The sequence below is a fragment of the Halomonas sp. LES1 genome, assembly GCF_031846005.1.
Lineage (GTDB): Bacteria > Pseudomonadota > Gammaproteobacteria > Pseudomonadales > Halomonadaceae > Halomonas.
In genome coordinates, this window is sequence record NZ_JAVRGC010000004.1 from 1 (window position 1) to 114293 (window position 114293).

A 114293-nucleotide genomic window follows, 5' to 3' on the forward strand; every position below is an offset into this window, starting at 1 on the left:
CCGTTACCTCACCAACTAGCTAATCCGACATAGGCTCATCCGATAGCGCAAGGTCCGAAGATCCCCTGCTTTCTCCCGTAGGACGTATGCGGTATTAGCCTGAGTTTCCCCAGGTTATCCCCCACTATCGGGCAGATTCCTATGCATTACTCACCCGTCCGCCGCTCGACGCCTGGAAGCAAGCTTCCATCGTTTCCGCTCGACTTGCATGTGTTAGGCCTGCCGCCAGCGTTCAATCTGAGCCATGATCAAACTCTTCAGTTTAAGATCATAAGTGCTTGAAGCAGCACCAAACTTGGCTCAAGGTTCAAACGTCTCAAATAGATCTTGCGATCTATGACGAGTCGCTTGCCTTGATGGTTCTGTGACATGATCACCGAGCCATCGACAAGCGCCCACATGAATTACCTGATCGATTGTTAAAGAGCGGCTCACGTCTCGTTGAGAGCGGAGCGTCTCGCTTGCTGTCGTGCCGTCGCTTTCGTTAATTACCGAAGAAGCGGCGGTCTCGCCAGCGCCCTGCGAGGAAGGCGTATTCTACGTGACTGGCTGTCGTTGTCAACCCGGCGAAGCATTCCGAGGAACCTTGCGAGTGACCGACACCTTTCGACATTCAACCCTTGAAGGGTCGTTTCGAGAGGATCGCCGCGGAGGCCTTGAAGCCGCCGTCACGAGTGGCGCACATTCTAGCGAATCTGCTGCGACTGTCAACCGGTGATTTTCGACGCCTTGCGAAAAAAACCATTGCAGAACAGCCACTTCTGCCACTTCTACCGCCTGCAACGTTTGCCCGTCGCCGGCAGCGGATGCGTACTTTACGGCTTTCCCCGCGGGCCCGCAAGGCCTTCCTGTAAAAAAGTCTCAGGGACCTGATAAATGGTCGAAGCCACCCTCTCAGCGCCTGACCTCAAGCCTGATGGTGCCGGAGCCGCCACCCACGTCCCAGGCCCTGACACCTAGGCCATAGCGACCGGCTTCCAGGAACTGGGTAAGGCGCGACCCGAGGCCAAGCCCATCGGCATCGTCGTTCTCTATCTCGACCCCATTTCCACTCAGGCTCAGTATCGTATCGACTGTCGGCGAGGTCGCTTCGAGCACAATCGTGGCGTCCTCTTCCAGCACCAGCTCGTAATCAAGCACGCCCCCGGGACTCAGGCTACCGACCACAGCGTCGCCGACCCTAACCTCGCCGCCATTGCGTAGTTCACCCTCGATGGCCTCACCGGCCACTTCCAGTCTGTAGGCCCCAGCCCCCGAATAGCTCTGGGCTTCCAGGGTATAGCTGCCCGGCTCGAGCACTGCCGACAGCAGCGCATCGAGGTTTCCGCCACTATCATCATCGCTGATATCGATACCATTGCCATGCAGGCGAAGCACGGCATCGAAGCTCGATGAGCCCAGCATCACCCTGACTCCCGCCGCCTCCTCCAGTGTCAGGCGATAACTGTTGGGGCCGCTGCCATCCAGAATGCCAACCAGGCTCTCTTCCAGCAGGATTTCCCCATCGTTGCGAAGCTCACCCTCGAAGGCAGAGCGCTGCATCTCGAGAGTGTAGTCACCCCCTGCGGCACCATAGCCCGACACCTGGACCTCATAGCGCCCCGGCAACAGCACGGTTTCCAGCAGTGCATCCGTGCCATTGATGCCTCCGCCACCATCATCATTGCTGAGGCTCTGCCCCTCGCCATCCAGGCTCAGCAGCGCATCGAACTGTGCCGAGCTCAACTCGATGGAAATCTCGGAAGGTTCGTCGATATCCAGGCGGTAGCGGTTACGCGCCCCGCTTTCGAGGACCCCGGTAATGCTGTCGCCTCCCCGCAGCGGCCCCTCATTGCGCATCCCGGTGGACAGATCGTCGGCGCTGGCCAGCAGCCGGTAGGCGTTACCCAGCACCAGGGTGTCACCTCCACATCCACTCGTCGCAGTCAGCGCATTGTCGGTGGCTGCAGCGGCGACCTCGACCCGATAGTCTCCCGGCTCCAGGTATGCCTCCAGGCGCTGCTCTTCGTCGGCACAGACCTGAACACGCTCTTCGCGCCCTTCACCATGCAGAGACAGTGCAAGAGCGCCGCCACTCGACAGCGCGAGGTCGAGACGACCCGCCTGTTCGAGTGTTATGACGTGACTCGCCTTGCCATCCTCACCGAGCGACCCGGTCAACGGCGTATCGAGGATCAGCTGCTCAGCCGAAGCGTGAGCCTGTGCCACGAGACGATAGGGGCCAAAGGAGGTCGCATCGCCGCCATTCACCACGACCAGCGTGCACGCCTCATGATCCGCACCTACCAGCAACGACGGCGACTCCCCCTCGGCGACTCCACGCAGGCTCCCACTCTTGTCGAACGCCGTCAGCACCCCGGGGAAGGCAGCATCCAGCACATAGGATGTCACCCCATCAGTCGCCTCGCCTGGGCAGATCCAGTGCGGGGAGTAGCGAGCCCCATCGTTGAGATTGATGGAGCTGGCTGTCGTCAGCTCTCCGCTTAGCGCATCGCCGACCGTCGCCTCCGGGGCCGACATGAAGCGAGCCTCTTCGGGCTGCCGCTCACTGCACCCCGCCAGCAGGGCAAGGCCCGCTACCACGGCAACCACCTTTCCGTGAAGACCAAGCCCCTGACGATCAGGCCCCGCCACCTTCCCGGCGTTCGATATCCTATCCTGCACGCACATGCTCCTTGTGTATCGAGGGAAGGGCCCCTCGCGATACGCCAACTATACCCCAATGGTACCCCTGCATCTCATGGCATTTCAGGCGTCTCCCAGACACCGGGCCGTCGCAATGCATACCCTGGCCCTCACTGCCGGGCAGAACTCCCGATCACATCGTCGGCATGGCGCACGATGACCACCAGTTCACGGGGGCCGTGAACACCATAGGCCAGGGTCTGCTCGATATCGGCGGTCTTGCTGGGGCCGGAGATCAGCAGCGCATTGGTCGGCATGCCGCTTGCCCAGCCATGCTTCTCGATCACGTCGAAGAAGGTGTCCTCCAGCGTCCTCCCGTCCAGCACCGCGATATGCAGCGGTGGCACCAGGCTGATCAGTCGCGGTTCATCCGGCGTGGGCCATAGCCACAGGCTGCCCGTCTCGGCGATGGCGCCACGGGTCGAGGTCAGGCCGGCATCGACATCATCGAACTGCTCACGCTGCCACTGTTCGATATCGCGATCGACGTCGACCAGCTCCACCTCCGCATTGACCAGGGCCCGGCGCGCCTCGACGGCGACCGGATGCTGTTTGCCCAGGGCCAGGCGGCGCACCCCCTTGTCGACAAGCACCTTCGCCAGCACATCGGTCCAGTCCTCCTCGGCGGCATGGACCACCTCGCCGTGCACCGAGCCAATCCAGCGCTCGAAGCGCACCAGCCGCTCCTCCCGGCTCCAGCCGCGGCCGGTCACCACGGCAAAGTCGCTATCGGGGGCACTCAACGCCCCATCCGCACGCTCCCGCAGCCGCTTGAGAATCGCATCCCGAGCACTCATCAGCGCTCCTCCTTGTCGGTCTTGGCTGCCTGATGCTGCTTGACCAGCGCATGCAGGGTAGTGGTCGCCGGCCTTGGTGCGCTGCGATGCTGCGTCCAGGCACCCAGCCTGGCAGGCGTCAGCGCCCGCAGCCTGCCGGCCACCGAGGTGCCGGCGCGCCAGGCCGCAGGGTGTGTCGCCAACCACTGGAACCCCTTCCAGGCGGCCACTTCCTTGCGGGTTCGCTTGATCCCGGCACCGGCCACATTGCCGCGCCCCTCGCCGACCGATTTTCGGCGCAGCCGCACCAGCAGGTCGGGGATCGGGATCTTCACCGGACAGACCTCGCCACAGGCGCCGCACAGACTCGACGCCGTGGGCAGATCCCGGGTCTCCTCCAGCCCCATCAGATGGGGTGAAAGAATGCTGCCGATGGGACCGGGGTACGTCGTGCCGTAGGCATGCCCTCCCACACGCGTATAGACGGGGCAGTGATTCATGCAGGCGCCGCAGCGAATGCAGCGCAGGGTATCGAGCAGCTCATTGTCCTGGTAAATGCTGGAGCGACCGCTGTCCACCAGCACCAGATGCACCTCCTTCGGACCATCATGCTCCCCCTCCTTGCGGGGCGAGCTGATCATGTTGAAGTAGGTGGTGACATGCTGACCGGTGGCCGAGCGGGTGAGCAGCGAGTAGAGAGGCGGCACATCGCGCAGATGCTCGACCACCTTCTCGATACCCGTCACCGCCACATGCACCGGAGGCACCGTGGTCGTCATCCGACCATTGCCTTCGTTTTCCACCAGGCACAGGGTGCCGGTCTCGGCGACCGCGAAATTGACTCCGGAGACCCCTACACCGGCGGCCATGAAGCGTTCGCGCAGCTGCTGCCTGGCCGCCGCCGTCATGGCATCGACGTCCCGGGTACGCTCGGTTCCGGTCTTGTCGTGCATGATCTCGGAGATCTCATCGGTATTGAGATGGATCGCCGGCATGATGATATGGGAAGGGGTCTGCTGGTTGAGCTGCACCAGGTACTCACCGAGATCCGACTCCAGCGCCTCGATCCCGGCCTCTTCCAGATGCGCGTTGAGATGCATCTCCTCGGAGACCATCGACTTGCCCTTGATCACCGAGGTCGCGCCATGGTTCTCGCAGATGCCACGGATGATTCGGCAGGCTTGCTCCCCGTCTTCGGCCCAGTGCACCTTGATGCCATTGGCCTCGCAGTTGGCCTCCAGCTTCTCCAGCAGGTCAGGCAGCCTGGCAAGCGCCCGCAGGCGAATGTTGGCGCCCAGCTCACGCAGGGCATCCAGGTCCCAGTCATCGAAGCTGTCGAGACGCTTGGCCATCAGGCCATCCATCGCCTTGCGGAAGTTGGCGCGTATCTGGGGATTTCCCAGGGCATCGTGAGCCTGGCGATGGAATTCACGGGGAGTATAGGTTTGAACGCCGGCCGTCTGTTCGCTCATGAGGTCCTCCGCCACAGGTAACTGGCGATATGCTCGCCCTTGACCGCCTTGCCCTGCTGCTCGAAGCGACCCCCGATGTTCATCATGCAGCCGCAGTCAGAGGTGATGAAGCGGCGCGCCCCGGTCGCCTCGATGGCCCGGGCCTTGTCTTCCACCATGGCGGCCGAGACCTCGGGGTGACGCACGGCAAAGGTGCCACCGAAACCACAGCACTCGCTGGCCCGCGCCTGCTCGACCAGCTCCACCCGCCCCAGCGCTGCCAGCAGGGCGGGACCGGTGTCGGCCAGCCCCATTTCACGGCGGGCGCTGCAGGAGGTATGCATGGCGACCTTCTCGGGCTCGCCGCGATCCTCGAGGTCGAGATGGCAGACGTGGACCAGGAACTCGGTCAGTTCAAAGATGCGCCCGGCCACCTCGCAGGCCTGCTCCTCGAGATCGGTACCGGCGAAGAGCTGGGGGTAGTGCTTGCGCATCATGCCGCCGCAGGAGCCCGAGGGCACGATGATCGGCCAGGGGCCGGGGAAGAGATCGAGTTGCGCCGCCGCCACGGCACGGGCCTCATGATGATAACCGGAGGTATAGGCCGGCTGGCCACAGCAGGTCTGGTCCTGGGGAAACAGCACCTCGATTCCCTCACGCTCCAGCAGCCGGATGGCATCCATCCCGGCCTCTGGATAGAGAAGGTCGATCAGGCAGGTGCCGAAAAGATAGACCTTGTCCGGCCTCGGCGGATAGAGCTTGACGGCAGTCATCGGCGATTCCTTTATCGGCTGGCGAGCCAGGTGTTTTGGTAAAATGGTAAAACCAATTTTTTCCAGATGAGTTGGCGGACATTAAGGAGACTCATACGACAGTGTCAAACGAGACCCGCCGTTTTTTTCCTTGCTCCCTGCCTAGACATTAGTCTAGTTCTCTACCTGGCGGCTCCAACCTTTTGAAATTGTGAGACTCTTTTTGAAACTGAAAGAACTCTTTCGCACTCTCGAAAAAACCACACCGATGATTATTGGTATTACCAATATCTTGCCGTAAGATGCCGTCAACCCTATCTTATCTACCTCACCAGCCGCCGGAACCTCACCATGGCCTACCCTCCCCTGCGCCAACCACGTCTGGCCGACGTGATCACCGAACGCCTCGAAGCGATGATTCTGGAGGGCAGCCTCCAGCCCGGCCAGAAGCTGCCCCCCGAACGCGAGCTGGCCGAACGCTTCAGCGTCTCACGCCCCTCGTTGCGCGAGGCGATCCAGAAGCTGTCGGCCCGCGGCCTGCTGATCAGCCGCCAGGGGGGCGGCACCTTCGTCAGCAAGGAGCTCAACAGCGGCTATAGCGACCCCTTGCTGGAGATGCTGTCACGTCACGGTGAGTTTCATCTGGATCTGCTGGAGTTTCGCGATGCCATGGAGGGCATCTCGGCCTACTACGCCGCGCTGCGTTCGACCCCCACCGACAAGGCGCTGCTGATCCGTCGTTTCGAGGAGCTCGAAGCCTGCTTCCAGGGGCACGATCCTGTCGAGGAGGCCAAGGCCGATGCGGCCTTCCACCTGGCGATCGCCGAGGCCGCCCACAATGTGCTGCTGCTGCACACCATACGTGGCATCTTCCATCTGCTGGAGCGCAGCATCGCCGACAACCTCGCCCATCTGTTCGAGCGGCCGGAAGCTCGCCCCCAGCTGATGCTCCAGCACCGCGCCCTGCTCGACGCCATCCTCGAGGGGCGCGCCGAAGACGCCAGGGCCCGCGCCCACGAGCACCTGGTATTCGTCGAAGAGGGACTGCTCGAGATGGAGCGCGCCGAGACTCGGGCCCAGCGCGCCCTGCGTCGCGCCCAGCGAGTGCCGGGTACACGCCGTGATGGCGATGCCTGAAAGCGGGCCCGGTCGCCGCCCCTCAGCGCCAGAACGAGACGCCCTGAACGAGCAGCTCTCGCAACACCGGCCAGGGCGGCAACCAGGGCAACAGGTTGGCCCCGGCGGCGAGCATCACCAGGGAGTTGCCGGGTGAGCGCCAGTCCAGTGGCTTGAGCGCGGTACCGAAGGAGCGCTTGATACGCCCCCCGGTGAGATCGACGCTGTAGAGCTCATCGAGCAGCAGGTGGAGCACGAAACCCAGCGCAAGCGCCACGCCATGGCCCCAGGCCATGGCACCGGGTTGTGCCAACAGGCGGTAGCTGAGCGCCGTGGTCGACAGGCCACAGAAGGCCGCCGCCAGCAGCGAGTGCCAGATGCCGCGATGTACGGTGAGGCGAGCGAACAGGGCGCCGGCGAGGTGACGTACCCCCAGGTAGAGGGCGCCACAGGCCAGCAGCAGCCCCCCCGTGGAGAGCCGCCCTTGTAGCACCAGGGCCCCGGCCACCACCGCCGGCACGGCCAGCAGGTTGAATACCAGCCGGATCGCTCGTGAGCTGTCGGCGTCGATATCGGGCAGGATGCCGCCGAGGGTCACCAGCGCCAGCACGGGCAGTGCCTGCCAGACATCCCACAGCCCCGCCTGCCAGCCACCGTGGGCAACCACGGCTCCGCCGGCGGCGGCCACGCCAAGGTGGGTGCGGAAATTGGCCATGCCGGAGCGGCCCTCAAAGAGCTGGATAAATTACCAGATTATCGCTCGCCCGGGCATGCAGAAACAATGGGTTAGTAAATTAATCGTCGCTCGAGGCCAGATACTCGTCCTTGAGTCTTACATAGTTGCCGGCGGTGTAGGGAAAGAACTCTCGCTCCTTCTCCTTCAGGGGACGCAGCGCCTTGGCCGGATTGCCGGCATAGACATGGCCGCTCTCGAGCCGCTTGCCAGGCGTCACCACGGCACCGGCGGCGATGATGACCTCATCCTCCACCTCGGCCCCATCCATGACGATGGCCCCCATGCCCACCAGGATACGACTGCCCAGGGTGGCCCCATGGAGTATCGCCTTGTGCCCGATGGTCACATCATCGCCGATGGTCAGCGGAAAGCCGCCGGGATTGAAGTCGCTGGCGTGGGTGATATGCAGCACGCAGCCATCCTGCACGCTGGTGCGGGCGCCGATACGGATACGATGCATGTCGCCACGGATCACCGCCATGGGCCATACCGAGCAGTCGTCACCCAGCGTCACATCGCCGAGCACCAGGCTTGCCGAGTCGATATAGACCCGCTCACCAAGGCTCGGGCGCTTGCCTTTCCAGGGCCGTATGGCCTTCGAGTCGCTCATCATGATCTCCTCATCTTCGATCGGGCGGGGCTCAGACCAGCCCGGCCACCAATACTACCAGCGTCAACGGAATGGCAATCCAGCGGGTCACCATCCGCCACAGCGCAAAGCCGCTATCGCTCACCCCCAGGGCACGACGCGCCGTGGACTCCGGCAGCACCCAGGCGGCAAAGATGGCAATCAGCATCCCGCCCAGCGGGAGGAAGATCTCCGGGGGGATGGTGCTGACCAGTTCGAAGCCGTTCATGCCGAACAGCGGTCGCCACTCGGCCAGGCTCGAGAAAGAGAACACCGTCAGCAGCCCCAGCAGCCACACGGCCAGGCCTACCAGAGCCGCGGAGACCCCACGCTGCAGCCCCAGTCCCTGCAGGGTGACGACCATGGGCTCGGCCAGATTGATCGACGACGTCCAGGTGGCCAGCAGCAGCAGCAAAAAGAAGAAGCTCAACCATAGCGCGCCCCAGGGCAGCTCGGCGAAGGCGATGGGCAGGGTGACGAACATCAGGCCGGGTCCCTCACCGGGGTCCATGCCCTGGGAGAACACCACCGAGAAGATCGCGATACCGGCCAGCAAGGCCACGGTAACATCGAGGACCGCCACCGCCCCGACGGCACGCGGCAGGCTCTGGTGGTCCGGCATGTAGGCCCCATAGGCCATCAACGCACAGGCACCCACGGCCAGGGTGAAGAAGGCGTGCCCCATGGCGTGCATCACCACCAGCGGGGTCACCGCCGAGAAGTCGGGTCGAAACAGCCACGCCAGCGCGGTACCGAAGCCGCTGGTGGTGGTGGCATACCCCGCCAGCATCAACAACAGCAGATAGAGTAGCGGCATCAGCACGTTGTTGAGGCGTTCGAGTCCCTTGGCCACGCCGGCAGCCACCACCAGTATGGTCATCAGCAAAAACAGGGTGTGATTGAAGATCATGCGCCCGGGGTCGGCCAGGAAGGCCTCGAAACCGGCACCGACCTCGGCGGGCGCGGCGCCCCGAAACTCGCCATTGATGGAAGCCACCAGAAACTCGATGGACCACCCGGACACCACCGAATAGAAGGAGAGGATGCAGAACACCGTCAAGGCGCCGAACAGCCCCAGCAGCCGCCAATGGCGGCTGGCTCCGGCCGCCGCGGCCAGATGCCCCAGCGACGCCACCGGGCTGCGCCGCCCGGCTCGGCCCACCATGATCTCGGCCATCATCACCGGCAGCCCCAGCAGCAGCACGAAGGCCACATAGAGCACCAAGAACACCGCCCCGCCGTTCTCGCCGGTGATATAGGGGAAGCGCCAGATATTGCCCAGCCCCACCGCCGCCCCGGTAACCGCCAGGATAAAGGCGCGCCGCGTGCTCCAGCGCTCCAGCGTCTCGCTCATCTTTGCATCTCCCGAAACACGGCGTGCGCCGCCCGCACGCTTGAAAGCCAGCAAGCCTAGCAGCCCGACTCACGGCGGCAAACCCTGGCGACGCACATTGAAACCCGACGCCTCCGCCCGCATCTTAGGGAAGGATCCCACTTTCTTCCCGAGGTATGCATGTCCCGCAACCCCCTGCTCGAGACCCATGAGCTCCCTCCCTTCGAGGCCATTCGCCCCGAGCACGTGGTGCCAGCCATCGATGAGCTGCTCGCCGAGAACCGTCAAGCCATCGAGGCACTGGTCGAGCGGGCCGAGCGGGAGCCACCCAGCTGGCAGAGCCTCGCCGCTCCCCTGGAGTCGCTGAATGACCGTCTGTCGCGTGCCTGGTCACCGGTCTCCCACCTCAATGGCACCATGAACAACCCCGAGCTGCGCGAGGCCTATCAGGCCTGCCTGGGCAAGCTCTCCGACTACAGCACCTGGCTCGGCCAGCACGAGGGGCTGTTCCGTGTCTGGCAGGCCCTCAAGGAGGGGGCGGCCTGGGAAGCTCTCGACGCGGCCCAGCGGCGTACCGTCGACAACACCCTGCGCGACTTCCGTCTCGCCGGCGTCGATCTGCCTGCCGAGAAGAAGCGCCGCTATGGCGAGATCAAGGCGCGACTCTCCGAGCTCTCCAACACCTTCTCCAACCAGCTGCTCGATGCCACCCAGGCCTGGCACCTGGAGCTCGCCGACGAATCCCGCCTGGCCGGCCTGCCGGAGAGCGCCCTGGCCACCCTGCGCGCCAACGCCGAGGCCAAGGGGGAAACCGGCTACCGCATCACCCTGGACTTCCCCAGCTTCTTCCCGGTGGTCACCTACGCCGATGATCGCGAACTGCGCCGCGAGGTCTACACCGCCTTCGTCACCCGCGCCTCGGACCAAGGCCCTCACGCCGACCAGTACGACAACGCCCCGCTGATGGAGGAGATACTCGCTCTGCGCCACGAGCTGGCCCGGCTGCTGGGCTTTGCCACCTACGCCGACTACTCGCTGGAGACCAAGATGGCCGAGTCTCCGGCCGAGGTGCAGCGCTTCCTCGAGGACCTGGCCACCCGTGCGGTCCCCCAGGCCCGCCAGGAGTTCGCAGAGCTCGAGGCCTTCGCCGCTCAGCAACTGGGCATGAACCATCTCGAGCCCTGGGATATCGGCTACGTCAGCGAGAAGCTCCGCGAGGCGCGCCACGCCATCAACGAGGAGCAGCTGCGGCCCTACTTTCCCGCCCCCCGTGTGGTCGATGGGCTGTTCCAGGTCGTCGAGCGCCTGTTCGGCATCACCTTCCGCGAGGACGAGCAGGCGCCGCGCTACCACCCTGACGTGCGCTTCTTTCGCATCCTCGAGAACGGCGAGGCGATCGCCGGCTTCTATCTGGACCTCTATGCCCGCGAGGGCAAGCGCGGCGGTGCCTGGATGGACGAGTGCCGGGTGCGCCGCCACGAGGGGGATGCCCTGCAGCTGCCGGTGGCCTATCTGACCTGCAACTTCACCCGTCCGGTGGGCAGTCGACCGGCGCTGCTGACCCACGACGAGGTGGTCACCCTCTTCCACGAATTCGGTCACGGTCTGCACCATATGCTGACCCGCCAGACCATCGCCGATATCTCGGGCATCAACGGCGTGGCCTGGGATGCGGTGGAGCTGCCCAGCCAGTTCATGGAGAACTACTGCTGGGAGCGTGAGGGGCTCGATCTGATCGCCGGTCACGTCGACAGCGGGGAGCCGTTGCCCGGCGAGCTGCTCGAGAAGCTGCAGGCGGCCAGAAACTTCCAGTCGGCCATGGGCATGGTGCGCCAGCTGGAGTTCTCGCTGTTCGACCTGCGCCTGCACCACGAGCTCGAGGCGCCCTCCGCCAGCGAGCTCCAGGCGCTGCTCGATGCGGTACGTGATGCCGTCTCGGTGGTGCCCAGGGCCTCCTTCAACCGCTTCCAGAACGGCTTCGGTCATATCTTTGCCGGGGGCTACGCGGCGGGCTACTACAGCTACAAGTGGGCCGAGGTCCTCTCCGCCGACGCCTGGAGCGCCTTCGAGGAGGCGGGCATCTTCGACCCCGAGACCGGGGGCCGTTTCCGCAGCGAGATCCTCGAACAGGGCGGCGCCCGCGACGCCGCCGAGCTTTTCCAGGCCTTCCGCGGCCGCGCGCCCAGTGTCGAACCGCTACTGCGTCATAGCGGCATCACTGCCGGTTGACCCAACGTCACCCCCGCCTCGGCCCACGGGCCGAGGCCTACAGGAGTCTTCATGGCCATCCAGAAACGCTTTATCGCCGGCGCCATCTGCCCACGCTGTGCCGAGATGGACCGAATTCGCAGCTGGGAACAGAACGGCATCCGCTACCGCGAGTGTGTCAGCTGCGACTTCTTCGAGCAGCTGCCCATCGAGGAGCAGGCCGCCCCTGAGCTGGCCACCCGTATCGATCGCACGCACCGAGAAGAGCCCACCGAGGACTTCCAGACGGTCAAGATCATCGACCCCAAGGGCTAACGATGCGGCTCCCCGCTCCGCTGGTCGGCCCGGACAGCACGACCGGGGATCCATCAGCCGATTGCGATTGATTCAAATCAATGCTTCTCTCTTCACGCGATTCGACCCATGCCCCGGCATGGGTCGAATGGTATACGTTGAATGGAGCGGCGTTGATGACCGCTACACTCCTGCCCCGAACTGCCAGAATGACACGGTATCTCTCGGGCATCCGCGTCCGAGTCATCACCCACCCCATGAAGGAGCTACGCCATGCGTCTTCTCTCCCCCCGTCTGCTCGCCGGCACCGTCGCCGGCACTCTTCTGGTAGCCGCCTCCGCCGCCGCCCAGGACCGCAGTGACTGGCCCGAGAACTTCACCGTCGGCACCGCCAGCCAGGGCGGCACCTACTTCGTCTACGGCTCCGGCTGGGCCAACCTGATCGCCGAGGAGCTGGGTCTCTCCGGCGGGGGTGAGGTCACCGGCGGTCCCAACCAGAACCTCGCCCTGGTCCACACCGGTGATATCGCCCTGGGACTGACCACCATGGGGCCCGCCGCCGAGGCCCTGGCCGGCGAAAGCCCTCTCGCCCCGGGGGTACCGCTGGACAATGTCTGTGCTCTCTTCCCGATGTACGAGACACCGTTCTCCATCACCACCCTGGCCGACAGCGATATCGAGTCGATCGCCGACATCCCCGACGGCGCCAGCATCGGCTTCGGCCCGGCGGCCTCTACCTCCGACACCTACTTCCCGGCCATTCTCGAGGAGCTGGGTGTCGAGTTCGATCGTCGCAACGGCGGCTGGAACGACCTGGGCGGCCAGCTGCAGGATGGCCTGATCGATGTCATCGCCTTCGCTGCCGGCATCCCGATCCCTGCGGTCAGCCAGCTCGAGGTGCAGACCGATATCAATATCGTCGAGTTCACCGAGGAGGAGCAGGCCAAGGTACTCGAGGCGTTCCCGGTATCGCCCTTCATGATTCCGGCCAGCACCTACCAGACCCTGGAAGAGGATGCCCGTGCCGTCTCCATGTGGAACTTCACCATCGCCGGCTGCGACCTGCCCGAAGACTTCGTCTACGAGATCACCAAGCTGAGCCTGGAGAACAACGACAAGATGATGGATATCCATCGCAGTGCGGCCACCAGCATTCCGGAGAACTTCCAGTACAACACCGTGCTGCCCTTCCATCCGGGCGCGGTGCGCTGGTACGAGGAGAACGGCTACGAGATTCCCGATAACCTGAAGCTGTAACCACGCAAGACCCTGACGCCGCCCCGGGTCGCCGAGCGACCCGGGGCGGCATGCCTGCCGTCCGTTTCACACCCAAGGGTGTTTTCATGTCCCAACATCCCGAATCCCGCGACGACACCGGCACCGACGATGTCGTCGAGGTCGTCACTGCCGAAGGCGTCGACGAGGCCGCCGTCGAATCCAACCGGCGCCTGTATACCGGCTGGCAGTGGCTGCTCTTCGGTGCGCTGGCCATCGCCTATTCGCTGTTTCACCTCATCTCGCTCAACGTCTATCCACTGGAGACCTGGTCATTTCGCATCCTGCACATCGCCGGGGCGCTGATACTCGGCTATGGCCTCTATGCCGGCACCCGCTTCGCCGAGCATGACCGCGAGCGCTCCCCCGCCTGGATGCGCTGGCTGAGCTATGCCCTGCTGGCGCCGGCCCTGTATGCCCTGGTGCGCGTGGCCATGATGTATCAGGCAATGAACGATGGGGCCATGCGCATCGCCCCGGCGATCGAGGCCTGGCACTTCGGCTATCCGCTGATCCTGGCCACCGTCGCCGGCATCCTGCTCTCCTGGGCCTATCGCCAGGTACGCGAATCCCTGTCACCCGCCGACCTGGTACTGATGGTCTGCGCCCTGGCGGTGGCCGGCTACCTGCTGGTGATGTTCAACAGCCCGCTGCGCGCCTCCACCGGCACCCCGTTTGCCCCCATGGGCATCTCCTATGCCGCCATCGCCGGCTCGCTGCTGATCCTCGAGCTGACCCGGCGGGTCGCCGGCCTGGCCCTGGTGGTCATCTCGGTGCTCTTCCTGCTCTATGTGTTCGCCGGCCCCTATCTGCCGGGCTTTCTGGGCTACCCCGGGCTCTCCGTGGGCCGCTTCTTCAGCCAGGTCTACACCGACGCCGGTATCCTGGGGCCGACCACCGCCGTCTCCTCCACCTATATCATCCTGTTCATCATCTTCGCCGCCTTCCTGCAGGCCTCGAAGGTGGGGGACTACTTCGTCAACTTCGCCTTCGCCGCCGCCGGCCGTGCCCGTGGCGGCCCGGCCAAGGTGTCGATCTTCGCCTCTGGTCTGATGGGCATGATCAACGGCACCTCGGCCGGCAACGTGGTCTCCACCGGCTCGCTGACGATCCCGCTGATGAAGAAGGTGGGCTACCCGTCCCGCAGCGCCGGCGCCATCGAGGCCGCCGCCTCGACCGGCGGTCAGATCATGCCGCCGATCATGGGGGCCGGGGCCTTCATCATGGCCGAGGTCACCGGCATCCCCTACACCGAGATCGCCGTGGCGGCCCTGATTCCCGCCATCCTCTACTTCCTGTCGATCTACTGCATGGTCGACTTCGAGGCCGCCCGCAAGGGGATGCGCGGCATGCGCAAGGAGGAGATTCCCCAGTTCCGACGGCTGGTCAGGCAGATCTACCTGTTCGCACCGATCATCATCCTGATCGCCGCCCTGTTCATGGGCTACTCGGTGATCCGTGCCGGCACCCTGGCCACCGCCTCGGCGGCCGTGGTGAGCTGGCTCACGCCTCACAGGATGGGCATCCGCGCCATCCTCAAGGCGCTGCAACTGGCCGGCGCCATGTCGATCCAGATCATCGCCGTGTGCGCCTGCGCCGGCCTGATCGTCGGGGTGATCGCCTTGACCGGGGTCGGTGCGCGCTTCTCCTCGCTGCTGCTGGGCCTGGCCGGGGTCAGCCAGCTGCTGGCGCTGTTCTTCGCCATGTGCATCTCGATCCTGCTCGGCATGGGCATGCCCACCACCGCCGCCTATGCGGTGGCTGCCTCGGTGGTCGCTCCGGGCCTGATCAGCATCGGTATCGAGCCGCTGGTCGCGCACTTCTTCGTGTTCTACTTCGCGGTGGTATCGGCGATCACGCCTCCGGTGGCACTCGCCTCCTATGCCGCGGCGGGCATCTCCGGCGACAACGCCATGGGCACCTCGGTGGCCTCGTTCAAGATCGGCCTGGCCGCCTTTATCGTGCCCTTCATGTTCTTCTACAGCCCCGCCATGCTGATGGAGGGCTCCTGGGTGCAGATCCTGCGAGTCGGCGTTACCGCCACCCTGGGCATCATCCTGCTGGCCGCGGTGGTCCAGGCCTGGTTCTTCGGCCCGGTGAAGAGCTGGCAGCGGGTGGTGATGTTGATCGGTGCGCTGTTCATGATCTACGGCGGCATCGTCACCGATATCGCCGGCCTGGCCATCGGCGCCGGCCTGGTCCTGATGCAGCGCCGCCTGCACGGCAAGGGCGGAGGAGGTGGATCACCGGCCTCCTCCGCCGGCTGACGCCTCACCGTCACCCACCACGCGAAGGGCCCCGCCGGATGGCGGGGCCCTTCTGCGTTCCCTGGCCGAGAATCCAGGGCAGGCACTGCCGGCCTCAGCCGACGATATTGTCCACAATCTTCAGGCTCGGGGCGGCCTGGTTGAGGGTGTAGAAGTGAAGGCCTGGCGCGCCCCCATCGAGCAGCCGCTGACAGAGGCGTGAGATCACCTCTTCACCGAAGGCGGCAATCGACTCGCTGTCATCGCCGTAGGCCTCCAGCTGCTTGCGCATCCAGCGCGGAATCTCGGCGCCGCAGGCATCGGAGAAGCGCGCCAGCTTGGTGTAGTTGGTGATCGGCATGATCCCCGGGATGATAGGCGTATCGACCCCCAGGGCCTGGGCCCGCTCCACGAAGTGGAAGTAGGCATCGGCATTGAAGAAGTACTGGGTAATGGCGAGGTTGGCACCGGCCTTCACCTTGCGCGCGAAGTTCTCGACATCCAGCGCCAGGCTGGGGGCCTGGGGGTGCGACTCGGGATAGGCGGCCACGGCGATCTCGAAGTGATCACCGCTCTCCTCGCGGATAAACTCGACGAGCTCATTGGCATAGCGGAATTCACCGACGCCGCCCATGCCCGAGGGCAGGTCACCCCGCAGGGCCACCAGGCTTTCGATGCCCTCCTCCCGGTAGCGGGCCAGCAGCTCGCGCAGCTGCCCCTTCTCGCTACCGATGCAGGAGAGGTGGGGCGCGGTGGTGATGCCCGCCTCACGTACCTGGCGCACGGTATTCAGGGTACGGTCCTGGGTGGACCCCCCGGCGCCATAGGTCACCGAGAAGAAGCGCGGCCCACGCTCGGCCAGAGCGTCGCGCACACCGACCAGCTTCTCGCGACCGGCCGCGGTGTTGGGCGGGAAGAATTCGAAGCTGATACCCAGTGGGTGCTGCTGCGTGCTCATCGGATCTCCTCATGAAGCGTCTGCATGATGTGTCCATTGTGACGAGTCGTTACCCGACCCACCAATGAAAGATTCGTGGCCTCATATCGATTTCATTCAAGTTGGCCCCCGGCCAGCGCCACGGGCATCATGATGCCCCGGAGTCATCAGACAAGGATTTTGCATGCACGCCATCGACCCCAGCGCCCTGATGGGCCCATTGTGGATACTGTTGAGCTATGTCGCCCTGGGCTGGCTGGCCGCTCGCCGGCTGGCGGTGGACCCACGCCCCATCGCGACCCTGCTGATCTACCTGGTGGCACCCCTGACCTTCTTTCGCGGCCTGGTTCAGGGCGGCCCCACGCCCAGCTTCCTGCTGTTGACCCTGGCCGCCTTCGTCACCGCCAGCCTGCTCGCCCTGCTGGTGCACCGCCTGATCCGGCACGGCTTTGCCCCCCAGGAGAGCGCCCTGCTGGCCTTCTCCGCCGGCACCGGCAACACCGGCTACTTCGGCCTGCCGGTGGCCCTGGTGCTGCTGCCACCGGAGGGGATCACCCTCTACCTGTTCTGCGTGCTGGGCATCACCCTCTACGAGTTCACGGTGGGCTTCTACCTCAGCGCCCGGGGGCAGTTCTCGGTCGCCGAGAGCCTGGCCAAGATCGTGCGGCTGCCGCTGATCTACGCCTTCCTGGCGGCACTGGTGGTCAGCGGCCTGGGCCTGACGATACCGGCGACCGCCATGGAGGGGCTGGCGGTATTTCCCGCCACCTACACCCTGCTGGGCATGATGATCATCGGCATGACGCTGGGCAGGGTCAGCATTCGCGAGCTGGATGGTCGCTTTATCGGGGCCTGCGTGGCGATCCGTTGCGTGCTCTGGCCGCTGCTGGCGCTGGGCGCGGTGCTGCTGCTCCAGGCCATCACGCCGCTCTCGCGGGAACTGGCCATGGCCATGCTGCTGCTGGGGGTGGTACCCATGGCCGCCAACGTGGTGGTGGTGGCCATGGAGCTGGGCATCGCCCCGGGCAAGGGCGCCCAGGCGGTGCTGATCACCACCCTGGCCGCGCCGCTGCTGATACCGCTCTACCTGACACTGATGATGCGCCTGACCGGGCTCTGACGGGGCGGTGCGTCGAGTCTAGGAGACAAAACGCAGTGCGGACGCCAGCCCCAGCCCGGCCTCCGCACCCAGGCTCGCCGCGATGAGCAGTACGCCGCTGGCCAGTAGCGCCAGCCAGGACCCGCTACCCAGCACGTGCACCTCGCCTTCCAGGGGCTTGAACATGGTGACCGCGATCACCCTCAGGTAGTAGAACAGCGACAGCACGGTATTGACCACGGCCACCACGGCAAGCCAGGTATAGCCGCCGGCGATGGTCACCTTGAACAGCAGGAACTTGCCGAAGAAGCCCACCAGCGGCGGGATGCCCGTCAGCGACAGCAACGCCAGGATCAGTATCGCCGTGGCGATCGGCTGGGCGCGGCCCAGGCCTTGGTAGTCCTCGAGGGCCGTGCGTCCGCGCAGATGGGTCACCACGGCGAAGGCGGCGAGGTTGGCGACAAGATAGGCCGCCAGGAAAGCCAGCAACGCCGCCAGCGCCTGGGGCTCGACGCCGATCACCACCACTGCCATCAGCGCATAGCCGGACTGGGAGACCGAGGACCAGCCCAGCAGTCGGCGCACATCGGTCTGCCTGAGCGCCGCCAGATTGCCCAGGGTCATGGTCACCACGGCGATCAGGGCGACGATGGCCGGCCACCATTGACTCGCCGGCAGCAGACTGACGAAGCGCGCCAGAGCCACGGCGGCGCCGACCTTGGGCGCCACGGTGAGCAGCGCGGCGATGGGCGCCGGGGCGCCCTGGGCGACATCCGGCATCCAGGCATGGCCGGGAAAGGCCGCCAGCTTGAAGGTCAGCCCCAGCACGATGCAGGCCACCGCCACGCTCAGTGCCAGCGGCGCCGCATCGGGAGACGCCGCCAGCACCTGAGCCGTGCGCGCATAGTCGGTGTCGCCCACCAGCCCGAACAGCAGCACCACGCCGACCACCAGCAGCGAGTTGGTCAACGCGCCGATCAGGAAGTACTTCATGGCCGCTTCTAGGGCCGGCTTGAAGCCGCGATGGTAGGCCACCAGCGGGTAGCTGGCGGTGGACGAGAGTAGGATGCCCACCACCAGCTCCATGCTGTCGTGGGCCGAGGCCATCATGATCACGCCGAGCAGGGTGAACAGGCACAGCGCATAGTACTCCCCGTGGCGCCGGTCGCTGCGCATCCAGTCCGGCGACAGCGCCACGGCGATGGCGCCGGCCAGCAGCACCAGCAGCTTGGCGGCCACCGCCGTGTCCAGCGCCCAGACGCCGGAGAAGGTCAGCGCCGGCGGCGGCGGCCATTGCAGCACGCTCAGGATGCCGGCCAGCGCCAGGGCGACCAGGGCCAGTCCGGCGGCCCAGCCCTGGCGTTCGTGGGGCGCGAAGGCGGCGTACAGCACGATGATCACCGCGCCGAGGAGCAGGGCGATTTCCGGTGCCAGGTCACCGATGGGCATCAGCGACCTCCCAGCAGCAGCGCGTTCGAGGCCTCGATCAGCGTCAGCAGGAAACGCGGAGAGATACCGATCACCAGGATGCCCGCGGAGAGCACGGCGAGCACCCCCCACTCGGCGCGCGCCAGATCCTTGAAGCCGCCCAGGTGGGAGGGCAGGCGGCCGAAGAACAGCCGGCGCAGCAGGTCCAGGAACAGCGCCGCGGTGATCAGGATGCCCAGCACGCCGAGCACCGTCAGCCAGGGATAGACGGCGAAGGTGCCGGCGAACACCTGGAACTCGGCGACGAAGCCGGCCAGTCCCGGCATGCCCAGGCTGGCGAAGGCCGCCAGCACCGTGAAGCCGGTAAGCAGCGGCGCCCGATGGGCCAGGCCACCGTAGTGATCGAGGGCATAGTCGCCGTTGCGCTGCCAGAAGGAGCCGCAGATCAGGAACAGCGCCCCGGTGATGAGGCCATGGGCGACCATCTCCACCGTCGCCCCGGTCAGGGCCAGCTGGCGCGCGGCCAGGTTATCGGAAAACATTGCCGCCGCCACGGCGATCCCCAGCACCGTGTAGCCCATGTGGTTGATCGAGGTGTAGGCGATGCGCCGCTTGAGATTGCTCTGGCCCAGCGCCACCAGGGCGCCGTAGAGGATCGCCACCAGGGCGACGATACCTACCGTCAGCGAATGGTCGGCGAAGGTCTCCTGCATCATGGCGAAGGGAAGGCGCACCATGCCGTAGGTCCCCATCTTGAGCAGCACCCCGGCGAGGATCGCCGAGGCCGGCCCCGGCGCATCGACATGGGCCTGGGGCAGCCAGGTGTGCAGCGGCACCAGCGGCGTCTTGATGGCGAGCCCCAGCATCAGCGCCAGGAACACCAGCCCCGCGTAGAGCCCGGTGCCCGCCAGAGGCTGCTGCTCGATCAGTACCCGCATATCGAAGCTGTGCGGCTCCACCGACAGATAGAGGCCGATGATCGCCAGCAGCAGCAGCAGCGAGCCGGCGAAGGTGTAGAGGAAGAACTTGAGCGCCGAGACCTGGGGCGTGCCGTGGCCCCAGCGGCCGATAAGGAAGAACATGCCCACCAGGGACAGATCGAAGAACACGTAGAAGAGCAGCAGGTCCAGGGTCAGGAAGACGCCCAGGGAGACCGCCTCCAGGAACAGCAGCCAGGCATAGTACTGGCGGGGCTGGCCCAGGGTATCCACGGGGTAGACGATGGCGGCGACGAACAGCAGTGCGCTCATGGTCGCCACCGCCAGGGCGATGCCGTCGACGCCGACCCGGTAGGCCACGCCGAGGCTCGGCACCCAGCGCAGCTCGACGACATGCTGGAACAGCGGCCCCGCCGGATCGAAGCCGATCCAGGCGATTACCAGCGCCAGCAGCGACAGCGCGGCCATCATCGCCGCCCACTGACGCGCTCGCGCCTCGCTCCAGCGCGGGAAGGCGGCGAGCGCGATGGCACCCACCAGGGGCAGGATCCAGGCGAGGGTCAGCGTCATGGCAGGGCTCCTAACACCAGAATGATCAGGAAGAGGGTGAGGCCGATAGCGATGCCGGCGTAATAGTGGTGGGTCTGACCGCTCTGGGCCTGGCGCGCCCAGTAGCCGCCCCATTCGCTCAGGCGGGTCATGAGTCCGGGCACACCCTCGGAGAGGGTCTCGCCCTCTCGGGCATGGCGCCGCGCCAGCCACTGGGCAAGGCGCGCCGTGCCATGCAGCCCGGCATCCACGACCCGATCGTCGAAACGCGAAAGGAGGCGCCGCGCCAGCCACTGGGCAAGACGCGTCGTGCCACGCAGCCCGGCGTCCACGATGCGGTCGTCGAAGCGCGCCAGGCAGCGGCCGAGAATCAAGGACCCCCGCACGACTGCCTGGATCAGCGCCGGCAGGCCGAACCAGTCGGCGGCGCGCTCCTGCCAGGCGCTCGAGCGAGGCTGGCGACGCGCCATGACGAACCCCGCGGCGATGCCCAGCACCACCAGCGTAAGCGAGACGATCAGTTCCCAGGGCTTGCCCTCCGGCAGGCGCCCGGGCAGGGCCTCGGCGAGCCAGGCCTGGGCCTCGGGCCACCAGACGAGCGAGAGCAGCAGCGTCACCCCGGACAGCGTCACCAGAGCCCCGCCTTCGGCCAGGGACGGTCGAGGGCCCTGGGGTAGCCCCGAGCGCGCATGACGCGGCGGCCACCCATAGGCCAGCAGCTGGAAGCGCGTGGCATAGAGCGCGCTCACGCCTCCGGCCAGGGCCACCAGCAGCGCCAGCCAGATCGCCTCCTGCCCCGCCGCCGCGGCGATCCGCTCCTTGCTCCAGGCCGCCCCCATGGGAACCATGCCCGCCAGGGCCAGACTCATCGCCCCGGTCGCCAGGGCGATGCCCGGCAAACGGCGTCCCTGGCGCATCTCCTGCAGCCGATAGCTGCCGACCTGGCGCTCGGCGATACCCGCCGACAGGAACAGGCCCGCCTTGAGGAAGGCATGGGCGACGAAGTGCAGCAGGGCCACCATGGGGAAGCCCGCCCCCACCGCGACCCACATCAGGCCGTACTGGGCCGACGTCGAGGCCGCCAGCAGCTTCTTGGCGTGATTCTGGAAGACGCCCGCCACGCCACCGACCAGGGCGGTGGTCAGGCCCAGGCCGATGACCAGCGGTGCGAACCAGTCAACGGCGGACAGCGCCGGCTGCAGGCGCGCCAGCAGGTAGATGCCCGCCGCCACCAGGGTCGCCGAGTGCAACAGCGCCGACACCGGCACCGGGCCGGCCATGGCGGCGAACAGCCAGGAGGAGAACGGCACCTGGGCCGACTTGGCCGCCGCCGCCAGCAGGATGCCGGCCACCGCGACACTCAATAGACCGCCGTCCAGGGCCGCCAGGTCGGCGTAGTCGAAGCCGCCGCTGCCGGCGAACAGCGCCGCCGCGGCGATATATAGCCCCAGATCGCCGAAACGGGTGACCAGGAAGGCCTGGGCCGCCTCCCCGGGTACCTCCGCCCTGCCCCAGTGATGAGAGATCAGCGCCCAGGAGCACAGGCCCACCAGCTCCCAGGCGATCAGCAGCGTCAGTAGATCACCCGCCAGCACCAGCAGCTGCATGGCGCCGACGAAGGCCACCAGCAGCGCCATCAGTCGCCGTCCCTGGCGTTCGACACGGCGCTGGTCAACCCCCAGCGTCACCTCATGAAAGCCGGCATAGACGACGATCGGCAGCGCCACCAGCGGCACCATGATGGCGAAGAGACGACCGGCGGTGGAGAGCTCGAGAGTCAGCGTCAGTGCCTCGCTCCAGGCAACGCTGCCCTGCCAGCCGCTCGTTACCGCCAGCCCGGCCAGCACCAGGGTGGCCAGTACGCTAAGCGCCGTGGCAAGCGAAAGCCCCAAGCGTCCCAGGCGCTGCCCTCCCGGGTAGAGCAGGAGCGCGCCCAGCAGCGGCCACAGCACGAGCGTCCACAGCATCAGTGCTTCAACTCCGTGATGCCCTCGGTCACGTCTGCCTGATTAGTGCGAAACACCGCCACTACCAGGGCGAAGCCCATGGCCATCTCGATGGCCATCACCGCCATGACCACGATGGTCAAGAGCTGCCCCTCCGGCACCCCGGCACCGCTCAAGGCCCAGAAGGCCACGGCGGCGAGCATGACGCCGTTGAGAATCAGCTCCAGGCCCATCATCAGCATCACGAAGGACTGCTGGGACAGCGCGCCATAGACGCCGATACCGATCAGCGCGGCGGCCAGCAGCAGTAGGGTCGTCAGCGTCATTTCGGCCTCCTTGTGCTCGGCTCCCCATCAATGGCAGTGGTGATGGTGATGACCACCGCCCTCGTCACTTTCCTTCGGCATCCCCGCCGGCTCGCCCCCGGGCGCGAGTCCCGGCGGCATCGAGCCCTCCTCGGCGGCCCCAAAGCGTCCGCGATGGCTCGACAGCACCACCACGCCGATCATGGTGGTCAGCAGCACGATGCCGGCGGACTCGAAGATCAGCATTGAATCGCCGAGCAGCTCGTTGCCCAGCGAGGTCACCGGGTCGAGATCCGCCGGCAAGGGGCTATCGGGAAACTCCGCCAGCAGCGCCACGGCGGCGAGCACCACGAAGCTCACCGCGCCGGCGACGATGGCAAACCGGTGCTGATGCACCATCATCATCGGATTGAGTCCCGCCGGGTTCATCATGAACATGACCATGAAGAGCGCCATGACCATCATCTCCACGGCCATCATGAAGAACATCGCCACGCCCAGGTACTGCGCCGCCAGCAGGATCATGATCAGGCCCACGGCGATGAACGACACCAGCAGAAAGAAGGAGGCGCGTACCATCGAATCGGTGCAGAACACCCGCCAGCCGGAGACCACCGCCAGAACGGACAGCAACACGAAAAACAGATCGACGATCAGCGGATAGTCCATCACCACAAGGCCTCCACGCCTGCCCAGATCAGATCAACGAAGGAGAGCGGCAGTAACACCACCCACATCAGGGTCACGCAGCGCTCGGGCTGTACACGAGGCACCAGCCGCCCGATCAACAGCAGCACGGCGAGCACCGCCAGCATCTTGAGCAGCATCCACACCGGGCCCGGCAGCCAGGGCCCCAGCCAGCCGCCGAGAAAGGCGCTGGCCGCCGCACCGCTGAAGGCCACCAGCATCGCCGAGCGGGCCAGGTTCCACACCAGCCGCGGCGGGCCGGAGATCGCCGACGCCGTGCCGCCGGCCAGGTCCCGGGAGTCGGCCAGATTGAGCGGCCCCCAGAAGGTCACACCCAGGCCGACGATCAGGAACAGCGGCAAACCCAGGGGCTGGCGAATCACATTCCACAGCTCCGCCTGGGAGGCCACCACCTGAGAAAATTGCAGCGACTCCGCCGGCAATGCCACGCCGATCAGCACGAACATGCTGATCAGGATGTAGGAGAGCCCCAGGGCCACGTAGCGGTAGGCGCCGATCAGCGAAAGCAGCGTGTTGGCGGACCAGCCATGCAGGAAGATCACCACCGTGGCCAGGGCCTCGATGCTGCCCCATAGCACCACGCCGGTGACGAGATCCGTGGGTATCAGCGTCGGCGAGAAGGGCACTACCGCCAGGCCGATCGCCGCCAGCGCCAGATAGAGCGCCGGCGCCAGGCGCCAGGCCCGCCAATCCGGCGCCTCGGTGGCGTTGGCCTGCTGGGTGAGCAGCCAGGCGCCCCGCGCCAAGGGAGCCATCCAGGCGTTTGCCGCCCGCGGCAGGCCCAAGGCGCCAGCGATCGCCTCGTCGATCACCGCCACCAGATAGGCCCCGACCACGAGAACGACCGTCACCAGAATCACCGGCAGAATAAGCTCGTTGACGATCATGCTCGACGCTCCTCGCAGGACTCGGCCCCGTTGCCAGACGCTTCGGTGGAGCCTTGCAACGTCTCTTGCGGCCATTCGGAAACCGCCGCCAGATCCAGGCTTGCCAGGGTGCTCAGCGCCTCGTCCCACTCCAGGCCGGGGAGCAGTTCATCGAGCAATCTGCTGGCATCCTCGGACCGGTGTTCGCCCCAGGGGCCGCATGGTGTCTCGACGCTACCGATCACCTCGGTATGTGCCCCCTCCCGCTCGGCCTGGTGCGCCAGCTGCAGGGACTGGTCGATTTCCGCCAGGGTCTGGCGCCAACGGGCGCCGGTGTCGCCGCCATCCTGCAGGATCGGCGTGAAGCCCAGCCGGCGATAGGCGGCGTCCCGGCCGCGCAGGTCCTCCTCGAGCCCCGCGGCCCGCGCCGCCACGCCACCCACCCGACGGGCCTGACCCTGTTCGAGCCGGCCCTGCCCCGTCGTCGTCAGGCGAAAGAAGCCGCTGCGCCCCAGTCGGCGTCGCAGCTTCGTCACGCGTTCCTGCTCTACGCGTGGCTCGAACGCCAGGCGCAAGGCCTGCAGCGCCAGGCGCTCGAGCCCGGCCAGGCGCAAGGCGACATGCAGGCGCTTCAGGTGGTGGCGCGCCCGGGCCCGCTCGAGTTCGGCGATGGGCACGGGCTCCTGCAAGGCGCGAAAGAAGACGCTCCCCAGCGCAGTGGGGTACGGTGCGTCCTGGGTCGTCCAGGCGTAAACGAGATCGCCCTGCAGGGTGACTTCGGCACTCAGCCCCGGCGGCAGCATGGGCAGGAAGGGCCCCAGGGTGACGGTGAGCGAGTCCAGCGTCAGGCCATCGCGAAGATCATCGGTCATGTTCATGACCATGGGCCGGCCGTAGGGCACGCCGCCCATCATGCCCTCGCCGCCGTGACCGTCGTCGCCCAGCCCTTCCCAGGGGTTGGGCGGCTCGTCCGGCAACAGGCGCGGGGAGCTGCCGCGCTGGCCCTGCATCAGCTCACGATGCAGGGTCGTCAGTGCCTCGGGCAGGGCGTCGAGCTCGTCGACCCGGGTGGCGCCGGCGAGCTCGATCAGGGGCTCGCTGCGATACCATAGCGTGGCGAAAGGGGCCGGCAGCTGGTCGTGCACTCGACGCAGGGCAGCGTGCCGATCCGGCGGCACGCCGCCCGCCACCAGCAGGAGGCTGGCATGGCGCGGCGAGTCGACCAGTTCGATCCCCGCCGTCAGGGCCAGACGATGCAGCGCCGGCTCGCCATGCATGCCCAGGGCGGGGAACACCGGCACCCTGGCCCGCGCCGCCAGGCGAGAGAGCCGGCTCACTGCCACTTGAACACCCCCTCGCGCCAGCCGTAGACGATGCCCACGGAGAGGATGGCCAGGAACATGCCCATCTCCATCACCGCCTTCATGCCCTGCTCGACGAACACCACCGCCCACGGATACATGAACATCATCTCCATCTCGAAGGCGATAAGCAGCAGCGTCATGGGGTAGTAGCGAACGTGGTAGCGGCTCCAGGCGTGGGTCTCGGGCAGCCCCCCGCCCAGAAAGGGCGCGCGCTGGGAGTAGGGCGGCATCGGTTGATGACGCCGCGGCAGCCACTGGACCAATAGCCCCAGGCCGGCAGCGATCAGCACGATGAAAAAGAGTGTGAGCAGCTCCATGCGTATCCCTCGCCTTGCCCGCCCGGCCTTGGTGACCGGTGCATTCCCGTCTTCTTCTCGGGCGATAAGTCTCTTATCGCAGACACCTACAAACTAGTTGACATCCTCCCCTACCTCAACGTCTTCTGGACATTGTGCCGCCCATGGCGGAAAGGAAGGGGATTCCCAGGTCGTTACCTTCCTGGTTCCTGCTTCACTGCCCGTTACCTTCGGTGATGACACCGCCGGTCTTACACAAGCTCCACAGGCTTAACCTCCCGTGTGCCCCACGTGTGCGAGAGATTGGCGACCGCCATGGAGGGACTGGCGGCATTTCCGGCCAACGACACCCTGCCAGGCATGATGATCATCGGCATGACGCTGGGCAGGGTCAGCATTCGCGAGCTGGATGGCCGCTTTACCGAAGCCTGCGTGGCGATCCGCGTGGCGATCCGTTGCGCGCTCTGGCCGCTGCTGGCGCTCGGCGCCGCGCCGCAGCTGATACCGCACTACCTCGGGCTGATGCTGCCACTGGTTGCCGGCTGAGCGGCGCTCTCCTCGCGACGGGCGTAGCGCTGGGCCAATACCGCGCAGACCATCAGCTGAATCTGGTGGAACAGCATCAACGGCAACAGCGCGGGGCCGATGGCGCCGCCGGTAAACAGCAGCTGGGCCATGGGCACGCCGGTGGCCATGCTCTTCTTGGAGCCGCAGAACACGATGGTGATCTCGTCCTCGCGGCTGAAGCCCAGGCGCCGCGCCAGCCAGGCAGTCAGCCACAACACCAGCGCCAGCAACGCGCAGCACGTAAGGGTCAGTGCCGCCAGCTCCCGGGCCGAGACGGTCTGCCATAGCCCGCCCACCACCGAGGCGCTGAAGGCGGTATAGACCACCAGCAGGATGGAGCTCTGGTCGACCCCTACCAGCCAGCCGCGGTTGCGGGCGATCCAGTCGCCGGTCCAGGGGCGCGACAGGTGGCCCAGCACGAAGGGCAGCAGCAGCTGCAGGCAGATCCTGCCCACCGCATCGAGGCTCACCGCGGCTTCGCCCACTCCCTCGGCGTCCAGCAGCAGGGTCAGCAGCAGCGGAGTCAGGCCGATGCCGATCAGGCTCGAGGCCGAGGCACTGCACACCGCCGCCGACACATTGCCTCGTGCGATGGAGGTAAAGGCGATCGCCGACTGCACCGTGCCCGGCAGCGCACATAGATAGAGCATGCCGATATACAGCGGCAGACCCAGCAGCGGCAACAGCAGCGGCTTGAGCGCCCAGCCGATCAGCGGGAACATCACGAAGGTACAGGCGAACACCAGCAGATGCAGTCGCCAGTGGGTAGCGCCGGCGATGATCGCCTGACGCGACAGCTTGGCGCCGTGCATGAAGAACAGCAGTGCGATGGCCAGCCGGGTCAACCAGACGAAGAACACCTCCCAAGCTCCCTGGGCCGGCAGCAAGGTGGCCACGGCCACCACCGCCATCAGCAGCAGGGTGAAGGTATCGAACAGGGTACGCAGTCGCGACAACATGGGGGCACCTCGAGTGACAGAAAGGCCATGACCGAAGGGATCGCCACAGACTATCCTGAACGGTCACGTCGTTTTCACGCCAACAAGACACCATGTATCGACAAACGGACATCCCACCCCCAGAACCGACGCGCCTCGGTGAGCTGAAGCGCCTGCCCCGTCCGCTCTACGGCCATCGCGAGACGCTACCCAACCGCGCCATCCCACGCCGCCATCGCCACCCCTGGGCCCAGCTCTCCTACGCCGCCCGGGGGGTGGTCGAAGTGGCCACCCCCGAGGCGCGCTTCATCGCCCCGCCCGACCGCGCGGTATGGATTCCCCCCGGCCGCCTCCACGGCGTACGCTGCTCCCGCGACAGCGAGATCCGCAGCCTCTATCTCGATCCGGTGGCCTGCGACCTGGAGTGGCCCGACTGCCATGTGCTGGAGGTACAGCCGCTGCTGCGCGAGCTGATTCGCGCCTTCGGCGAGCTGCCGGTGCTCTATGATCTGGAGGGCGCTGACAACCGGCTGGCCCAGGTGCTGCTGGATCGTCTACGGGCCGCCCCCCGAGTGCCGCTGATGCTGCCCTGGCCCCGCGACCCTCGACTGGCCCGGTTATGTCAGCGCATCCAGGCACGCCCCGACGCGCCCCACCGGCTCAGCGAGCACGCCCGTCGGCTGGGGGTGGCCGAGCGTACCCTGAGCCGCGCCTTTCGTGCCCAGACCGGACTCCGCTTTCGTCGCTGGCGCCAGCGCTGCCGGCTCTTCGCCGCCCTGCCCCGGCTGGAAGCCGGTGAGCGGGTCACCGACGTCGCCCTGGCCTGCGGCTACGAGAGCCTATCGGCGTTTATCGCCGCCTTTCGCGAGGAGTTCGGCAGAACCCCCGGGGAGCTGGTTCACCGGGCCCCTCTTTAGCGCGGGCCCTTCAATAACGCCGACCATTCAATAACGATAGTGGTCCGGCTTGAAGGGGCCATCCGCCGGCACGCCGGTGTACTCGACCTGGGCCTCGCTCATGCGGGTGATCACCCCACCGAAGCCCTCCACCATATAGCGGGCCACCTCCTCGTCGAGATGGCGTGGCAGCACGCTCACCCCGAGCGCCTCGCCCTTCTCCTCGGCCGGCAGCTCGGCGAACCGCCCCCGGTAGAGATGCAGCTGCGCCAGCACCTGGTTGGCGAAGGAGCCATCCATGACCCGGGAGGGGTGACCGGTGGCGTTGCCCAGGTTGACCAGGCGCCCCTCGGAGAGCAGGATCAGATAGTCGCGGCTGGCGGGATCGAAGTCGCCCGGCCTGCTGTCGCGGTAGACCTTGTGCACCTGGGGCTTCACCTCCTCCCAGTGCCAGTGGCGGCGCATGTAGCCGGTGTCGATCTCGCTGTCGAAGTGGCCGATATTGCACACCACTGCCCCGGGCTTGAGGGCCTGCAGCATAGCGGCATCACAGGCGGCGATATTGCCGGTGCAGGTCACCACCAGATCGATGCGACGCAGCAGCTCACGGTCGATGCTCTCCACGCCCCGGTTGATGCCACCGATGTAGGGAGAGACCACCTCGAAGCCGTCCATGCAGGCCTGCATCGCGCACAGCGGGTCGATCTCCGCAATCCTGACGATCATTCCCTCCTGACGGAGCGACGCCGCCGACCCCTTGCCCACATCGCCATAGCCCACCACCAGCGCCTGCTTGCCGGCCAGCAGGTGGTCGGTGGCGCGCTTGATGGCATCGCTGAGCGAGTGGCGGCAGCCATACTTGTTGTCGTTCTTCGACTTGGTCACGGCGTCATTGACGTTGATGGCCGGCACACGCAGGGTGCCGTCGCGCAGCATCTCCTGCAGCCGATGCACACCCGTGGTGGTCTCCTCGCTGATGCCATGAACGGCATCGAGAAGCTCCGGGCGCTTCTCGTGCAGCAGCAGGGTCAGGTCACCGCCGTCGTCGAGTACCAGATTGGGGGTCCAGCCGTCGGGGCCGGTGACGGTCTGCTCGATGCACCACCAGAACGCCTCTTCCGTCTCCCCCTTCCAGGCAAATACCGGGATGCCGGCGGCGGCGATGGCCGCCGCGGCGTGGTCCTGGGTGGAGAAGATGTTGCAGGAAGACCAGCGCACGCTGGCCCCGAGATCGATCAAGGTCTCGATCAGCACCGCGGTCTGGATGGTCATGTGAATGCAGCCGGCGATGCGGGCACCGGCCAGTGGCCGAGCATCGCGATACTGCTCACGGATCGTCATCAGCGCCGGCATTTCGGTCTCGGCGATGCGAATCTCGCGACGGCCCCAGTCGGCCAGGGCGAGATCGGCAACCTTGAAGTCCTGCTGGGCGGGAGTGGTCACGGCGGGCTGGTTCATGGGCGCACCTCGTCACGTGCTGAAAGCGTGACCTTCACTATAGGCGGCGATTCCGGCGGTCGACAATCAACGCTCGAACCCGGCGATCCCGAGCCCGCCCAGCCGCTCGGCCAGGCGCCGCACCTCCGGGTGGGCGAAGAACTCGCCAAGCTCCTCGGCGCGCCCCGGTCCTATGCCGGGCATGGCCCTCCAGTCGTCTTCGGCGTGACGCTCCAGGGTGTGCCAGTCGGCCGGCAGGGCGGCCTCGACTCCGGGCGGCGCTCCCAGCGCCTGCAACCAGCGCGCAAAGGGTGCCTCTCTTGCCGTCGCGAAGGTCGCCGCCAGGGAGCCTGCCCGAACCTCACCGATGCCACGGGCGCGGCGCAGCGCCTGTCGATCCAGCTCCAGCCAGTCGAGCAGTCCCTCGACCCGCCCCGCCTCGACCAGCGCCCTCCAGGTCCCCGGGCCGACGCCGGTCATGGCCAGCCCCTGATCGCCGGACAACCACTCCAGCCGCGCCAGGAACTGCTCCTCACAGCCCGGCACCAGGCGTAGACAGCTCAGGGTGTGGTAGCGAGCGGGGGCCGGCACCACCAGCGGGCGACGCTCGACAGCGCGCCAGGCCACGCCCTCCAGGCGCGGGATGGTCAATCCCGCCAGGGCAATGATGACGTGGTCCCCGGGGCGAATGTCCAGCTCCTGCCAGCGGGAGAGTGACCCCACGCTGACTCGCCGGATGGTGCGCCCCTCGAGCGTTACCGGGTGCAGGTGGAGCAGCGGGGTGATGCGCCCGGTGCGGCCGATGCGAAACTCCATCCCGCGCACCTCGCCCAGTGCCTCCCGGGACGGATGCTTCCAGGCCACCGCCCACTCCGGCGGCTCGGCCCGCCAGGCCTCGGCGGGTGGCCGCGAGGCCTGACGCAGCACCACCCCATCGGTGGCGAAGGGCAGAGGTCCCTGAAACCAGGCGCGGCGCCACTGCTTGACCGTGGCCAGATCCGCTACCGGATGGGTAAAGCGCAGCGTATCGACAAAGCCGAGCCTCGAGAGCCCCGCCAGGCGCTCGCCCATATCGGCCGGACCGTCGGGCCAGTCCCAGATAAACAGCCCGACCCGGTCCGCGTCGTCAGCGTTCAGCACCCTGCGCGCCATCAGTCCGCTGATCTCGGCACGCGCCCCGGCATCGCCGCGCTCGGCCTGCACATGCCCCTCCTGACGCAGGTAGAGCTCCCCCTGCAGCACGCCATCGAACGACCCGGGCAGCCGGGGTGGGACCGACGGCAGGCGCTGCACGCGCCCGATCCAGTCCTGCCCGGTCACGCCATCGCCGCGACTGATCGCGGCCACCAAACGGCCATCACGATAGACCAGGGTCACCGCCACCCCATCCACCTTGGGCTGAATCCAGGCGTCGGGGCGGCGCATCAACCAGCGCTCCACGGCATCGGCATCGGCGAGCTTGGCAAGACCGGTCTGGGGGACGGGGTGAACGCTTTCGCCCGCGGGATAACTCGGCGCTGCCATCGCGGGCAGCCGATCGGGAAAGCAGCGCCGCCAGACCTCGAGTCGCGCCCGGGCCTGATCGTAGATAGCGTCGCTCACCAGCGACTCGCCACGCCGGTAGTAGGCGTCGTCCCATTCGGCCAGGCGAGCCAGCAGGGTGGCGACGGAATCCGACGACGGCGATGACGGGCAGGAAGCAGAGGCAACCGGCACGGCCAGAACCAGAAGAAGAAGGACCGGCAAGCAGGTCAGGTGCAGTGAGTGCGAAAGGTGAGCAAGGTGCGAAAGGCGTAGAAGGTGCATGGGCGGCACCTCGGCGAGGGGTTTGCTCTTACCCTAGCAACGGGCCCCGCACGGCGCTGCCGGCGGGGCCCATTATCTCGCGCAGGCCTGAGCCTACTGCGTCATGCCTTCCTGGAGGCCGGCGGCCTGACGCAGGGCAGCGGCCCGGTCGACCTTCTCCCAGGGGAAGGCCGTGAAGGTCTCGGTGTGCTGCTGCCCATCGGTATCGATCCAGGTATAGGAGGTCTCGAAGGGCTCACGGCCGAAGTGACCGTAGGCCGCGGTCAGCCGATACATGGGGTGCAGCAGGTCGAGCATGCGGGTGATGGCGTTGGGTCGCAGGTCGAAGTGCTCGCGGACCAGCTCGATGATCCTCGCCTCATCCACCTTGCCGGTACCGAAGGTGTTGATGGCGACCGAGGTGGGCTCGGCCACGCCGATGGCGTAGGAGACCTGGATCTCGCACTTGTCTGCGAGTCCCGCGGCGACGATGTTCTTGGCCACGTAGCGACCGGCGTAGGCGGCGCTGCGATCCACCTTGGACGGATCCTTGCCGGAGAAGGCGCCACCACCGTGGCGGGCCGTGCCACCGTAGGTGTCGACGATGATCTTGCGGCCGGTCAGGCCACAGTCGCCCACCGGGCCGCCGATCACGAACTTGCCGGTCGGGTTGATATGGTACTTGGTCTGGTCGGAGAGCCACTCGGCAGGCACCACCTGCTCGATGATCTCGCGCCGCACCATCTTGCGCAGCTCCTGCTGGTCGATCTCAGGGTCATGCTGGGTGGAGAGCACGATGGCATCCACCGCGCAGGGCTTGCCCTCGGCATCGTAGCGGAAGGTGAGCTGGCTCTTGGCATCCGGGCGCAGCCAGGGCAGCAGGCCCTGCTTGCGCAGCTCCGCCTGGCGCTCCACCAGACGATGGGCGAAGTGGATCGGCGCCGGCATGAAGGAGTCGGTCTCGTTGGTGGCGTAACCGAACATCAAGCCCTGGTCGCCGGCGCCCTGGTCCTCGGGCTTGCTGCGGTCGACGCCCTGGGCGATATCCACGCTCTGCTTGCCGATCAAGTTGAGCACGCCACAGGTCAGGCCATCGAAGCCGACATCCGAGGAGGTATAGCCGATACCGGTAATCACCTCGCGCACTATCGCCTCGAGGTCGACCCAGGCGGAGGTGGTGATCTCGCCGGCGACGATCGCCACGCCGGTCTTGACCAGGGTCTCACAGGCCACCCGCGCCTGCTTGTCGCGGGCGATGATGGCGTCGAGAACGGCATCGGAGATCTGATCGGCGATCTTGTCCGGATGCCCCTCGGAGACGGATTCGGAGGTAAACAGGGAGTATTCGCTCATGGCGTCCTCGACCGTGGAGTCACGGATGTCACAACAAGTCACAAAAAACAGGCCGCGGTGGGCCTCATATTGGGGCCAAGAGTCTACACGCTGGCAGGTGGCGAGGCATCCACGATTTGAAGCGCGCCGTCAAGTCGGCGACAATACGCCACCGAATTCGACCGCGCCACGCCCCTCCCGCGTGGCGTCCGATCCAGCCAGACAGCCCGTCCCCGCCACCGTACGGCGTGGAACGCAGGCGAGGAGCTCTCCCATGCCGTCACGTTTCGAACTGGCCAACGCCATTCGCGCCCTCTCCATGGATGCCGTCCAGAAGGCCAACTCCGGCCACCCCGGCGCGCCCATGGGCATGGCCGACATCGCCGAGGTGCTGTGGAACGACTACCTCAAGCACAACCCGGCCGACCCGAAGTGGCCCGACCGCGACCGTTTCGTGCTCTCCAACGGTCACGGTTCCATGCTGCTCTACTCCCTGCTCCACCTCACCGGCTACGAGCTCGGCCTCGAGGAGCTGCAGAACTTCCGCCAGCTCCACGCCAAGACCGCCGGCCACCCCGAGTACGGCTATGCGCCGGGGATCGAGACCACTACCGGCCCGCTGGGCCAGGGCCTGGCCAACGCCGTGGGCATGGCACTCGCCGAGAAGACCCTGGCGGCCCAGTTCAACCGCCCCGGTCACGATATCGTCGACCACTACACCTATGTGTTCGTCGGCGACGGCTGCCTGATGGAGGGCGTCTCTCACGAGGCCTGCTCCCTGGCCGGCACCCAGCAGCTCGGCAAGCTGATCGCCCTCTATGACGACAACGGCATCTCCATCGACGGCGAGGTCGAGGAGTGGTTCACCGAGGACACCGCCAAGCGCTTCGAGGCCTATGGCTGGCACGTGGTGCCCAACGTCGATGGCCACAAGCCCGAGGAGATCCAGGCCGCCATCGAGATGGCACGCAGCCAGGATGACAAGCCCAGCCTGATCATCTGCAAGACGATCATCGGCTTCGGCGCCCCCGGCAAGCAGGGTACCGCCGCCACCCATGGTGCCCCGCTCGGCGAGGACGAGGTGGCCGCCGCTCGTCAGCGGCTCGAATGGCCCCACGCGCCCTTCCATGTGCCCGAGGAGATCTATCGTGGCTGGGACGCCAGCGAGGCCGGCCAGACCCAGCAGGAGAAGTGGCAGGCCCGCTTCGAGCGCTACGCCCAGGCACACCCGGAGCTGGCTCGCGAGTTTGCTCGCCGCATGGAGTGCAAGCTGCCCACCGCCTTCACCAGCGAAGCCATGGTGCAGCGTGCCCAGGAGAAGGGTGAATCCATCGCCTCGCGCAAGGCCTCGCTCAACTGCCTCAACGAGCTTGGGCCGCAGCTGCCCGAGCTGCTCGGCGGCAGCGCCGACCTGGCCCCCTCGAACCTGACCTTCTGGGAGGGGGCGCAGGCGATCACCCCGCAGACCCCGGAGGGCAACTACCTCCACTACGGGGTCCGCGAGTTCGGCATGGGCGCGATCATGAACGGTATCGTCCTGCATGGCGGCTTTATTCCCTACGGCGCCACCTTCCTGATCTTCATGGAGTACATGCGCAACGCGGTGCGCATGGCGGCTCTGATGGGCAAGCGCGCCATCTATGTCTTCACCCATGACTCCATCGGCCTGGGCGAGGACGGTCCCACCCATCAGCCGGTGGAGCAGCTCACCAACCTGCGCACCACGCCCAACCTGGCCACCTGGCGCCCCTGCGACGCCACCGAAACCGCCGCCGCCTGGGATGCCGCCATCAAGCGCAACGCCGGCCCCACGGCGCTGGTGCTCTCCCGCCAGGGCCTGCCCCACCAGTCGCGCACCAAGCAGCAGCTGGCCAATATCCAGCGCGGCGGCTATGTGCTCAAGGACTGCGACGGCACCCCCGACCTGATCCTGATCGCCACCGGTTCCGAGGTCGGCCTGGCCATGGACGCCACCGCCGAGCTGGAGCAGGCCGGCCACGCCGTGCGTGTGGTCTCCATGCCCTCCACCTACCGCTTCGACGCCCAGGATGCCGAGTACCGCGAGAGTGTGCTGCCCAGGGCCGTGACCCGTCGCATCGCCATCGAGGCCGGCCATGCCGACTTCTGGTACAAGTATGTGGGCCTCGACGGTCGCGTGATCGGCATGCGCAGCTACGGCGAGTCCGCCCCGGCGGGCGAGCTGTTCAAGCACTTCGGCTTCACCGTGCAAAACGTGATCAATCAGGCTACCGAGCTGCTCGAGGGCACTGACGGCTGACCTCGACGCTAACGCGGCCCTAGCCTTCCGGCCTCCGCGAGCAGGTCAGCCGGAGGGACAGGCAAGGCCGAGGCGACACCTGGAAAGGGGCTGGCGATTGCCGAGCCCCTTTCTTGTGGAATCTTTCATGTGGAACCCTTGCGCGATAAGCGTCGCCAAGCCCGGCGATGCAACCTGCAACCGCCGGAGACGAAAGGAGAGCAATATGACAACTGATCGTTATCAAAAGGGCATGGACAAGCTGATGGAGCTGACCATCCCCGACGAGAACAGCCCCACGGGCCATATGGAGATCGGCGAGAGCTTCAAGGATGTCGCCCCCGACCTGACCCGGATGGTGGTGGAGTTTGCCTTCGGCGATGTCTATGCCCGACCGGGCCTCGACAACAAGCAGAAGGTATTGACGACCATCTCGGCGCTGGTTGCCCAGGGCACGCCCCAGATCGGCATGCATGTGGTAACCGGCCTGAACGTTGGCCTGACGCCCGACGAAATTGCCGGCTGCATCATCCACCTTATTCCCTATGTCGGCTTCCCGCGGGCCTTGAACGCCCTGCGAGTGGCACAGGAGGTCTTTGCCGAGCAGGGCGTTGCCGTTACACAACAGGAGTGACCATGGTCGCCACACTGCTGGAACGGTACCGTCCCATGGCACCTTCGGACCGGAGGCTGGCTTGACGACACTGCGTGGCTTCCTCTGGCTGATCGGCTTTCTGCTGGCCGGTGAGGCGCTGGTCCTCCTCACCGGCCTGCCGGTTTCCGCCGGCGTGATCGGCATGCTGCTGCTAACCGCCTGGCTAGCGCTCCACGGCGGTGGCTTCGACGATATCGCCGCCGCGGCCCGGCCGCTGATCGCCGCCCTGGCACTGCTGATCATGCCCGGCGTGGTGGGTATCTTCTTTATCCTCGACGAGCTCGCCGGCCAGCTCACCGCCATCCTGGTCGCCCTGCTGCTGGGCACCCTGCTCAGCGTCTTCACCACCCTGTGGCTGATGCGTCGACTGGTGGCCGATGCCAGCACGGACAGCCGGGAGGCTCCCCATGAATGACCTGATCGAGCAGCTGATGGTCAACCCCCTCGCCGCCGTGGCACTCACGCTCGCCGCCTACTTCACCGGCGACCGGCTATTTCGTGCCCTGCGTGCCCCCGCCTGGTGTCCTCCGCTGCTGGTGGCCGCCCTGCTGCTGGCCACCGCGCTATGGTTGTTCGGCATCGACTATGCCGACTACCGTGCGGGAGCCGGCTGGATGACGCTGCTGCTGGGACCGGCCACGGTGGCTCTGGGCCTGCCCCTCTACCAGCAGATGGGCAAGATCCGCGAGCTGTGGCGACCGCTGCTGCTCTGCCTGCCCATCGCCGCCACCATGGCCGCCCTCTACGCGGTAGGCGTCGCCTGGGTGATGGGGGCCCCCCCCGAGATCCTCGCCTCCCTGGCCCCCAAGTCGGTCACCGCCCCCATCGCCATCGGCATCACCGAGCGCCTGGGCGGCTCGGTGGCGCTGCTGATGGGCGGCCTGCTGGTCACCGGTGTGGCGGCGATCGGCTGCGTCAGCCTGGTGGCCCGCTGGCTCGACATCCAGGATGAGCGCCTGCTCGGCCTGGCGCTGGGAATCAATGGCCATGCCCTGGGCACGGTCCGCGCCTTCGAGATCAGCCCCACCGCCGGCGCCTTCTCCTCGCTGGGCATGAGCCTCACCGGCATACTCACCGCCCTGCTGCTGCCGCTGGCCTGGCGGCTGCCGGGACTCGTCGGCTGAAATACGCTAGAATCGCCGGTCTTCACTAACCGCTGGAGAGACGCTCGACGCCATGGCCTATCGCATCGCCATCAACGGTTACGGTCGCATCGGCCAGTGCGTGCTGCGCGCCCTTATCGAGCGTGCCGAGCCGCGGCTCGAGGTGGTGGCCATCAACGAGCTGTCGGGGCTCGACACCATCGCCTACCTGACCCGCTACGACACCACCCATGGCCGCTTCCCGGCGCGGGTCGAGGTCGATGGCGACCATCTGGTGATCGACGGCCGGGCGATCCGCGTGCTCTCCGAGCCCGACCCCCGCCGCCTGCCCTGGCAGGAGCTGGGCATCGATCTGGTGCTGGAGTGTTCCGGCAGCTTCAAGGATCGCGCCACGGCCGAGTGCCACCTGAACGCCGGCGCCGGCCGCCTGCTGTTCTCCCAGCCGGCGGAGGCCGACGTCGACGCCACCATCGTCAGCGGCATCAACGACCACGAACTGGTCCCCGCCCGGCGTATCGTCTCGGCGGCCTCCTGCACCACCAACTGCCTGGTGCCGGTGCTCACCGTGCTCGACGAGGCACTCGGCATCGAACACGGCGTCACCACCACCATTCACTCGGCGATGAACGACCAGCCGGTGATCGACGCCTACCACCAGACCGACCTGCGCCTGACCCGCTCGGCGATGCACTCCATCGTGCCGGTGGACACCGGCCTGGCCCGTGGCATCAACCGCCTGATGCCTCATCTGGCCGGTCGCTTCGAGTGCCTGCATATGCGGGTGCCGACCATCAATGTCTCGGCCATGGACCTGTCCATCACGGTGCGCCAGGACACCAGCGCCAGCGAGGTGAACGACCTGCTCGCCGAGGCCAGTCGCGGACGCCTGGCCGGCCTGCTGGGCTACACCGAGGAACCCATGGCCTCGGTCGACTTCAACCACGACCCACGCTCCGGTATCGTGGACGCCACCCAGACCCGGGTGGCCGGCGGCCGCCTGATCAAGCTGCTGTGCTGGTTCGACAACGAGTGGGGGTTCGCCAACCGCATGCTCGATGTCACGCGGCGCCTGGCCGTCATGCCCCTCGACGCTCCCTGATCCCCTTACGGTTTCCCCAAATGAGGAACACCCCCCGATGAACGTGCGCAAGATGACCGACCTCGACCTCAGCGGAAAGCGAGTGCTGATCCGCGAGGACCTCAACGTGCCCGTCAAGAACGGCAAGGTGACCAGCGATGCGCGCCTGCGTGCCGCCCTGCCCTCCATCCAGGCCGCCCTGGATGGCGGCGCCCGGGTGCTGCTGATGAGCCACCTGGGCCGCCCCACCGAAGGAGAGCCCGCCGAGGAGTTCTCGCTGGCGCCGGTGGCCGACCACCTGGGCGAGCTGCTGGGCCGCCCGGTACGGCTGGTCAAGGAGTACCTGGACGGCGGGGTCGAGGTGACCGATGGCGAGGTGGTCCTGCTCGAGAACGTGCGCTTCAACCAGGGTGAGAAGAAGGACGACGAGGCGCTCGCCAAGCAGTACGCCGCCCTCTGCGATATCTACGTGATGGATGCCTTCGGCACCGCCCATCGCGCCCAGGCCTCCACCCACGGCGTGGCCCGCTTCGCCTCGGTGGCCTGTGCCGGCCCGCTGCTGGCCGCCGAGCTGGATGCCCTGGAGAAGGCCCTGGCCACTCCGGCCCGCCCCATGGCCGCCATCGTCGGCGGCTCCAAGGTCTCCACCAAGCTGGAGGTGCTGACGGCGCTCTCCGAGAAGTGCGACCAGCTGATCGTCGGCGGCGGCATCGCCAACACCTTTATCGCCGCGGCCGGCCACAACGTGGGCAAGTCGCTGCACGAGGCCGACCTGATCGACCAGGCCAGGGCACTGATGGACAAGGTGGAGATCCCGCTGCCAAGCGACGTGGTGGTGGCCACCGAGTTCTCCGACGCCGCCGAGGCCATCGTCAAGCCGGTGGACCGGGTCGCCGACGACGAGATGATCCTCGATATCGGACCGGAGAGCGCCGCTCGCCTGGGGGCCATGCTCAAGGATGCCGGCACCATTCTGTGGAACGGCCCGGTCGGCGTCTTCGAGATCGACCAGTTCGGCAAGGGCACCGAGGTGATCTCCCGGGCCATCGCCGACAGCCCGGCCTTCTCCATCGCCGGCGGCGGCGATACCCTGGCGGCCATCGACAAGTATGGTATCGCCGATGCGGTCTCCTATATTTCCACCGGTGGCGGCGCCTTCCTCGAGTATGTCGAGGGCAAGACCCTGCCGGCGGTCGCCGCCCTGGAAGCCGCCGCGGCCCAGGCCTGATAGACTAGACGAATCCCGACACGACTCTCCACGCGGCGGCTGCCTCCGGGCGCCGCCGCCACCACGAACGACAGGTGAGAATATGGCACTGATCAGCATGCGCCAGCTGCTGGACCACGCCGCCGAACATGGCTACGGCGTGCCGGCCTTCAACGTCAACAACCTCGAGCAGATGCGCGCCATCATGGAAGCCGCCGACCGCACCGACTCCCCGGTGATCGTCCAGGCCTCTGCCGGTGCCCGCAAGTATGCCGGAGCCCCCTTCCTGCGCCATCTGATCCTGGCCGCGGTGGAGGAGTTTCCGCACATCCCGGTGGTGATGCACCAGGATCACGGCACCAGCCCCGGGGTATGCCAGCGCTCCATCCAGCTGGGCTTCTCCTCGGTGATGATGGACGGCTCCCTGGGCGAGGATGGCAAGACCCCGATGGACTACGACTACAACGTCGACGTCACCCGTCGCACCGTGGAGATGGCCCACGCCTGCGGGGTCTCCGTGGAGGGCGAGCTGGGCTGCCTGGGCAGCCTGGAAACCGGCATGGCCGGTGAGGAGGATGGCATCGGCGCCGAGGGCAAGCTGGACATGGATCAGCTGCTCACCGACCCGGAAGAGGCCGCCGACTTCGTCAAGGCCACCGGCGTGGACGCCCTGGCCATCGCCATCGGCACCAGCCACGGCGCCTACAAGTTCACTCGGCCGCCCACCGGCGACACCCTCTCCATCCAGCGCATCAAGGAGATCCACGCCCGCATCCCCGATACCCATCTGGTGATGCATGGCTCCTCCTCGGTGCCCCAGGAGTGGCTCGAGATCATCAACGCCCACGGCGGCGAGATCCCCGAGACCTACGGCGTGCCCGTCGAGGAGATCATCGAGGGCATCAGGCACGGAGTGCGCAAGGTCAATATCGATACCGACCTGCGCCTGGCCTCCACCGGCGCGGTGCGTCGCTTCCTGGCCGAGAACCCCAGCGAGTTTGACCCGCGCAAGTTCCTCAAGGAGACCGTCACCGCCATGCGCGATCTCTGCATCGATCGCTACGAGGCCTTCGGCACCGCGGGCAACGCTTCCAAGATCAAGCCGATCAACCTGGAAGCGATGTTCGAGCGCTACGCGAGCGGCGAGCTGGACCCCAAGGTGCGCTAAGCACATCTCGCACCTCGCATGATCAACGGGCGGCCTCAGGGCCGCCCGTTTTGTTTGGATTTGCCGCAGGAGCCGATTACGCCTAGGATGGGAACGTTCCCATTATCACATTCACTTCCATGCACTCAGCCCCATGCCTCAATTCCACGATCCTCGATGTGGCTCGCGAGGCGCGTGTTTCCAAGACCAGCGTCTCTCGATACTTCGGCCACGAGCGCGAGCGCCTTTCGCCTGAGCTGCAGACGCGCATCGCCATGGCGGCCCAACGCCTGGGCTACCGCCCCAACCGGATGGCGCGTGGCCTGAAGGGTGGAAGCTCGGGGCTTGTCGGCATGCTGGTCGCCGACATTCGCAACCCCTTCTCGGTGGCCGTCATGCATGGCATAGAGCAGGCCTGCCGAGAGCGGAGTCTGTCGCTGATGGTGTGCAATACCGACAACGACCCGAGCCAGGAGCGCGCCCACCTTGAGCTGCTCGCCTCTTACCGTGTCGAGGGGCTGATCATCAATGCCGCGGGAAGCCCTGACCGGGAGCTGCAGGCGCTGGCCGAGCGTGGCATTCCTCTCGTGCTTCTCGACCGTGACGTGGGTAGCGTCGACGCCGACGTGGTCGGCCTCGACAACCATATGGCGATTGATATGGCCCTGGACCACCTTCAGGCTCAGGGCTACCGAACGCTGCTCTATATCAGTGAGCCCCCCGCCGAAGCCAGCTCGAGGCGAGCGCGCCTGAATCATTTCCAGCGTGGCTGCAGGGCCCGTGCCTTGAACGGCCGGGTACATGACCAGATGCTGGGCGAGGGAGATACCCTCCACCGGGCGATCAGCGACTTCCTCTCCCGGCGAGCCGACTCACCCAGCGCCCTGCTCTGTGCCAACGGCAGGGTGACGCTTGCGGTGACCCGGGTCCTCCAGGAGCTCGGCGTGCCCCTGGGGGAAACCGGTCTGCTCGGCATTGACGAGCTCGACTGGTGTGCCCTGGTACCGCCCGGCATCACCACCCTGGCTCAGCCCACCGAAGCGATCGGTCGTGCCGCACTGGAGTGTCTGCTGGCCGAACCGACATCAAGCGGCGCATCTCTGGCCCCACCCTATTTACACCCCCCTGTGCTGATGGCCCGCGGCTCCACAAGACGCTGACCCCACGCCGCGGCAGCCAGCGACCACAGCGATTAATGGTAACGTTCCCAAACAATGGAGGCCCGTCATGAGCCACTCTTCGACACCCAGCCCCGAGATCCTCACCTTTGGCGAGGCGATGACCATGTTTATCGCCGAGACCAGCGGTGAACTGGCCGAGGCCGAGCGCTTTCAACGCCGCATCGCCGGTGCCGACACCAACGTCGCCATCGGCCTGGCCCGCCTTGGTTTTAACGTCGGCTGGCTAAGCCGTGTCGGCAACGACGACTTTGGCACCTTCATCCGGCGCACCCTGGAGGCCGAGGGGCTCGACTGTCGCCATCTGAGCGTCGACGCCGACCACCCCACCGGCCTGCTGTTCAAGGAGCGGGCCGAAGGCGGCGCCGACCCGAAGGTGAGCTACTTCCGTCGCGGCAGCGCCGCCAGCCATCTATCCCCTTCCGATGCAGACGCCATCGACTTCTCGGCGCTGCGCCATCTGCATGCCACCGGCATCCCGCCGGCGCTCTCTCCCAGCGTGCGAGAGCTCTCCCACCATATGCTGGGGCAGGCGCGGGCCGCCGGGGCCACTATCTCCTTCGATCCCAACCTGCGACCCAGCCTGTGGTCGAGCGAAGGCGAGATGTGCGAGACCCTTAACTCCCTGGCCGCGCAGAGCGACTGGGTGCTGCCGGGTCTTGCGGAGGGACGCCTACTGACGGGCCTCGACGCTCCCGAGGCTATCGCCGACTACTATCTCGAGCGGGGCGCCGAGGCCGTGATCATCAAGCTGGGCCCTGAAGGCAGCTATTATCGCGGCAGCCTCGGCGGAGAGGAGGCCAGCGCGACCATCCCCGGCTTCAAGGTGGCAGAGGTGATCGACACCGTGGGTGCCGGCGACGGCTTCGCCGTCGGCGTGGTCAGTGCCCTGCTCGACGGTTGCTCGCCTCGGGAGGCCGCACGACGTGGCAACCTGATCGGTTCACTGGCAGTACAGGTGGTAGGCGACATGGAGGGTCTACCGAGCCGCGAGCGGCTCACGGCACTGGAAGCCGAGCTCCCGACGCTACCATCACGATAAGCCTCTACCTCAAGGAGAGTGCAGCATGAAGAAACATATCCTGGTCCATGGCCGTCTGACGGACGCCCAGCTGGCGCAGCTCGGCGAACGCTTCGAGGTTCAGGTCTGTCAGGGCGCCACCCCTGCCGAGGACCCCGGCTTCCTCGCCGCCCTGCCCAGGGCCCATGGTCTGATCGGCAGCGGGCTCGCAATCACCCCCGAGTGGCTCGATGCCGCATCGAACCTGGAGGCGATCGCCACTATCTCCGTGGGCTACGACGGCATCCCGGTGGAGGAGCTGACACGGCGCGGCATCCTGCTCTGCAACACGCCCGATGTGCTCACCGAGACCACGGCAGATACCGGCTTCGCGCTGATACTCGCGGCATCTCGCCGCGTCGTCGAACTGGCCGACTTCGTCAGGCGCGGCGACTGGCAGGCCAGTATCGGCGAGGCACAGTTCGGTAGCGATGTGTACGGCAAGACGCTGGGCATGATCGGTTTCGGCCGCATCGGCGCCGCCATCGCGCGCCGCGGTGCCCTGGGGTTCGGCATGCGCGTGCTCTACTCCAACGCCTCCCCCAAGCCGGCCCTGGAGCAGGAGCTGGGGGCCGAGCGTCGTGAGATGGACGCGCTACTCGAAGAGGCGGATATCATCTGTGTGACCGTCCCCTTGACCGCCGAGACCGAACACCTGATCGGCGCTCGTGAATTCAACCTGATGAAGTCCTCGACGATCTTCGTCAATATTGCCCGCGGCCGAGTGGTGCGGGAGGCGGACTTGATCGCGGCGCTGGAGAAGGGTCAGGTGCGTGCCGCCGGGCTCGATGTCTTCGAGCAGGAGCCGCTCTCTCCCGAGTCCCCCCTGCCCCATATGCCCAACGTGGTCGCCCTGCCGCATATCGGCTCCGCGACTCGCGAGACCCGGGATGCCATGGCACAGCGTGCCGTGGACAACATCACCCGGGCGCTACAGGGGCAGCGTCCCATCAGCCTGGTCAACGAGGAGGCTTGGAGGCCCGCATGACTTCTCCGCTCTGCCTGCTTTTCGACTCCGACGGCACCCTGGTCGACAGCGAAATCCTGCTCGCCCAGGTGATGGGAGAGATCCTACCGACCTTCGGCCTTCCCTTCTCTGCCCGGCAATATCTGGATGCGTTCCGCGGGGTGCGTTTCCAGACCATCGTCGAGGCCCTGGAGGAGCGCCACGGCGCCCTGGACGAAGGCGCCTTCCCGGTACTGGAAGGCAAGATGCGTGACCTGATGGAGCGGCGCATGCGTGCCGAGCTACGGCCCATCGAGGGGATACCGCAGGCCCTGGAGGCGCTGGTCGACCACCCCAAGGCGGTGGTCTCCAATGGCCCGGAGCGCAAGATCCGTTGTGCCATGGAGAGCAGCGGCCTGGCTCCCCACTTCGGCGACAACCTCTACAGCGCCTACACCCTGAGTGTCTGGAAGCCCGACCCGGGGCTCTACCTCAAGGCCGCCGAGGCCATGGGCCAGCCTCCAGAGCGCTGCGTGGTGATCGATGATGCCGCGGTGGGGGTAGCGGCGGGACTGGCGGCCGGCATGCGAGTCATCCACCTCAACCGCTTTCCGGCGGAGGAGAGGACGCCGGATGGCGCGATGGCCATCCAGCGCGCCGAGGAGCTGCCGGATATCCTCGAGGTCCTGTCCGGCGGCGCTCACCAGCGCCAGGTGGCAGACACCTGAAGAGCGGGTGGCCGGGGTCCTGAGCCGCCTAGAAGCAGGTCGCCACAGACTCCGTGACCGTCAACGTCTCGTCCACCAGCAGCAGGTGGCGCCACTTGTCGAAGGTCAGACAGGGGTGGGAGGTGCCGAAGGCGATCACATCACCGACCGCGAGCTCGGCATCCTCGGGAATCGTCAGGAAGAGATGCTGATCCATGATATGCGTGGCGCGCCAGCTACCGGGCGCAGTCACCGCCCCACTCCCCGTGGCGAGCGTGTCGTGCGGATAGTGCCGCAACGGCAGCGGCATGTCCGGCTCGTGACCGATATCGCGCTTGCCCAGGCCCACGATGGCCAGTCCCGGCTCGGGCAGTGACTGCACATGGGCGAACACCTCCAGCGCCGGCTGCAGCTCGCCCTGGAGGTGCGGGTCGCGCGCCTTCACCTCGGCCATGGCGTCGGCATAGAGCCTGTGGTCATGCACCACATAGCACCCCGGCCGCAGCACCGGTGTGTAGTGTTCCCTCAACTCCGCCTCGTCGAAGGCCTGGGCAATCAGATCGAACCACCGGGAGCCCGCCGCGGTGACGATGGGCGCCTCGCTCGCCAGCACCCCGCTGCCGTGCAGTACCTTGACGGTCTCGACCAGCCGCTCCCCATAGGCACGCACCGCCGCGACCTCGTCGCCGCCGGCGATCAGACCCTCATAGCCCTCTATGCCGACCAGGCGCAGGGCGGGCTGCTCGGCGATCGCCGCCACCAGCGCCTCGACCTGGGCGGTATTGCGGCAGCCACAGCGCCCCCCAGGAACACCGAGCTCGATCAGCACATTGAGGTGCAGGCCCCGATCGGCGAAGAAGCGCCCCAGCTGACCCACGTTGTCGCCGCTGTCCACCACGCAGTAAAACTCCGCTCCGTCCTGGATCAGCCCCGCCACCATGGCCATATTGGCCTCCCCCACCAGCTGGTTGGCCATCAGCAATCGCGTCACTCCATGGGCGAAGGCGGCCCGACACTGGGGCGCGGTGGCCAGGGTAATGCCCCAGGCGCCAGCCTCGAGCTGGCGCCGAAACAGCGTCGGGCTCATGGTGGTCTTGCCGTGGGGTGCCAGTCGGGCACCATGGGCCTCGGCGAAGCGCTGCATCCAGATCAGGTTATGGGCCAGGGGCGCCTCATGAATCACCGCCGCCGGTAGGCTGACACCCGTCAGCAGCGCCGAGCCGGTCTCGACGAGCCCCTTGTCGCAGTGCCGTTCCATTTCTCTCATTACTGACTCTCTCCTCGTGCCGGTACGGCCCCACCTTGACATGAACACAACGGCCCCGCCGTGGGCTCGGAGGGGCCGTATCTTCCTGATGAGTAACGGTGAAAAATCAAGCCAGGCGACGCACCGCCGCCTCGACACCGCGCAACTCCGCCAGGCCACGCAGTCGGCCATAGAGCGGGTAGCCAGGCGCCGTATCTCGATGCTGATCATCGAGAATATGGTGGCCATGGTCGGGACGCAGAGGCAGGCGCGGCCCACCCTCTCGCTCGCGGCGACGCTCCTCCTCGACCAGCGCCTGAATCACCGCCACCATATCCACATCCCCATCGAGGTGCGGCGCCTCATGGAAGGAGCGCGGGTCCTGCTCTCGCTGGGTCGAGCGCAGGTGGGTGAAGTAGATCTTCGGCCCGAAACGCCTCGCCATGTCCGCCAGATCATTGTCTTCACGCACGCCATAGGAGCCGGTACACAGTGTCAGGCCGTTGGCCGGGCTGGGGACGGCGTCGAGGATCCACTGGGCATCGTCGGCGGTGGAGACGACCCGCGGCAATCCCAGCAGAGGCCGAGGCGGATCGTCGGGATGGATGGCCATGCGGATACCCACCTCTTCCGCCACCGGAATCACGGCACGCAGGAAGTATCCCAGGTGCTCACGCAGCCGTTCGGCATCGATCTCGGCATACTCGGCCAGCACGTCACGGAACCGCTCCAGGGTGTAGTGCTCCTCGGCCCCGGGCAGGCCGGCGATCAGGGTATTGACCAGCTTGTCCCGGCCGGGCGCATCCAGTCCATCGAGATAGGCTCGGGCCTCTTTCTTCTCGGCACCGGTGTACTCCGCCTCCGCGCCAGGGCGCTGCAGCAGATAGAGATCGAAGGCGGCGAAGGCCACCTGATCGAAGCGCAGCGCCAGGGCGCCGTCCGGCAGCGCCCAGGTCAGATCCGTACGGGTCCAGTCGAGTACCGGCATGAAGTTGTAGCAGACGGTATCGATGCCGCAGGCGGCCAGGTTGCGCAGGGTCTCACAGTAGGTGGCAATCAGCTCGTCACGCGCCGGCAGGCCCTTCTTGACTGCCTCATGTACGGGCACGCTCTCCACCACCGACCAGCTGAGCCCGGCGGCCTCGATCATCGCGTTACGCTCACGAATCGCCTCGACCGACCACACCTGGTCATTGGGCACCTCATGCAGCGCCGTCACGATGCCGGTGGCCCCGGTCTGGCGAACCTCCTCCAGGCGAATGGGATCCTTCGGCCCGAACCAGCGCCAGGTATGTTCCATGGAATCTCTCCTCGTATCAGCCGCGACTCAGGGCATCGAGCGCCCCGGCCAGGCCATCGTGTATCAGGGTGTGATAGGCAGCGACGACCGCCTCGGTGAAGTCGGACCGCGCGGCCAGCGCCGGGGGAACCACATCGTCCATGGACAGGAACCCCACCACCAGTGCCTCGGGGTCCGTACCATCTCGCTCATGCAGGGTGGCGAAACGTAAGGCCAGAGGGTCGTCGACGGAGTAATGCTGGCCCTGCAGGTCATGCCCGGCGGTGTAGCGGATCCAGGCGGCCATGCCCAGGGCTGTGCCGGGCACGGCGTGCCCCGCCTCGAGTCGACTCAAGGCGCCCTGCAGCCAGCGCTGGGGCAGCTTCTGGCTGCCATCCATGGCGATCTGCTGGAGCCGGTGACGCAAGCTGTCGTTGGCGAAGCGCACCAGCAGCTGGTCGGCGTAGGCGGTCAGGTCGATTCCATCGGGCATCGCCAGGGTCGGCGCGGCCTCCTCCAGCATGTAGCGGCGCAGCAGCGCCCGCAGATCATCGCGACTCACCGCCTCGAACACCGTCTCGATGCCGGCCAGCGCCCCCAGATAGGCCAGCAACGAGTGGCTGCCGTTGAGCATGCGCAACTTCATGGTCTCGAAGGGCGCCACCTCGGCGACCATCTCCACACCGTCCAGCTCCCAGGCCGGGCGACCCTGGGGAAAGCTGTCCTCGACCACCCACTGGGTGAAGGCCTCGCACACCACCGCATTGGGATCGTCGACACCCAGCGCCTTGAGTCGCGCGAAGTCGGCCTCGGTCATCGCCGGCACGATGCGGTCGACCATGCTGCAGGGAAAGGCCACCTCGGCGGCGATCCACTCGGCCAGGGCGGCGTCACGCCGTTCGGCCAGCTGAATGACGGCACGCCGGGTGCGCTTGCCGTTGTCGGGCATGTTGTCACAGGAGAGCACCGTGAACGCCGGTACTCCTGCCTCACGCCGTCGACGCAGCGCCTCCACCAGGATCCCGGGCGCGGTGCGCGGAGCCTCGGGAGCTTCGATATCCGCGGTAATCATCGGATCGTCGGCGAGCAGCTCGCCGCTGGCCGGGCTCAGGAAGTAGCCCTTCTCGGTGACGGTCAGGGTGACGATGCGCGTCTCGGGCGCGGCCAGGCGCGCCAGCATAGGCTCCAGGTCGCGACCCCAGCGGCCATCATCACTCCGCCCACTGAACAGCGTCTCCTCCACCACCCCCACCTCACGCAGGGTGACGGTCTCGCTGTCGGCATACTCGGCCACGTGGTAGCGGTAATCTGCTTCACGCAGGGCGTCGACCAGCCCGACACTCGAGCGCAGGTTGGCGCTGCTCACTCCCCATCCGGCGTCACCGCTACGTTGACGGTAACGCTCCAGGTAGACCGCCTGATGGGCACGATGGAAGGCCCCCAGCCCCAGGTGGACGATGGCGATCTTGCCCGCTGTAGCGGCGGACTCGCGTGTCGGTTGGGTCATGCCGGTCTCCTTGCGCGATTACACTTCGATATCGAAATAGCGGCGGGCGTTGTCGAAGCAGATATTGCGCACCATCTCACCGAGCAGCGCCTCGTCGTTGGGCACTTCCCCCTCGGTAGCCCAACGGCCGATCATCCGGCACAACAGACGACGGAAGTATTCATGACGGGTGAAGGAGAGGAAGCTGCGCGAGTCGGTGAGCATGCCGACGAAGCGCGACAGCAGGCCGAGCTGGGCCAGCTGGGTCATCTGGCGCTGCATGCCATCGAGCTGGTCGTTGAACCACCAGCCGGAGCCGAACTGCACCTTGCCGGGAATGCCGCCACCCTGGAAGTTGCCGGCCATGGTCGCCAGCACCTCGTTGTGGGTAGGGTTGAGGCAGTAGAGCACGGTGCGCGGCAGCCGGCCGTCGCGGTCCTGGGCGTCGAGCAGGCGCGACAGCGGCTCGGCGATGGCGCGATCCCCGATCGAGTCGAAGCCGGTATCCGGGCCGAGGCCGCTGAAGCCCCGCGTGCTGTTATTGCGCAGCGCACCCATATGGTACTGCTGGGTCCAGTCGCGGCGGTGATACTCGCGCCCCAGGAAGACCAGCACAGCGGTGGTGAGCTGGGCCTGCTCCATATCGCTGGGCAGCTGGCCCGCCAGGCGCCTCTGCAGGATGGCGTTCAATTCCTGCTCGCTGGCCTCGCCGTAGACCACCTGGTCGAGGCCATGGTCGGCGATCCGGCAGCCGTGAGTGGCGAAGTGGTCCAACCGCTTCTCCAGCGCCCGATAGAGCGAAGCCATGTCGGTGATCTCGACGTCGGCGGTACGGCCCAGCTTGTCCAGGTACTCGACATAGCCCTCGGCCTGCAGCTTGAAGGCACGGTCGGGACGGAAGCTAGGCAGTACCTTGACGTCGAAGCTTTCATCGGCGGCGATCGCCGCATGATGGCGCAGGTCGTCGGCGGGATCGTCGGTGGTGCCCACCATCCGCACTTTCATCTGCTCGAGGATGCCACGGGCCGAGAACCCGGGCTCGGCCAGCAGGGCGTTGCCCCGTGCCCAGATGTCATCGGCGGTCTCGCTCGACAGCAGGGTGTCGGTGATGCCGAACGGTCGACGCAGTTCCAGGTGCGTCCAGTGGTAAAGCGGGTTGCCCAACGTCTGGGGCACGGTGGCCGCCCAGGCTCTAAACTTCTCGAGGTCGCTGGCATCACCGGTGATAAGGCGCTCTGCCACACCATTCCAGCGTAGTGCCCGCCACTTGTAGTGATCGCCCTTCAGCCAGATCTCGGTGAGGTTCGCGAAGCGATGATCACTGGCGATATCGGCCGGGGATAAGTGGCAGTGGTAATCGAAGATCGGCTGATCGGCGGCATGGCCATGATAGAGGCGGCGCGCCATCTCGGTATCGAGCAGGAAGTCGTCCGTCAGGAACTGGCCCATGACTTATCACCTTGGAGTCTTGTGATGGATCACTCACCCGTGACTAACCACTTTCGCCAGGATGGTGGATTATGCTGGCATACTCATTTTGGCCCAACCAGTTGTCAACACCGGCTCACCAAATATAGGCTAAAGTCGTATTTTCACCGATAACTGGTTAGCCCACTTTATGCATCGCTGTCCCTTTCTGTGATTTGGGCAGTACGGTTACTCACAGGGGTAGGCCTCCACCTCCCGCAGCGGCGGAGCTCTTGCCCAGCCTCGACAAGAAACGAGAGAGGAACACATGGCCCAATCATCATGCTTCAAGCAGGCGCTGTTCGCCTTGCCGCTTACGATCGCTGCCGGCCAGGCCCTGGCCGTGGAGTCAGCCAACCTGCGTCTTGCCCATAACCTGGACACCTCGCATGTAGTGCATCGCGCCTTTGCACATATGGCTGAGGAGCTCGAGGAGCTGTCTGACGGCGCCATGACCGTGCGTATCTTCCCCAACAGCCAGATGGGTAGTCAGCGCGAGACCACCGAACTGATGCAGAATGGCGCCCTGGACATGACAAAGGGGTCCGGCAGTGCATTGGAACCCTTTGCCGACGTCTACTCGGTGTTCAACCTGCCATACCTGTTCAATGATCAGGACCACTTCAACGAGGTGGTCTATGGCGAAATCGGTGATGAGATCATGGCGTCTACCGAGGACAAAGGTTTCGTTGCCATCGGCGCCTATGTAGCGGGCAACCGCAGCTTCTACGCCGACAAGCCGATCGAAAGCCCCGCCGACCTCCAGGGCATGAAAATCCGCGTTCAGGATAGCCCAACCACCATCCGCATGATGGAGCTGCTCGGTGCCTCGGCGACGCCTATTCCCTTCGGCGAGGTCTATACCGCTCTGCAGCAGGGCGTGGTCGACGGGGCCGAGAACAATGTGCCCTCCTATGTGCAGACCCGCCATCTGGAGCAGGCCGGCTACTTCTCGGAAGATGAGCACACCTCGGTGCCCGATTTCCTTTTGATCTCGACCAGCACGCTGGCCAGCCTCGACGAGAAGCAGACCGAGCTTCTGATGCAGGCGGTGGCTAGCTCCGAGGCCTACCAGCAGAAGCTGTGGAACGAAGTGGATGCCGAGGCGCGTGCCCATGCCGTTGAGATGGGCGCGACATTCGTGGAGGTCGACAAGACCCCCTTCCAGGAGGCCGTCGCGCCGATGCTCGACGACTTCCGTGCGAACACCCAGCACGGAGGTCTGCTCGATCGTATCCTCGCCGCCGGTGAATAACCCGAGGGTCGATCGTGACAGGGGCGAGCCAAGACTCGCCCCTGTGTCATTTCTGCCGCCATGAATCCCGAGAGATACTCAATGAATATCGCGTCCTGGAAGCGCCCCCCGGATCTTGCCATCGGTACCTTCTGCATCCTGGTGATGTCCGCTCTAGTGGTCTGTGTCGTCTGGCAAGTCTTTAGCCGCTATGTCCTCAATGCTCCCAGTACCTTTACCAGCGAGGCAGCACGCTTCCTGATGATGTGGGTCGGACTGCTCGGCGGCGCCTATACGGTAGGCCTGCAGCGCCACCTCTCCATCGACCTGATCTCAGGAAGTCTCGCGGGTCGCCCACGATATGTGGTCGAGATCCTGATTAATCTTGCCATTCTGATATTCGCCTATGTCGTGGTTCTGCAGGGCGGCATCGAACTCGTCGACAAGGTATTGATGCGTGGACAGGTATCGGCGGTCATGCGGATACCCATGGGCTATGTCTATCTCGCTCTGCCTATCAGCGGAATCTTCATGATCTACTACAGCGCTCTCTTTGTTATCGACAACGCCAAAAAGTGCCTCCATCCACCCAATCCTGATAATTCCCGGAAGGAGAGCCTCTGATGGACGCCAATGTCGCTATCGCCCTGTTCGGGAGCTTTCTGCTGCTGGTCTTTCTGGGCATTCCCGTATCCTTTTCTATCGGCATCGCCACGGTCATTTCGACCGCTATGATGATGCCCACCGACATCGCCATCGGTGTTGTCGCCCAGCGGCTCGCTGCCGGCCTGGACAGTTTCTCGCTGCTGGCGATCCCCTTCTTCATTCTGGCAGGCACCCTTATGAGCAATGGCGGAATCGCCATGCGCCTGATCAATCTGGCGCTGGTGCTCGGCGGCCGGCTACCAGGTTCCCTCGGACATGTGAATGTGCTCTCCAACATGCTGTTCGGCTCGATTTCAGGCTCTGCCGTAGCATCTGCCGCTGCCGTCGGTGGCACCCTGGCCCCTATACAGAAGAAGGCCGGCTATGACCCAGCCTACTCCACCGCCATCAACGTCTCTTCCTGCATCTCGGGACTGCTCATCCCCCCTTCCAACGTGTTAATCGTCTACTCACTGAGTGCCGGTGGCGTCTCGGTAGCGGCACTCTTCGTGGCCGGCTATATCCCCGGCATCCTGATGGGGCTGGCGGTCATGGTGACCGCCGGTATCATTGCCAAACGCCGTAATTACCCCCTGGAGCCCAAGCCAACGCGGGCTCATGTCCTCAAGGCGGTGCTGGACGCCATTCCGAGCCTGATGATGGTCGTCATCGTCATTGGCGGCATTCTGGCGGGCGTCTTCACGGCTACCGAAGCCTCGGCCATCGCCGTTGTCTATACTTTCATTCTGTCAGTGCTGGTCTATCGTCAGGTCAGCATACGTCAGCTGCCTTCTCTGATCCTGGAATCCGTGGTCACCAGCTCCATAGTGCTGATGCTGGTCGGTTTCTCCACCGGTATGTCCTGGGCAATGACCAATGCGGGCATTCCCTTCGCAATCAGTGATTTCCTGCTGGGCATCTCGGAAAATCCGATTATCATCATGCTGATGATCACCCTGACACTCCTCATTGTGGGCGTGTTTATGGACATGACCCCTGCGGTACTGATTTTTACGCCGATCTTGCTGCCAGTCGCCACCGACCTGGGCATAGACCCGATTCATTTCGGGATCATGATGGTCTTCAACCTGTGCATTGGTCTGTGTACTCCGCCGGTAGGCAGTGCGCTGTTCGTGGGCTGCTCCGTCTCGGGCGTAAAGATTCAACACCTTATCAAGCCCCTGATGCCCTTCTACCTGGCGCTGATCGTCATGCTACTGGCCGTCACCTTCCTGCCCTCGCTGAGCCTCCTGCTGCCGAGGCTTCTGGGGCTAGCGTGACATCCGAAACGATCGTAATCGACTTGCTATGGACACAGCCATGATGACCCCCGAACCCAAACGTCTTTACCAGAAGGTCGGGCTCAAGCTCAGAGAGCGTATCCTCGACGGCCAGTATCGTGTCGGAGAACGACTGCCAGCTGAGCGCGACATCGCCGAAGAGCTCGATATCAGCCGCACGGTGGTGCGTGAGGCCCTGATCATGCTGGAGCTAGAGGGGTTAGTGGAAGTACGGAAGGGGTCAGGTATCTATGTCCTTTCTTCTCTGGCCGGAGCACCCACCTTTCCGACATCGCCGATTCAAGAGGAAGAGGAGGAGGCGCTGAGTGCCGGCCCCTTCGAGATGCTTCAGGCGAGGCAGGTCATCGAAAGTCAGATCGCCGGCTTCGCCGCCGCCCAGATCACCAAGAACGACATCCTCGAGCTGATGGAGATCAGCCGCCGGGGACGCGCCGAAGGGCGCTACCAGGACTCCGAGTGGGACAGGCAGTTTCACATCCAAATTGCCCGGGCCACCCAGAACGCGGTGCTGGTCTATCTCGTTGAGAAACTGTGGTACCAGCGCGACAAGAATCCCCTGTGGCAGAAGCTCCATGATCGTATCGACAACCGAGAATCCCTCGATAGCTGGTGTGACGATCATGACGCCATCCTCAAGGCCCTGATCCGTCGCGATTCGACGGGCGCCAAACAGGCGATGTGGCAGCACCTGGAGAACATCAAGGAGATGCTCTTTCAGGCCACGACCCTCGAGGACGACGATGCTCTGGACTACTTTCTCTTCCGCGATAGCCAGGCGGTAAAACCCTGAACTGATCGCTTGCAACCGTTGGTCGAGGCGAGGCGCCTGGGCGGGCCTGTGCATGCTCCGCTCCCCCAGTGCGTTTCGACCCGTGCTAGCGCTTTAGCCGGGGCAACACTCCCCCCTTCTTGCCGGCACGAGGTGCCCTGTGCATGACCTCGCGCCCGGCACGCCTGCCCACCACCCGGGCGACTCCCACCAGCACGCCGGTGGCGGCACCCCACAGCAAGGCCTGGCGCCACTCCACATCGGGCTCATCGGGGTTTGCCGGTGGGGTGTCGCCAACCTCTTTCTGGTAGGCCTTGTCCGCCGCCTTGCGGGCCATCATGCTGGCTGCCACCGCCGCGGCGGAACCCGCCAGCGACCAGAGGGTGTCCTGCTTCATGCCGTACCTCGCCTGCTGGGTGTGAATCTCACCGGAGGAGTCATCGATCTGGAAAAGACCGCTCCGGGCCTCGCTTCATGCTAGTCGACACTGGCCTGGAAAACGCGCTCCTGCCCAAGGATATCGCCCCTGTGCACGCCTGGAGCGTCATGTTCGAGGGTGCCGGCTGTTCGACGTGTTGCCACGGCAACGCCCCCCAAACCTATCAGCAAGCCACGTGAACACATAGCCTCGCGGTGGGTCGACTCCCGTCAGGACATAATGAAGCGTATAGGGATTATGGAGCGTCGCCTGCAGCATGAGCTCCGCCGCCTGGACCCCGCAGAAGAGCAGCTCATCCCCCGCCCCGAGGGGAAAGTCGGCGTCCGGTAGCATGATCGACTGCCCCTCGCGGCGAATGGCCAGCATTTCGCACGGTAGCGCCTGGGAGAAGGCGCGCGCATCACGACACAGGGCTCCGGGCGTGACCACGCCCTCCTCGCTCAGGAGTCGGGTCACGGCCGGCGCCTCGTCCGGGTTCAGTCTGACCGACCACAGGTGTGGGGGTTCGTCACCGACGGCCGCCTGCAGTCGAGCCACCAGGGCCTCCGTCCGGGTCGGCTCCCGCTGCGCCAGCCAGTCGATCAACTCCTGGATCAGCGGCGAGATCAGCAGCTTCAGGATGCGACGCGCCGTTGTCAGGCTGTGCTGAAGGACCAGATCGGTCCTTGCGGCGTCGAAGACCACCTGATTCGCATGGCTGTTCTGACGCACGATGCGGAACACATCGGGGTTGAGCTCATTGACCGACAGCAGCGTACTGAGATTGTCGGCATCGCGATTCATCGCGGCAACGATACCGGCAGCGTCTCCGATACCGGCCGCCTCCAGCGCCGAGTGGTCGGCCTGGGCCAACACCGGATCCCCTTCCGTCTCCGTCTCATCACTTCCCTCGCCCGGATCGATAACGCGGACGCCGATGCCATGGTCATGGAGACAACGATGGATCCGGTGGCCCATTCGGCCGAACCCGCACAGGATCCACTCCCCCTGGGGCACCCGCAACGGCGCGCCAAGTGTCACGCCGGTTGCGCCGACAAACCACGCATTGAGGTTATGGAGCTCGGAGCGTGCGATCACCCAGTAGAGAAGCTGCGCGAAGATCATGAAGGGATCGACCACCGTGACATTGTCCAGCGCTCGTAGCGTGGCGCCATGACGCGTCGAGGTGGAACGGCAGATGACCCGCAGCCGTGGATTGAGGTGCCGTGCCATCACCGCAATCTTGAGATTGGTATCGTCATCGTTGGTCAGCGTCACCAGGGCCCGACAGGCGGGGTGCTCGACCCCTGCCGCCAGGAGATGCTTGGGCGCACTGGCATCCGCGCAGAGCCCCGGCATCGCCACCGTGTAGTCGCGTACCCCCAGCGCCTTGATGCGCTCCGGGTCCACATCGAGAATCACCGCTCGCATGCGATGGTCGCTCAGTCCCCGGGCAAGCAGACTGCCGGCATCACCGAAACCGCACAGGATGACGAAAGGCTCCGCGTTGCGCCTGACCTTGCGCGCGAACCGGAAGCCATCCATGGACTGGATGAAGTGGGGGTTCTGAACCAGGTTGATCAGCGATCCAATCGCATAGAACCAGGCGATGGCACCGGTATAGAGGCAGAAGATCGTCCACAGGCGCTGTTCATCGCTGAAACCGTTGGGTAGTTCGCCGAAGCCGGTCGTGGTCGCCGTGTAGGTAAAGAAATAGAAGGCGTGGAAGAGGTCCATATGGGTCGTTTCACCATCGACGACCCGCCCCGGCATCAGGACCATGCCGATGATCCCCACCGAATAGACGAAGAGCAGCACGAACAGCGGCCGGCGCATGTAGCGCAGAAGGATCATTCCTACACGGTCGAGATCGGAAGTGGTCGTCATCGGCCCGTTCGCTCAACTAGCGCCGCGAGAGCAGCGTATCGCCGACCAGAATCGCCGTTGCGATGATATTCGCCACCAGCGCCCCCCTGGCGATCGAGATGATATCGGCCATGGCGCCCGCTTCCGGCACGCCCCAGCCACTGGGCACCGTGACGATCCAGATGATACGCGCCGTGATCAGCAGGGCCCCCGCCACCAGCCCGGATGCCAACAACAAGGCGCCGGTCTCGGAGCGATCCCCCAGCTTCAGACCGATCGCCACCAGGTTGGCGATGATGGCAAGGGTGAGAATCCACACATTATGATGCGCTGCCGCCTCGAGGCCATGCGCGACGAAGGCGGCATTGAGGCTCAGGGTGAGGATGATGAAAAAACCGAAGACGACACGTTCGAAATTCATTGGCCCACTCCTGACCGAGACGCGTCGTCAGTATAGGTGGGTGGCCGCGAGGACCGCGAATACCAGCGCCGTGCCCCCGTGACATCCGGTTTTTCGGGATATTTATGAACAGTGTTCAAAAATCAGCGTAACTGGGCTTTAATAATGGGCAGGGAGCCCAGACATCTGTAACAATGGATCTATAACGCCCTGTTTCCTCGTGAGGCCCGGTGATGGCACATCCACTCTGCCTGCTCTTCGACTGCGACGGCACCCTGGTCGATAGCGAGCCGCTGCTCGCCGACGAGATGGCCACGGCACTGAACGCCGTGGGCCTGCCGTTCCAGGCCACCGACTATATCGGCGAGTTCCGCGGGGCGCGCTTCCGACGCATCGTCGCCGAGCTGGAGAGCCGCCATGGCAGCGTCGATCCCAAGGTGCTCGAGCCACTGGAAACCAGCATGCGAGCCAACCTCGACCGGCGTCTGGCGACAGAGCTCATTCCCATCGAGGGTGCCACCGAAGCACTGGCGGCCCTGTCGACCTTCCCCATGGGCGTGGTCTCCAACGGGCCCGAGAACAAGATCCGTACCTCCCTGGTGGCTACCGGCCTGGACACCCTGTTCGGCGACCATCTGTTCAGCGCCTACACCGCCAACTGCTGGAAACCGGACCCCTGCCTCTACCTGCACGCGGCACAGAGGATGGGCTACTCCCCCCACCACTGCCTGGCCATCGAGGATTCGGTGGTCGGCGTCAAAGCGGCCCTCGATGCCGGCATGCTGGTCGTTCACCTCAACCGCTTCTCCGATGCGGAAATCACGCCCGAGGGCGCCATCATGATCACCAGCATGTTCCAGCTCCCCTCGGTGGTATCGCGCCTCTCACGCGACCTGGACGCACGCACCGCCATGCACTGAGGGCCATGCAGGTCGCGGCCACAGCCGCTATCATCCCGGCCTGAAGCCACCCACCCCGGGAGCCACATCATGTCATCACTCCAGGACCAGCTGCGCGGTCTCGTCTACTCCACCGAGCATGGCGAGACCTGCCCCGACTGCCGCCAACCCGTCGCCGACTGTCGCTGTGCCGAGCAGGCGGAACAGGCACGCCTTGCCGAACTCGACGGCATCGTGCGGATTCGCCGCGAGACCAGCGGCCGCAAGGGCAAGGGCGTCACCACCATCAGCGGCGTGCCACTGCCCGAGGCCGATCTCAAGCGTCTGGCCAAGCTGTTGAAGAAGCGCTGCGGCACCGGCGGCGCCGTCAAGGAGGGGGTGATCGAGATCCAGGGCGACCACCGCGAGACACTCAAGGCGGAGCTCGAGACCCGCGGCTACACGGTCAAGCTGGCCGGCGGTTGAGGCGCCCCTCGGCAAGCCGGGCTTCCAGCCGCTCGACCAGCGCCCCGAGCGAGGCGTCTACCGGGGCCGCCACCTTCAGGGTATAGAGGTCGTCGGCACGGGTACGCCCCAGGTTGAGGCAGGCGATGGGCTTGCCCTGCCGGGCCGCGGCGCGTGCGAAGCGAAAGCCCGAATAGACCATCAGCGAGGAACCCACCACCAGCAGGGCATCACACTCCTCGATCAGAGCGAAGGCGCGCTCGACCACGCCACGCGGCACGCTGTCACCGAAGAACACCACATCGGGCTTCCAGATACCGTCGCCGCAGCGCGAGCATTCGGGCACCCGGAAGGCGGAGAAATCCGCTTCCAGATCGGCATCCCCGTCCGGTGCAGTGGCCGCGCCGAGGGTCGTCCAGCGCGGATTGAGGCTCTCGAGCTCCGCGTGCAGGGCATGACGCATGCGGCTGGCGTCGCATCCCATGCAGCGCACCCGGTCGGCGCGACCATGCAGGTCGATCACCCGCCGCGAGCCGGCGCGCTGATGCAGGCCATCCACGTTCTGGGTGATCATCCCGCGAACATGCCCCAGGCTCTCGAGTCGCGCCAGGGCCTGGTGCGCCGCATTGGGCCGCGCCTCATCCAGGGTGCGAAAGCCCACCAGGGCGCGGGCCCAGTAGCGCTGCCGAGCGGCATGACTGCCCATGAACTGGCGATGCTCCATGGGCGGCGAGCGTTTCCACTCGCCGGCGGCGTCGCGATAATCGGGAATGCCACTGGCGGTGCTGATGCCGGCGCCACCGAGAACCGCCAGCCGTGGATGGCGCTCGACAAATTCGACGAGTGCCGCCAGATTTGCCTCGCTGGTCTCGGGTTTCACCTGTGCTGCCGTCATCCTGATGCCTCGCTGTCTGCGCCAAACAGAGCATGGCCCCACGCGGGGCAGGTTGTCTAGAATGGGCCACCTCTCGCCGCTTCCCCCCTAGCAAGGAATCCCGATGGCCTGGCTGGAATACCTGCTACCCCTGATCTTCCTGTTTCCCCTCGCCGCCATGGGGGGAATCGTCGTGGCGCTTCGCAACCTCCATGATGCACGGGTGCACTCCCCCTTCGATGCCCAACCGCTGCGTGAGCCCGGCCAGCAGCTGCGCGACCGTCTCGACGACGCCTTCGCCGGACTCTACCTGAGTGGTGCCCTGGGCCCCATCATCACGCTTGCCCCGCTGGTCTATGGTATGGGCCGCATGCTCCTTGCCACGGAACAGATCTGGGTGGAGTGGGCCTTCTACGGAGCGCTGAGCACCCTACTGGTGCTGACCTTCAGCTTTCGACTGATGCGTGACTTCCAGCGCATACGCCGCCTCAAGTTGGGGCTGGCCTGCGAACTGGCAGTCGGCCAGGAGCTGGAACGGCTGGTGCGCCCGGAGGCCCACCCCTTCTACGTCTTTCACGATGTGCCGGCGGCCGATACACGCATCGACCACGTGGTGGTCACACCCTGTGGCGTCTTCGTGGTGGAGACCCGAGCCCGCTCCCGCCCCTTTACCCCCTCCGGAGAAGAGCAGTACCGGCTCGTGGTAGAGCCCTCGCGGCTGCGCTTCCCGGGCTGGAGCGAGCGCACACCGCTGAACAAGACCCGCGACCTGGCGCGCTGGATGGCCGAGTGGCTGAGCTCACGCACCGGCCGCACGGTACCGGTGATGGGCGTGTTGACCCTTCCCGGCTGGCAGGTGGACGCCAGCCAGGGACCCGACGACCTGCTGGTGGCCAGCGGCGACCAGCTGGCCAGCCGCCTGGCCGAACTCTGTCCCGGCGACTTCGATGCCGCCACCCACGATGCGGTCATCGCCACCCTGCTCGAGCATGCCGGAGCGAGCCAGGTACCAGGCGAGTAACGGGGTCCGCCGAGTCGACTCAATCCCCGCGCAGCCGCCCTCCCATCTCCTGGGCCAGGTCCACGGCATAGTGATCGGTCATGCCACCGATAAAGTCGAGCATGCGTCGATAACTGTCGTAGAGGCTCCATGAGGAGCGCGGCGTATTCTCGCCGATCAGCGCCAGCACCCGCTGGTGCTTGAAGGTCGACCTGCCGGTGTAGTGCAGCTCATGGGCCGCACCGATAAAGGCCTCGAGCAGGATGCCCAGGGTGGTGTAGGCCCCGATCTCGAGCTTGGCCTTGCGCTCGTTCTGGAAAATGCGCTCCCGGGCCAGCTGCTTGGCCGCCTTCACCCCCCAGTCCAGATCGGGATGACACAATTCCAGCAGGTCTGCCTGCAGTCGCCCCCCCAGCAGTTCCGCCTCATGCTGCACGAACACCGCCCCCACGTCGTTGACCGCGCGCTCCATGGCCGCTCCACGCAGGGCCGCGATGCGCCGACGCTGGGAGACCCCCTGGCGCTGCATGGCGGTGTAGTCGCTCGGAGCCCCACCGGCGATCTGGATCAGGATCTCGGCGACTTCGTCATAGCGCAGGATGTCCATCTCCAGGCCATCCTCCAGGTCGAGCAGGGCATAGCAGATATCGTCGGCGGCCTCGACCAGCCAGGCCAGTGGGTGGCGGCACCAGCGCCCCTCACCCCTGGGCAACAGCCCCAGTCGTTCGACCACCTCGACCAGCAGCTCACGCTCGCTCTGATAGCAGCTGAACTTGCCCGCCGCTCCGCCATGTTCCACCGTCCAGGGATACTTGAGCAGGGTCCCCAGGGTCGCCGTGGTCAGGCGCATGCCGCCACGGAACTGGTTGTACTCGATCTGGGTAACCACCCGGAAGCCCTGGGCATTGCCCTCGTAGGTCAGCAGATCCTCGCGCTCCAGGGGTGACAGCCCCTCGAGCAACCCCTTGCCATCGGCCTCGGCGCGCTTGAACCAGTCGCGGATGGCGTACTCCCCGGCATGGCCGAAGGGCGGATTGCCGATATCGTGACCGAGGCAGGCGGCCTGCACGATCACACCCAGGTCGGCCGGTGTGATCCATGCCGGCAGCCGGCCGCTCAGCCCCTCGCCGACGATCATGCCCAGCGAGCGCCCCACACAGCCAACCTCCAGCGAGTGGGTCAGCCGTGTATGGATGTGGTCATTGTCGGTCAGCGGGTGCACCTGGGTCTTGCGCCCCAGCCGCCGGAAGGAGCCGGCGAAGACGATCCGGTCGTGATCCTTGTGGAAGGGGCTGCGGCCGATCTCACCGCGGCCGTTCCCGGGGCGCGCGCCGCGCCGGTCATGTAGCCGCCCCGGATCGAGCAGCCGCTCCCAACTCATCTGCGTCATGGGCAATCTCTCCTTGGAAGCCCCATTCTGGCACCGGCGGATGCAACCTGGCCATCGTGATGCACCGCGACCAATCAATATCGTTTCGCCTACTAACGAATTTCCATAGAATCGTCTACCCAGACCGCGTCATTCAGCAAGAACACCAGGCAAGGGCGGAGCCAGACCGCAGGCTCGCCTGGCAGCATCCCGCTCGACGCGGCCCCAACGCCACAAACACCTGACAAGGCAGACGCTTCATGACCTCGACTTCCGATGCTCCCGCCGCGACATCCCGAGGGGATCGCGGCTTCTTCGGCCACCCCCGACCGCTCGGGTCACTGTTCTTCACCGAGATGTGGGAGCGTTTCTCCTACTACGGCATCCGCCCGCTGCTGGTGCTGTTCATGGCCGCCGGCCTCGCCGAGGGCGGTCTCGGCTTCAGCCGCGAGGATGCCGCGGCCATCGTCGGCATCTACGCCGGTGCCATCTACCTCTCCGCCCTGCCCGGCGGCTGGCTGGCCGACAACTGGCTGGGTCAGCGCCGCGCCGTCTGGTATGGCTCGATCCTGATCGCCCTGGGCCATCTGGCCATCGCCCTCTCGGCGCTGTGGGGTGCCAGCGCCTTCTTCGTCGGCCTGCTGCTGATCGTGCTCGGCTCGGGGCTGTTCAAGACCTGCATCACCGTGATGGTGGGCAGCCTCTACGAGGAGGAGGATGCTCGTCGCGACGGCGGCTTCGCGATCTTCTACATGGGCATCAACCTGGGAGCCCTGCTGGCCCCGCTGATGACCGGCCTCTTGATCGAGAGCGGCGGCTGGCACTGGGGCTTCGGCATCGGCGGCCTGGGCATGCTGGCGGCTCTGCTGATCTTCCGCCTGTGGGCGATCCCCGCCATGCGCCGCGCCGACGCCGAGCGCGGTCGCGAGGCCAGCTGGGACGCCCCGGCGGTCAAGCGTCGCGGCGTGGGCCTGGCGGTCTCGGGGCTGTCGATCCTCGGCGCCGCCCTGGTGGCGCTCGCGGCCGTCGGCGTGATCCGGCTCGAGCCGGTGGCGATCGCCGAGGCCATGACCAGCGTGATCATCGTCTGCGCCCTGGGCTTCTTCGTCTACCTGATGGCCTTCGCCGGCCTCGACGCCCGGGAGCGCGCCAGGGTGGTGGTGGCCTTCCTGCTGATCGTCGCCTCGGCCTTCTTCTGGGCCTCCTTCGAGCAGCAACCCACCTCCTACAACCTCTTCGCCAACGACTACACCGACCGCGCCCTGTTCGGCTGGGAGATCCCCACGGTGTGGTTCCAGTCGCTCAATGCCGTCTTCATCATTCTGCTCGGCCCGCTGTTCGGCTGGCTGTGGCCGGCCCTGGGCCGCCGCGGACTGGAGCCGGGCAGCGCCACCAAGTTCGTGATGGGGCTGCTGTTCGCCGCCGCGGGCTTCGGCCTGATGATGCTCGCCGCCCGCCAGGTGCTGGTCGGCGACGGCCTGGTCTCGCCGCTGTGGATCACCGCCAGTCTGCTGCTGCTGACCCTCGGCGAGATGTGCCTGAGCCCGGTGGGCCTCTCCACCATGAGCACCCTGGCGCCCCAGCGCATCCGCGGCCAGCTGATGGGCCTGTGGTTCACCTCCCTGGCGCTGGGCAACCTGGTGGCCGGCCTGATCGGCGGCAACGTCAGCGCCGACAAGCTCACCGAGCTGCCGGCACTGTTCGGCCGCTCGGCCGTGGCACTGGTACTCTGTGCCCTGGTTCTGGCGCTGCTGACACCGCTGATCGGCCGCATGCTCAAGGGCGGCCAGCGCACCACCGCCACCTCTTCCTCCTCCTCGACCTCTGGAGCCTGACATGAGCCACGCCCTCTCGACGCCCGCGGATCGACTCGCCGCCCTGCGCACCGCCATGCGCGAGCACGCCATCGACGCCTGGTGGCTGCCCTCCTCCGACCCCCACAACTCCGAGTACCTGCCCGAGCACTGGGCCGGCCGCGCCTGGCTCTCCGGCTTCGACGGCTCGGTGGGCACCCTGGTGGTGACCCAGGAGGCCGCCGGAATGTGGGTCGACAGCCGTTACTTCGTGCAGGCCGAGGCTCAGCTGGCGGGCAGCGGCATCGCCATGATGAAACTGGTTCAGGGCCAGGCCACGGCGCCCATGGCGTGGCTGGCCGAGCGCCTGCCGGCCGGTGCCACCGTTGGCTACGATGCCCAGGTGGTCGCCCTGGCCCACGCCAGCCAGATGGAGGAGATTCTCGGCCCCGTCGGCATCGCCCAGCGCGGTGACCTGGACCTGCTCGACGCCATCTGGCCGGGGCGACCGGCGCTGCCGGCCCAGCCGCTCTACGCCCAGCCCGCCGCCTTCCGGGACGAGACGCGCCCCGAGCGCCTGGCGCGGGTGCGCGCGGCCATGACCGAGCAGGGTGCCGACTGGCACCCGATCTCGACCCTGGACGACATCGCCTGGCTGACCCAGCTGCGCGGCGACGACGTCGCCTACAACCCGGTGTTCCTCGCCCATCTGCTGGTCGGCCGGGAGACGGCGACCCTGTTCGTCGCCCCCGGCACCGTCGAGGCCGAGCTCGAGGCGGCGCTGGCCGCCGACGGCATCGACATCGCTCCCTACGACGACTGGCGCGCGCATCTCGCCGCCCTGCCCGCCGAGTCATGCGTGCTGCTCGACCCGGCCAGGCTGACCCTGGGCACCCGCCAGGCACTACCCGCCGAGATGACGGTGGTCGAGGCCTTCCAGCCCAGCACCCTGGACAAGGGGTGCAAGACCGACCAGGAACTGGCCCATGTGCGTCGCACCATGGAGGCCGACGGGGCCGCCCTGTGCCGCTTCTTCGCCTGGCTGGAGCAGGCGCTTTCGCGCGGCGAGCGGGTCACCGAGCTGGACGTGGAGACGCGGCTGCGCGAGGAGCGCGCCCGGGATGCGCACTTCGTCAGCGAGAGCTTCAACACCATCGCCGCCTTCAACGCCAACGGCGCCCTGCCCCACTACCGGGCCACGCCCGAGGCCCATGCGGTGATCGAGGGCGACGGCCTGCTGCTGATCGACTCCGGCGGCCAGTACCACGGTGGCACCACCGACATCACTCGCATGGTGCCGGTAGGCGAGGTCTCGGCGGCCCAGCGCGAGGACTGCAGCCTGGTGCTCAAGGGCACCATCGCCCTCTCCCGGGCCCAGTTCCCACAGGGCATCGCCGCGCCCCGCCTGGACGCCATCGCCCGGGCACCGCTATGGGCCACCGGCCGCGACTACGGTCACGGAACCGGCCACGGCGTGGGCTACTTTCTCAACGTCCACGAGGGGCCCCAGGTGATCAGCGCCGGCGCGCCGGTGGCGCCCCACACCGCCATGCGTGCGGGGATGATCACCTCCATCGAGCCCGGGGTGTATCGGCCGGGGCAGTGGGGGGTGCGCATCGAGAACCTGGTCGCCAACCGGCCGGGCGAGGCGAGCGACTTCGGTGACTTCCTGCGCTTCGAGACGCTGACCCTGTGTCCGATCGACACCCGCTGCCTCGACGTCGCGCTGCTCGACGCCGCCGAGACCGACTGGCTCGACGCCTACCACGCCGAGGTGCGCGAACGACTCGCCCCCCATCTCGAGGGCGACGCCCTGGCCTGGCTGGAGGCGCGCACCCGCCCCCTCGCGCAAGGCTAAGCGAGCCTCGCCCCCTGCGGGACGAGGCCCAATAGGAAAGGGGCGCCGGCATGTCGGCGCCCCTTTTTCGTTGGAGTCGTTGAAGCCTCGGTGAGGGTGCGACTCGCAGGGAAACACAGATGTTGATCTGAAGAGCATGGCTCGAAGAGGAGAGCAGTTCGTCCTGGCAGCACTCCCTCTCCCCCCTGCCGTCGATCTACACTCGCCGTTTCATCAGCCAGTGGAACAGCAGCCCGCCCAGCAGCAGCGCAATGGCGAAGAGATAGATCCCCACCGAGATGCCACTGTTCCAGATGATGCTCCAGTCGCCCCCGGAGATCGACATGGCGCGACGCAGGTTGTACTCCATCTGTCCCCCCAGCAGCAGCCCCAGCACCACCGGCACCGTGGGGATCTCCAGCTTGCGCAGCACATAGCCCAGCACGCCGAAGGCCAGCATCAGGTAGAGGTCGAAGGCGCTGTTGCCGAGCGAATAGACCCCGACGAAGGCGACCATGACCACCATGGGCATCAGGAACCAGCCCGGCGCACGCAGCACGCGGGCGAAGAGCCCCACCAGCGGGATATTGAGTGCCAGCAGCATCAGGTTGCCGATAAACAGCGCCGCCACCAGGCCCCATACCAGCTCGGGCTGGTTCTCGAACAGCAGCGGCCCCGGGGTGATATTCATCGACAGCAGCAGGGCCAGCAGGATGGCCGTGGTCCCGCTGCCGGGAATGCCCAGCGACAGCATGGGAATCAGCGCGCCACCGGCGGCGGCGTTATTGCCCGCCTCCGGGGCCGCCACCCCGTGGGGGTCGCCGCGGCCGAAATGGCCCCGCGCGCCCTGCCAGCGCCGCTCCAGGGTATAGGAGAGGAAGCTGCCCAGCGCCGCCCCCGCTCCCGGCAGCACGCCGGCGATGAAACCCAGCACCGAGCTGCGCCCGATAGTGCCACGGCAGCGCCAGGCGGTGCGCACACCCGGCAGGGCCGAGCCCAGAGACATGGTGGGCTTGCGCCCCTGATGGCTATCCTCCAGGAACACCAGGCACTCGGAGATGGCGAACAGTCCCACCAGCGCCACGATGAAGTCGATGCCATCGTAGAGCTCATACCAGCCGAAGGTGTAGCGGGGCACGCTGCTGACCGCATCGATGCCCACGGTGCCCAGCAGCAGTCCCAGGCAGGCGGCCAGGAAACTCTTCGCCAGGTGCCCCCCGGTCACCCCACCGATGGTGGCGAAGGCCAGCACGAACAGCGCGAAGTACTCGGCCGGACCGAAGCGGATGGCGAAATCCACCAGCACCGGGGCGAACAGCACCAGACCCACCGTCGACACCAGGGCGCCGATGAAGGAGGCGACACCGGTCAGCCCCAGCGCCTCACCGCCACGGCCCTGCTGCGCCATGGGAAAGCCATCCAGGGTGGTCATCATGGCCGGCTCGTCGCCGGGGATATTGAGCAGGATGGAGCTGATACGGCCGCCATACATGCAGCCGTAGTAGATGCTGACCAGCAGGATCAGCGCGGCCGTGGCCGAGAGGCTGAAGTTGAAGGTGAGCGGGATCATCAGCGCCACCCCGTTGACCGGCCCGAGGCCGGGCAGCGCTCCGATCAGGGTGCCCAGCGCGCAACCCACCAGCGCCAGAAACAGGTGCTGGGGCTCGAGCGCCACGGCGAAACCCTGGGCGAGAAAGGCGAGGAGTTCCATGGCGCGTTTACCAGTTCATGCCCGGCATGTCGGGCAGCGGCATGCCGAGGGCGAATTCGAAGAGAAGATAGAGGCCCAGGGTCAGCAGCAACCCGAACGGCAGGGCCTGGCGCCAGCTGGCACCGAAGAGCCGGATCATCAGGGTCACGGTCAGCAGGGCGGTAGGCAGAAAGCCCAGCGGCTGAATCAGTCCCGCATAGACCATCAGCAGGACCAGCAGGCTAAGCTGGCGGAGCAGCGCCGACCGTTCCGGCCAGCGCTGATTCACTCCCGGGCGGGCGATCAAGTAGAGCGACAACAGCCCCAGGGGCACGCTGACCAGACGCGGGAAGGCCCCCGGCCCTATCGTCTGCCCGAAACCGCTGGTGTAGTCGTGGGACAGCCACCAGGCAACCGCTGCCACCAACAACAGCACTACCCCGGTGATACGATCACCGACCGCCCCGCCCCCCTCTTTCACTCGATGACTCCGATCTCTCGCGAAATGGACTCCACCTGGTCGATGGTTTCCAGCACGAAGCCGTTGAACTCATCGCCACCTCGCCATAGCGGCACCAGGCCATTCTGCTCGGCCACCGCCTTCCACTCCTCGCTGTCGTAGAGGGACTTCAGGTCATCGACCATGGCGGCATAGTCCTCATCGGAGACCTCGCCACCGGTATAGAAGCCGCGCCAGTTGTAGCCGGCCACGTCATAGCCCTGGGAGGCGGCGGTGGGCAGATCATCGAAGGGAGCGGGCAGCGGCTCCTCGGAGAGCACCGCCAGCACGCGTACATCGCCGGACTCGATGAAACCGGCGATCTCGCCCAGGTCGGTGGAGACCACGTCGACGTGGCCGCCCATCATCTGGGTCACCGCGGGACCGCCGCCGTCGAACTGCACCCAGCGCAGGTTGCCGATCTGTTCATTGGGCATGCCCGCCTCCTTGGCCAGCATCAGGGCACGGATATGATCCCAGCCACCGGCCCCACTGGAGCCGGCCACGGCCAGGGCGCCCGAATCCTCGACCAGGGTGGTCAACAGCTGCTCGAGGCTCTCGTACTCGCTCTCGTCATCGACCAGGATGACCCCCACATCGGTGCCCAGCATGGCCAGCCAGCGCATGGTATCGGCGCCACCGGGATACTTGCCCTGGGCGATCTGGGTCACGCCAACCGTGCTGGTGGCCACCACCAGGTCGCTGTCGTCGGCCCGGCTGCTCTCGACGTTGGCGAAGGCCACCGCCCCCACGCCGCCCGGCATGTTGGTGATCTGCACCGGGCTTTCCACGAGGTCCAGCTCCAGCAACAGCTTGCCGACCGAGCGACAGGTAAAGTCCCAGCCGCCACCCGGGTCGGCCGGCGCGATGCATTCGCTGATCGGCAGCGCCTGGGCCGGCGCGCTGATGGCGAACCCGACGCCTGCCAGCGTGGCGGCGACAAGGCCGAGGCCCCCTTTCTTGACGGTACGCATTGGTGTGCTCCTTCTGCTTGTTGTTATGGCAGGCACGACCGGCCTGCCCGCGGCTCTACTGCCTTAAATCACGCGACGCTCCCGCAGGGTCGTCAGCTCATCGCCCTCGATGCCCAGTTCGGCCAGCAGCTCGTCGGTATGCTCCCCGAGCTTAGGCACCGGGTAGTAGAGGCTCGCGGGCGCCTCGCGCAGTTTGACCGGAAAGCCGGTGACGGGCACCCGGCCGGAGGCCTGGGTCAGCTCCAGGCGCATCTCCTGGGCCTGCACCTGGGGGTCATCGAAGGTCTCGCGCAGGTCATGCACGCGTCCGCAGGGGACCCCCGCGTGATTGAAGTGCTCGATCCACTCGTCGACCCGGCGCGTCACGATGATGGCATTGAGTATCTCGCGCAGCGCCTCGCGGTTGGCCATGCGCCGGCGATTGTCGGCGAAGCGCTCGTCCTCGAGCAGGTGCAGCATGTCCAGGGCGCCGAGGAAGCGCTCGACCATGGTGTCGTTGCTCGGCGCGATCGCCACCTCGCCATCACGGGCGGTAAACAGCCCGTAGGGATAGAGCATGGGGTGATCGTTGCCGGTGCGGGCCGGCACGCGGTCGGTGGCGAAGTACTCCGCCGCCAGGTAACCCATCATGGCGATCAGACCGTTGGTCAGGGCCGTCTCGACGATATCGCCCCGCCCCGTGGTGGCGCGGCGCACCAGGGCCGCACAGATGCCGAAGGCCAGGTTCTGGCTGGCCACCATGTCGCTGATCGGCGGTGCCGCCCGCATCGGCTCGCCATCGGCGCTGCCGTTGACGCCCATGAAGCCGCTCATGGCCTGGGCGATGAAGTCGTAGGCCGGGCGGTCGCGATAGGGCCCGCTGGAGCCGAAACCGTTGATGCGCCCCACCACGAGCCGGGGGTAACGCTCGCGCAGGGTGTCGTCGTCGAGCCCCATCTTGCTCAGCACCCCGGGGCGGAAATTCTCCACCAGCACGTCGGCATCCTCGAGCAGCCGATGCAGGATCTGCTTGCCTTCGTCGCTGCGCAGATCGAGGGTGAGCGAGCGCTTGTTGCGATTGAACTGGGCGAAGTACCAGCTTTCGCCATCGACCATATTGCCCTGCTGGCGAACCACGTCGCCCTTGCCGGGCGGCTCGATCTTGATCACGTCGGCACCGTGGTCGCCGAGGATCTGGGTACAGAAGGGGCCGGAGATCACCCGGGTCAGATCGATGACGCGTACGCCCGCAAGCGAGCCGGTAGAGCTGGAAGAAGTAGGAGTCATGTTCGCCATCATCCCTGTGCGGTGGGTACGACGCTGCAGTCGCTCAGTGCCAGGCGGGGGCCGGCCTGGGAGACCTGGGCCGGCAGTCGGCGCCCCATCAGCTCGCTGGCGCGGCCTGCCGCGGTAATCAGCCCCTCGAGGTCGAGGCCGGTCTCGAGCCCCATCTCCTCGAGCAGATAGGCCAGGTCCTCGGTGGCGATATTGCCCGAGGCCCCCGGCGCAAAGGGGCAGCCGCCGAGCCCGCCGATGGAGCTCTCGTAGCGGTCGACGCCGAGCGCCAGCCCCTGCATGACATTGGCCAGGCCGATGCCGCGGGTATTGTGAAAGTGGAGCGTCAGTGGAAGGTCGGGCGTCGCTTCCCGCAGCCGTGTGACTCGCTCGGTGACCAGCGGCGGCGTGGCCATGCCGGTGGTATCACCCAACGAGAGGTGCGTCGCGCCCAGGTCGGCGAAGTGTCGGGCGATCCTGGTCACCGACTCGATCGGGACATTGCCCGTAAAGGGGCAGCCGAAGGCGGTGGCGACGGCCCCCCTGAGGGCTACATCGCTACCCTCGAGCCGGCGCGCCACCTGCTCGAACCCCTCGAGTGAGGCCGCCACGCTGCGGTTGACGTTCTTGGCGTTGTGACGCTCGGAGGCGGAGACGAACAGCACCACCGAGTCGACGCCCGCTTCAAGCGCCCGCTCGGCGCCACGCAGGTTGGGGACCAGGGCCGAGAGGTGAAGGCCCGCCACACCACGCAGCGCCGCAACCATCTCGGCGGCATCGGCCAGCGCCGGCACCGCCCGCGAGCTGACGAAGGAGCTGATCTCGAATTCACACACGCCGGCAGCCACCAGCGCCCTGGCCAGGGACAGCTTCTGTTCGGTACTCAGCACCACCGGCTCGTTCTGGAGGCCATCGCGCAACCCCACCTCGGTAACGTGGATGTGCTGGGGCGGTGTGGTGAAAGCGGACATGGCAGGCCTGCTGAATCAATGCATTCTTATGGACGCTAAGCCAGGGCGTCACCTCCTCACAATGCATCTTTCGTCCCATAGCGCCGCGGGCTTACCCTCCTTTCCTCCTTATCCTCTCCCCATTTACCCCTTCAAGCTGTTAGCTCTTTCCGCACACGCCTCGCCGCTTACTTTTCTGGGGTCGTGTCATGCCTCCTCACTCTCCTTCGGCCAGCGCCGGCAACAGCGTCTTCAATTTTCGCGTCAGGGTATTGCGCCCCCAGCCCAGCAGTTCGGCGGCCTCTCCCTTGCGTCCGCCGGTATGGCGCAGCGCGGTCTCGATCAGGATGCGCTCGACGTCGGGCATCGCCTCCTCCAGCAGGTGCATATGGCCGGCGGCCAGGGCCTGATCGGCCCAGTCGCGAAAGGCCGCCCGCCAGTCGCCGCTGGCGCTTAGCGTCTCCTCGTTCACCTGGCGCAGCTCCGGCGGCAAATCCTCGCAGAGAATCTCGCGCCCCGAGGCCATCACGGTCAGCCAGCGGCAGGTGTTCTCCAGCTGGCGCACGTTACCGGGCCAGGGCAGTCGCGCCAGATAGCGCTCCGCCTCGGGGGTCAGCACCTTGACGTCGGTTGCCAGCTCCCTGGCCGCCTCGGCCAGAAAGTGACGCGTCAATTGCGGGATATCCTCGCGGCGCTCGGCCAGCCGCGGCAGATGCACACGAATCACATTGAGCCGATGGAACAGATCCTCGCGGAAGCGCCCCTCCTCCACCAGCCGCTCCAGATCCTGATGGGTGGCGGCGATGATGCGCACATCCACCTTCACCGGGGTATGCCCGCCCACCCGATAGAACTCGCCGTCGGCCAGCACGCGCAGCAGGCGGGTCTGAGCCTCGGCGGGCATGTCACCGATCTCGTCGAGAAACAGGCTGCCCCCGTCGGCCTGCTCGAAACGCCCCTGCCGGCTTGCGGTCGCCCCGGTAAAGGCCCCCTTCTCGTGGCCGAACAGCTCGGACTCGATCAGGTCGTGGGGTATCGCCGCCATGTTCAGCGCCACGAAGGGCCTGTCCGTCCGCGGGCTGTGCTGATGCAGCGCCCGGGCGACGCGCTCCTTGCCGGTACCCGACTCACCATTGATCAGCACCGTAATGGGCGAGTGGGAGAGCCGGCCGATGGCGCGGAACACCTCCTGCATGGCCGGCGCCTCGCCGATGATCTCGGCATCCAGTCCCTCCGGGGCGCTGATCGGCCTGCGGCGCTCGCGGGCATGGGCCACTGCACGGCGCACCAGCGCCAGTGCCTCATCGACATCGAAGGGCTTCGGCAGGTATTCGAAGGCACCGCCCTGATAGGAGGCCACGGCACTATCCAGGTCGGAGTGAGCGGTCATCACGATCACCGGCAGCTCCGGGTGCGCCTCGCGCACCCTGGCCATCAGATCGAGACCATCGATGCCCGGCATGCGGATATCGGTCATCAGCACGTCAGGCGGGTCGGCCAGCAGGCGTTCGAGAGCCGAGTCGGCACGCTCGAGGCACTCCACGTCGAGGTCGGGCTGGGCCAGGGCGCGCTCCAGCACCCAGCGGATGGCGCGGTCGTCATCGACGACCATCACGCGTGCAACATCAGTCATGGCGCGTCTCCAGAGGAATCAGCAGTCGGAATTCGGTATGGCCCGGCGCCGAAGCGCACTCGATCAGCCCCTGGTGCTGATGCAGGATCCCCTGGGCGATGGAGAGCCCCAGGCCGCTGCCTCCGGCACGCCCCGACACCATGGGGTAGAAGAGCGTCTCCTGCAGCGCCTCGGGGATGCCCGGCCCGTTGTCGATGATCGCCACCTCGCACACCAGCCGATGGCGCTCGGCTCCCAGGGTGAACTGACGACGCGCCCGGGTGCGCAGCACCAGCCGTGGCTCGGGGGTGGACGCCTCGTGCATCGCCACCATGGCATTGCGTACCACATTGAGCACCGCCTGAATCAGTTGCGCCTCGTCAGCGGAGAGGTCCGGCAGGCTGGGGTCGTAGTCACGCTCGATGCGCACCCCGGGGTGTTCGGCAAGCACCAGAGTGCGGACCCGCTCCAGCACCTTGTGAATGCTGAGAGGTTCGTGCCGGGCCACTCGATTGGGCCCCAGCATGGAGTCGACCAGATCGCGCAGGCGATCCACCTCCTCGATGATGATGCGCGTGAACTCATGATGCGCTGGATTCCCCAGGTCGCGCTCCAGCAGCTGAGCCGCGCCACGAATGCCCCCCAACGGATTCTTGACCTCATGGGCCAGCCCCCGGGTCAGCACCTTGACGGTTTCCTGGCGGGTCATCAGCGCCTCCTCCCGGGAGATACGGATCAGACGATCACGGGGCTCCACCTCCAGCAGCAGCTCGTCCTCGGCGAGGGGAGTTGCGGTAAAGTCCACGGTCAGTGGCTCGCCTCCCAACAGCACCAGGCGCGCCTCACGGCGAGTGAAGGGGTGGCAGGCATCCAGCGCCTTGGTGAGCACCCCCTCCATCCCATCCTCCTGCTCCATCGACGAGCAGAGTGCACTTCTCCGAACTCGGCTCAGGCTGACCGAAAGCAGTGCCTCGGCGGCGGGATTCATCCATGTCACCCTGAGCTCACCATCCAGCAGCAGCACGGCAGTGGAGAGGTGTTCCATCAGGCGTTGGTACATCGCAGCGGCCATATCGGTTCCAGATCAGCTTTTGCAAGAGGGCTTGTGCAAGAGGGACGTCTAGATGAAGCAAGAAGCGGGCCAGGGCGCGAGGCCCCTGGCCGGGCTTATGACGGGACGAGACGCGCCATACATGCACCAAATTAGTGCATTTCGTGGCGCCCTGCACCGTCCCCGGCGACAAGCGAAACAGCGAGGATCGGGATAGCGGGGATCGAGACAGCGGAACACACTGCCCTCCTCTTATCGGCAGGCGTCGATCAGAAGGGGGACAGTGTCATGGCAGGAGGAGGCGGGGACGTCCGGAAGCGTCCTCAGCCATTGGTCGGGCGATTCACGTTGGCGCGCAGCACATAGATCGTCACCGGAGAGGTGCAGTGGCGAATCTCGCCGCGGGCATCCAGCAGCTCGGCCTGCAGCACGTGCTCACCAGGGTTCATGTTGGGCACCATGAAGGCCGAGGTGTGCATCGCCGACTGGCTGATCTGGCCATCCACCAGCAGCCTGACGCGATGATCCTCGCGCAGGCCGGGCGAGATCCCCAGGTCCACGGCGATATTACCCGCCACGCCTACCGGAAAGGCCTGCTCATGGGTCGGTGAGACGATGCGGAAGCTGTCATAGGGCATGAAGGGCTGCCCCGGACGGGACGTCGCGGGCGCACTATTAGTAGTAGGCCGCGGCGCGACCTGGCCGGCGTCTGCACTCCCCCGGGACGGTACCACCGTCACCGGCGCCAGCTCCACCTGTTCGCCGCCCAGGTCGGGATCATCGGTGAATACCACATTCCCCTGGGCGTCCGTGGTGCGATAGATGGTCTGGCCGTAGGCCGTCAGTGTTACGCCCAGAGCCAGCACGAGTGTCAGGACCGTTTTGCCCATGGGGGTCTCCGCCTTGCCAAAGAGTCGATCGCCGGCAACCTGCCGCCTGCCGATAATGTAGATCACATCATAAGCAGGCCCGATGCCCCAGCGCCAGCAGCAACTGGCCGAGCGGCGAGGCTACGGCCTAGGATGGCCCTGTAGACACACTCCAAGGAGACCGATGGTGGACAACTGGCAAGCGGTGGTGGCACTGACGCTGATGGCGGGCATGGCGATGCCGCTCGGGGCCTGGGCGGCCTGGAAGGAGCGCATCGATATCCCGTGGCTCGAGAGCGAGCTGCGCCACGGCATCATCGCCTTCGGTGGTGGGGCTCTGCTCTCGGCGGTGGCCCTGGTGCTGGTGCCCGAGAGCCTGCCGGACCTCTCCCTAGGAGGCGCTGCCGCCTGGTTCCTGGCCGGCGGCACTGCCTTCATGGCACTGGATGTGATGCTGGCACGCAGCGGCTCCTCGGCCAGCCAGCTTGCCGCCATGCTCGCCGACTTCGTGCCCGAGGCGCTGGCGCTGGGGGCCGCCTTCGCCTATGGCAGCAACGGCGGCATGCTGCTGGCCGGCCTGATGGCGCTGCAGAACCTGCCGGAAGGCTTCAACGCCTATCACGAGCTGCGCCAGAGCACCGCCTACTCCTCACGCCGCCTGGTCGGCATGTTCTTCACCATGGCCTGGCTGGGGCCGCTCGCCGGCCTCGGTGGGTTCTGGTGGCTGTCCGACTACCCCTCGATAGTCGCGGCCATCATGCTGTTTGCCGCCGGCGGCATCCTCTACTCGGTGTTCCAGGACCTGGCCCCCCAGGCCAGGCTCGAGCGCCACTGGGGCCCGCCGCTCGGCGCGGTGCTCGGCTTCGCCCTGGGTATCGTGGGCCATATGCTGATCCATTGAGTCGGTGATAACGCAAGCGGCACGCCCGAAGGCGTGCCGCTTGCGTAGGCCGAATAATCAGAGCCCGCGGGCTCTCATCAACAGCTGCAGTGCGTAGTTAACAGCTGTAGTACATGTCGAACTCGATCGGGTGGGTCGCCATGCGCAGACGATCCACATCCTCCCTCTTGAGCTCGATATAGGCATCGATCATGTCGTCGGTGAAGACACCTCCCTCGGTCAGGAAGGCCCGGTCCTGTTCCAGCGCTTCCAGGGCCTGGTCGAGGCTATGGGCCACGGTCGGCACCTTCTTGCCCTCTTCCGGCGGCAGGTCATAGAGGTTCTTGTCCATGGCGTCGCCGGGGTGGATCTTGTTCTTGATGCCGTCGATCCCGGCCATCAGCATCGCCGCGAAGCACAGGTAGGGGTTGGCGGTCGGGTCGGGGAAACGCAGCTCGACCCGCTTGCCCTTGGGGCTGGCGGTGTAGGGGATACGGATGGAGGCCGAACGGTTGCGGGCGCTGTAGGCCAGCATGACCGGCGCCTCGAAGCCCGGCACCAGACGCTTGTAGGAGTTGGTGGAGGCATTGGTAAAGGCGTTCAGGGCACGCGCGTGCTTGATGATGCCGCCGATGTAGTAGAGCGCCATCTCGGAGAGGCCGGCGTACTCGTCGCCCGCGAACTGGTTGACCCCCTCCTTCCAGAAGGACTGGTGCACATGCATGCCGCTGCCGTTGTCGCCCACCACCGGCTTGGGCATGAAGGTGGCGGTCTTGCCGTAGGCGTGAGCCACGTTGTGGATCACGTACTTCATCTCCTGGACCTCGTCGGCCTTCTTGACCAGGGTGTTGAACTTGACTCCGATCTCGTTCTGACCGGCGTTGGCCACCTCGTGGTGGTGCACCTCGACGCTCTGGCCGATTGCCTCGAGGGTGTTACACATCGCACCGCGAATATCGTGGAAGCTGTCCACCGGCGGTACTGGGAAGTAGCCACCCTTGACCCGCGGCCGGTGGGCCAGGTTGCCCCCCTCGACCTGACGATCGGTGGCCCAGGCCCCCTCCTCGGAGGTGATCCTGTACATCGCCCCTTCGGGGTCGGCCTTCCAGTGCACCTCATCGAAGATGAAGAATTCGGGCTCCGGACCGAAAAAGGCGGTGTCGCCCATGCCGGTGGACTGCAGGTAGGCCTCGGCACGCTTGGCGATGGAGCGCGGGTCACGGTCATAACCCTGCATGGTGGCCGGCTCGATGACATCGCAGCGCAGCACCAGGGTGGCGTCCTCGGTGAAGGGGTCCAGGAAGGCGGTGCCATCCTCGGGTCGCAGGATCATGTCGGACTCGTTGATCCCCTTCCAGCCAGACATGGAAGAGCCATCGAACATCTGGCCGTTCTCGAAGAACTCCTCATCGACATCACGCGCCGGAATGGTGACGTGCTGCTCCTTGCCGATGGTATCGGTGAAGCGCAGGTCGACCCACTTGACGTCATGTTCTTCGATCAGGGCGAGCGTCTTGGTAGACATGGTGTCCTCCGGTTGAGCATGGCTCGATAATTGAGGGGTTCAGGCACCGGAATGCAGGAACCCCGGCAAGTTGTTGTAGCACGCCGCAGGCACGCTGCCCACGACGGCCCCATAACACTGACTGATGATCATAACATTGCAGGCGGCGTGCCAACCTATGCACCATGCAGAAAAGAAATTCTCAAGATATTGAATAAAGGAACTTATTTTCGGATCCTTCCGGTGCTAAACAGGTGTGGGCGGGCGTACCGGGGGAGAGGCTCGCCAGCCTGCGCACCATTCTGGTGCACAAATGGAGGCGGAGGCACCACCACGTAGCATCAATAACATTTGATACGTCAATTAACTTCAAGCTACATTTTATTACAACCTACCCGCCGGCCGCGACTCCAGGCCGTCGTCCAGAGCCTTTTCTTCTGGCCTCGGAGTTCCTCATGGCCTTACCATCCGGCACCCTACTCATCGATGCACGCAATGCCGGTGCAAGGCTACCCAGAGAACTCTCATTAGTGGCACCACTCACTACCGACCAGAGCATCGAACTGATCGTGATCGACGATACCCATGACGTTCGGGTCACCCGTATCGCCAGCCGCTACAAGGCCCGCCATGTGCGCCTCTCCGGCCTCCCGCTGGGCGAACGGCTCAATGCCACCATCGCTGACACCAGCGGCTCGGTGCTAGTGTTTCCCATCCTTGGCTGTATCGCCTCGACCCGCGCCCTGCTGCAGCTGGTGCAGCGCATCGATGCCGGCGAGGTTGACGCCGTGACCCTGTCCGGCGAGCCACCCGGCCTGTTCGCCCGACTGCTGAAGCGCCAGAAACCGACCCCCATCGTCGGCATCTGCATGGCCCGTCAATGGTACGAGCGCCTCGGCGGCTGTGACCCGCTGCTCGACCATGGCGCCCTCGACGATCTGGTGGAGCGCCTGCGCCACTGCGGGGCTCGCCTGGAGCGCATCACCACGAACCGCCAGGCAGGCTGACCCCTCCGCAGCGCCAGGAAACACAGCCCACATCGGCAAACTTGCTACTCCTGCGCACCGCTAATCTGTACAATACGCGTCCCACATCCCTGCCCCGCGCCTAGGGTACTTACCAGAACGTGTACATAGGTGCGTACATATCAGCGAGTCACACCTTATGAGCACGACCGTAAGTCATTCTGATGTAAGCAATCTTCGCAATATCGCCATTATTGCCCACGTCGACCACGGCAAGACCACCCTGGTCGACAAGCTCCTCAGCCAGTCCGGCACCCTGGACCGCAAGGCCGAAGGTCAGGAGCGCGTCATGGACTCCAATGACCAGGAGAAGGAGCGCGGCATCACCATCCTGGCCAAGAACACCGCGATCCGCTGGCAGGCGCCGGCCGGTCAGGACTACCACATCAATATCGTCGACACCCCCGGACACGCCGACTTCGGCGGCGAGGTCGAGCGTGTCATGTCCATGGTCGACTCGGTGCTGCTGCTGGTCGACGCGGTCGATGGCCCCATGCCCCAGACCCGCTTCGTGACCCAGAAGGCCTTCGACCAGGGCCTGAAGCCGATCGTGGTAGTCAACAAGATCGACCGCCCCGGCGCCCGCCCCGACTGGGTGATCGACCAGATCTTCGACCTGTTCGATAATCTCGGCGCCTCCGATGAGCAGCTCGATTTTCCGATCATCTACTGCTCGGCTCTCAACGGCATCGCCGGCCCGGAGCCCGACCAACTGGCCGAGGACATGACCCCCATGTTCCAGGCCATCGTCGATATCGTCGAGCCGCCCAAGGTCGAGCTCGACGGCCCCTTCCAGATGCAGGTCTCGGCGCTGGACTACAACAGCTATGTCGGTGTCATCGGCCTGGGCCGCATCAGCCGCGGTTCCGTCAAGCCGAATCAGCAGGTCACCGTCATCACCAAGGAGGGCGACTCCCGCAAGGGCAAGGTCGGCCAGGTGATGACCCACCTGGGCCTGGAGCGCGTGCAGACCGACGAGGCCACCGCGGGTGATATCGTCTGCATCACCGGTATCGACAACCTGGCGATCTCCGACACCCTGTGTGACCCGGCCGCCGCCGAGGCGCTGCCGCCGCTCTCGGTGGACGAACCCACCGTCTCCATGACCTTCCAGGTCAACGATTCGCCGTTCGCCGGCAAGGACGGCAAGTTCGTCACCAGCCGCAACATCAAGGATCGCCTCGAGCAGGAGCTGATCCACAACGTGGCGCTGCGTGTCGAACAGGGCGATACCCCCGAGAAGTTCAAGGTGTCCGGTCGTGGCGAGCTGCACCTCTCGGTGCTGATCGAGACCATGCGCCGCGAGGGCTTCGAGCTCGCCGTGGGCCGCCCCGAGGTGATCATCCGCGAGATCGACGGCCAGATGCAGGAGCCGTACGAGGAAGTGATCATCGACTGCGAGGAGCAGCATCAGGGTGCCATCATGGAGGAGCTCGGCTACCGCAAGGGCGAGCTCAGCAACATGAACCCCGACGGCAAGGGTCGTGTGCGTCTGGACTTCATCATCCCGGCGCGTGGCCTGATCGGCTTCCGCGGCCAGTTCATGACCCTGACCTCGGGCACCGGCATCCTCACCAGCCGCTTCGACCACTACGGCCCGCTCAAGCCCGACGCCGCCATCGAGCGCCGCAATGGGGTGCTGGTCTCCATGGTCCCGGGCAAGGCACTGGCCTACGCCCTCTATGCCCTGCAGGAGCGTGGCAAGCTGATCATCGACCACGGCACCGAGGTGTACGAGGGCATGCTGATCGGCATCAACAACCGCGCCAACGATATGGTGGTCAACCCCACCAAGGGCAAGAAGCTCGACAACATGCGTGCCTCGGGCAACGACGAGAACATCGTGCTGACCCCGCCGGTGAGGTTCTCTCTGGAGCAGGCCATCGAGTTCCTCGATGACGACGAACTGGTCGAGATCACTCCCAACCATATTCGACTGCGCAAGAAGCACCTGACCGAGAACGAGCGCAAGCGCGCCGCCAAGAAGTAAGCGCTGCCGTATCGCTCTGCCAAGCCCGCCACCCGGCGGGCTTTTTCATGGCCGCTCGTCGGCCGTTCCTTTCCCTGGGCTGGCGCAACCTTCTATGCTGGAGTCACCCATGACGGGCGCGGCTTGCCGCGCCGACAGCCATCCGAGCAGGAGAACCGGCATGCACAAGCACGTGGAGTGGGACGACCCCGGCGCCGACAGCGTGATGCGCCACTTCCAGCAGGACAGCAGCGGCCACTCCGAACCGGGGCCCGGCGATATCCTCTCGGCGCGCCACGAAGGCGCCGTGGTGCGCGTGAAGGTCGAGGCCTACGTGGATGGCACCAGCATCGGCGATGTGGCGGCGATCATCGCCGTGGACAACGGCCGCCGCCTCAAGTCTCACGGCAAGCTCGCCCTGGGCGACACCGTCCGCCTCCCCGACGCCTGCCGCGCCCTGGAGCCGACCCTGGGTGACTCCGACGACAGAGACCAGGATGGGTAGTCGATACCCTTATCTTCCAGAACGTTAACGCGACGTAAACGGAGTGCACTGGTTACCGACCGGGTTTTGGCGCACAGTGGCGAAACGGCCACCGGCCCACGGACTCAGCCTCGGAGCCACGATGAGCACGCATAACGTCTGGACTCACAAGGGTACCTTCCTGCTGGCAGCGATCGGCTCGGCGGTCGGCCTCGGTAACCTGTGGCGCTTCCCCTACCTGGCCGGCGAGAACGGCGGTGGGGCCTTCTTTCTGGTCTACGCCCTCACCATCTTCGCCGTGGGCATCCCGATCCTGATCGCCGAGACCATGCTCGGTCGCAACAGCCGGCGCAGCCCCATCATGGGCATGCGCTTCCTCACCCGCACCCACAGCACCTCACGAGGCTGGGAAGCCATCGGCTGGCTGGGCGGCATCTCGGCCTTCCTGATTCTCAGCTTCTACTCGGTGATCGCCGGCTGGGCCATCCACTACACCTGGCAGATGCTGACCGGCTCCCTGGTCGGGGCCGATATCGAGAGTATCGCCACCGACTTCGATGCCCTGCTCGCCTCCCCCGCGCTGCTCACGCTCTATCACACCCTGTTCATCGTCGCCTCGGGGCTGATCGTCGGCCTCGGCGTCCACCAGGGCATCGAGCGCGGCTTGCGGGTGATCATGCCTGCGCTGTTCGTGATCCTGCTGGTGGTGCTCGCCTATGGCGTGACCCACGGCGACTTCCCCGCCGCGGCCGACTTCCTGTTCACCTTCAATCTCGCCGACCTCAGCCTGGAGGGCTGGCTGGAGGCCATGGGCCAGTCGTTCTTCACCCTGAGTCTCGGCATGGGCGCCATCATGGCCTACGGCGCCTATATGTCCGGCGAGGTGTCGCTGACCCGCACCGCGATCATCGTTGCCGTCGTCGATACCGCCGTGGCCGTGGTCGCCGGCCTGGCGATCTTCTCGCTGGTCTTCGGGGCCGAGCTCGACGCCGGTCAAGGCCCGGGCCTGATGTTCATCACCCTGCCGCTGGCCTTCGCCGAGATGCCCGCCGGTGCACTGATCGGTGGCGTCTTCTTCGTTCTGGTGCTGGGGGCGGCGCTCAGCTCCTCCATCTCGCTGATCGAGCCGGTGGCCGCCTATCTGGTCGAGCGTTTCGACCTCACCCGCCCCCAGGCGGTGTTCGTCATGGTAGTGACCACCTGGGCACTGGGCCTGCTCACCGTGATCAGTTTCAACCTCTGGGCCGAGGCGAGCCCCTTCCACGACCTGTTCGGTTACCACCCCTTCGACCTCTTCGAGCTGCTCAGCAATATCTTCATGCCACTGGGCGGCATGCTGATCGCCCTGTTCGCCGGCTGGGCCCTGACCCACTCCGAGGTAGTGAAGGAGATGGGCACCAGCGGGGCCTGGTTCATCACCTGGCGCTTTCTGGTGCGCTTCATCGCTCCGGCCGCGGTCGCCTTCGTCTTCCTGCACGCCATCCCCCAGGTCGGGGGCTACCTGATCCCGACCATCGGCGCGGTGGTGATCGTCGGTGCCTTCGCCGCCAGCCGCATCTTCCTGATGGAGGATGACCCGACGCATTGATTCCCGTGCCGCCCATCGGGGCGTTTATCGGGGGCAGCGAAGCGGCCTGGCAAGGCATCGCCGGCAGAGATGCCTCTTCTGGATGCAACAGGCAGATAAAGCAAGCAAATAAAAAAAGCAGATAAAACAACCACGAGACATAACGCATGGTACCCATGATCGACGTGCAACACGTCAACAAGGCCTTCGGCGGCCTCAAGGTGATCAACGACTGCTCGCTCTCGGTAGAAGCGGGCTCGATCACCGGCCTGATCGGCCCCAATGGCGCCGGCAAGTCGACCCTGTTCAATATCATCGCCGGGGCCCTGCCGCTGGACAGCGGCAAGGTGCTCCTGAATGGCGAGGAGATCACCAACCACCCGGCCAACGAGCTGTTCCACAAGGGGCTGCTGCGCACCTTCCAGATCGCCCACGAGTTCTCCCAGATGACCGCGCTGGAGAACCTGATGATGGTGCCACCGGCCCAGGCAGGCGAGAGCCTGTTCAACACCTGACTCAAGCCCGGTCTGGTGCGCTCCCAGGAGGCCGAGGTGCGCCGCCGCGCGCTGGAGGTGATCGACTTCATCGGCCTGCATCACGTGCGCAACGAGCTTGCCGGCAACCTCTCCGGGGGGCAGAAGAAGCTGATCGAGCTTGGTCGCACCATGATGACCGATGCCCGGGTGGTGCTGCTCGACGAGATCGCCGCCGGGGTCAACCGAACCCTGCTCGGTGACCTGGTCGAGAACATCGAGCGGCTCAACCGCGAGATGGGCTACACCTTCCTGGTCATCGAGCACGATATGGAGATGATCGCCCGGCTCTGTGACCCGGTGATCGTGCTCGCCCAGGGCAGCGTGATGGTCGAGGGCTCCATCGAGGAGATCCAGAACAACCCCGAGGTCATCGAGGCCTACTTCGGAGCGTCCCAAGATGCCACTACTTGAAGCGCGTGACGTCTATGGCGGCTACGGCGGCATGAACATCCTCAACGGGGTGAACATGACCCTCGAGGCCGACGAGATCGGTGTCATCGTCGGCCCCAACGGCGCCGGCAAGTCCACCATGCTCAAGGCCATCTTCGGCCAGCTCGTCGTCACCCAGGGCGAAATCCTGCTGCGCGGCGAGCCCATCCACAACCTGCCGCCCCATCGCCTGGTGCAACAGGGCATGGGCTTCGTGCCCCAGGAGCACAATGTGTTCCCGAGCCTGACAGTGAAGGAGAACCTGCAGATGGGGGCCTTCCTCAAGCCGGGCAACGTCAAGCGCATGCTCAAGCAGATCTACGACTTCTTTCCGCCTCTCCATGACAAGCGACACCAGCCGGCCGGCGAGCTCTCCGGCGGCCAGCGGCAGATGGTCGCCATGGGCCGTGCGCTGATGGCCGAGCCCAGCGTGCTGCTGCTCGACGAGCCCACCGCCGGCCTCTCGCCGCTTTACATGAACGAGATCTTCGCCCAGGTGAAGCAGGTCAATGCCGCCGGTGTCGGCATCCTGATGGTGGAGCAGAACGCCAAGCAGGCCCTGGCCATCGCCGACAAGGGCTTCGTGCTGGCCGCCGGCCAGAACCGCTTCACCGATACCGGTGCCGCCCTGCTGGCGGACCCGGAAGTGGCCAGGAGCTTCCTGGGCGGCTGAGCGGCCCGGGAGGAAAAGGAGAATCAGCCTCGTGAATGAACTCGTCTTCTTTATCAACAACGTGATCGTCGCCGGCAGCGTGACCGGCTCGATCTACGCCATCGGTGCGGTGGGGGTGACCCTGGTCTTCAGCATCATGCGCTTCGCCCACTTCGCCCACGCCGACATGATGACCTTCGGCGCCTTCATGGTGCTGCTACTGACCCTGGCCTTCCCCCAGGCCGGTGCCGCCGTCGGACTACCCACCGCCGTGGTGATGCTGCCGCTGGCCATGCTGCTGACCGCCGGCCTGGCGGTAGGCATCGACCGGGTGTTCTACAAGCCGCTGCGGGCCCACGGCGTGAAGCCCATCGTCATGGTGATCGCCTCGCTGGGGGTGACCCTGATGCTGCAGGGGCTGATCCGGGTCTTCGCCGGCACCAGCGGCGAGAGCCTCTATGTCGACGACCGCAAGGAGATCTTTCGGCTCGCGCTGCCCTTCGAGGGCGCCCGAGCGCCGATCGTGGTCACCGAGCCGCAGCTCATCCTGTTCGTGCTGACCGTGATCTGCGTGGTGGGTCTGCATCTCTTCCTGTCGCGCTCGCGGCTGGGCAAGGCGATGCGGGCGATGTCCGACAACCCCGACCTGGCACGGGCCTCGGGCATCAACACCAACCTTATCGTGGCGGTGACCTGGGTGATCGTCGGGGGGCTGGCGGCCATCGCCGGCACCCTGCTGTCGCTGGATGTCACCTTCAAGCCGGACCTCAGCTTCTTCCTGTTGCTGCCGATCTTCGCCGCGGCCATCGTCGGCGGCGTCGGCCACCCCTACGGCGCCATCGCCGGCGGCTTCCTGGTGGGCTTCGCCGAGACCCTGGCGGTCTTCAACTGGGGCGTGCTGCTGCGGCCCTTCCGCGACAGCCTGCCGGAGTGGCTCTCCGGCGCCGGCAACCTGGCCTTCGTCGGCTCCGAGTACAAGATCGTGGTGCCCTTCTTCATCCTCGTCGCCATCCTGGTGTGGCGCCCCACCGGCATCTTCAAGGGTAAGGTGATATGAGCACACAGCAAACGCATCGAGAGGACCTGGTCGCCGCGCCGTCGCGCTTCCCCCTGCGCGAGGTGGTGCTGTTCGCCCTCCTGATGGCCGCCATCCTCGGGGTCTTTGCCACCATGGGCGCCGCCTACAGCACCCGCATGCTGGTGGAGGCCGCCTGCTACGCCATCCTGGCCCTGGGCCTGACCATCCAGTGGGGCTATGCCGGCCAGTTCAATGCCGGCGTGATGGGCTTCGTGGCCCTCGGCGGCTACTGCGCCATGGCCTTCAGCATGCCGGTCAACGGCGAGTTCTGGGCCAGCCCCCTCTCCGGCGAGCTGGGCATGGTGGTGCTGATGGCCCTGGGGGGCTTACTGGTGGTGGTCGGCGCCAGTCGTCTTCACCACCTGGGCGTTCCCAAGCGCCTGCGCACCGGCCTGGCGGTGGTCCTGGCGCTGCTCTTCTACCTGCTGGTCTCGGCCCGCCTGGGCGTGGTCACCGAGCAGATCGAGTCGCAGTACGACTATATCGGCGGCCTGGGGCTGCCCCCCTGGCTGGGCTGGATCGTCGGCGGCGTGGTGGCCGGGGTGGTGGGCTACTTCATCGGCAAGGTCTGCCTGGGGCTGCGCAGCGACTACCTGGCCATCGCCACCCTGGGCATCGCCGAGATCATCAAGGCGGTGCTCAAGAATGCCGACTGGCTGACCCGCGGCACCGCCACCGTCTCGCCGCTGCCCTGGCCGGTACCGGGCCCCGCCGAGGTGGGCTTCACCCTGGCCCGGGCGCTCTACTTCTCGGTGACCGCGGTGATGATCGTGGCGATCTTCTACCTGCTCACCCGCGCCTATCACGCCCCCTGGGGACGCATGATCCGTGCCATCCGCGACAACGAGATCTCCGCCGCGGCCATGGGCAAGGATATCAACCATCGCCGCCTGGAGATCTTCGTGCTGGGCTGCATCCTGATGGGGATCGGTGGCGCCGCCCTGGGCAGCTTCAACGGTCTCTTCGACCCCCAGGGCTACCTGCCCCTCAACCACACCTTCCTGGTACTGGTGATGGTGATCCTCGGCGGCCCGGGCAACAACCTCGGCACCCTCTTCGGGGCCTTCGCGGTCTATATCATCTGGGTGATGTCGGAGCCCCTGGCGCTGGCGGTGCTGGATCTGGCGGTCACCCTGGGCGAGGGCAGCTTCGGCTGGGAGGCCACTACCAACCTCGACAGCCGCGCCCTGCAGGCCCGGGTGTTCGTGATCGGCCTGCTGATCTCCCTGGTGCTGCGCTTCGCCCCCAAGGGGTTGCTGCCCGAGAAGGTGAAGCATCATGGCTGAGCGACGCCAAAGACGCCAAAGGAGAGAATAGAGATTGAAAGCGTGGCTTCGGCGTTAGCCAAGCCCCGCCATCTTGCCGATAATGGGCCTCGTCACCACAAGGAGCACACGAGACGAATGGCAGCGAGTCGGCGTTTACCGTATCGGGTGGCGGACACCATCAAGGGCTGGATCGTGGATCGCCAGCTGATGCCTGGTGACCGACTGCCGAGCGAGGCGGAGCTGATGGCCAGGCTGGATGTCTCCAAGGGCACCATCCGCGAGAGTACCCGCGTGCTGGAGGCCCAGGGGCTGGTGGAGACCCGAACCGGACCCGGTGGCGGCGTCTTCGTTTGCCGCATGAGCGAAGCCAAGGCCACGGCGCTACTCAGCCATTACTTCTACTTCCAGGACGTCTCGATTCGTGATGTCTATCAGATCCGTCTGGCGCTGGAGCCGGAGCTGGCCGCATCACTGGCTGGCAAGGTCGGCGCCGAGGACCTGGCTCGCCTGCGCGACAGCCTGCACAGCTACGCGGAACCCGCCCGCGACATGGAAGGCGAGCGACAACAGCACATGGAGTCGCTGCACTTCCACGAGATGCTGGCCGAGCTCGCCGGCGGCAACCCGCTGCTTTCTTTCATCATCCGCTTCATCGTGCAGGTGCTCTCGGACCTCACCGTGTATCGTCGGCTCTACGAGCCTGGCGCCCACCAGATCGGGCCCACCGGGTGTCGCTATCATGCACGTATCCTCGACGCCATCGAGGCCGGCGATGCCGAGCTAGCTCGCGCGCTGATGCGCGAGCACATGCTCTCCGCCCAGGCGGTGATGAACGATAACGAGGCCCAGGTGCAGCGGGGCTTCCTTACCGGCTGAATCGAGAGCCGTCAGACCTCTTCCGTCCTGCCTGTCAGACTCGCGACTCCATCGCGCGCAGGAACTGCATCATTACCCGGGTGGCGCGCTCGGCATCCTCGGCGGTGATCGCCTCATCCGGGTGGTGGCTAAGGCCATCGCGACAGCGTACGAACAGCATGCCGATGTCGGTCAGATCATGCATCGCGAGTCCGTCGTGGCCGGCCCCGCTGAACATCCGCTCGACCGGCTCGCCAACGCCGTCACACGCTTCCTCCAGAGCCTCGATCAGCCACTCGGCACAGGCTACCGCCTCGGCGGCGTAGGTGCGCTCGATCGCCACCTCGAGCCCACGCGCCTCGGCCAGGCGACGAATGCCGCTCAGTATCTGTTCACGCCCGTGGACGCGAGTCTCACCGTCCGGTGAGCGCAGCTCCAGGGTGAAGGTCACCTCGGAGGGAATCACGTTCACGGCATTGGGGCGGACCTCGAGCTTGCCGACCACTCCGACGAAGTTGTCGCTGGCCTGAAGCCGGCGGTCGGCCTCCACCACCATCTCGGCGGCACCGACCAGGGCATCGCGGCGCCCCGCCATGGGCGTGGTGCCAGCGTGGCCCGCCTTGCCGGTGACCGTGACCCGGTGGCGCTCGATACCGGTCAGCGCCGTCACCACGCCCACCGCATGGTCACGCGACTCCAACACCGGTCCCTGCTCGATATGGACCTCGACGAAACCCAGTACCTGCTCGGGGCGACGCGCCAGGTCGGGAATCTCCCCGGGGTCTCCGCCGAAGGCCCGAATGGCCTCCGCTACGCTGACACCCTCGGCATCCCGGGCGGCCAGGCTATCGTCATCCAGCGTGCCCGCCAGGGCGCGGCTGCCGATCAGGGTGGACTGAAAACGGGTGCCTTCCTCGTCTCCGAAGGCGACCACTTCCACCCCATAAGGGAGATCCACGCCTTGATCCTTCAGCGCCTGCAACGCCACCAGCGGCAGGGCGACGCCGAGCATACCGTCATACTTGCCGCCCTCAGTGACGGTATCCTGGTGAGAGCCCAGGATCAGGGTCTTCTCCCCGGCGATCGCATGCGGGTTGCGTCCCACCAGGTTTCCCGAGGCATCGAGGCTCGGCTCCAGCCCGGCCTGTCGCATCCAGTCGCCGATCGGCTCGAGCACCTGACGGTGCTCCTCCGAGCAGAACAGCCGGGTAACCCCGGGGCCCGGTCGAGAGAAGGACGCAGCCTCGTCGAGCCGCGCCATCAGGATCTCCCCCAGGGAGGGGGCGTTGTTGGCAGTATTCATAAGAACTCCAGGGTTCAGCGGAGCGGCAGCGAGGCCAGAAAGCCGGCGAAGGTCGGCTCGCGTACTCGCTCGATCAAGGTGCGCAGCTCGGCCGCCGGGGTCTCGGACCAGTCCACGCGAAGATCGATGGGAGCGGCGGAGAACGACTCCACCCGCAGCGCCACCGAGCGAGTGCCGCGGCCATCGCCGCCGGCCGCCAGCGCGGCCTTGAGGGCCGCCACCAACATCTCGGGAAGCAGCGCCTCGTAGTCATCACGGTAACGGGGGGGCTCCACCTCTCGCCACGCCGCCTCGGCATTGACGCAGGCCTGCTCGAGAAAGCCCCAGAGCAGGGCATCGATCACCTCGGTACCGGCCAGCATGTTGCCCGCGGCGGCGACGGTGGGGCGACACGCGGAGGCGACCACGGGCAAGTTGTCGGTACCGCTGTGGACGACCGCTCGCCCCTGGCGATCCATCACCAGGCACTGGCGACGGCTCGCCCCCGGGTCCGCCGACACCACCTGGGCGAGGGCCTGCCCGGCGCTACCAGAATCACTCAGTGCCGCGCGTAGCGTGTCGGGATACCAGGGGTTGGTGACCAACCCCTGAGTGGCACAGGCCCCGATGCCGCGCCAGGCGTGGTGCACATAGCCGCCGACCGCCACGCCGCCGGTGGCGGTTAGTGCCGCCACCGTCCCGGTGGTCGGCTGCACATGCACGAGGGAGAGGGTCATGCTGCGCTCAGTAACCTACCAGGTGGCCGATCACCAGCCCGACCCAGGACAGTCCATAGACCAGTACCATGAAGGGCAGGATAGCCTTCAGCCACTTCTCGTAGGAGACGCGCCCCAGCGCCAGCATGGCCAGGGTGCCGCCGGAGGTCGGCACGATCAGATTGGTAAGGCCATCACCGACCTGGAAGGCGGTAATCATCAGCTGACGGCTCATCCCGACCAGGTCGGCCACCGGCACCAGGATGGGCATGGTAACCAGCGCCTGGCCGGAACCCGAGGGCACGAAAAGGTTAATCGCCCCCTGCACCACACTGGCCATGATTGCCGACAGGGTGCCGGGAATGCCCTGGATCAGGCCACTCAGGCCGTAGACGATGGTATCGATGATCTGCGCCTGCTGCAGGATTACCTGGATCGAGGCGGCCAGGCCGATGACCAGCGCACCGGCGGTCACCTTGGAGGCACCCTCCATCATATGCTTGACGATCTCGTTGGCCGAATAGCCGTTGACGATGCCAATCACGATGGCGATCAACAGGAACATCCCGGCGATCTCGTTGATGTACCACCCCTGGGTGAACACGCCCACCAGCATCGCTGCCAGGCCCAGCACGAATACACCCAGCGTCCACTTGTCCTTGCCGGTCATCGCGTACTGGTCAAGGGACTTGCTCATCGCCTTGGTGCTGTCCGGCTCCTCGAAGTCCATCTTTACCACCCAGCGGCAGATATAGAAGGAGAGCAGGGCCAGCGACGACACCACCATCAAGGTGCGTAGCCAGGCGCCGGAGAAGGTCGGCAGCTCGGCGATGCCCTGGGCCACACCCACCGTATAGGGGTTGATTGGGGAGAGTGCGAAGCCGATGCCGATGCCACCCACCGCCATTGTCGTGCCCACCAGGCTCGAGCAGCCGATGGCGCTGGCGATGAGCACCGCGATGGGCACCAGGGCGATGTTGTTCTCGAAGCCCACGGCAACCCCGAAGAAGCCGTAGATAAAGGTGCCGGCGGTAATTATCACATTGCGGCGCTCGACACCGACGCGGTTCACGGCCACGCCGATCGCATTCTCCAGCGCGCCGGTGCGCTGCAGGATATGGAAGAGGCCGCCAGCGATGAACACGATAAAGAGATACAGCGAGGCCTCGTTAAGGCCACGGGGCACCGCCACGAAGATGTCGAAGGGGTTGATGGCGCCGACATCGCTCAGGTGCTGAAACGAACCGGGCACGACGCGGGTACGCCCATCCTCCATGACCCGCTCGAATTCACCGGCGGGCACCACGAAGGTGAGCGCATAGGTGGCCAGCAGGATCAGGAATATCAACACCATGGGGTCGGGCACCGTCTGGTACCACTTCTTCTTCTGCGCACTCAGCGCCTGGTCACGGGAGGTCATGGCTCTTGTCCTTGTAGGTTCGACACACGCCACCCCCGGATGAGTGGCACTATAGAAAATTTATCATGATAAATTGACTCGTCAAGGAACGACCGCCCACGCCCGCAACACCCGGCCGGCCTGAAGCATCCCTGTGCTAGGGAGATCGAGCCAGCAGAAGCGTGACGGCCGAAAGCCGGGTAAAACGCATTGGCCCCGGCGGTTTCCCGCCGGGGCCGATGTTTTTCAGGGTATGGAAATCACCGCGTTGAGAGCGGCCTTACTTGTCCAGGAAGCCCTTGCTGACGAACTTACCATCCTCGACCGCCATCTCCTCGACGATGCCCGGCACGTCGCCCTTCTCGTCGAACTCATGGCTGCCCGAGGCGCCCTCGTAATTGATCTCCTCGCCGGCGGCGATCAGCTCCAGGGCCTTCTCCCACTCGCCGGGCAGGATCACCTCGCCCGGGGCGGAGGAGACGCTGCGCAGCGCCTCGGAGAGGCCCTCGCGTTCGGCGCTGCCGTTCTGTTCGATGGCCAGTGCCAGCAGGAAGGCGGCGTCGTAACCCTGGCCGGCGAACACCGCCTCGTGGGAAATCTCACCCGCCTCGGCCAGCTCGACGAAGCGCTCGGTGCCCGGGCTATCCGGGTTGCCCGGCCGCGTGGCGATGAAGCTGTCGTTCAACACCTCCTCGCCCACGCCATCGAGCAGGCCCGAGATCACCATGCCGTCGGCGCCGATATAGCGGTTGAACATGCCGCTCTCGTAGGCCTGGCGTACCACGGTCTGTCCGGAGGTATCGCCATAGGCCAGCACCACCAGGTCGGGAACGCCGGTGGCCGAGAGCGTGCCCAGCTCGGAGCGGTAGTCGGCACGGTTGTCCTCGTGGGCCAGGTTCTCGGCCACCGTGCCGCCCTCGGCCTCATAGGTGGCCACGAAGGCATCGGCCAGGCCGCGCCCGTAGTCGTTGTTCACATAGGTGACCGCGACCTCATCGATGCCCTTCTCCAGCAGCATCTTGGCCAGCGCCTCGCCCTGGAAGGCATCGGAGGGCACCGTACGGAATACCAGGTCGTTGTCGTCCAGCTCGGTCACCGCCGGTGCGGTGGAGGCCGGCGAGACCATCACCACCCCGCCCGGGATGGCGGCGTTGTTGGCCGCGGCAATCGTGGCACCGGTACACAAAGCACCGACGATGGCCGTGACCTGCTCGCTGTTGACCAGACGGTCGGCCGCGTTGGAGGCCGCCGAGGCATCGGAGCAGGTGGTATCGCCGCTGGGCATGGAGATCTGCTCACCGCCCAGCACACCACCCTGCTCGTTGACATGCTGAATGGCCAGCTGCGCCGCATCGTAGACCGGTGGAGTGAGGGTCTCGATCGGACCGGTGAAGCCGCCCAGGAAGCCAACCTTCACCTCGGCCTGGGCCGACCCCATGGCCAGGGCGGAAGCCGCCACCGCCATCGCTACCAGACTCTTCTGAACCGGGCTCTTATTCATATTGTTCGTCTCGCTTGGTTTTCAGGGATGGTTTGCAGAGATGACACACCCCTTAAATCTGGAAGGGCAAAGGAAAAAACTCAAGTCTACCCTGCCAACGCTCGGCCCCTCAGGGTGGCGAAGTGGCACCTATACTGAGCCAGGCAATACTGACTCAGGCAACACGAAGTCAAACAGTACTGAGTCGACAGTACTGAGTCAGGCAATCCCACCAACGGGAGTTACCATGATGATTCGTCACTCTCCAATTCCTGCGGCCCTGCTTCCTGCCACCATGGCCCTGGCCATGACCGCCGGCGGCGTCAAGGCCTTCGAACCCTCCGGCGAGGAGATCGCCTACCGGGTCGACGGCGAAGCCTTCGCGGGCTATCTCTCCCTTGCCGAGGGCGAAACCCGCGGCAGCGTGCTGATCATCCATGACTGGGACGGCCTGGATGACTACGAACGCCGCCGCGCCGACATGCTGGCCGAGCTGGGCTATGACGCCTTCGCCGTCGATCTCTACGGCCAGGGCAATCGTCCGGCGGAAGTCGAGGCCAAGAAGGCCGAGACGGCGCGTCTCTATGAAGATCGCGAACGCATGCGCACCCTGACCCTGGCCGGTCTGGCCGAGGCCCGCGCCCAGGGCGCCGCCAATGGCGCCGTGATCATGGGCTACTGCTTCGGTGGCGCGGTGGTGCTGGAGATGGCTCGCTCCGGCGAGGCCGAGGACGTGCACGGCTTTGCCAGCTTCCACGGCGGCCTGAGCACGCCCGAAGGCCAGAGCTGGCCCGAAGGGGCTGGCCCCATCCTGATCGCCCACGGCGGCGCCGATGCGATGATCTCCCTGGAGGATGTCGCCACCCTCGGCAATGAGCTCGAGAGTGCCGGCGCCACCTACCAGATCGAGATCTACTCCGGCGCTCCCCACGCCTTCACCGTCTTCGGTAGCGACGCCTATCAACAGCGCGCCGATGAGCGCTCCTGGCGCGCCTTTCAGGAGCTGCTTGCGCAGGCCCTGCCACCCTCGTCCTGATCAGGCTATGCGACCCGCTATTTCCAGGCTCAGGCCCGGCACCTTGCTGCCCGCTAAGCCTGGAATATTCACTCCCTGGCGCGTCACGCACCGTCGCCCGGCACGGCCTGCCTTGCACCAGGCAGCCTCTCGTTGACGTGCAAAGCATCGTTTTAGCGGAAACCACAGAACTTCTTTCTGTAGAATCACCGCCCCGCACAACAAGCTCACCATAAAACTGCATTTATCCAGCAAGGAGTCATGCAATGACCCAATCCCCGCATAGCCCCAGGGGCAACTTCTGGCGGCGCACGCCGCTCTGGCAGAAGATCCTGGCGGGCCTGGTACTCGGTGTGCTGGCCGGCGCCCTGATGGGCGAGAGCGCCAGCGTCTTCAAGCCCATCGGCGATATCTTCATCAGCGCCATCAAGATGCTGATCGTGCCCCTGGTGTTCTCGACCCTGGTGGTCGGTATCACCGCCATGCGCGACCCGCAGAAGATGGGGCGCATCGGGGCTCGCACCATCGCCCTCTACCTGATCACCACCGCCTTCGCCATCAGCATCGGCCTGCTGGCCTCCTGGATCTTCCAGCCGGGGGTCGGCCTGGAGATGAGCTTCGAAGCCGGTGCCGAGGCCAAGGAGGCCCCCAGCCTGGTGGAGATCATCGTCGGCCTGGTGCCCCAGAACCCCGTCAGCGCCCTGGCCAGCGGCAATATCCTGCAGATCATCGTCTTCGCGATCGGCCTGGGCATCTCCCTGACCCTGATCGGCGAGAAGGGCGAGCCAGTAGTACGCGTCTTCGACAGCTTCGCCGAGGCGATGTACAAGCTCACCGGCATCGTCATGGCCTTCGCCCCGTTCGGCGTATTCGGCCTGATCGCCCATGTGGCCGGCAGCTATGGCCTCGAGGTACTGCTGCCGCTGGCCAAGGTGATCGGCGTGGCCTACCTGGCCAGCATTCTGCATGTGCTGGTGGTCTACTCCGGCATGCTCGCCCTGATCGGCAAGCTCAATCCGCTGCGCTACCTGCAGGGCATTCTCGACGCCCTGGTCGTGGCCTACTCCTCCGCCTCGTCGTCGGGCACCCTGCCGGTCTCCATCCGCTGTGCCCAGAAGAATCTCGGCGTCTCGGAGGGTGTCTCCGGTTTCGTGCTGCCGGTCGGTGCCACCATCAACATGGACGGCACCGCCATCTACCAGGGCGTGGTCGCGGTCTTTATCGCCCAGCTGCTCGGCGTCGACCTCAGCCTGATGGACTACGGCATGATCATCGTCACCGGCACCCTGGCCTCCATCGGCACCGCCGGTGTGCCCGGCGCGGGCCTGGTGATGCTCTCCATCGTCATGGCCCAGATCGGCCTGCCGCTGGAGGCGATCGCCGTTATCGCCGGCATCGACCGCATCCTCGACATGGCCCGCACCAGCGTGAACGTGGCCGGCGACCTGATGGTCACCACCCTGGTCGGCAAGAGCGAAGGCGAGCTCGACGAGAGCATCTACAACGCCCCGCGCAAGGGCTGACTCACCCGGGGCCGGCACCCTGCCGGCCCCGCCCGCCTCCCCATGCTAGAGTGACCCGACACATCCGCGTGCGGAGGTCACCATGCAGATAACTCACCTCAGCGGCAGTCGCCGCGATATCGGTCTGGGGCACGGCCGTGCCCATGCGCCACTGATCCACGCCAGCATCGAGGTCTACGACCGCCTGTTTGGGGACTTCGTCGGCCTCGACTGGCCCCAGGCGCGTCGCCAGGCCGAGCGCTTCGGTGGCATGATCGAACAGCGCTTTCCCGCCATTCTCGAGGAGATGGCCGGCATCGCCGAGGGCGCCGGGCTCGAGCTCGCCGATATCCTGACTCTCAACTGTCGCAGCGAGATCTCGCTGACCCAGGCCAGTGGCGGCTGTTCCGCCTTCGCCCTCGAGCGCGCTGGAACACAGTGGCTGGCCCAGAACTGGGACTGGCGCGCCGACCAGCTCGACAATGTGGTGGCACTGCATATCGAGGGCGACGATGCCCCGCCGCTGGTCAGCATCGGCGAGGCCGGCATGGTGGCCAAGATCGGCATGAATGCCCATGGCATCGGCGTCTGCCTCAACGCCATCCGCTCCCGCACCTGCGGCGAGGGGCTGCCGATCCATGTGGCGCTGCGCAAGATACTCGAGAGCCCCGACCTGGCCTCTGCCCGGGCGGTGGCCACCGACAGCCGCGTCTGCTCACCGGCACACTTCCTGGTGGCGAGCGCCGATGGCCAGGCGATGGGCCTGGAGGTCCATCCCGGCGAGCCCGGCGCGCTCTCCCCCCGAGACGGTGCGGTCACCCACACCAACCATCTCTATGACGCCGCCGTGACCTGCCGGGTCGAGGACTTCCCGCGTCCCGACTCGCGCTCCCGCCTGGAACGCCTGAATACGCTGCTGGGCGGCCTGGCGGAAGATGCCCCGGTAGACGAGGCACGGCTGTTCGAGATCCTCGCCGACCACCAGCACCATCCGCTGTCGATCTGTCGCCACTTCAACCCCGACCAACCCGCCGAGGAGCGCATGGAGACGCTGTTCGGCGTGGTCATGAATCTCACCGAGCGACGCCTGACCCTGCGCCACGGCAAGCCGTGCGAGAGCACGGACGGCCTCACCCTGACGCTGCCCGTCGACTGAGGTCATCGACGCACGAGGGAGCGGTGAGAGAGGTCATTGGAGAGAGGTCATTGGCGGGGAGAAACAAACGACACTCAAAGGCAAACGATAACGCTTGTCATTATAAGCGAGCAGGCGTAGAGTTCTCGCCGTAAATGATTCTCAACAACAGCGAGAGTTCCCATGAAGAAACTGCTGTTCACCGCCATGTGCCTGGGCCTGCTGGGTAGCACCGCCAGTGCCGACGACCACGAGCGCGCCGATCACTTCGAGGGCGAAAGCGCCGAGACCCTGGAGCAGGCGGTTACCAACTTCACCGAGACCAACCGCCGGCTGGCCGAGCTGCTGGCCCAGGAGGAGCTCAGCAATAGCGATCTGGGCACCATCCACGAGCTCACCTACACCCTCGAGAACGCCCTGGCGAAGATCGACGAGGAGCTCGAGACCATGGCCGTGGACCTCGAGGAGGTACACCTGGGTTCCGAGACCCTCGACCACGAGCGCGTCAGCAGCCATGGTGCCGCCTATCTCGAGGCCGCCCAGACCCTGACCGAGTAGCGCCATATCGGGCAACCGTGGTCTCTCCCACGGCCCCGAACGCACGACGGCCGAGCCCCGGTGGGCTCGGCCGTCGTCATTATGCCGGATCTGCCGCCAGGCGATCAGCCAGCCAGCGCCTCCTCCACCAGGGCGCGCGCCTGCTTGCTCATCGGGAGGTCAAGCGCCAGCTCATGGGCCCGCGGCGACATCTTCTTCCAGGTCTTCTGCACGATACGAATCAGATGGTCATGGTCGATCTGCCTGGCGAAGTCGGCGAAGTAGTTCTCCAGGAAAACCAGGCAGGCACAGTCCTCCACCGCCTGGGCACCCGCCTCTCGCCCCAGGCCCTGCTTGCGAATCATCCGCGCCACCGCCTCGGCATCCTCCTCGCCATAGCCCGCCTCGCGCATCAGCGCCGCGGTGGTCGCGCCGGCGCGCTGCCCCTGATCGCGACGCCAGGTCAGGTAGCCCACCCGTCCCTCGGGATAGTCGCTGCGTGGCACCTCCCAACGCTGCAGATGCTGCCCCCGCACGGCCAGGCGCATGCGCTCATCGGGTTGCTCGTGCAACCGCTCCAGCCAGGCACTCATACGCCCGGCATGCCACAGCTCCCGGGGCACGCTCTCGCCCTCCACGGTGACGTGGCGGGGATCCTGGGCGTGCAGCGCATCCAGTGCGGCCATGACCCGCTGAAAGGGGGCTTCGTCGACAGACGGCACAGTCATTCACAAGACTCCTGAAGATACACTCGCTAGGTCACCCATTCCACGCGATCGCGGCCGAGCTCCTTGGCGCGGTAGAGCCTACGGTCGGCGCGGGCATAGAGCCTGTCAAAGTCATCCTGCTCGCTCGCCTCGGCGATGCCGATACTCACGCTAAGCTCGCCGGTTGCCACCGCTCCAGGCATCGGCATCTGTCCCACCGCCTCCAGCAGGCGATTGGCGAGGCGATGGGCCGCATCGAGATCGCTGTGGGGCATCAGAATGGCGAACTCCTCGCCCCCCATGCGGGCCACCACATCCATGCGACGCACGCTCTCCTGCAACAACCGGGAAAACCGCACCAGGACCTCATCGCCTAGGGGGTGGCCATAGGTGTCGTTGAAACGCTTGAAATGATCCAGATCCAACAGCACCAGGGCGAGAGGCTCATCACCGCGTTCACGGCGGGCGAAGGCCCCCTCCGCCTCCTGCAGCAGACGGCGGCGATTACCCACCCCGGTCAGCTGGTCGGTCAGACTAAGGCGCTGCATCGCCTCGCTCTGCACCTGCAAACGCCACAACATCAACAGCACGCCCCCGATGGCCACCAGCAGCATCCACATCAGGACGGCACCAGTCAGGGTAAGGCGCTGCATGAAGTGCCGCTGGTCGGCAGAGGCCTCGTGAAGCAGCTGATTCAGCTCGCTATAGGACCAGGCCAGCGACTCCTCGATATCCAGTCCCAGCTCGCGTAGCTGATGGGCCTCCTGCTGCGTCAGGGTACTGTCGCGGCCCACTCGGTCAATAGCCTGCTCCAGCTCCGACAGGCGGCCTTCCACATCCGCCAGTTCCTTCACGAAGGGCCGATAATCCCGGGGGGGCAGATCGCTGCGCCGCAGGTGGTTATCAAGTCCCTGTATCCTGAGCGGGATTCTCCATATCAGATCACGCAGCTGCTCCAGATGGAGCGGGTCGGGCCTGTCGAGCAGGCTCTCCAGAATCAGCCGCAGCCGATCGGGGTCATGCTGGGCACGCACCAGATCGGTCACCATCGCGGTGTAGTTGGCACCCACCAGCCGCCTCGCCTCGGAGTAGTAGACCCCGAAGGTCGAGAGACACAGGAGCACGACCAGCAGGTAAGCCAGCAGCAGGACTCTTGCCCACAGGCGTGACATCACCTGACGTTGATCTCGCGAATGGCCCAGATCCAGCGTGTCATCGGTTCGCGGCCTTCGATCACGGCCTCGGCGTCCTCAGGCACCACCAGCATGAAGGGCCCGTGGCTCCTGACGGTAAGCGGCTCTCCATCGAGCCGGGTCACCAGCAGGTAGGCCTTCTCGTGACGCTGGGCAGGGCTCAGGAAGGTGGTGTAGCCATCATGGGCGATGAAGCGCACCCGAGGCGCCGACTCCAGGCCATGTTCGCGCAGGAAGTCATCCAGCCAGACCCCGGTGAAGCGTCCCTCGAAGCCTTCCGGATGACGCATGTCGATGCGGGTCGTGGTGACGGCTTCCACCTCGTCCAGCGTCAGGATGCGTTTCGTGGTGCCCTGGGAAAGCGCCAGCCCACTCGGGGAAGCCCAGGCCACTCCCCCCACCATCAGCAGCAGCCAGGTCACATGAACAAGATACCGACGTAAAGATGGCACGGAGGGCTCCTCGATGTTGATCGCTTCGACTATGCGCAGCTTGACCGCCAGATTCAAGATTAGCCTACCGCCCCCTGCCGGGCACACAGCAAGCCGCTGGCGCGGATATCCGCCAGGCGCCCTCGGCCGATGCCAGCAATTGCCCGCCATTGGGGGCCGGCGCTATCGCCATGGATGACATGTACCGTGCCGGCCAGCAGATAACGGCGCATGGTGCCTCCTCGCAAAAGGCCGTTATCCTGACGGCCCGGCGTGGAATCATCAATGACTTAACAAGGAAGTCTAAATGTCATAGCACCGACAAGAGGATGTCATCACCACAACGGATGATGCGGTGGCAGCCTTCATCATCCTCGGAGCTCCTTATGAACGTCACGCGTCGTGATGCCCTCAAGCTCGGTCTCAAGGCAGGCACCACCCTCGGTACCTGCCTGGCCGCCCCCTCCATTGTGCTGGCCCAGGGCCGCCGCCCGATACTGCCCTACGGCGTGATGAGCGGCGACATGCGCCACGACCGCGCCATGCTCTGGGCACGCGCCGACCGGCCCGCACGCATGCTGGTGGAAGTCGCCGACAACCCCGAGTTCCGTCACGCTCGTCAATTGATGGGGCCCGAGGTCCTGCCTGCCACCGACCTCACCGCCAAGCTCGACGTCACCGGCCTTGGCGGCATGGAGACCGCTCACTACCGTGTCCGCTTCGCCGCCCTCGACGATCATCGTGCCATCAGTGAACCGATCAGCGGCCGGCTGCGCCTACCGCCCGCCACCCCCCGCGACGTGCGCTTCGTGTGGTCCGGCGACACCGTCGGCCAGGGCTGGGGCATCGACGAATCGCGCGGCGGCATGACCACCTACGCCACCATGCGTCGTCAGCGTCCCGACTTCTTTATCCACTCCGGCGACACCGTCTACGCGGATGGCCCGCTCAAGGAGAGCGTGACGCTCGCCAACGGCGAGACCTGGCGCAACCTGATCACGCCAGAGAAGCTCAAGGTGGCCGAAACGCTGCAGGAGTTCCGCGGCCAGTACGCCTACAACCTGATGGACGCCAACGTTCGCCAGTTCAACGCCGAGGTCCCCATGCTCGCCCAGTGGGACGACCACGAGACCACCAACAACTGGTACCCGGGCGAACTCCTCGACGACGACCGCTACACCGAGAAGAACGCCAGCCTGCTGGCGGCTCGCGCGCGGCGTGCCTTCTTCGAGTACATGCCGCTGCGCCAACTGCCCGAGTCACCCGGCAGGATCCATCGACGCTTCGCCTATGGCCCCAGCCTCGAGGTCTTCATGCTCGACATGCGCACCTACCGCGCGGCCAACAGCCACAACCGGCAGGCAGAGGGTGAGGCAGCCAACTTCCTGGGGCAGGATCAGCTGCGCTGGCTGCTCGAGGGCCTACGCCGCTCCACCGCCACCTGGAAGATCATCGCCGCCGATATGCCGATCGGGCTGATCGTGCGCGACGGCGAGCACTTCGAGGCCATCGCCAACGATCACCATGGAGAGCCACTGGGGCGTGAGATGGAGATCGCCGAGCTGCTGCGCGCCATCCGCGATGAAGCCATTCACAACGTGGTGTGGCTCACCGCCGATGTGCACTACACCGCCGCCCACCACTACTCACCCGAACGCGCCAGCTTCAAGGAGTTCGCCCCCTTCTGGGAGTTTGTCAGCGGTCCTCTCCACGCCGGCACCTTCGGGCCCGGCGAGCTGGATGGCACCTTCGGCCCCGAGGTGGTGTTCCAGAAGGCACCACCGGAGGGGCTGTCCAACCTGCCACCCTCCGCCGGTTACCAGTTCTTCGGCCAGGTGGATCTCGACGGCGAGAGCGAGGTCCTCACCGTCACCCTGATGGATGCGGCCGGGAACGCCCTGCACACCCAGGCACTGGCGCCCCAGCGGGCGTGAAAACATCGAATACTCTGAAGCCGACGGCACCGCCTCGAGCCGTGGCAAGCTCAATGCGACGGTGTCTCCGGGTTGATGAGCGAAGCGGGAATACCATGCGACACTGTCCGGTCTCGGAAATAGGCCTAGTGGGTGACAACAGTGAACCGGTCGAACGGCACTGGAGTCCCTCAAGGTAGGCCGACACGACACCCGATGGGAGGAGACACCGTGAAGTACCTCTTCGAAGTGAAGATCCGCGACGGTCACACCGCCGAGGAGTACGCCGACGCCTGGGTGCGCGCCAGCGAGTTGATCCAGCAGGCCCCCGGCGCCCTGGGCACCGAGCTACATCGCAAGATCGACGATCCCAAGACTCTGATCGCCATCGCCCACTGGGACAGCAAGGCCAGCCGCGACGCCATGGAGGCTCAGCCTGCGCCCAAGGTGAAGGAGATCATCAAGAGCGCTGCACCCTTCTGCGAGATCCACGTGATCGGCGAGTTCGAGGAGCCAGAGTGGGTGGTAATGCCGCCGGGCAACTAGCTGTTGTTAAATCTGAGCCCATAGTCCGGCTACGGCATCTTGCGGTGTCTATAAGGTGACAGACAACCTTCGCCCCTGCGGGCGTCAGGCCTCATAGCAGGCCATCGGGGCGAGCTCGGTCAAAACACCTCCGCGTCTGCTGGTATTAGGCTATTGTGGGAGCCGGATTTATCGGCGATAAGGCTCCCCCCTTCACTTGCAGCGACTTTATTAGGCTGCCTCAGCGGCAGCGAACCTGATCCTCGGCCGTCATGTAGTCGAACTGAGTTTCTGAGCTGCCTGGGCGGCAGCGCACATCCTGACCAGCCACAACCTACAAGGAGGTCATTTCTGAGCTGCCTGGGCGGCAGCGAACGGCCTTGATGGCGGGCTCGGCCTGGTCGCGGTTTTCTGAGCTGCCTGGGCGGCAGCGAACGTGGTGTCGACGATGCTCAGGGTGATGGGGTTTTTCTGAGCTGCCTGGGCGGCAGCGAACTCGGTGACATGCCCCACGCTATGCTTGCGGTATTTCTGAGCTGCCTGGGCGGCAGCGAACACGGTCAAGAACAAGTCGCGGACTCGCCAACTTTTCTGAGCTGCCTGGGCGGCAGCGAACTTGCTCGAGGTGCTGGAGTGCTTCTTTGGTCATTTCTGAGCTGCCTGGGCGGCAGCGCACAAGGGGCCAACGAGCACCCTGGCGGCGACTCATTTCTGAGCTGCCTGGGCGGCAGCGCACGATATCGCTCGCACCACCGATATAGGCTTCTATTTCTGAGCTGCCTGGGCGGCAGCGCACGCTTTCTCGACCATGCCCTGGGCGGTGGTGGTTTTCTGAGCTGCCTGGGCGGCAGCGCACGGGAGAACAAGCGTGTACTCTTCGAGATACACTTTCTGAGCTGCCTGGGCGGCAGCGCACCTGACCAGCAACGGCGCCGGCCTGCTACGCGTTTTCTGAGCTGCCTGGGCGGCAGCGCACCTGACCAGCAACGGCGCCGGCCTGCTACGCGTTTTCTGAGCTGCCTGGGCGGCAGCGCACGGCAGACTGGTCGGCTTCCACCGCTCCCAAGTTTTCTGAGCTGCCTGGGCGGCAGCGCACGGCCTCGAGGGCGACGTCGATATCCCGAAGAATTTCTGAGCTGCCTGGGCGGCAGCGCACAAATCAAATTACCGTTTTTGTTAGACCGATTATTTCTGAGCTGCCTGGGCGGCAGCGCACCTTGCCTTGCTCTCGATGCTCGTTGATCACTTTTTCTGAGCTGCCTGGGCGGCAGCGCACTCCTCTCTCAGCTCCCCTGGTGGCTCTCTGTTTTTCTGAGCTGCCTGGGCGGCAGCGCACTCGATGGTCTCGACGATCTCGATACTCAGCTCTTTCTGAGCTGCCTGGGCGGCAGCGCACATCATGACGATAGTTAATGCGCTGCTGACCGTTTTCTGAGCTGCCTGGGCGGCAGCGCACCGCGCATCGTGCTGCGCCTGGAGGAAGCGCCATTTCTGAGCTGCCTGGGCGGCAGCGCACTGCGGCGACGCTCTCCGGCGTCGTGTCCCGCTTTTCTGAGCTGCCTGGGCGGCAGCGCACAGCAGCAGGGGCCAGACCCCATACTCTATCCATTTCTGAGCTGCCTGGGCGGCAGCGCACGCTCAGGAGGTTTGTAATCAGGATGTGCCATATTTCTGAGCTGCCTGGGCGGCAGCGCACAAGGATCGGATTAGACGTGGTGAGACGCCAGATTTCTGAGCTGCCTGGGCGGCAGCGCACGTAGGCGCCCGGTCGGTCAGACCAAGCTCATGTTTCTGAGCTGCCTGGGCGGCAGCGCACCTTAACGGCGATGATAGTGAGTTCGAGCATGTTTTCTGAGCTGCCTGGGCGGCAGCGCACGGCGTCCGCATCTGGCGGGTTGAGTGAAGCGTTTTCTGAGCTGCCTGGGCGGCAGCGCACCACCCTCCTTGCGCTTCCCCATCGCCTCACAATTTCTGAGCTGCCTGGGCGGCAGCGCACGGTCTGTCCGATGGGTCCGCCAGCCTGGTGGCTTTCTGAGCTGCCTGGGCGGCAGCGCACTGCTAGACTCAGAAGAACCCGTGGTGAACTCTTTTCTGAGCTGCCTGGGCGGCAGCGCACTGCTCTTGTAGCGGCTTGACGGCGGCGGCGATTTTCTGAGCTGCCTGGGCGGCAGCGCACTGCAGGACGTTGATGAACACCGCTTCCATCTCTTTCTGAGCTGCCTGGGCGGCAGCGCACACGCTCGCCAGCGTGATAGACCGCTACTCTCTTTTCTGAGCTGCCTGGGCGGCAGCGCACGACGAGGTGGGAATGCGTGTACCGACTGCGCATTTCTGAGCTGCCTGGGCGGCAGCGCACTCGAGTACCTGGACGGCTTCGCCGGCATCTAATTTCTGAGCTGCCTGGGCGGCAGCGCACGCATCCTTGACCTGGCTGGCCGCACTGCCGCTTTTCTGAGCTGCCTGGGCGGCAGCGCACGGATAGCCGAACGGTGACGATACCACGTAGCATTTCTGAGCTGCCTGGGCGGCAGCGCACTCGACCGCCTGGCTGATCGCCACCAGCGTGACTTTCTGAGCTGCCTGGGCGGCAGCGCACGCCACCGCAGGCGCCTCGCTCGACATCGGGCATTTCTGAGCTGCCTGGGCGGCAGCGCACATTGTTGCGCGGAGTAGCAACGCCGAGCCCAGTTTCTGAGCTGCCTGGGCGGCAGCGCACTACAGCAGATTAAAGGTAAGCAATTGATTGTTAAAGAGCAATACCCTAATAGGGCAACGCCTTCCTTTTTAGAGAGGCGTTGATAACCACTTGATTTTCATAGCCCTTCAGAGAGATCCTGAAAAAGGGTCAGAACCAGGGCACGGTGGCTTCGCTGCTGAGCCCGTAATGATTGAACCGACCGGCGACGGGCTGCGACTGTGGCTGTCCATGCTCGATGAATAGCGCGAAACGCTGTCCACTCGACCGGCTACTGACCTGCACAAATGGCAAGGTGATCTGCCGTGCGGCAGGCGTCTCCATCAGGCGCTGCGCCTCTTCGATTTCTATGTCGTGCCGCTGGGCATAGCGCTTCGCCCGGCTGAGGCTTCCAGTATTGAACTGACGACGCCGAACAACTCTGTGCTGCACCACAACCGGCACGCCTTGAATAGCCTGCAGACTTACATGATCACGCATACCAGTCAGCCACGCATTCGCCATCAGCTGCTCGAGCCGCGCTCCTCGACCATGCAGCCGAAGCCGATCGCCAGGCGTGCGTGCGCGCACGCCCAACTTGTGATCTGGAAAGCTGACGCCGATATCATTGGCTTCCAGATCAACAAGGGCTCGATGCAGCTTGCTGTAGAGTGCTCCCATCAGCAACGCAGGCGGGAAGTCCGGGTCGGGTCGCAAACGAATGTCGAGATAGTGATCCATGATTTACCCCGCATCGCCGAAGACGCCACCGCGAATCAGTGTGGCCATGACAAAGTGCTGCTGTTCAGTAGAGGGCACCTGATCCTTGAGCAGCCAGTTATCGAGCAGGTTGTAGAAATCGACTTTCTGCTTGGGCTGGCGATAGGCCTTACCCTCAGTGGTCACCGACCCATAGGGTTCGACCGCGATGGGGCCAAGGTCACCGCCTGCTTCCTGCGGATACCAGGTATCGATGGTGCGGATGGCATTACCCAGTTTCTGAGAGTGGATGCCGGCCACACCCTCTACCTGGTAAAGCGTCTTGCTCTTGTCGCCGCGGCCACGATCCAGAATTAGCTCCTGTGAAGGGAAGACCTCCTGCCCCGAGCCCACGCGGGCATACGCCACGACTTCAAGCAGCACATAGCGCTCGCCGCTCAGGCCGTTGCTGATATGACCGGCCAGTTCTTCCAGATCAGCCTTGATTGCATCATCAGGCGTAAAATCACGCAGCGAAAGCGCCAAGGCATCGAAGGTCCACTCGCTGACGGCGCTGCCCTGCTCGAGCAGCCGGATACGCACCTCAACGGCCTCGGCGCCCATGCGGTTGCGCCAGAGAAAGCGCCCGTTGGCCAGATTGTGCGCATAACGCTTTGCCAGCTCGGTAAAGCCATGGGTGGCGATATAGCCTTTCACCGTGGCACTGAGTTTTTCCTGATAGTCAGCATTATTGCAGGCTGAAGGCTTACCGGCGCCGCCCAGCACACGCAAGGTAAAGCGAGTCATCAGTGTATCGGCATCATGCGGCAGCGTGGCCACGTCCACGGTCTGCAGGTTGGGATTCTCGATCGCGGCGTCCAGCTTGGCGGGATCCTGGTCCTTGGTCTTTAGCCGGTTGGAAATGGTGCCACGTACCGACTTTTCGCGAATGGTAATGGGCTGCCAGGTATCAGCGCTTTCGCGTTGCTCCCATTGTCCTGCATACATCAGCGCATCGGACGGGTCGAGCTTGCGCTCGAAAGCGAGGACGGAGGCGGTTTTGAGTGACTCGTTCTTGGCCATGACAAAGCTCCTTGCGTTAGGCGCGCTCAGTGCGCTTGATAATCGTTATTCAGCCGGTACAGGCCTTGTTCCAAGTTGTTGTCCACGTACCAGAGCAGGTCGCGAGGCGACTGCAAATGATGCGGGCTACGCCACTGCCCAATGGAGTACAGGCTTTCGACGAAGCAAAAGGGTGTGCTGTCATCTCGAGCACTGGCGACCTCTCCCGCCTCGAAAACGTCAGTCAGCGCGCCGTAGCCCACGGGTAGCGGTACCAGCCAGCCTGGCTTTTTGCGCACCCGCCACTCGACCTCGTTCGTCTCCTTGTCGTTTTCATCCTCGGTGATGGTCTGGTGGCACTCCCAGTTCAGGCGCGACAGATCCAGCCAGCTATCCAGTAAGGTGGTGTCCGGCTGGGCTTGTTGCCGTTCCTGGTGATGCTCCTGCAGCAGGTCGTCACGCAGCACCAGGGCGAACCCCGGTAGCCAGCGGCGTTTGAGCCGATGAAATGTCTTTTGCCTATCGCCTGGATCATCCCCCAGAACCTTCAACTCCGGCTGATAGCGCCGCTTACCGGGCAGCGGCGGCATCACGCTACCACCGGCGATCCGCATGCTGGCGACGATGTCCATCACAGCCTGCGCGGCATCGACATCGTTAATGCTCTTGCCGTCCACACCGAGCACCAAGGACACATCAAGGTGCATGCGCCCTTCCTCGACGATGGCGGCAGTTTTACCATCCTTACCCACCGGGTTGCGGGTCAAGTGGAAGGATTTCACATAGCCTGGCTGGGTCTGGGTCTCGTAGTCGTGGCAGATCACACCCATAGCGTTGAACTGCAAGTCCAGGGATTCAGGCAGCCGGCGCTCCAGTGCATGCATAAAGCCGACAAAGGCGCTCATCGCGGGAAAGCCCCAGGTCAGCGGGCTGGAAATAGCATTGGCGTTCTGGATGCGCAGATGCGGCAGCACCAGCAAGGCCTTAGGGTCGGCATTACCCATGGGGCAGCTCCTCTTGCAGGATATCCAGCTGACGCTGAATGCGCGCCAGCCACTCACGGTGCTCGTCATCGCTCACGCCCAGCGGTTTCAGCCAGCCGTTGAGCCAGCGGGCAAAGGCTGCACGAATAGCCACAGACCATTCGCCCTGCTCACGCTGCTGGGCAAACTCAACGTCTTCTTCAGCGCGCCAGGGGTCGAGCCATAGCTGCTGCTCCAGCGGCAGACGACATGCCGAGACGGCTGACCATCCCGGCTCCAGCACCTGAAACTCGCTGGCGAACAGCACTAGTTCATCGATCAGCGCAGCAATATAGCCATCCACCCGGTTGCGGGTGTGGCGATTTTCAGGCGGATCTGTCTTGAGAAATCGCACCAGCCCCTGGGCTAGCCAGCGCACCTCGCGCCGACGGCCAAAGCGCTTGAAGGCGGTCTCTGTGTGCAAAGGCGGCTTGACGCCTTGGCTTTTCCACTTGGGTGGCAACGAAGCCAGCAGGTAATTGTTGCCGCCTCGCTCGCTATTTAGCTGAGAAATATTTTGCGGCTTGGTGCCACCCAGCTTCTGCACGGCCAGATTGGGATAGTCGCTGTACCCCTCCTCGGACGGCTTGTTATGACGGCGCGCCTGTCGGGCCTCCTTGGCGACTTCACCGAAGCGATCGGCGTTGATGCGCTGGAATACTTGATGGGCAAGCGAAGTGGCGTAAAGCGGTGCCAACAGATGAAAGTCCGCACCTTCGGTGGGATCATCACCGACCATCCAGTACAGTTGCTTGGCCAATGAGTGCGAGGCTTCATTTCCCTTGGGCTGAGTAATTCCCGCAAAGGCCTCGGCCCACTCCTTGGCCTGCTTGGGGTTATCGCTTAGCGCTGCGCTGAATGCGGCATCTCCATTAAGCGCTAACTCCAACAGCGACTTGCCTTCATGCTGGAGCTTGAGAAATTTGTAAACATCCAGTGCGGCGGCGTTGCCCACCACATCGCCGCTGAAGTCGCTGGGCAAGAAATGACTGCCAACCAGAGAAAGCTCAGGCAGTGAGGCGGGTTCCACATAGCGACTGGAGCCCTTGGCATCTGGGTGTGTGGCCTTCAGGGCATGAGTAACCACCTGCAGCTGACTGACCCGGCGAGCGGCATCACCAACCCAGCTTTCGAACGCAAACTGCTCGATAAGCGCTTCGCGCTTAGGATCATCAGCCGCCAGCTTTTCGAGCTTACCGGCTAGGCGATCATCGATAAACGCCTGCATTACTTGGCGAATTTTCCCAGCCCTACCTTCAAGATTTTCTTCCATGCCACCTCCTTATTACTTAGTGCTTTGAAAAACCTAGCGCCGGGTGGAATTGCCACTGCCCGTCGTCTTTCAAGGCACGCAGCGTCAGCCGACCAAACTTCCGGGCACAGCGCTCCAGCTCCATCTCTTGGGCTTCGGCCAGCTCGGCCAGTGTCTCGAGGTAGTCCCTTGGTCCCCAGGATTGAATGCGCGGGCCATATTGCAGCTCGATGTGCTGGAGACTTGCTTCGCAGGGCACCAGCAACTCCGGGTCTCGCGGGCGCTCCTTGTGAACGCGATGCAGGCACGTCCGCTCGCCGCTCTCGTCAGGCAGCAGCACCAGCTCGTCCTCTTTATCGGTGCTGTCACGAAACGGCCGCCACTGGCACATCACCCCGGTCAGCGGCAGGCGTGGCATTGCGAACCAGCTGTAAGCGCCTAGTTTCGGGGCAGGCGCGGGCTCATCTCTGGCAGCCAGATATTGCTGCCGCTTGCGCTTGGAGAGCTTTGCCAGTTCGTCCTCACTGAGAACCGGCATGGCCTGAGTGTCGGCCGCGTCGGGCACGATCATCGTCGCTTCCAGACGCGTATGCTCCAGATCGACCAGATTGTGGTGTGGCGCCAGTGAGTCGCGGGGCAGGATGCGCGGGCGGGCGTCGATCACGTCCCGCTGCTCCGCCGTCAGCACTTCTGCCAGTGCATGGCTATGCAGCCGGTACGCCTCGGTCTCGAAACCGGGGCGGGTAAATACCGGCCGTCGCCCATCGGGGTGCTCAAGGGCTTTCAGATTATGGTTGAGCAGCAGGATGTTGGGCGTTTCCCATGGCTCCGGGCGGTGGCGACGCACCCGGCCGGCCAGCTGAATCAGCGAGCGCATCGACGAAGGCTCAACGATGGCCCAGTCGTAGTCGTGATCGCGTCCGACTTCGGTGACCGGCGAGCCCAGCACGATAAATAGCTGCTCCTCCGCGTCAGAACTCTCCAGGCATCGCCGGATCTCCGGCAGCACGAACACGGCTTCGGGAGACTTGCGCTGCAGGGTTTGATCCAGCTGACGCTCGATGGCCGAGCGCATCAGCAGCGGATACTGGGAGTGATACACGCACAGATGGATCTGGACATGTTCCGGCGCGCCAAGCCGGTAGAGCGCCTGTGCAACCGCCACCAGGGGAGCGATGTTGGCCATGCGGATCAGGCCAAAGGAGACCCGTTTACCGCTCTCCAGCGCGGTACCGTTCTGGCGGTGCAGCTCTAAAGCATGGTCGCGTAGATGCTCCGCCAACTCGTGGCGAAGGGCGTCCGACTGGCGAGATTGCGGTATCCAGTCCGCCACTCTGGCCCGGCGGCGCACCGTGTCCTTGGCCAGACGCAGGTGACGCTGCTGGACGAACTGACGATGCGCGGCTTCAAAGCTGGCGCGATCGCAGCAAGGCTCGTCTAGCGTGCCATTTTCATCGAACCAGGCGCAGCACACCGCAGGCGCGCGCTGGCCGGACTCACCGCGATTGCGCTGATAGATGGCGCGCCCCGCAAGATAGGCATCAAAGAGCCCGGCCACCAGCGCCGGGGGCAGCGTGGCAGAGGAGAGTAGCACCCGAGATCCCAGCAGCCCCGCCCAGTTCACCAACCGCGTGAGCGCCGGCAAGTCACTGATATCGAAGTCGTCGATCTCGTCGAGCACCAGATCGGATGTCATCAGCCGCAGCATGGGCGCGATCTGCCCGCCGCCTCGGGTGCTTTCGGTGGCGGGCATCAGGTGATCCACGGTACAGGTGAGAATGGGCGCGGCAAGCAGGCTCTTGACCGCGGGATCGTGCGCGACGCGCCGGAGAATGGGGTGCTCGGAGAAGTTGCCCTCGAACAGCACATGGGAATCGTCCGAGAGTAGCTCCTGAGCTGACGCCGAGCCGGTCTGCTCCGCTTGCGCCTCATAGTGCTCGAATAAGGCACGGCTGGCGCTGCCGCCCACCCGAATCGCCAGCTCATCCTCGCCCAGGTGCATCTGGCGGCGGTAGTCGCGCCCGGTCTGCAGGGTCAAGGTGCGCAGCCCCAGAGCGATCGAGAAGCGTGCGCCCTTCTCGGGGTCGGCCAGGGCATAGAGAATGCGCCCGTTAGCCAGCGTCTTGCCGCAGCCGGTGGAGGCCATATTGGTGCCGAAGAACCCCTGCTCGCGAGATGCGGCCCGCAGCCCTTCCGCCAGATCGAAGGCGCGATCCTGCCAGCGGAAGCGCTTGTTTTCACTGCGCTTGCGGAAGCCCTTGTGGCGCGCCAGCCGGGGCAGCTGATCGTTCAGAGTGGCGAGGTGACGGGCGTTTTGCTTGCTGAAGCGCGCCACTCCCAACAGGTGCGCATCGAGCTTCTGACTGAGCTCACCGGTCTTGCGTAACGTGTTGGCATAGAGCGTATAGTCCGAATCACCTCGCACCCAGTCGCTATGCGTGGGGTCATGCAGACTGGAATAGTAATGATCCGCCAGCATCAAACACAATCGAGCCAGATGCATCACATAGCCATTATCCAGCGGAGGTTCGGCATAATGTGGCAGGCGTTTGAGCAGCCCTTCCGCTATATCTGCCGCCTGCTGCTGCCACTTGATCGTGGCCACCGGCAGCTTGCCGGCCAGCTGCCAGTAGGGCTTCTGCGCTTGGTCATCGGTTTCGGTACAGGCCTCATTCCACTGATGCGTCAGGAGCTCCGGCAGCTCGCGTAAGGCGTCCGCCGTCAGGCCGGTTAACCGGCCACCCAACCGCTCGGGGTTATTCCCAGGCTTCAATGGCAAGCGGTGGTGGCTCAATAACAGCCAGCCAATCGCTTGGGCCAGCGGCGGGAGCTGCTGAAAAGGAGTGGCACTCTCGGCATCCAGGCCGTCACGCTGTAAGTCCCGTGTCCAACTGGCGACGAAATCTGCTGGTGGCTCGATCAGGCGTTGGAGCCAGCCGGCATCGTCATCGCTGCCGACAAACGCCTGAAATAACCGCAACGACAACCACTCATGACGATAGAGGTTCCGGCCTTGCCGCTTGCCCACAAGTCTCTGCTGAAATGCCTCGGAGGCCTTGCCCAGGTCGTGCAGCAGGGCCGCCAGGCTGGCCAGCAGCTTGATGTCCTCGCCGCTGTGCCAGTCATTCTCATCCTCGGCACGCAGGATATTGCGTCGAGTAGTGTTGGTGGGCGTGGCACCCTGCAAGTTGAAGCGGCTGGCATCACCGACGATCCACACCAGCTCGCTGTGATCATGGCCACGAATCCAGTGACAGGCCACGGCGCTGTTCTTGCGCGCGGTTTTTCTAAGCAGCTTGCGCAGCGTGTCCAGCCCCGCCTGGGTGATCGCGGTCTGCCAGGTGCGCTCGCCGCGCCGCTCGGCGAACTGATCGAGAATCCGCCGGGTTTCCTTGAGGGCGTTCTTGTTGCACTGGGAGACGATCAACACATTCATGGCGCCTCGCTCCCCAACTCGGTGGCGACTGCCTTCAGGGTATCGATCATGAAGTCGAGGGCTTCGGTACGGGTCAGCTGTTCGATGCAGGCCTGGCGAAACGTCTGCTCCTCGTCGCCACGCATGGCGGAGAGAAACGCCTGGGGCAGAATGATCGCATCCTTGACCAGATCGGCCACATCGAAGACCAGACCACCTCGCCGCGTCTTGCCATGCAGAACCGCCAAGCCGTGCGGAATACCCAGTACCCAGGTCGCCGTAGCGCCGAGACCGTAGGCCAGGTAGTTGCCGAAGTCGAGAAAACGGTTGGCAGGGTCAGTGCCGGTGGCGCGCTTGGCGCGGGTAAAGTCGCCGTAGCCCACGGCCTGGGCGGCCAGCTTGAACAGCGTCTTGGTCAGCCGCGCTTCCAGGGTCAAGAGATCCACGGTGCTGGGCGCCTGGGCGATGGCCTGGCCGTGCTGTGCCAGCACGGCGGTCAAACGCTCCGGAGAAATCGCAAAGCCGGCCTCCTTCAAGGAGCGGCTATCGAGCCATTGGTGTCTGATGCGCGCCAATCGCGCCTGCTGAAAGCGCTTTGCGGCCTCAAGGCGCCGACCGTCATCGAACCAGAAGTGCACCCAGTGCTGAAGATACTCGGTAGGACGGTATTCGCTCTGGGGCGTCAGCCAGGCGACGTCCACATCGACTTCATTGGCAGCAAAAAGCGGTGTACCACCACCACCGCAGAAGCCGACTAATACCCCGGCCTTGGCCAATTCGCGCATCGCCGCCTGGGTGATCGAGGTGCCGGTGCCCAGCAACAGCGAAGTCGTGTTGGCGATGGGAATATTCCAGTACTTCGACTGGCGTCCCTCATCGGTGACGTACTCGACACGCCCACCTTTGACCAGCACTCGGCAGTGCTGGAGGTAATAGAGATTGGCACGCTTGGAGTGCAGGATGGTTTTTAAATCGGAAGGAGAGAAGTCATCCATGACTATTACCTGACTTTATATACATAAAGTTACACCTAAACACCCCTAGCTCTGTTAGGCCAGTATCCCGGTATTAGACCAACCTATTAGACGCCTGGTAATCCTGCTCCCCCGCATCCTGCCGCGCCCCGTGGTATACGGCTCGTTACTGCCCAAGACCACTACGACGACCGCCTCACCCCTTAGCGACCTTCACCGCGGTGCCGGTCGCGACCAGAAACAGCATCGACTTGCCGCCGCCGGAGATCTCGCTGTAATCGAGGTCGATGCCGATGACCGCATTGGCGCCCACGGATTCCGCCTCCTTTCGCAGCTCATCCAGGCAGGTCTTTCTGGCATCGCGCAGCGCGTTCTGAGACGACTTGTTGCGCCCGCCGAAGAAGTCGCGGAAGCCGGCGAACATGTCCTTGAGAACGTTCATGCCGAACACGCATTCGGCGGAGACGATGTCGATATGCTCGGTGACTCGGTAGCCCTCGAGGTGCGATGAGGTGGTCAGGATCACGCGTTCAGCCATGGTCGGGGCACTCCTGGGGTGGTGATTACTGTGGCAACTGATATGGCGACGGCGGTATCGAACAGGCCGCCTGGGTTCTGTTCCTGCGCCAAGGCGCTACAGTGGAGAGTATGTCTTCCTTTACCCCATGGCGACCTCGCCGGCAGACCCTGGCGGCGCTAAGCGGCGACATTTCCGGCGCCTTCGGCGACCTGGGCACGCTGCTGCCCTATGTGATCGCGGCGACTGCCCTGGGTGTGCTGTCGCCGCGGCCGGTGTTTGTCGGCCTCGCCATCGGCTATCTGCTGGTGGCCCTGCTCTACCGCGCGCCCATCGCCGTGCAACCGATGAAGGCGCTGGGCGCGATGATACTTGTCGGCGGCCTCACCGCCGGTGAAACGGCCCTGGCCGGCGCCACGCTTGGCCTGGTACTGCTGGCGCTGGCCGCCACTCCCTATCTTGGCCGTGCGGCCCGGGCGCTGCCCCAGTCCGTGACGGTCGGCCTGCAGGCCGGCCTGGGCCTGATGCTGATGGCACTCGCGTTCGAGATGATGGCCGCAGGCTGGTGGCTGGCACTGCCGGCCGTGGCCGCCCTGGGCCTGTCCTAGCGTTGGCCACGGGGCCCCTGGGCGCTGGTCGTGGTTATCGTCGCCATCTGGCTGATGCCCGCTGGCACGCTGCCCGAGACCATGCATTCGACGCCGGTGGGCGACGGCATCTCGCTCTCATCGGTGGCGGGCGGGCTCCTGGCCCAGCTGCCGCTGACGCTGCTCAATGCCGTGGTGGTGGCCACCGCCGTGTCGCGCTCGCTGTTTCCGGCCGCCGCGCCGCGCATCAGTGAACGTCGCCTGGCAGCCTCCAGCGGGCTGCTCAACCTGGTGCTGACGCCGCTGGGGGCCATGCCGATGTGCCACGGTGCCGGTGGCATGGCCGCCCACTATCGCTTCGGCGCCCGTAGCCTGATCGCTCCGCTGACCATGGCGGCGGCCTGCGCTTTGGCCGCGCTGCAGGGTAGCGCCGTGATCGCCTGGTTGGCGGCGATTCCCACGCCGGTGGTTGGCGCCCTGCTGGCCTTTGCCGGGCTCGAGCTGGCATTGAGCAAGCGGCTGTTCGACGCCCGTCCCGACTGTCGATCGGTAATCGCCGCCACCGCCGTGGCAACCCTGTTTGGTAGCGCACTGGTCGGCCTGGGTATAGGACTTGCCAGCGAGCGCCTGCGCCGGCATCTTGTGCGCAGGCGCGCCGAGGGCACGCCGCCTGACAGGGGCCAATGCCCCTGACCCACCACACTCGAGGAGACTCAAGGATGAAAATCAGCGCACGCAACGTGATCAAGGGCACCGTGCTGGAAGTGAAGGAAGGCCCGGTCAACAGCCAGGTCCGCGTCGATATCGGCGGCGGCAACACCATCAAGTCGATGATCACCAGCGACGCCATCGAGGAGCTCGGCATCACCGTGGGCAGCGAGGTTCAGGTGGTCATCAAGGCCTCGGATGTGATGCTCGGCATCGATTAATCCACGGCGGCAAGCAATGCCCGGAGCAAGGAAGAGCGTTGATAGGGCACGACAGGTAGCGTCGACCCTGTGCCATAATGGCGCGATATCCTGACACAGTGGCGCATCACGCTAATGCCCTACCTCGAATTCCTTGCGACCTATAGCGACCGCTTCATCGATGGCACTCTCACCACCCTGGGGCAATTCGGTCTGGCGGTTCTGGTGGCCACCGCCGCCGCGCTTGTCTCGGGGTTGATGAAGATGGCGCACTCGAAACCCGTGCGCGCCATCGCCATCGGCTATATCGAGATATTCCGCGGCACCTCCCTCCTCGTCCAGCTCTACTGGTTCTACTTCGTTCTACCACTGTTCGGTTTCACCATGGAGAAGTTCACGGCGGGGTTTGTCACCGTCGGGCTGTGCTATGGGGCCTACGGTGCGGAGCTGGTGCGTGGCGCGATTCAGTCCGTTCCCCAGGGGCAATGGGAAGCCGCCCTGGCGCTGAACATGACACCCGCCCAGCGCATGCGACGGATCATCCTGCCTCAGGCCCTGGTCACCATCCTTCCCCCCTGGGGCAACCTGATGGTCGAGATTCTCAAGGGTACCGCTCTGGTGGCCCTTATCTCGGTCGCCGACCTGATGTTTGAAACCCGTCAGATCAATAACAACACCTACCTATCGGCTCAGGCGTTCGGCACGGCACTCATCATCTACTATATTTTTGCGCGCTTTATGGTGACGCCCGTCATGCGCTGGCTGGAGCGGGTCATGGCGCGCAAGATCGGACGATCTTAAATCATGCTTGACTGGAAAATGGACTTCACCTGGGAGATCCTGCCCCGCCTGATCGCCGCCGCGGGCAATACACTGATCGCGGCAGGCGGCGGCTATATCGTGGCGGTGGTACTGGGCCTGGTGTTCGTGCTCGCCCAGCGCACCCCCTACCGCGCGCTGACCTTTATCGTACGCGAGCTGGTGGAGTTTATTCGCTCAACGCCACTGCTACTGCAGATCTTCTTCATCTATTACGTGGGCCCCCAGTTCGGCCTGCGTCTGTCGCCCTGGACGGCCGGCCTGATCGCCATCGGCCTGCATTACGCCGCCTATCTTTCCGAGGTATACCGCGGCGGCATCGAGAACGTCCCCAAGGGGCAGTGGGAGGCGGCGCGAGCCATCAACCTGTCTACGATGCAGACCTATCGCCGCATCATCATTCCCCAGGCCCTTCCCCCTGCACTGGCGGGCATGGGCAACTACCTGGTCGGGATCTTCAAGGACACCCCGATGCTCTCCGTTATCGGAGTGGCCGAACTGATGCACACGGCCAACTCCATCGGTGCCGACAACTTCCGCTATCTGGAACCCTATACCCTTGTCGGCCTCATCTTTCTGGCCATATCGTTGCCGACCGCCTGGCTTATCCGCCGATTCGAGACCGCGCTGCGCCGTAAAATGGGACTGACCAAATGAACGATGACCCCAGCCAATACCCGCTGAAGTTGGAAGGCGATAATGTGCCCATGGTGCGCTTTCAGAACGTGACCAAGCGGTACGGGCAGTTGACCGTGCTCGACGGCCTGAACCTGGATGTCGCCGAGGGCGAAATGGTCACCATCATCGGCCCCTCGGGCTCGGGGAAA

Annotated in this window: 102 protein-coding genes, 1 rRNA gene, 1 pseudogene and 1 CRISPR repeat array (1 of these 105 running past the window's edge); of the genes and pseudogenes, 50 read left to right on the top strand and 54 right to left on the bottom strand. The window is 65.4% G+C overall.

Annotated features, from left to right (window positions below; translation table 11 throughout):
• From RM463_RS10335 to RM463_RS10355, 5 genes are all read right to left on the bottom strand, one after another.
• Window positions 1-264 (bottom strand): 16S ribosomal RNA (locus RM463_RS10335); the annotation flags it as partial.
• A gap of 630 nt (window positions 265-894) precedes the next feature.
• The gene (locus RM463_RS10340) at window positions 895-2664 is read right to left on the bottom strand and encodes a hypothetical protein (protein WP_195689318.1); all 1770 of its coding nucleotides are present in this window, start codon (window positions 2662-2664) and stop codon (window positions 895-897) included.
• A gap of 131 nt (window positions 2665-2795) precedes the next feature.
• Window positions 2796-3482 (bottom strand): lactate utilization protein C, encoded by a 687-nt coding sequence (locus RM463_RS10345; protein WP_195689317.1) that lies wholly within the window; start codon window positions 3480-3482, stop codon window positions 2796-2798.
• Entirely contained in the window at window positions 3482-4933 is a 1452-nt protein-coding gene (locus RM463_RS10350; RefSeq protein ID WP_311429955.1) for a LutB/LldF family L-lactate oxidation iron-sulfur protein, read from the bottom strand. Before RM463_RS10350 ends, RM463_RS10345 begins: the two co-directional genes overlap by 1 nt.
• Window positions 4930-5685: a (Fe-S)-binding protein gene (locus RM463_RS10355; RefSeq protein ID WP_195689315.1), complete on the bottom strand. Its 756-nt coding sequence runs from the start codon at window positions 5683-5685 to the stop codon at window positions 4930-4932. The genes RM463_RS10350 and RM463_RS10355 overlap by 4 nt, the downstream gene beginning before the upstream one ends.
• Window positions 5686-6015: 330 nt before the next feature.
• On the opposite strand from RM463_RS10355, the gene RM463_RS10360 reads away from it, so the two are divergent.
• On the top strand, window positions 6016-6801 hold the full coding sequence (locus RM463_RS10360) for a GntR family transcriptional regulator (RefSeq protein ID WP_195689314.1): 786 nt from the start codon (window positions 6016-6018) through the stop codon (window positions 6799-6801).
• Between the two features lie 22 nt (window positions 6802-6823).
• Here RM463_RS10360 and RM463_RS10365 read toward each other — a convergent pair whose 3' ends face one another.
• From RM463_RS10365 to RM463_RS10375, 3 genes are all read right to left on the bottom strand, one after another.
• Window positions 6824-7495, bottom strand: coding sequence for a metal-dependent hydrolase (locus tag RM463_RS10365; protein ID WP_195689313.1), 672 nt, complete (start codon window positions 7493-7495; stop codon window positions 6824-6826).
• A gap of 79 nt (window positions 7496-7574) precedes the next feature.
• Window positions 7575-8126, bottom strand: coding sequence for a gamma carbonic anhydrase family protein (locus RM463_RS10370; RefSeq protein ID WP_195689312.1), 552 nt, complete (start codon window positions 8124-8126; stop codon window positions 7575-7577).
• A gap of 31 nt (window positions 8127-8157) precedes the next feature.
• The gene (locus RM463_RS10375) at window positions 8158-9498 is read right to left on the bottom strand and encodes a sodium-dependent transporter (protein WP_195689311.1); all 1341 of its coding nucleotides are present in this window, start codon (window positions 9496-9498) and stop codon (window positions 8158-8160) included.
• Window positions 9499-9657: 159 nt separating this feature from the next.
• Between RM463_RS10375 and prlC the strand changes: the two genes are divergently transcribed.
• The 4 genes from prlC (at window position 9658) to RM463_RS10395 (ending at window position 15521) form a co-directional block, all read left to right on the top strand.
• Complete coding sequence (gene prlC, locus RM463_RS10380) at window positions 9658-11706, top strand: oligopeptidase A (protein ID WP_195689310.1); 2049 nt, start codon at window positions 9658-9660, stop codon at window positions 11704-11706.
• A gap of 51 nt (window positions 11707-11757) precedes the next feature.
• Entirely contained in the window at window positions 11758-12000 is a 243-nt protein-coding gene (locus RM463_RS10385; RefSeq protein WP_195689309.1) for a YheV family putative zinc ribbon protein, read from the top strand.
• 252 nt (window positions 12001-12252) lie between these two features.
• Window positions 12253-13236, top strand: a complete 984-nt coding sequence (locus tag RM463_RS10390; RefSeq protein ID WP_195689308.1) for a TAXI family TRAP transporter solute-binding subunit — start codon at window positions 12253-12255, stop codon at window positions 13234-13236.
• A gap of 86 nt (window positions 13237-13322) precedes the next feature.
• Window positions 13323-15521 (top strand): TRAP transporter permease, encoded by a 2199-nt coding sequence (locus tag RM463_RS10395; protein ID WP_311429956.1) that lies wholly within the window; start codon window positions 13323-13325, stop codon window positions 15519-15521.
• 94 nt (window positions 15522-15615) lie between these two features.
• On the opposite strand, the gene metF is transcribed toward RM463_RS10395, so the two are convergent.
• Window positions 15616-16458 carry a methylenetetrahydrofolate reductase [NAD(P)H] gene (gene metF, locus RM463_RS10400; protein WP_195689306.1) on the bottom strand — a complete coding sequence of 281 codons (843 nt, stop codon included), beginning with the start codon at window positions 16456-16458 and terminating at the stop codon, window positions 15616-15618.
• Window positions 16459-16621: 163 nt separating this feature from the next.
• On the opposite strand from metF, the gene RM463_RS10405 reads away from it, so the two are divergent.
• On the top strand, window positions 16622-17557 hold the full coding sequence (locus RM463_RS10405; RefSeq protein WP_195689305.1) for an AEC family transporter: 936 nt from the start codon (window positions 16622-16624) through the stop codon (window positions 17555-17557).
• Window positions 17558-17575: 18 nt separating this feature from the next.
• On the opposite strand, the gene RM463_RS10410 is transcribed toward RM463_RS10405, so the two are convergent.
• From RM463_RS10410 to RM463_RS10445, 8 genes are read right to left on the bottom strand one after another with little or no spacing between them, the layout of a single operon-like run.
• Window positions 17576-18985: an NADH-quinone oxidoreductase subunit N gene (locus RM463_RS10410; RefSeq protein WP_311429957.1), complete on the bottom strand. Its 1410-nt coding sequence runs from the start codon at window positions 18983-18985 to the stop codon at window positions 17576-17578.
• Window positions 18985-20472 carry a NuoM family protein gene (locus RM463_RS10415; protein ID WP_195689303.1) on the bottom strand — a complete coding sequence of 496 codons (1488 nt, stop codon included), beginning with the start codon at window positions 20470-20472 and terminating at the stop codon, window positions 18985-18987. The genes RM463_RS10410 and RM463_RS10415 overlap by 1 nt, the downstream gene beginning before the upstream one ends.
• Window positions 20469-22418 (bottom strand): proton-conducting transporter membrane subunit, encoded by a 1950-nt coding sequence (locus RM463_RS10420; protein WP_311429958.1) that lies wholly within the window; start codon window positions 22416-22418, stop codon window positions 20469-20471. Before RM463_RS10420 ends, RM463_RS10415 begins: the two co-directional genes overlap by 4 nt.
• Window positions 22418-22723, bottom strand: coding sequence for an NADH-quinone oxidoreductase subunit NuoK (gene nuoK / locus RM463_RS10425; protein WP_195689301.1), 306 nt, complete (start codon window positions 22721-22723; stop codon window positions 22418-22420). Before nuoK ends, RM463_RS10420 begins: the two co-directional genes overlap by 1 nt.
• A 27-nt stretch (window positions 22724-22750) precedes the next feature.
• Window positions 22751-23371 (bottom strand): NADH-quinone oxidoreductase subunit J, encoded by a 621-nt coding sequence (locus RM463_RS10430; RefSeq protein WP_195689333.1) that lies wholly within the window; start codon window positions 23369-23371, stop codon window positions 22751-22753.
• Complete coding sequence (locus RM463_RS10435) at window positions 23371-24297, bottom strand: NADH-quinone oxidoreductase subunit H (RefSeq protein ID WP_195689300.1); 927 nt, start codon at window positions 24295-24297, stop codon at window positions 23371-23373. The genes RM463_RS10430 and RM463_RS10435 overlap by 1 nt, the downstream gene beginning before the upstream one ends.
• The gene (locus RM463_RS10440) at window positions 24294-25619 is read right to left on the bottom strand and encodes a hypothetical protein (protein ID WP_311429959.1); all 1326 of its coding nucleotides are present in this window, start codon (window positions 25617-25619) and stop codon (window positions 24294-24296) included. The genes RM463_RS10435 and RM463_RS10440 overlap by 4 nt, the downstream gene beginning before the upstream one ends.
• The gene (locus RM463_RS10445; protein WP_195689298.1) at window positions 25610-25957 is read right to left on the bottom strand and encodes an NADH-quinone oxidoreductase subunit A; all 348 of its coding nucleotides are present in this window, start codon (window positions 25955-25957) and stop codon (window positions 25610-25612) included. The genes RM463_RS10440 and RM463_RS10445 overlap by 10 nt, the downstream gene beginning before the upstream one ends.
• A gap of 294 nt (window positions 25958-26251) precedes the next feature.
• Here RM463_RS10445 and RM463_RS10450 point away from each other — a divergent pair, with 294 nt between their 5' ends.
• Entirely contained in the window at window positions 26252-26482 is a 231-nt protein-coding gene (locus tag RM463_RS10450) for a hypothetical protein (protein ID WP_195689297.1), read from the top strand.
• Here the strand turns inward: RM463_RS10450 and RM463_RS10455 are convergent.
• A complete protein-coding gene (locus RM463_RS10455; RefSeq protein ID WP_195689296.1) occupies window positions 26446-27462 on the bottom strand; it encodes a bile acid:sodium symporter family protein in 1017 nt (338 codons plus the stop codon). The genes RM463_RS10450 and RM463_RS10455 overlap by 37 nt on opposite strands.
• Before the next feature lie 92 nt (window positions 27463-27554).
• Between RM463_RS10455 and RM463_RS10460 the strand changes: the two genes are divergently transcribed.
• Window positions 27555-28358: a helix-turn-helix transcriptional regulator gene (locus RM463_RS10460; RefSeq protein WP_311429960.1), complete on the top strand. Its 804-nt coding sequence runs from the start codon at window positions 27555-27557 to the stop codon at window positions 28356-28358.
• Between the two features lie 27 nt (window positions 28359-28385).
• On the opposite strand, the gene ahcY is transcribed toward RM463_RS10460, so the two are convergent.
• The 3 genes from ahcY to metK form a co-directional block, all read right to left on the bottom strand.
• Complete coding sequence (gene ahcY, locus RM463_RS10465; RefSeq protein WP_195689294.1) at window positions 28386-29795, bottom strand: adenosylhomocysteinase; 1410 nt, start codon at window positions 29793-29795, stop codon at window positions 28386-28388.
• 66 nt (window positions 29796-29861) lie between these two features.
• The gene (gene ligB, locus RM463_RS10470) at window positions 29862-31580 is read right to left on the bottom strand and encodes an NAD-dependent DNA ligase LigB (protein ID WP_311429961.1); all 1719 of its coding nucleotides are present in this window, start codon (window positions 31578-31580) and stop codon (window positions 29862-29864) included.
• A gap of 93 nt (window positions 31581-31673) precedes the next feature.
• Window positions 31674-32912: a methionine adenosyltransferase gene (metK, locus tag RM463_RS10475; RefSeq protein ID WP_195689292.1), complete on the bottom strand. Its 1239-nt coding sequence runs from the start codon at window positions 32910-32912 to the stop codon at window positions 31674-31676.
• Between the two features lie 253 nt (window positions 32913-33165).
• Between metK and tkt the strand changes: the two genes are divergently transcribed.
• The 11 genes from tkt to RM463_RS10530 all read left to right on the top strand — a co-directional run bounded on the left by tkt (window position 33166) and on the right by RM463_RS10530 (window position 44250).
• A complete protein-coding gene (tkt, locus tag RM463_RS10480) occupies window positions 33166-35169 on the top strand; it encodes a transketolase (RefSeq protein ID WP_311429962.1) in 2004 nt (667 codons plus the stop codon).
• A gap of 205 nt (window positions 35170-35374) precedes the next feature.
• The gene (locus RM463_RS10485) at window positions 35375-35782 is read left to right on the top strand and encodes a carboxymuconolactone decarboxylase family protein (RefSeq protein WP_311429963.1); all 408 of its coding nucleotides are present in this window, start codon (window positions 35375-35377) and stop codon (window positions 35780-35782) included.
• Between the two features lie 61 nt (window positions 35783-35843).
• Window positions 35844-36218, top strand: coding sequence for a CidA/LrgA family protein (locus RM463_RS10490; RefSeq protein WP_311429964.1), 375 nt, complete (start codon window positions 35844-35846; stop codon window positions 36216-36218).
• Window positions 36211-36927 (top strand): LrgB family protein, encoded by a 717-nt coding sequence (locus RM463_RS10495; protein ID WP_311429965.1) that lies wholly within the window; start codon window positions 36211-36213, stop codon window positions 36925-36927. The genes RM463_RS10490 and RM463_RS10495 overlap by 8 nt, the downstream gene beginning before the upstream one ends.
• Window positions 36928-36979: 52 nt before the next feature.
• Complete coding sequence (locus tag RM463_RS10500) at window positions 36980-38005, top strand: glyceraldehyde 3-phosphate dehydrogenase NAD-binding domain-containing protein (protein ID WP_311429966.1); 1026 nt, start codon at window positions 36980-36982, stop codon at window positions 38003-38005.
• Window positions 38006-38042: 37 nt separating this feature from the next.
• A complete protein-coding gene (locus RM463_RS10505; protein ID WP_311429967.1) occupies window positions 38043-39212 on the top strand; it encodes a phosphoglycerate kinase in 1170 nt (389 codons plus the stop codon).
• A gap of 82 nt (window positions 39213-39294) precedes the next feature.
• Entirely contained in the window at window positions 39295-40359 is a 1065-nt protein-coding gene (fba, locus tag RM463_RS10510) for a class II fructose-bisphosphate aldolase (protein ID WP_311429968.1), read from the top strand.
• A gap of 119 nt (window positions 40360-40478) precedes the next feature.
• Entirely contained in the window at window positions 40479-41498 is a 1020-nt protein-coding gene (locus tag RM463_RS10515; protein WP_311429969.1) for a LacI family DNA-binding transcriptional regulator, read from the top strand.
• A 67-nt stretch (window positions 41499-41565) separates the two neighbouring features.
• The gene (locus RM463_RS10520; protein WP_311429970.1) at window positions 41566-42558 is read left to right on the top strand and encodes a sugar kinase; all 993 of its coding nucleotides are present in this window, start codon (window positions 41566-41568) and stop codon (window positions 42556-42558) included.
• Between the two features lie 25 nt (window positions 42559-42583).
• Window positions 42584-43564, top strand: coding sequence for a D-glycerate dehydrogenase (locus tag RM463_RS10525; RefSeq protein WP_311429971.1), 981 nt, complete (start codon window positions 42584-42586; stop codon window positions 43562-43564).
• Window positions 43561-44250, top strand: a complete 690-nt coding sequence (locus RM463_RS10530; protein ID WP_311429972.1) for an HAD-IA family hydrolase — start codon at window positions 43561-43563, stop codon at window positions 44248-44250. The genes RM463_RS10525 and RM463_RS10530 overlap by 4 nt, the downstream gene beginning before the upstream one ends.
• Window positions 44251-44278: 28 nt before the next feature.
• On the opposite strand, the gene RM463_RS10535 is transcribed toward RM463_RS10530, so the two are convergent.
• The 4 genes from RM463_RS10535 to uxaC form a co-directional block, all read right to left on the bottom strand.
• Entirely contained in the window at window positions 44279-45496 is a 1218-nt protein-coding gene (locus tag RM463_RS10535) for an amino acid deaminase (protein ID WP_311429973.1), read from the bottom strand.
• Between the two features lie 106 nt (window positions 45497-45602).
• Window positions 45603-46775 (bottom strand): mannonate dehydratase, encoded by a 1173-nt coding sequence (gene uxuA, locus RM463_RS10540; protein ID WP_311429974.1) that lies wholly within the window; start codon window positions 46773-46775, stop codon window positions 45603-45605.
• A gap of 16 nt (window positions 46776-46791) precedes the next feature.
• Window positions 46792-48261, bottom strand: coding sequence for a mannitol dehydrogenase family protein (locus RM463_RS10545; protein ID WP_311429975.1), 1470 nt, complete (start codon window positions 48259-48261; stop codon window positions 46792-46794).
• An 18-nt stretch (window positions 48262-48279) separates the two neighbouring features.
• Entirely contained in the window at window positions 48280-49689 is a 1410-nt protein-coding gene (gene uxaC / locus RM463_RS10550; RefSeq protein WP_311429976.1) for a glucuronate isomerase, read from the bottom strand.
• A 286-nt stretch (window positions 49690-49975) separates the two neighbouring features.
• On the opposite strand from uxaC, the gene RM463_RS10555 reads away from it, so the two are divergent.
• The 4 genes from RM463_RS10555 (at window position 49976) to RM463_RS10570 (ending at window position 53677) form a co-directional block, all read left to right on the top strand.
• Window positions 49976-50962, top strand: a complete 987-nt coding sequence (locus RM463_RS10555) for a TRAP transporter substrate-binding protein (RefSeq protein WP_311429977.1) — start codon at window positions 49976-49978, stop codon at window positions 50960-50962.
• 81 nt (window positions 50963-51043) lie between these two features.
• Window positions 51044-51565, top strand: coding sequence for a TRAP transporter small permease (locus RM463_RS10560; RefSeq protein WP_311429978.1), 522 nt, complete (start codon window positions 51044-51046; stop codon window positions 51563-51565).
• Window positions 51565-52866, top strand: coding sequence for a TRAP transporter large permease (locus tag RM463_RS10565; RefSeq protein ID WP_311429979.1), 1302 nt, complete (start codon window positions 51565-51567; stop codon window positions 52864-52866). Before RM463_RS10560 ends, RM463_RS10565 begins: the two co-directional genes overlap by 1 nt.
• A 40-nt stretch (window positions 52867-52906) precedes the next feature.
• Window positions 52907-53677 carry a GntR family transcriptional regulator gene (locus RM463_RS10570; protein ID WP_311429980.1) on the top strand — a complete coding sequence of 257 codons (771 nt, stop codon included), beginning with the start codon at window positions 52907-52909 and terminating at the stop codon, window positions 53675-53677.
• An 85-nt stretch (window positions 53678-53762) separates the two neighbouring features.
• Here the strand turns inward: RM463_RS10570 and RM463_RS10575 are convergent, their stop codons facing one another.
• From RM463_RS10575 to RM463_RS10585, 3 genes are all read right to left on the bottom strand, one after another.
• Window positions 53763-54053, bottom strand: coding sequence for a DUF4235 domain-containing protein (locus tag RM463_RS10575; RefSeq protein WP_311429981.1), 291 nt, complete (start codon window positions 54051-54053; stop codon window positions 53763-53765).
• Between the two features lie 147 nt (window positions 54054-54200).
• Complete coding sequence (locus RM463_RS10580) at window positions 54201-55961, bottom strand: NAD-binding protein (protein WP_311429982.1); 1761 nt, start codon at window positions 55959-55961, stop codon at window positions 54201-54203.
• Window positions 55962-55977: 16 nt separating this feature from the next.
• On the bottom strand, window positions 55978-56361 hold the full coding sequence (locus RM463_RS10585) for a DUF6394 family protein (RefSeq protein WP_132041587.1): 384 nt from the start codon (window positions 56359-56361) through the stop codon (window positions 55978-55980).
• A gap of 212 nt (window positions 56362-56573) precedes the next feature.
• Here RM463_RS10585 and RM463_RS10590 point away from each other — a divergent pair, with 212 nt between their 5' ends.
• Both RM463_RS10590 and RM463_RS10595 read left to right on the top strand, forming a co-directional pair.
• Window positions 56574-57260: an HAD-IA family hydrolase gene (locus RM463_RS10590; RefSeq protein WP_311429983.1), complete on the top strand. Its 687-nt coding sequence runs from the start codon at window positions 56574-56576 to the stop codon at window positions 57258-57260.
• 69 nt (window positions 57261-57329) lie between these two features.
• On the top strand, window positions 57330-57704 hold the full coding sequence (locus tag RM463_RS10595; RefSeq protein WP_311429984.1) for a translation initiation factor Sui1: 375 nt from the start codon (window positions 57330-57332) through the stop codon (window positions 57702-57704).
• Here RM463_RS10595 and RM463_RS10600 read toward each other — a convergent pair.
• The gene (locus RM463_RS10600; RefSeq protein ID WP_311429985.1) at window positions 57685-58578 is read right to left on the bottom strand and encodes an NAD-dependent protein deacetylase; all 894 of its coding nucleotides are present in this window, start codon (window positions 58576-58578) and stop codon (window positions 57685-57687) included. The genes RM463_RS10595 and RM463_RS10600 overlap by 20 nt on opposite strands.
• A gap of 103 nt (window positions 58579-58681) precedes the next feature.
• Between RM463_RS10600 and RM463_RS10605 the strand changes: the two genes are divergently transcribed.
• Complete coding sequence (locus tag RM463_RS10605; protein WP_311429986.1) at window positions 58682-59578, top strand: nuclease-related domain-containing protein; 897 nt, start codon at window positions 58682-58684, stop codon at window positions 59576-59578.
• A 19-nt stretch (window positions 59579-59597) separates the two neighbouring features.
• Here the strand turns inward: RM463_RS10605 and RM463_RS10610 are convergent, their stop codons facing one another.
• Complete coding sequence (locus tag RM463_RS10610) at window positions 59598-60947, bottom strand: deoxyguanosinetriphosphate triphosphohydrolase (RefSeq protein ID WP_132041593.1); 1350 nt, start codon at window positions 60945-60947, stop codon at window positions 59598-59600.
• Window positions 60948-61186: 239 nt separating this feature from the next.
• Between RM463_RS10610 and RM463_RS10615 the strand changes: the two genes are divergently transcribed.
• Together RM463_RS10615 and RM463_RS10620 are read left to right on the top strand one after the other, a co-directional pair.
• Window positions 61187-62761 (top strand): peptide MFS transporter, encoded by a 1575-nt coding sequence (locus RM463_RS10615; RefSeq protein ID WP_311429987.1) that lies wholly within the window; start codon window positions 61187-61189, stop codon window positions 62759-62761.
• A gap of 1 nt (window position 62762) precedes the next feature.
• On the top strand, window positions 62763-64577 hold the full coding sequence (locus tag RM463_RS10620) for an aminopeptidase P family protein (RefSeq protein ID WP_311429988.1): 1815 nt from the start codon (window positions 62763-62765) through the stop codon (window positions 64575-64577).
• 196 nt (window positions 64578-64773) lie between these two features.
• Here the strand turns inward: RM463_RS10620 and RM463_RS10625 are convergent, their stop codons facing one another.
• The 8 genes from RM463_RS10625 to RM463_RS10660 all read right to left on the bottom strand — a co-directional run bounded on the left by RM463_RS10625 (window position 64774) and on the right by RM463_RS10660 (window position 73476).
• A complete protein-coding gene (locus tag RM463_RS10625) occupies window positions 64774-66267 on the bottom strand; it encodes a tripartite tricarboxylate transporter permease (RefSeq protein ID WP_311429989.1) in 1494 nt (497 codons plus the stop codon).
• Between the two features lie 7 nt (window positions 66268-66274).
• Window positions 66275-66727 carry a tripartite tricarboxylate transporter TctB family protein gene (locus tag RM463_RS10630; protein ID WP_311429990.1) on the bottom strand — a complete coding sequence of 151 codons (453 nt, stop codon included), beginning with the start codon at window positions 66725-66727 and terminating at the stop codon, window positions 66275-66277.
• Window positions 66724-67719, bottom strand: a complete 996-nt coding sequence (locus RM463_RS10635) for a tripartite tricarboxylate transporter substrate-binding protein (protein ID WP_311429991.1) — start codon at window positions 67717-67719, stop codon at window positions 66724-66726. The genes RM463_RS10630 and RM463_RS10635 overlap by 4 nt, the downstream gene beginning before the upstream one ends.
• Window positions 67720-67782: 63 nt before the next feature.
• Window positions 67783-68985, bottom strand: a complete 1203-nt coding sequence (locus tag RM463_RS10640) for a CoA transferase (RefSeq protein ID WP_311429992.1) — start codon at window positions 68983-68985, stop codon at window positions 67783-67785.
• Window positions 68986-68993: 8 nt separating this feature from the next.
• A complete protein-coding gene (locus RM463_RS10645) occupies window positions 68994-69944 on the bottom strand; it encodes a hydroxymethylglutaryl-CoA lyase (protein WP_311429993.1) in 951 nt (316 codons plus the stop codon).
• A 196-nt stretch (window positions 69945-70140) separates the two neighbouring features.
• Entirely contained in the window at window positions 70141-71556 is a 1416-nt protein-coding gene (gene ntrC / locus RM463_RS10650) for a nitrogen regulation protein NR(I) (protein ID WP_311429994.1), read from the bottom strand.
• Window positions 71549-72595 carry a nitrogen regulation protein NR(II) gene (gene glnL, locus RM463_RS10655; protein WP_311430138.1) on the bottom strand — a complete coding sequence of 349 codons (1047 nt, stop codon included), beginning with the start codon at window positions 72593-72595 and terminating at the stop codon, window positions 71549-71551. Before glnL ends, ntrC begins: the two co-directional genes overlap by 8 nt.
• A gap of 314 nt (window positions 72596-72909) precedes the next feature.
• The gene (locus RM463_RS10660; protein WP_311429995.1) at window positions 72910-73476 is read right to left on the bottom strand and encodes a DUF4124 domain-containing protein; all 567 of its coding nucleotides are present in this window, start codon (window positions 73474-73476) and stop codon (window positions 72910-72912) included.
• 163 nt (window positions 73477-73639) lie between these two features.
• On the opposite strand from RM463_RS10660, the gene RM463_RS10665 reads away from it, so the two are divergent.
• Complete coding sequence (locus RM463_RS10665; RefSeq protein ID WP_311429996.1) at window positions 73640-74356, top strand: divalent cation transporter; 717 nt, start codon at window positions 73640-73642, stop codon at window positions 74354-74356.
• Window positions 74357-74453: 97 nt separating this feature from the next.
• Here the strand turns inward: RM463_RS10665 and glnA are convergent, their stop codons facing one another.
• Window positions 74454-75860, bottom strand: coding sequence for a glutamate--ammonia ligase (gene glnA, locus RM463_RS10670; RefSeq protein WP_195687821.1), 1407 nt, complete (start codon window positions 75858-75860; stop codon window positions 74454-74456).
• A gap of 434 nt (window positions 75861-76294) precedes the next feature.
• Between glnA and RM463_RS10675 the strand changes: the two genes are divergently transcribed.
• The 9 genes and pseudogenes from RM463_RS10675 (at window position 76295) to RM463_RS10715 (ending at window position 85723) form a co-directional block, all read left to right on the top strand.
• Window positions 76295-76846, top strand: a complete 552-nt coding sequence (locus tag RM463_RS10675) for a glycosyltransferase family A protein (RefSeq protein ID WP_311429997.1) — start codon at window positions 76295-76297, stop codon at window positions 76844-76846.
• A 157-nt stretch (window positions 76847-77003) separates the two neighbouring features.
• Complete coding sequence (gene typA / locus RM463_RS10680; protein WP_195687819.1) at window positions 77004-78854, top strand: translational GTPase TypA; 1851 nt, start codon at window positions 77004-77006, stop codon at window positions 78852-78854.
• Between the two features lie 160 nt (window positions 78855-79014).
• Window positions 79015-79338, top strand: coding sequence for a hypothetical protein (locus RM463_RS10685; RefSeq protein ID WP_311429998.1), 324 nt, complete (start codon window positions 79015-79017; stop codon window positions 79336-79338).
• 121 nt (window positions 79339-79459) lie between these two features.
• On the top strand, window positions 79460-80905 hold the full coding sequence (locus tag RM463_RS10690; RefSeq protein ID WP_311429999.1) for a sodium-dependent transporter: 1446 nt from the start codon (window positions 79460-79462) through the stop codon (window positions 80903-80905).
• A gap of 146 nt (window positions 80906-81051) precedes the next feature.
• Window positions 81052-81831 (top strand): annotated as a pseudogene (locus tag RM463_RS10695) (ABC transporter ATP-binding protein).
• Window positions 81818-82522, top strand: a complete 705-nt coding sequence (locus RM463_RS10700; protein WP_299231466.1) for an ABC transporter ATP-binding protein — start codon at window positions 81818-81820, stop codon at window positions 82520-82522. The pseudogene RM463_RS10695 and the gene RM463_RS10700 overlap by 14 nt, the downstream one beginning before the upstream one ends.
• A gap of 31 nt (window positions 82523-82553) precedes the next feature.
• Entirely contained in the window at window positions 82554-83558 is a 1005-nt protein-coding gene (locus tag RM463_RS10705; protein WP_195687814.1) for a branched-chain amino acid ABC transporter permease, read from the top strand.
• Window positions 83555-84865, top strand: coding sequence for a branched-chain amino acid ABC transporter permease (locus tag RM463_RS10710; RefSeq protein WP_311430000.1), 1311 nt, complete (start codon window positions 83555-83557; stop codon window positions 84863-84865). The genes RM463_RS10705 and RM463_RS10710 overlap by 4 nt, the downstream gene beginning before the upstream one ends.
• A gap of 117 nt (window positions 84866-84982) precedes the next feature.
• A complete protein-coding gene (locus RM463_RS10715) occupies window positions 84983-85723 on the top strand; it encodes a FadR/GntR family transcriptional regulator (protein ID WP_311430001.1) in 741 nt (246 codons plus the stop codon).
• Between the two features lie 34 nt (window positions 85724-85757).
• Here the strand turns inward: RM463_RS10715 and RM463_RS10720 are convergent, their stop codons facing one another.
• From RM463_RS10720 to RM463_RS10735, 4 genes are all read right to left on the bottom strand, one after another.
• Window positions 85758-87005 (bottom strand): allantoate amidohydrolase, encoded by a 1248-nt coding sequence (locus RM463_RS10720; RefSeq protein WP_311430002.1) that lies wholly within the window; start codon window positions 87003-87005, stop codon window positions 85758-85760.
• A gap of 14 nt (window positions 87006-87019) precedes the next feature.
• Window positions 87020-87721, bottom strand: coding sequence for a DUF1028 domain-containing protein (locus tag RM463_RS10725; protein WP_311430003.1), 702 nt, complete (start codon window positions 87719-87721; stop codon window positions 87020-87022).
• Between the two features lie 7 nt (window positions 87722-87728).
• On the bottom strand, window positions 87729-89120 hold the full coding sequence (locus RM463_RS10730; RefSeq protein ID WP_311430004.1) for an AbgT family transporter: 1392 nt from the start codon (window positions 89118-89120) through the stop codon (window positions 87729-87731).
• A gap of 259 nt (window positions 89121-89379) precedes the next feature.
• Complete coding sequence (locus tag RM463_RS10735; RefSeq protein ID WP_311430005.1) at window positions 89380-90600, bottom strand: ABC transporter substrate-binding protein; 1221 nt, start codon at window positions 90598-90600, stop codon at window positions 89380-89382.
• Window positions 90601-90826: 226 nt separating this feature from the next.
• Here RM463_RS10735 and RM463_RS10740 point away from each other — a divergent pair, with 226 nt between their 5' ends.
• The 4 genes from RM463_RS10740 (at window position 90827) to RM463_RS10755 (ending at window position 94789) form a co-directional block, all read left to right on the top strand.
• On the top strand, window positions 90827-91615 hold the full coding sequence (locus RM463_RS10740; protein ID WP_311430006.1) for a dienelactone hydrolase family protein: 789 nt from the start codon (window positions 90827-90829) through the stop codon (window positions 91613-91615).
• 245 nt (window positions 91616-91860) lie between these two features.
• Window positions 91861-93117 carry a dicarboxylate/amino acid:cation symporter gene (locus tag RM463_RS10745; protein WP_195687811.1) on the top strand — a complete coding sequence of 419 codons (1257 nt, stop codon included), beginning with the start codon at window positions 91861-91863 and terminating at the stop codon, window positions 93115-93117.
• An 82-nt stretch (window positions 93118-93199) separates the two neighbouring features.
• Window positions 93200-94252 (top strand): C45 family peptidase, encoded by a 1053-nt coding sequence (locus RM463_RS10750; RefSeq protein ID WP_311430007.1) that lies wholly within the window; start codon window positions 93200-93202, stop codon window positions 94250-94252.
• Between the two features lie 162 nt (window positions 94253-94414).
• Complete coding sequence (locus RM463_RS10755; RefSeq protein WP_195687809.1) at window positions 94415-94789, top strand: DUF6746 family protein; 375 nt, start codon at window positions 94415-94417, stop codon at window positions 94787-94789.
• Window positions 94790-94893: 104 nt separating this feature from the next.
• On the opposite strand, the gene RM463_RS10760 is transcribed toward RM463_RS10755, so the two are convergent.
• From RM463_RS10760 to RM463_RS10775, 4 genes are read right to left on the bottom strand one after another with little or no spacing between them, the layout of a single operon-like run.
• A complete protein-coding gene (locus RM463_RS10760) occupies window positions 94894-95496 on the bottom strand; it encodes a DUF4202 domain-containing protein (RefSeq protein ID WP_311430008.1) in 603 nt (200 codons plus the stop codon).
• A 26-nt stretch (window positions 95497-95522) separates the two neighbouring features.
• Window positions 95523-96647, bottom strand: a complete 1125-nt coding sequence (locus tag RM463_RS10765; RefSeq protein ID WP_311430009.1) for a GGDEF domain-containing protein — start codon at window positions 96645-96647, stop codon at window positions 95523-95525.
• A complete protein-coding gene (locus tag RM463_RS10770) occupies window positions 96647-97120 on the bottom strand; it encodes a molybdopterin-dependent oxidoreductase (RefSeq protein WP_311430010.1) in 474 nt (157 codons plus the stop codon). The genes RM463_RS10765 and RM463_RS10770 overlap by 1 nt, the downstream gene beginning before the upstream one ends.
• Before the next feature lie 59 nt (window positions 97121-97179).
• The gene (locus RM463_RS10775; protein ID WP_311430011.1) at window positions 97180-97332 is read right to left on the bottom strand and encodes a hypothetical protein; all 153 of its coding nucleotides are present in this window, start codon (window positions 97330-97332) and stop codon (window positions 97180-97182) included.
• 153 nt (window positions 97333-97485) lie between these two features.
• Here RM463_RS10775 and RM463_RS10780 point away from each other — a divergent pair, with 153 nt between their 5' ends.
• Together RM463_RS10780 and RM463_RS10785 are read left to right on the top strand one after the other, a co-directional pair.
• Window positions 97486-99033 (top strand): alkaline phosphatase D family protein, encoded by a 1548-nt coding sequence (locus RM463_RS10780; protein ID WP_311430012.1) that lies wholly within the window; start codon window positions 97486-97488, stop codon window positions 99031-99033.
• A 210-nt stretch (window positions 99034-99243) separates the two neighbouring features.
• Window positions 99244-99558: an antibiotic biosynthesis monooxygenase family protein gene (locus RM463_RS10785; protein WP_311430013.1), complete on the top strand. Its 315-nt coding sequence runs from the start codon at window positions 99244-99246 to the stop codon at window positions 99556-99558.
• A 267-nt stretch (window positions 99559-99825) separates the two neighbouring features.
• A CRISPR array of direct repeats spans window positions 99826-102253; the repeat unit is 28 nt; unit sequence TTTCTGAGCTGCCTGGGCGGCAGCGCAC.
• A 129-nt stretch (window positions 102254-102382) separates the two neighbouring features.
• Here the strand turns inward: RM463_RS10785 and cas6f are convergent.
• The 7 genes from cas6f to RM463_RS10820 all read right to left on the bottom strand — a co-directional run bounded on the left by cas6f (window position 102383) and on the right by RM463_RS10820 (window position 111173).
• Window positions 102383-102952: a type I-F CRISPR-associated endoribonuclease Cas6/Csy4 gene (cas6f, locus tag RM463_RS10790; RefSeq protein WP_311430014.1), complete on the bottom strand. Its 570-nt coding sequence runs from the start codon at window positions 102950-102952 to the stop codon at window positions 102383-102385.
• A gap of 3 nt (window positions 102953-102955) precedes the next feature.
• Window positions 102956-103993 carry a type I-F CRISPR-associated protein Csy3 gene (csy3, locus tag RM463_RS10795; RefSeq protein ID WP_311430015.1) on the bottom strand — a complete coding sequence of 346 codons (1038 nt, stop codon included), beginning with the start codon at window positions 103991-103993 and terminating at the stop codon, window positions 102956-102958.
• A gap of 26 nt (window positions 103994-104019) precedes the next feature.
• On the bottom strand, window positions 104020-104976 hold the full coding sequence (gene csy2, locus RM463_RS10800; protein ID WP_311430016.1) for a type I-F CRISPR-associated protein Csy2: 957 nt from the start codon (window positions 104974-104976) through the stop codon (window positions 104020-104022).
• Window positions 104969-106267, bottom strand: a complete 1299-nt coding sequence (gene csy1 / locus RM463_RS10805) for a type I-F CRISPR-associated protein Csy1 (protein WP_311430017.1) — start codon at window positions 106265-106267, stop codon at window positions 104969-104971. The genes csy2 and csy1 overlap by 8 nt, the downstream gene beginning before the upstream one ends.
• Before the next feature lie 16 nt (window positions 106268-106283).
• Entirely contained in the window at window positions 106284-109682 is a 3399-nt protein-coding gene (gene cas3f / locus RM463_RS10810; RefSeq protein ID WP_311430018.1) for a type I-F CRISPR-associated helicase Cas3f, read from the bottom strand.
• Window positions 109679-110656, bottom strand: coding sequence for a type I-F CRISPR-associated endonuclease Cas1f (gene cas1f / locus RM463_RS10815; protein ID WP_311430019.1), 978 nt, complete (start codon window positions 110654-110656; stop codon window positions 109679-109681). Before cas1f ends, cas3f begins: the two co-directional genes overlap by 4 nt.
• Before the next feature lie 175 nt (window positions 110657-110831).
• On the bottom strand, window positions 110832-111173 hold the full coding sequence (locus RM463_RS10820; RefSeq protein ID WP_195689504.1) for a YbjQ family protein: 342 nt from the start codon (window positions 111171-111173) through the stop codon (window positions 110832-110834).
• Between the two features lie 110 nt (window positions 111174-111283).
• On the opposite strand from RM463_RS10820, the gene RM463_RS10825 reads away from it, so the two are divergent.
• From RM463_RS10825 to ehuA, 6 genes are all read left to right on the top strand, one after another.
• Window positions 111284-111760: a putative sulfate/molybdate transporter gene (locus RM463_RS10825; RefSeq protein WP_311430020.1), complete on the top strand. Its 477-nt coding sequence runs from the start codon at window positions 111284-111286 to the stop codon at window positions 111758-111760.
• Window positions 111761-111790: 30 nt separating this feature from the next.
• Entirely contained in the window at window positions 111791-112432 is a 642-nt protein-coding gene (locus tag RM463_RS10830) for a putative sulfate/molybdate transporter (protein WP_311430021.1), read from the top strand.
• Window positions 112433-112458: 26 nt separating this feature from the next.
• Window positions 112459-112668 (top strand): TOBE domain-containing protein, encoded by a 210-nt coding sequence (locus tag RM463_RS10835; protein ID WP_311430022.1) that lies wholly within the window; start codon window positions 112459-112461, stop codon window positions 112666-112668.
• A gap of 114 nt (window positions 112669-112782) precedes the next feature.
• Complete coding sequence (gene ehuC / locus RM463_RS10840; protein ID WP_311430023.1) at window positions 112783-113448, top strand: ectoine/hydroxyectoine ABC transporter permease subunit EhuC; 666 nt, start codon at window positions 112783-112785, stop codon at window positions 113446-113448.
• Window positions 113449-113451: 3 nt separating this feature from the next.
• Window positions 113452-114123: an ectoine/hydroxyectoine ABC transporter permease subunit EhuD gene (gene ehuD / locus RM463_RS10845; RefSeq protein ID WP_311430024.1), complete on the top strand. Its 672-nt coding sequence runs from the start codon at window positions 113452-113454 to the stop codon at window positions 114121-114123.
• A gap of 44 nt (window positions 114124-114167) precedes the next feature.
• Window positions 114168-114293: the start of an ectoine/hydroxyectoine ABC transporter ATP-binding protein EhuA gene (ehuA, locus tag RM463_RS10850; RefSeq protein ID WP_409228647.1), read on the top strand. 645 nt of this gene lie beyond the right edge of the window; the window shows 126 of its 771 coding nt (coding positions 1-126); the start codon lies at window positions 114168-114170; its stop codon lies beyond the right edge, outside the window.

What these genes read in the sequence shown, in the direction of transcription:
- RM463_RS10345 (WP_195689317.1), bottom strand. Translation starts at nt 3,482, where the DNA reads ATGAGTGCTCGGGATGCGATTCTCAAGCGGCTGCGGGAGCGTGCGGAT.
- RM463_RS10350 (WP_311429955.1), bottom strand. Translation starts at nt 4,933, where the DNA reads ATGAGCGAACAGACGGCCGGCGTTCAAACCTATACTCCCCGTGAATTC.
- RM463_RS10355 (WP_195689315.1), bottom strand. Translation starts at nt 5,685, where the DNA reads ATGACTGCCGTCAAGCTCTATCCGCCGAGGCCGGACAAGGTCTATCTT.
- RM463_RS10360 (WP_195689314.1), top strand. Translation starts at nt 6,016, where the DNA reads ATGGCCTACCCTCCCCTGCGCCAACCACGTCTGGCCGACGTGATCACC.
- RM463_RS10365 (WP_195689313.1), bottom strand. Translation starts at nt 7,495, where the DNA reads ATGGCCAATTTCCGCACCCACCTTGGCGTGGCCGCCGCCGGCGGAGCC.
- RM463_RS10370 (WP_195689312.1), bottom strand. Translation starts at nt 8,126, where the DNA reads ATGAGCGACTCGAAGGCCATACGGCCCTGGAAAGGCAAGCGCCCGAGC.
- RM463_RS10375 (WP_195689311.1), bottom strand. Translation starts at nt 9,498, where the DNA reads ATGAGCGAGACGCTGGAGCGCTGGAGCACGCGGCGCGCCTTTATCCTG.
- prlC (WP_195689310.1), top strand. Translation starts at nt 9,658, where the DNA reads ATGTCCCGCAACCCCCTGCTCGAGACCCATGAGCTCCCTCCCTTCGAG.
- RM463_RS10385 (WP_195689309.1), top strand. Translation starts at nt 11,758, where the DNA reads ATGGCCATCCAGAAACGCTTTATCGCCGGCGCCATCTGCCCACGCTGT.
- RM463_RS10390 (WP_195689308.1), top strand. Translation starts at nt 12,253, where the DNA reads ATGCGTCTTCTCTCCCCCCGTCTGCTCGCCGGCACCGTCGCCGGCACT.
- RM463_RS10395 (WP_311429956.1), top strand. Translation starts at nt 13,323, where the DNA reads ATGTCCCAACATCCCGAATCCCGCGACGACACCGGCACCGACGATGTC.
- metF (WP_195689306.1), bottom strand. Translation starts at nt 16,458, where the DNA reads ATGAGCACGCAGCAGCACCCACTGGGTATCAGCTTCGAATTCTTCCCG.
- RM463_RS10405 (WP_195689305.1), top strand. Translation starts at nt 16,622, where the DNA reads ATGCACGCCATCGACCCCAGCGCCCTGATGGGCCCATTGTGGATACTG.
- RM463_RS10410 (WP_311429957.1), bottom strand. Translation starts at nt 18,985, where the DNA reads ATGCCCATCGGTGACCTGGCACCGGAAATCGCCCTGCTCCTCGGCGCG.
- RM463_RS10415 (WP_195689303.1), bottom strand. Translation starts at nt 20,472, where the DNA reads ATGACGCTGACCCTCGCCTGGATCCTGCCCCTGGTGGGTGCCATCGCG.
- RM463_RS10420 (WP_311429958.1), bottom strand. Translation starts at nt 22,418, where the DNA reads ATGCTGTGGACGCTCGTGCTGTGGCCGCTGCTGGGCGCGCTCCTGCTC.
- nuoK (WP_195689301.1), bottom strand. Translation starts at nt 22,723, where the DNA reads ATGACGCTGACGACCCTACTGCTGCTGGCCGCCGCGCTGATCGGTATC.
- RM463_RS10430 (WP_195689333.1), bottom strand. Translation starts at nt 23,371, where the DNA reads ATGGACTATCCGCTGATCGTCGATCTGTTTTTCGTGTTGCTGTCCGTT.
- RM463_RS10435 (WP_195689300.1), bottom strand. Translation starts at nt 24,297, where the DNA reads ATGATCGTCAACGAGCTTATTCTGCCGGTGATTCTGGTGACGGTCGTT.
- RM463_RS10445 (WP_195689298.1), bottom strand. Translation starts at nt 25,957, where the DNA reads ATGGAGCTGCTCACACTCTTTTTCATCGTGCTGATCGCTGCCGGCCTG.
- RM463_RS10450 (WP_195689297.1), top strand. Translation starts at nt 26,252, where the DNA reads ATGGAGGGACTGGCGGCATTTCCGGCCAACGACACCCTGCCAGGCATG.
- RM463_RS10455 (WP_195689296.1), bottom strand. Translation starts at nt 27,462, where the DNA reads ATGTTGTCGCGACTGCGTACCCTGTTCGATACCTTCACCCTGCTGCTG.
- RM463_RS10460 (WP_311429960.1), top strand. Translation starts at nt 27,555, where the DNA reads ATGTATCGACAAACGGACATCCCACCCCCAGAACCGACGCGCCTCGGT.
- ahcY (WP_195689294.1), bottom strand. Translation starts at nt 29,795, where the DNA reads ATGAACCAGCCCGCCGTGACCACTCCCGCCCAGCAGGACTTCAAGGTT.
- ligB (WP_311429961.1), bottom strand. Translation starts at nt 31,580, where the DNA reads ATGCACCTTCTACGCCTTTCGCACCTTGCTCACCTTTCGCACTCACTG.
- metK (WP_195689292.1), bottom strand. Translation starts at nt 32,912, where the DNA reads ATGAGCGAATACTCCCTGTTTACCTCCGAATCCGTCTCCGAGGGGCAT.
- tkt (WP_311429962.1), top strand. Translation starts at nt 33,166, where the DNA reads ATGCCGTCACGTTTCGAACTGGCCAACGCCATTCGCGCCCTCTCCATG.
- RM463_RS10485 (WP_311429963.1), top strand. Translation starts at nt 35,375, where the DNA reads ATGACAACTGATCGTTATCAAAAGGGCATGGACAAGCTGATGGAGCTG.
- RM463_RS10495 (WP_311429965.1), top strand. Translation starts at nt 36,211, where the DNA reads ATGAATGACCTGATCGAGCAGCTGATGGTCAACCCCCTCGCCGCCGTG.
- RM463_RS10500 (WP_311429966.1), top strand. Translation starts at nt 36,980, where the DNA reads ATGGCCTATCGCATCGCCATCAACGGTTACGGTCGCATCGGCCAGTGC.
- RM463_RS10505 (WP_311429967.1), top strand. Translation starts at nt 38,043, where the DNA reads ATGAACGTGCGCAAGATGACCGACCTCGACCTCAGCGGAAAGCGAGTG.
- fba (WP_311429968.1), top strand. Translation starts at nt 39,295, where the DNA reads ATGGCACTGATCAGCATGCGCCAGCTGCTGGACCACGCCGCCGAACAT.
- RM463_RS10515 (WP_311429969.1), top strand. Translation starts at nt 40,479, where the DNA reads ATGCACTCAGCCCCATGCCTCAATTCCACGATCCTCGATGTGGCTCGC.
- RM463_RS10520 (WP_311429970.1), top strand. Translation starts at nt 41,566, where the DNA reads ATGAGCCACTCTTCGACACCCAGCCCCGAGATCCTCACCTTTGGCGAG.
- RM463_RS10525 (WP_311429971.1), top strand. Translation starts at nt 42,584, where the DNA reads ATGAAGAAACATATCCTGGTCCATGGCCGTCTGACGGACGCCCAGCTG.
- RM463_RS10530 (WP_311429972.1), top strand. Translation starts at nt 43,561, where the DNA reads ATGACTTCTCCGCTCTGCCTGCTTTTCGACTCCGACGGCACCCTGGTC.
- RM463_RS10535 (WP_311429973.1), bottom strand. Translation starts at nt 45,496, where the DNA reads ATGAGAGAAATGGAACGGCACTGCGACAAGGGGCTCGTCGAGACCGGC.
- uxuA (WP_311429974.1), bottom strand. Translation starts at nt 46,775, where the DNA reads ATGGAACATACCTGGCGCTGGTTCGGGCCGAAGGATCCCATTCGCCTG.
- RM463_RS10545 (WP_311429975.1), bottom strand. Translation starts at nt 48,261, where the DNA reads ATGACCCAACCGACACGCGAGTCCGCCGCTACAGCGGGCAAGATCGCC.
- uxaC (WP_311429976.1), bottom strand. Translation starts at nt 49,689, where the DNA reads ATGGGCCAGTTCCTGACGGACGACTTCCTGCTCGATACCGAGATGGCG.
- RM463_RS10555 (WP_311429977.1), top strand. Translation starts at nt 49,976, where the DNA reads ATGGCCCAATCATCATGCTTCAAGCAGGCGCTGTTCGCCTTGCCGCTT.
- RM463_RS10560 (WP_311429978.1), top strand. Translation starts at nt 51,044, where the DNA reads ATGAATATCGCGTCCTGGAAGCGCCCCCCGGATCTTGCCATCGGTACC.
- RM463_RS10565 (WP_311429979.1), top strand. Translation starts at nt 51,565, where the DNA reads ATGGACGCCAATGTCGCTATCGCCCTGTTCGGGAGCTTTCTGCTGCTG.
- RM463_RS10570 (WP_311429980.1), top strand. Translation starts at nt 52,907, where the DNA reads ATGATGACCCCCGAACCCAAACGTCTTTACCAGAAGGTCGGGCTCAAG.
- RM463_RS10575 (WP_311429981.1), bottom strand. Translation starts at nt 54,053, where the DNA reads ATGAAGCAGGACACCCTCTGGTCGCTGGCGGGTTCCGCCGCGGCGGTG.
- RM463_RS10580 (WP_311429982.1), bottom strand. Translation starts at nt 55,961, where the DNA reads ATGACGACCACTTCCGATCTCGACCGTGTAGGAATGATCCTTCTGCGC.
- RM463_RS10585 (WP_132041587.1), bottom strand. Translation starts at nt 56,361, where the DNA reads ATGAATTTCGAACGTGTCGTCTTCGGTTTTTTCATCATCCTCACCCTG.
- RM463_RS10590 (WP_311429983.1), top strand. Translation starts at nt 56,574, where the DNA reads ATGGCACATCCACTCTGCCTGCTCTTCGACTGCGACGGCACCCTGGTC.
- RM463_RS10595 (WP_311429984.1), top strand. Translation starts at nt 57,330, where the DNA reads ATGTCATCACTCCAGGACCAGCTGCGCGGTCTCGTCTACTCCACCGAG.
- RM463_RS10600 (WP_311429985.1), bottom strand. Translation starts at nt 58,578, where the DNA reads ATGACGGCAGCACAGGTGAAACCCGAGACCAGCGAGGCAAATCTGGCG.
- RM463_RS10605 (WP_311429986.1), top strand. Translation starts at nt 58,682, where the DNA reads ATGGCCTGGCTGGAATACCTGCTACCCCTGATCTTCCTGTTTCCCCTC.
- RM463_RS10610 (WP_132041593.1), bottom strand. Translation starts at nt 60,947, where the DNA reads ATGACGCAGATGAGTTGGGAGCGGCTGCTCGATCCGGGGCGGCTACAT.
- RM463_RS10615 (WP_311429987.1), top strand. Translation starts at nt 61,187, where the DNA reads ATGACCTCGACTTCCGATGCTCCCGCCGCGACATCCCGAGGGGATCGC.
- RM463_RS10620 (WP_311429988.1), top strand. Translation starts at nt 62,763, where the DNA reads ATGAGCCACGCCCTCTCGACGCCCGCGGATCGACTCGCCGCCCTGCGC.
- RM463_RS10625 (WP_311429989.1), bottom strand. Translation starts at nt 66,267, where the DNA reads ATGGAACTCCTCGCCTTTCTCGCCCAGGGTTTCGCCGTGGCGCTCGAG.
- RM463_RS10635 (WP_311429991.1), bottom strand. Translation starts at nt 67,719, where the DNA reads ATGCGTACCGTCAAGAAAGGGGGCCTCGGCCTTGTCGCCGCCACGCTG.
- RM463_RS10640 (WP_311429992.1), bottom strand. Translation starts at nt 68,985, where the DNA reads ATGACTCCTACTTCTTCCAGCTCTACCGGCTCGCTTGCGGGCGTACGC.
- RM463_RS10645 (WP_311429993.1), bottom strand. Translation starts at nt 69,944, where the DNA reads ATGTCCGCTTTCACCACACCGCCCCAGCACATCCACGTTACCGAGGTG.
- ntrC (WP_311429994.1), bottom strand. Translation starts at nt 71,556, where the DNA reads ATGACTGATGTTGCACGCGTGATGGTCGTCGATGACGACCGCGCCATC.
- glnL (WP_311430138.1), bottom strand. Translation starts at nt 72,595, where the DNA reads ATGTACCAACGCCTGATGGAACACCTCTCCACTGCCGTGCTGCTGCTG.
- RM463_RS10660 (WP_311429995.1), bottom strand. Translation starts at nt 73,476, where the DNA reads ATGGGCAAAACGGTCCTGACACTCGTGCTGGCTCTGGGCGTAACACTG.
- RM463_RS10665 (WP_311429996.1), top strand. Translation starts at nt 73,640, where the DNA reads ATGGTGGACAACTGGCAAGCGGTGGTGGCACTGACGCTGATGGCGGGC.
- glnA (WP_195687821.1), bottom strand. Translation starts at nt 75,860, where the DNA reads ATGTCTACCAAGACGCTCGCCCTGATCGAAGAACATGACGTCAAGTGG.
- RM463_RS10675 (WP_311429997.1), top strand. Translation starts at nt 76,295, where the DNA reads ATGGCCTTACCATCCGGCACCCTACTCATCGATGCACGCAATGCCGGT.
- typA (WP_195687819.1), top strand. Translation starts at nt 77,004, where the DNA reads ATGAGCACGACCGTAAGTCATTCTGATGTAAGCAATCTTCGCAATATC.
- RM463_RS10685 (WP_311429998.1), top strand. Translation starts at nt 79,015, where the DNA reads ATGCACAAGCACGTGGAGTGGGACGACCCCGGCGCCGACAGCGTGATG.
- RM463_RS10690 (WP_311429999.1), top strand. Translation starts at nt 79,460, where the DNA reads ATGAGCACGCATAACGTCTGGACTCACAAGGGTACCTTCCTGCTGGCA.
- RM463_RS10700 (WP_299231466.1), top strand. Translation starts at nt 81,818, where the DNA reads ATGCCACTACTTGAAGCGCGTGACGTCTATGGCGGCTACGGCGGCATG.
- RM463_RS10710 (WP_311430000.1), top strand. Translation starts at nt 83,555, where the DNA reads ATGAGCACACAGCAAACGCATCGAGAGGACCTGGTCGCCGCGCCGTCG.
- RM463_RS10715 (WP_311430001.1), top strand. Translation starts at nt 84,983, where the DNA reads ATGGCAGCGAGTCGGCGTTTACCGTATCGGGTGGCGGACACCATCAAG.
- RM463_RS10720 (WP_311430002.1), bottom strand. Translation starts at nt 87,005, where the DNA reads ATGAATACTGCCAACAACGCCCCCTCCCTGGGGGAGATCCTGATGGCG.
- RM463_RS10725 (WP_311430003.1), bottom strand. Translation starts at nt 87,721, where the DNA reads ATGACCCTCTCCCTCGTGCATGTGCAGCCGACCACCGGGACGGTGGCG.
- RM463_RS10730 (WP_311430004.1), bottom strand. Translation starts at nt 89,120, where the DNA reads ATGACCTCCCGTGACCAGGCGCTGAGTGCGCAGAAGAAGAAGTGGTAC.
- RM463_RS10735 (WP_311430005.1), bottom strand. Translation starts at nt 90,600, where the DNA reads ATGAATAAGAGCCCGGTTCAGAAGAGTCTGGTAGCGATGGCGGTGGCG.
- RM463_RS10740 (WP_311430006.1), top strand. Translation starts at nt 90,827, where the DNA reads ATGATGATTCGTCACTCTCCAATTCCTGCGGCCCTGCTTCCTGCCACC.
- RM463_RS10745 (WP_195687811.1), top strand. Translation starts at nt 91,861, where the DNA reads ATGACCCAATCCCCGCATAGCCCCAGGGGCAACTTCTGGCGGCGCACG.
- RM463_RS10750 (WP_311430007.1), top strand. Translation starts at nt 93,200, where the DNA reads ATGCAGATAACTCACCTCAGCGGCAGTCGCCGCGATATCGGTCTGGGG.
- RM463_RS10755 (WP_195687809.1), top strand. Translation starts at nt 94,415, where the DNA reads ATGAAGAAACTGCTGTTCACCGCCATGTGCCTGGGCCTGCTGGGTAGC.
- RM463_RS10760 (WP_311430008.1), bottom strand. Translation starts at nt 95,496, where the DNA reads ATGACTGTGCCGTCTGTCGACGAAGCCCCCTTTCAGCGGGTCATGGCC.
- RM463_RS10765 (WP_311430009.1), bottom strand. Translation starts at nt 96,647, where the DNA reads ATGTCACGCCTGTGGGCAAGAGTCCTGCTGCTGGCTTACCTGCTGGTC.
- RM463_RS10775 (WP_311430011.1), bottom strand. Translation starts at nt 97,332, where the DNA reads ATGCGCCGTTATCTGCTGGCCGGCACGGTACATGTCATCCATGGCGAT.
- RM463_RS10780 (WP_311430012.1), top strand. Translation starts at nt 97,486, where the DNA reads ATGAACGTCACGCGTCGTGATGCCCTCAAGCTCGGTCTCAAGGCAGGC.
- cas6f (WP_311430014.1), bottom strand. Translation starts at nt 102,952, where the DNA reads ATGGATCACTATCTCGACATTCGTTTGCGACCCGACCCGGACTTCCCG.
- csy3 (WP_311430015.1), bottom strand. Translation starts at nt 103,993, where the DNA reads ATGGCCAAGAACGAGTCACTCAAAACCGCCTCCGTCCTCGCTTTCGAG.
- csy2 (WP_311430016.1), bottom strand. Translation starts at nt 104,976, where the DNA reads ATGGGTAATGCCGACCCTAAGGCCTTGCTGGTGCTGCCGCATCTGCGC.
- csy1 (WP_311430017.1), bottom strand. Translation starts at nt 106,267, where the DNA reads ATGGAAGAAAATCTTGAAGGTAGGGCTGGGAAAATTCGCCAAGTAATG.
- cas3f (WP_311430018.1), bottom strand. Translation starts at nt 109,682, where the DNA reads ATGAATGTGTTGATCGTCTCCCAGTGCAACAAGAACGCCCTCAAGGAA.
- cas1f (WP_311430019.1), bottom strand. Translation starts at nt 110,656, where the DNA reads ATGGATGACTTCTCTCCTTCCGATTTAAAAACCATCCTGCACTCCAAG.
- RM463_RS10820 (WP_195689504.1), bottom strand. Translation starts at nt 111,173, where the DNA reads ATGGCTGAACGCGTGATCCTGACCACCTCATCGCACCTCGAGGGCTAC.
- RM463_RS10825 (WP_311430020.1), top strand. Translation starts at nt 111,284, where the DNA reads ATGTCTTCCTTTACCCCATGGCGACCTCGCCGGCAGACCCTGGCGGCG.
- RM463_RS10835 (WP_311430022.1), top strand. Translation starts at nt 112,459, where the DNA reads ATGAAAATCAGCGCACGCAACGTGATCAAGGGCACCGTGCTGGAAGTG.
- ehuC (WP_311430023.1), top strand. Translation starts at nt 112,783, where the DNA reads ATGCCCTACCTCGAATTCCTTGCGACCTATAGCGACCGCTTCATCGAT.
- ehuD (WP_311430024.1), top strand. Translation starts at nt 113,452, where the DNA reads ATGCTTGACTGGAAAATGGACTTCACCTGGGAGATCCTGCCCCGCCTG.